This window comes from Allobosea sp. GW822-FHT03F07 (assembly GCF_058801345.1).
Window position 1 is genome coordinate 340394 of sequence record NZ_JBXAND010000004.1, and the last position, 88975, is coordinate 429368.

The following is an 88975-nucleotide window of genomic DNA, read 5'->3' on the forward strand; positions in this document are numbered from 1 at the left end:
ATGGCGCAACCGGGCCACCACCGGCGCTGGCCTCCGGGGCCGCGGGCGCGGGCACGCTGTCGCTGCCGGGAGACGAGGATGGCCTGGTCCGGCGCGTGCCGCTGTTCGTGACGGTCGGCGACGAGGTCCGTCCCGGCCTTGCGCTCGAAGCGCTGCGGCTCGCGTCGGGCGCCTCGGGTTATCTGCTCGCGGGTGATCCGGCCCGCCTCGGTATTGGCGCTGTGACTCGCCCCCTGCCGCGCGACGGCCTGCTGCGCCTGGTGCCCACCGCGACCGAAGCCCCGACGCTGCGCGCCTCCGATCTCCTGCGCAGCGGCGCCGACCTTGTGCCGCTCTGCGGGGCCATCGTCTTCATCGGCGGCTTCGCGCCGGAGCTTGGCGCGCTCCGGGCGAGTGCACGCGATCCGCTTACTCCGTCGGCCCTGCTGCACGTCGATGCCGTCAGACAGATCGCGGCCGGCGTGATGCCGGCCCGACCGCCACAGGGCTGGGCCTGGGAGTTGGGGGCGGCGCTGCTGTTCGTGCCGGCTGCGATCGGTCTCGCCCGCCGCTTGCGCCCTGCGCCGGCGGCTGGGGCGATGGCGGGGCTTCTGCTGGTGCTGCTTCTCGGCGCGGCGGGGCTCGCCGCCGCGGATATCCTGCTCGACCCGTCGGCCCCGGCTGCGACCGGCGTGGCGGCCTTCCTCGCGACCTCGCTGGCGGCCTTTTCGGAGACGCGCCTGCGCGAGGCACGGCTGCGCCGCCGTTTCGAGCAGCATCTCGCACCGGGCGTGGTCGAGCGCATCGTCGCCAATCCCGCCAGCCTCAAGCTCACCGGCGAGCGGCGCGAGATCACAGCCCTGTTCACAGACATTGAGGGCTTCACCCAGACGACGCGCGACATCGGGCCGGAACAACTGGTCAGCGTGCTCGACGGCTATTTCGACGGTGTCACCCGCATCATCGGCGAGCATGGCGGCATGGTCGACAAGTTCGTCGGCGACGCCGTGCACGCCTTCTTCAACGCGCCCTTCGATCTCGCCGATCACCCGCGGCGCGCCGTTGCCTGTGCCGTCGCGATCCTGGCCTGGACGGAGGATTACCGCGCTCGAGACCTCGCTGCTGCGATCCGGCTCGGCCGCACCCGGCAGGGCATCGAGACCGGCTTCGCCATCGTCGGCGACGTCGGCGTCGGTGCGAAGCTCGACTACACCGCCCATGGCGATGCGGTGAACACGGCGGCGCGGCTGGAGGCGCTCAACAAGGAGCTGGGCTCGTCGATCTGCATCGGCCCGGTGGCTGCGGCCCGCTGCGGGCCCGGCCAGGTTCGCACGCTCGGCCTTGTCGAGTTGCGCGGCTTGGGCGAGGTCGAGGTCTTCACGCCGCGTGAGGCTCTGTGATGCGGCTGTTCCCTGTGGGACAGGCAGGCCCGCTGCTTTCGCGCATTCTCACGGCACGCGCTGCTCCGGTTCGTCCGGTCGGCGGATTGGTCGGAAAACGGAGATGACGTCATGACCCAGCCCTCGATCCTCTCTCGCCGCAGCTGCCGCAAGACCCTCCGGTCGCTGACGACCGCCGTCCTGCTGGCGCTCGCTGCGGTCGGCAGCGCGCCGGCTGCCATCGCCCTGCCCGTCGCGGCGACGAAGGCCCCGACGCTCGTTCCGCTCGAACAGGCCTTCATGAAGGCCGCGACCGACCTCTTCGCCAAGCTTCCCGCCGGCGGCGGCGAGATCACCATGGTGATCGACCCGCTGATCGACGGCGTCACCGGCATCCAGTCGGCCGCGACGCGCGGTTTCGACAAGCGCATCGCCGAGCTGGTCGCCGAGCGCTATCCGCATGTGAAGATCCTCGCCTTCACGCCGGAGAACGTCGCCAGGGCGCGCTTCGTCTTCATCGGCACCTTCAACACCATCAACAATGCCGGCCAGCCCGGGGCTGAGAAGGACGCCTTCTGGATCTGCTTCGCCCTGGTCGAGCGCGAGGCGAAGACGGTCTATGCCCGCAGCGTCTCGCGCTCCGTCGTCAACAATGTCGACATCGCCCCGGCCGCCTCCTACTCCGACAGCCCGGTCTGGGGCATGGACGCCGCGACGCGCGCCTATATCGAGGCCTGCCAGAAGTCGCAGCCGGGCACGCCCGTCTCCCCCGCCTATATCGACCAGCTCGGCGCCGCCGCCCGCATCCGCGAGGCGAGCGCCGCCTACGAGACCGGGGACCACGCCAGGGCGCGCGATCTTTATCGCGAAGCGAAGGATCAGCCCGGCGGCGACCAGCTCCGTGTGCTGAACGGGCTCTATCTCTCCTATGCGGCGCTGGGCGATACCGGCCAGGCCGACCAGACCTTCGGCCAGATGGTCGAGCGCGGCTTCTCGCTCGGCCAGCTCGGGGTGAAGTTCCTCTTCGAGCCGAATTCGACCGCCTTCAACGCCGACCGCAAGCTCTCGGCGAGCTATCCCGCCTGGCTGCGCGAGATCGCGGCGCGCGCCACCAAAGCCGGAATCTGCCTGGAGGTCGTCGGCCATGCCAGCCGCACAGGTCCGGAGGGGCTGAATGACCGGCTCTCGCGCGACCGCGCCGAGCGTATCGCCTCGCTCATGGCGACCCAGGCTCCCGGCGTGTCGCAGCGCCTGCGGCCATCCGGTGTCGGCTATCGCGAGGCCCTGGTCGGGCTGCCGCGCGACGACGCCAGCACGGCGGTGGATCGCCGAGTCGAGTTCAAGACGGCGCCCTGCGCATGATCGCCCGGCGCTCCACTGCGATCCTCGCCGCCGTCGTCATCGGCGTGACCCTGTCGATGCAGGCTGCTCCGGCAGCCGCTGAAACGAAACCTCAAGCCGGTCCGGCTTCCAGCGTCCCGACCTTGAAGTTGACCCCGCTGGCGCCGCCGAAGGACCCGGCCGTCGAGATGGCCGAGCGCATCGCGGCCACCACCGACCGCGCCGCGCTGCTCGAACTGCTGGCGGCCGGCGTCGACAAGGCGAGGATCGCGGCGCGGCTGACGGCTCTCGGCTTCGTCGATCTCGCCGCCGGCAGCGCCCGGCGCTGGATCAAGCCGGGTTCGGGCGAGGCCTTCCGGGACTGTGCCGATTGCCCCGAGCTCGTGCTCGTGCCCGATGGCGATGTCCGCATTCAGCTGTCGACCGGCGCCACGCCGCGCATCGTCGAGGCCAGCCTGCCGCAGCCCTTCGCCGTCGGGCGCTTCGAGGTGACACGCGCGCAGTATCGCAGCTTCGTCCAGCAATCCGGCCATGTCGTCGAATTGGGCTGCCATGTCCGTGCTCCGGTCTGGAGGCTCGATCCGACGCTGTCCTGGCAGGATCCGGGCCATCCGCAGACCGATCACGAGCCCGTCGCCTGCGTCAGCCACGGCGACGCGAGAGCCTATCTCGCCTGGCTCTCCAAACGCACGGGCCAGCGCTACCGGCTCCTCACCGATCCGGAATGGCACCATGTCGCGGCCGGCTCGGCGAAGGAGATGGCCGATCCGGCGCGCCTCTGCGCCATCGGCAACGGCGCCGACGAGACGGCCAGGCTCGCCCATCCCGGCTGGACCGCCGCGCCCTGCCGCGACGGCTTCCGCACCACCGCGCCCGTCGGCAGCTTTGCGGCGACCGCCTGGGGCCTCAATGATCTCAGCGGCAATCTCTGGGAATGGGTCGACACCTGCCCGCCCGACCCATCGGTGCCCGGCCAGCCCTTTCCGCCACCGATCTGCCGCGAGGAGGAGGGGCGCATCCTCAGGGGCGGCTCCTGGGCCGATCCGCCGGCGATGCGCACCCTCGATGCGAGGATCGTCAGCGAACCCGGCATCCGCGACCAGGTCGCAGGCTTCCGCGTTGCGCGCGATCTCGGGAATTGATCGGCCGCGCCTCAGGCGATCCCTGGCGTCGCCCGCGCGGCCCGCTTGCCGGCCCAGAGCCACGCCGTCATCGCCGCCAGCAGCAGGGCGCCGGCGATCTGCATCATGTGGAACGGCAGGAACAGGCCGATGCCGGACGCGAAGAGCAGGATGCGCTTGGGCAGGTCCAGCAGCGTGAAATAATAGCCCTCGATCGCCGCGTTGAGGGCGAGCACGCCCAGCGCGACCGTTCCCGACACCAGCAGGATCGTCCAGATCGGGCCGACCAGCAGCAGCGCCGGCTGATACATGAAGACGAAGGGCAGGATGAAGGCGACCATCGCGATCCGGCAGGCGACGACGGCGATCATCACCGGATTGGCCTTGGCGATCGAGGCCGCCGCGAAGGCCGCGACCGCCACCGGAGGCGTGATCGCCGACATCGAGGCGATGTAGACGATGAAGAGATGCGCCGGCAGGACCTCGATCCCGAGCGTGATCAGGGCGGGCGCCGCCAACACGGCCGAGAGCGCATAGACCGCCGGCGTCGGCATGCCCATGCCGAGCACGATGATCACGAAGGCGGCGACGATGATGGTCAGGATCGGGCTGCCGCCGGCCATGTGGAACAGGCCCGAACTGATCTTGCCGGTCAGGTCCGTCATCGAGAGCGTGCCGACGACGAGCCCGGCGATAGCGCAGGCGACGCCGACGCCGATCATGCCGCGCATGCCGTCGCTGAAGCCGAAGAACAGCGTCTTCGCCAGACGCTTCGGGCTGCGGTCATGCCAGAGCGCGACAGGGACCAGCGAAGCCACGGCGATGGCGCCGGCGAAGGCCGGCCGGTTCAGGCTGAGCACGCCCCAGACCAGGAGGCCGATCGGGACGAGATAGGCCCAGTTGCGCCTGATAACGTCCAAGAAGGACGGCGCTTTGCCCTCGGACATCGGCTGCAACCCGTCGCGATGCGCCTTGAAATGCACCGCGAGGAAGACCGACTGGTAGAACAGCAGCGCCGGCACCAGCGCGGCCAGCGCGATCGTCGCATAGGGGATGCCGGTGAAGTCGGTCATCAGGAAGGCGGCCGAGCCCATGATCGGCGGCAGGAGCCCGCCACCGGCCGAGGCCGCGGATTCGATCGCGCCCGCATAGGTCCGGCTCATCCCGGTCTTGATCATCAAGGGAATGCTGAAGGAGCCGGTCGTGACGACGTCAGCCGTCGGAGAGCCCGAGATCGAGCCATAGAGGCCGGTCGAGACCACGGCGACTTTGCTCGCGCCGCCGACCTGCCGGCCGACGAGGCTGTTGGCGACGTCGTAGAAGAAGTCGGCGCCGCCGACCCGGTCGAGCAGCGCGCCGAAGATCACGAAGACGAAGACGAGGAAGGCCGCGACCTCGAGCGCCGGTCCGAACAGCCCGTTGGTCGAAAAGACCAGGTGGTCGACGATCTCCTGCGCGCTGAAGCCGCGATGCGCGAAGGAGCCCGATAGCTTGCTGCCGAAAATCGCATAGGCGAGGAAGGTCTTCACCAGCACGACCAGGATCATGCCGATGCAGCGCCGCGTCGCTTCCATGACGAGCGCGATCAGCACGATCGAAGCGAGGATGTCGGCGTTGGAGAGTTCGTCGATCATCGGCAGCCGCATCTCGTGGACGGGGTGCATGTGGATGAAGTAGCCGCAGGACAGGATCGAGAGCGCAACCAGCCCCCAGGCCGGCCAGGAACGGCCGGTCCGGCGCAGCGGATTGGCCGTCGTGGTCAGGAAGGCGAGCGAGAGCACCGCGCCGAGAAAGAGGAACAGCGCAATCTCGCGGTTGACATACCAACCGAAGGAGATCGCCAGCAGCAGCGCGCCGGTGGCGACGCCGATGATGTGGACGGTCCATTGCTCGGGCGCGTCGAGCCGGCGCGACTGCCCGGGTGCGAGGATCTTCAGCAGGGACGGCATCGGGGCACCTCGCGAGGGCGGCAGCGATCAGGCCAGGGAAACAGCCGAAAAGAGGCGTGCGGTATCCATTGACTGAAATGCGCCGTCATTCCGGACAAGCGGCGAAGCCGCGCCGGTCCGGAATCCATCGTAGAGTTCCGGAGCCCTCCGATGGATCCCGGGGCAAGCCCGGGATGACGGCGTGGTTCCGAGAAAGCATGGCAGGCGTCCTGAAGCGACAATCGTCACTTCAGGACGCCGGCCTTCCGGAAGGCCATCTCCGCGCCGGGATGGAGCGCCAGCGGCTCGACCTTGGTCAGGTCGACCGGCTCCAGCCGCGCCAGCGTGGCATGGGCCTGCTTCAGGTAGTCGAAATGCTTCAGCATGCCGTCGACGATCGCCGCCGCATCCTCGTTCTTCATCTCGGCCGCCGCGAACAGCACGACGCTGCCGGTGACGGTCGGGATCGCCTGCGGCTGGAACGGATAGGTTCCGGCCGGAACGGTGATCGGGGCCGTGCCGAGCAGGGCGCCGAGCTTGGCGCTGGCCTCCGGGCTGATGCCGAGCATCCTGACCTTCATCTCGCGGGTCGCGCTGTTGATCTGGCCGGAGGGGAAGGCGAGCATGTTGACGATGACGTCGATCTGGCCGTTCTTCATCATCTCCAGGCCGGCATTGTAGTCGACATGGTGGATGCGTCCGCCCCAGCCCTCGATGTCCTTGGCGGTGATGCCATAGGCCTTGAAGACCTCCTCGCCGGTCACCGCCATCAGCGTGCCGCGCTGGTTCAGCGCGATGCGGACCGGCTTCTTGGCCGCTAGGATCGCCTCGAAGCTCTCGATGCCGGATTCTTCGCGCACCAGGATCTGGACTGCCGCCTGCGGGTCGATCAGGGCGATGGCGCGCAGATTGGCGATGGGCGCCTTGAACGGGTCCTCGCCGGCCTGCGCCCGCTTGATCAGCTGCGCATGGGCGATGCCGAGTTCGACCTTGCCGGTCGAGACGAGCTGGATGTTGGCGGCCTCGCGGCCGGGTTCATAGCCGAAGGAGGCGCCGGGGGATTCACGCCGGATCGTCTCGCCGATCGCATTGCCGATGGCGCTCCAGGCGCCGCCGACCGAGCCGCCCGTCAGGGTGATCTTCTTGGTCTGCGCCAGGCTGAGGCCCGCGCCGAGTCCGAGCGACGCCGCCACGATGGATGCGATAGCCAGTCTCTTCATGATTGCCCTCCCAGGCATGTATCGAGAGATGGCCCGCGTGACGGGCCTGAAAACTCATACTTTGCCGGTCGCGACCTGCGCCCGACGATCTGCCGTAGCTGTCTATCCCCGGCGGCTTCAAGCCGCTTCGTCGCATGAATGTCTTGTTGGTGGGGCAAGGCCCCTTGCGCACCACAAGAAGAATTTTGTTGGTGTGCATATGGCTTGTCAATGCTGGTTTCCGCCCAATCTCGCAGCGTGCGGCGCAGCAATTGCTTGCGAAATGAGCGCTACAACCTTGGGTTATGTCTGTATTCCGGCTTTGTTAGGCGGTTGATCTGAGATGGGCGGCCTTGTGATCTATTCCTTGCTTGACAGTCCGCAGCGCCCTCCGCATCGTTGGTATACAAACGGTGAGAAATGCGGGCCATCCATGCTATTCGCTCTCCATGGCGAAGCCCGCGCCAAGGCTGCGGGAGCGTGCGTCAGGGGCTGAGCATGTATGACCGTTTCTCCACCGACCGGCTGATCGATCTCTGGCTGAGGGAGGATATCGGCTCCTGCGACCTGACCGTTCAGGTTATGATCGAGCCGACCGAGACGGGTTCCTTCCGGATGAATGCCCGCGAACCGATGACGCTGGCCGGCATCGAGGTCGCCGCCTCCGTGTTCCGCCGCTACGAGCCGCGGCTGTCGATCAGGGTCGAGGCCGCCGATGGCGACCGGGTCGAGAAGGGCGCGACGCTGATCTGGGTCGAGGGTCCGGCCCAGGGCATCCTGACCGCCGAGCGGACCGCGCTCAACATCGTCCAGCGCCTGTCGGGTATCGCGACCGAGACGGCACGGTATGTCGACATCATCAAGGGCACCTCGGCCCGCCTGATCGACACCCGCAAGACCACGCCCGGCCTGCGCATGCTGGAGAAGCACGCGGTCGCCTGCGGCGGCGGCCTCAACCATCGCCTCGGCCTCGATAACGGCGTGATGATCAAGGACAACCACATCGCGGTCTGCGGCGGCATCGCCCAGGCCGTCGAGCGCGCTCGCAGGAAGTTGCCGGTGCTGACCAAGATCGAGGTCGAGTGCGACCGCATGGAGCAGGTGCGTGACGCTGTCGCGGCTGGCGCCGACGTCATCATGCTCGACAACATGCCGGTGCCGGAGATGAAGGACGCGGTCGCCTATGTCGCGGGGCGCGCCAAGGTGGAAGCCTCGGGCGGCATCCGCTACGAGACGATCCGCGCCATCGCCGAGACGGGCGTGGACTATATCTCGACCAGCAAGATCACCCAGTCTGCGCCCGCCGTCGATATCGGCCTCGACGAGGCCTGAACGGACGAAAAAGACGATGCGACCCGGTATCCTCTTCGTCGTGGTCGGCCCGAGCGGGGTCGGCAAGGACACGCTGATCGACGGAGCCCGATCCGCGCTGAGCGCCGATCCGCGCTTTGTCTTCGCCCGGCGCCTGATCACCCGCCCGGCCGATGCCGGCGGCGAGGATCACCAGGCGATCTCCGAGGAGGCCCTGCTCGCGCTCGGGCGCGATGGCGGTTTGCTCGCGACTTGGGGCGCGCATGGCCTGCGCTACGGCCTGCCGATTTCCCTGCGGGACGACCTTCTGGCCGGGCGTCATGTCGTCGCCAATGGCTCGCGTGGCGTGCTGAAGGATCTGGCAGCTGCCGTGCCGCGCATGATCGTGCTCTCGATCACAGCCTCGCCCGATGTCGTGGCCAAGCGCCTCGCCGGTCGCGGACGCGAGAGCGCCAACGAAATTGCGCTGCGTCTCGCCCGCGCCGTGCCCGACCTTTCGGATGGGCTCGAAGTCCTCACCGTGACCAATGACGGCGCGCCGGAGGAGGGTGTCGAGCAATTGCTCTCGGAGATCGACGGGGCGACGCGACGCCTCGTCCTGAAACCGCTGCCGATCGACGGCTGGCGCGACAGCATCGTCTATCTTCCGGCGGACGGCATCCTCGGCGTCGAGGAATTCGACGGTCCCGGCAAGGTCGATCTCGCCGGCCGGATCGATGCTGAGGGGAAGCGCCGCAGCATCCGCGCCCGGGTCAATATCGTCGATGCCGGCACGTTGCTCGCGCCCCATGAGATCGGCCTCTCCCGCGAGGCCTTCGCTGCGCTGGGCTTGCCCGCCGGCAGCGAGGTCTCGCTGACGCGCACCCCGCCGCAGCGCAGCCGCGACGCATTGCGCGCCAAGATCCAGGGCCGCGAACTCGATGCCGACGACTACGAGACCGTGCTGCGCGACATCGTCGAGGGGCGCTATCCGGACAGCGAGATCGCGGCCTTCCTCGTCGCCGCGACGCGCTCGCTCAGCGACGCCGAGGTCGGCGCGCTGGCGAGCGTCCGCGCCGGTTTCTCGACGCCACTGCGCTGGGACGAGCCGATCGTCGTCGACAAGCATTCGATGGGCGGCATCCCCGGCAGCCGCATCACCCTGATCGTCGCGCCGATCGTCGCGGCCCACGGCCTCGCCATGCCCAAGACCTCTTCGCGCGCCATCACCTCGGCGGCCGGCACCGCCGACGCGATGGAGGTGCTGGCCAGGGTCGACCTCACCGTCGACGATGTCCGTCGCACGGTCGAGCAGGCCCGCGCCTGCATCGCCTGGAACGGGCGCCTCAACCATTCCGCCGTCGACGATGTGATGAACGCCATTACGCGTCCGCTCGGCATCGATTCCAATCGCTGGTCGGTCGCCTCGATCATCTCGAAGAAGCTGACGGCAGGCTCGACCCATGTCGCGGTCGACCTGCCCTATGGTCGCCGCGCCAAGCTGCGTAGCGAGGCGGAAGCGCGGGAACTGGCGGCGCTGTTCGAGACGGTCGGCCGCTCGGTCGGATTGCATGTCGAGGCGGTCGCGACCTGCGGCGCCGGGCCGATCGGCCGCGGCATCGGTCCGGCGCTCGAAGTACGCGACGTGTTATGGGTGCTGGAGGGCCATGAGCAGGCGCCTGCCGATCTGCGCGAGAAGGCGCTGGCCTTCGCCGGTCGCATCTTGTCCTGGGATCCCGCGATTGGGACGATGGAGAAAGGCCGCGTTCGCGCCGCCGAGCTTCTCGACTCCGGCGCCGCGCGTCAGGCGCTCGACGCGATCGTGACCGCGCAGGGCCGCCGCGAGATCGTGCCGAAGCCGGCTGCGTTGACGCATACGGTCAGGGCGAGCCGTCCCGGCCGGATCGGCGAGATCGACGGCTGGTGCATCGCCGGCATCGCGCGCCGCGCCGGTGCCCCCTTCGACAAGGGTGCGGGCATCGACCTTCTGTGCGGCGTCGGCGACGACGTCACGGTCGGCGAGGGGCTCTTTACCATCCATGCCTCGGCCGGGCCGGATCTCGAGGCTGCCGTCGCGATGGCGGGGCAGGATGATGGCTTCGGGCTGGTCCCCTGACACGTTTATCCTCGGAACCGCCACCGTCATCCCGGCCGAAGTGCCGGGATCCATCGGAGGGCTCCGGAACTTTACGATGGATCCCGGAGCTGCGCGACTACGTCGCTCGTCCGGGGATGACGGCGCGGTGATCAGGGCAATGAGCCGTTCTTTGGCAACCCTCACGGCCTCGGCATCTTAAGCGGATCGATCGAGATCGCCCGTTTCAGCGCCCTGAGTCCGAAGGTCGTCCGGGTCTGCCGGATGCCGGGGATGCGGTAGAGCGTCTCGCGCAGGAAGCGCTCGTAGTGGTCGGTGCCGCTGACCACGACCTTGACGAAATAGTCGTATTCGCCGGTGACGAGATAGGCCTCGACCACTTCCGGGATCCGTGTCAGCGCCTCGCCGAAATGGTCGAGGATCTTGTCGTCGTGCTTGTCGAGCGTGATCTCGACGAAGACGACATTGTTGAAGCCAAGCACCTTCTGGTCGAGCACGGCGACATACTTTTCGATCGCGCCGCTTTCCTCCAGCCGCTTGACCCGCGTCCAGCAGGGCGAGGGCGAGAGCCCGACCTTCTCCGCCAGCGCGTTGGTGGTCAGCCGTCCGTCCTCCTGGAGCGCGGAGAGAATCCGCAGATCGGTCTGATCCGGTTCGTCCAGTCGCCTGCTTCGCAGTATCACGGGAAATTATCCTTCATAATTTCAGATCGTCGGAATTTATTTCTGCTGACTGTTCCGCGCGCAACCAATTTCGAGAGAAATCTTTTCGGAAGCCGGGCTAGCTTGGGGTCAAGAGGGAGGAGCCAGCCATGCCGTTCGGCATGCGCGAGGCAGAAGCCCCGGGAACGACGATACGGCTTGCCGTCCGGGCCGGACGGCGGAATGCTGGGGAGCAAGGCGATGCCTGTGGGAAGACTGGAGCGCGGCCATGACGTCTGACACTCCCCTTCGCTTTCACGTGCCGGAGCCCGCGAGCCGGCCGGGTGAGAAGCCCGATTTCTCCCATGTCGTGATCCCCAAGGCCGGCACGGTCGAGCGCCCGCCCGTCGACGTCGACCCCAAGCAGATCCGCGATCTCGCCTATTCGATCATCCGCGTGCTCAATCGCGAGGGGGAGGCTGTCGGCCCCTGGGTGCCGGATCTCTCCAAGGAGGATCTGATCCGGGGTCTCCGCCACATGATGACGCTGCGGACCTTCGACGCCCGCATGCAGATGGCCCAGCGCCAGGGCAAGACCTCGTTCTACATGCAGCACACCGGCGAGGAGGCGGTGTGCTGCGCCTTCCGCATCGCGCTCGGCAAGGGCGACATGAATTTCCCGACCTACCGCCAGGCCGGGCTCCTCATCGCCGACGAATACCCGCTCGTCGACATGATGTGCCAGATCTACTCCAACGAGCGCGACCCGCTGAAGGGCCGCCAGCTTCCGGTGATGTACTCCTCGAAGGAGCACGGCTTCTTCTCGATCTCCGGCAATCTCGCGACGCAGTTCGTCCAGGCCGTCGGCTGGGCGATGGCCTCGGCGATCAAGCGCGACACCCGCATCGCCGCCGCCTGGGTCGGCGACGGCTCGACGGCGGAATCGGATTTCCACGCCGCGCTCGTCTTCGCCTCGACCTACAAGGCGCCGGTCGTCCTCAACGTGGTCAACAACCAGTGGGCGATCTCGACCTTCCAGGGCATCGCGCGGGGCGGCTCCGGCACCTTCGCCGCACGGGGGCTCGGCTTCGGCATTCCGGCCTTGCGCGTAGACGGCAACGACTACCTTGCGGTCTATGCGGTCGCGCAATGGGCGATCGAGCGCGCCCGCCGCAATCTCGGGCCCACGCTCGTCGAATACGTCACCTATCGTGCTGGCGCGCATTCCACCTCGGACGACCCTTCCGCCTACCGGCCCAAGCATGAGTCGGACGGCTGGCCGCTGGGCGACCCGCTGGTCAGGCTGAAGGAACATCTGATCGCCATCGGCGCCTGGAGCGAGGAGCGCCACAAGCAGGCCGAGGCCGAAATCCTGGAGACGGTGATCGCCGCCCAGAAGGAGGCGGAGAGCTTCGGCACGCTGCATTCCGGCGGAAAGCCCTCGGCCCGCGACATGTTCGAGGGCGTCTATGCCGAGCTGCCGCCGCATCTGCGCCGCCAGCGCCAGCAGCTCGGAGTCTGACGCCATGCCACGCATGACGATGATCGAGGCGATCCGCTCCGCCATGGACGTCTCGATGGGGCGCGACGAGAACGTCGTGGTCTATGGCGAGGATGTCGGTTTCTTCGGCGGCGTCTTCCGCTGCACCCATGGATTGCAGCAGAAATACGGCGTCGACCGCTGCTTCGATGCGCCGATCAGCGAGGCTGGCATCGTCGGCACGGCGATCGGCATGGCGGCCTATGGCCTGCGACCCTGCATCGAGATCCAGTTCGCCGACTACATGTATCCGGCCTATGACCAGATCGTCTCTGAGGCCGCCCGCCTGCGCTATCGCTCGAACGGCGATTTCACCTGCCCGATCGTGATCCGCATGCCCACCGGCGGCGGCATCTTCGGCGGCCAGACACACAGCCAGAGCCCCGAAGCCCTCTTCACCCATGTCTCCGGCCTGAAGACGGTGGTGCCGTCGAATCCCTATGACGCCAAGGGCCTGCTGATCGCCGCGATCGAGGACCCGGATCCGGTCATCTTCCTGGAGCCGAAGCGGCTCTATAACGGCCCCTTCGACGGCCATCACGACCGTCCGGTGACGCCCTGGTCGAAGCATGCGCTCGGCGAGGTGCCCGAGGGCCATTTCTCCCTGCCGCTCGGCAAGGCGGTGATCCGGCGCGAGGGCTCGGCCTGCACGATCGTGACCTATGGCACCATGGTCCATGTCGCCGAAGCGGTGGCGCAGGAGACCGGCATCGATGCGGAGGTCATCGATCTCAGGAGCCTCGTCCCGCTCGATCTCGACACGATCACAGCCTCCGTCGCCAAAACCGGCCGCTGCATGGTCCTGCATGAGGCGACGCTGACCTCAGGGTTTGGTGCGGAGCTGGCGGCGCTGGTGCAGGAGACCTGCTTCTACCATCTGGAGGCGCCGGTCAGGCGCGTGGCGGGCTGGGACACGCCCTATCCGCATGCGCAGGAATGGGCCTATTTCCCCGGCCCCGCCCGCGTCGGCCAGGCGCTGACCGAGATCATGGAGAGCCGCTGATGGCCGAGCGCATCATCAAGCTTCCCGATGTCGGCGAAGGCATCGCCGAGGCCGAACTGGTCGAGTGGCACGTCAAGGTCGGCGACATCATCCGTGAGGATGATCTGCTTGCCGCCGTGATGACCGACAAGGCGACGGTGGAGATTCCCGCCCCCGTCGATGGCGAGGTGACCTGGATCGGCGCGGAGGTCGGCGACACCGTCGCGATCGGCTCGGCGCTGGTGAAGCTCAAGGTCGCAGGCGAAGCCGGCGCGGAGGAGGCGCCTGCCGAGGCCGAGCCGGAACCGGCCGCCGAGGCGCCAAAGGCCGAAACGGCGAAGGCCGCAGCTCCGGAACCTGCCAAGGCGGCGCTGTCCGCCGAGCCGCCACGGGCCATGACCGTGCCCAAGCCGACGCGCGCGATCGCGGCGGCGTCGCCGCAGGCGCCCGCGCCGCGTCGCCTGCCCGGCGACAAGCCGCTGGCCTCGCCGGCGGTGCGCCTGAAGGCGCGCGAAGCCGGCATCGACCTGCGCCAGGTGTCAGGGACAGGCCAGGCCGGGCGCATCCTGCACGAGGATATCGACGCCTTCCTGCTGCGCGGCCCGGAGCCGAGCCATGCGCCGGGCCTTGCCGAGAAAAGCGGCGTCACCGAGGTCAAGGTCGTCGGCCTCAGGCGCAAGATCGCCGAGAAGATGGCGCTCTCCAAGGCGCGTATCCCGCACATTACGATCGTCGAGGAGGTGAACGTCACCCCGCTCGAAGACCTGCGTGCGACGCTGAACAGAAAGCCGACACCCGAGCGGCCGAAGCTGACGCTGCTGCCCTTCCTGATGCGGGCCATGGTCAAGGCGCTGGCCGAGCAGCCGAACCTCAATGCGCTCTATGACGACGAGGCCGGGATCGTGCGCCAGCATGCCGGCATCCATCTGGGCATCGCGACGCAGACGCCGGGCGGGCTGATGGTGCCGGTCGTGAAGCATGCCGAGGCGCGCGACATCTTCGGCTGTGCGCTCGAACTCAACCGCATCGCCGAGCGCGCCCGCGACGGCACCGCGACCCGCGACGAGCTCACCGGCTCGACCATCACCATCACTTCGCTGGGGGCGATGGGCGGCATCGCGACGACGCCGGTGATCAACCATCCGGAAGTCGCGATCGTCGGCGTCAACAAGATGATGGTGCGTCCGGTCTGGGACGGCACGACCTTCGTCCCGCGCAAGATGATGAACCTCTCCTCCAGCTTCGACCATCGCGTCGTCGATGGCTGGGACGCGGCCGTATTCGTGCAGCGGCTCAAGGAATTGCTGGAGAATCCGGCGACGCTGTTCATCGATGTCTGAGGCCGGAGCCGCATCATGACCGAGATCATCTGCAAGCTGCTCGTCATCGGCGCCGGGCCCGGCGGCTATGTCTGCGCCATCCGCGCCGGCCAGCTCGGCATCGACACCGTCATCGTGGAGAGTGGCAAGCTCGGCGGCACCTGCCTGAATGTCGGCTGCATCCCCTCGAAGGCGATGATCCATGTTGCCGAGGAGTTCGAGAAGGCGGCCCACGCCGCTGCCGGCAAGACGCCGTTCGGGCTGACGGCGGGCGCGCCCGCGCTCGATTTCGGCAAGGCCGTTGCCTGGAAGGACGGAATCGTCGCGCGCCTCAACAACGGCGTCGCGGCGCTGTTGCGCAAGGCCAAGGTCAAGATCGTCCATGGCCGCGCCCGTTTCCGCGACGGCAAGACCGTGGTGGTCGAGACCGAGACCGGCCCGAAGGTGATCCGCGCCGAGAAGATCGTCATCGCCACCGGCTCCGTGCCGGTCGAATTGCACTTCCTGCCCTTCGGCGGCCCGGTGATCTCCTCGACGGAAGCGCTCGCGCTCGCCGAGGTGCCGAAGAAGCTCGCCGTCGTCGGCGGCGGCTATATCGGGCTCGAACTGGGCATCGCCTTCGCCAAGCTCGGCAGCCAGGTCACGGTCGTCGAGGCGCTGGAGCGCATTCTGCCGCTCTATGACGCCGATCTCACCGCCCCGGTCGCCAAGAAGCTGACCTCGCTCGGCGTCGAGGTGCTGCTTGGCGCCAAGGCCCGCGGCCTCGCTCCCAAGGGCGATGCGCTGCTGGTCGAGACGGCGGATGGCCAGGAGCGACGCATCTCCGCCGACAGGATCCTCGTCACCGTCGGCCGTGCGCCTGCGACCGCAGGCCTCGGCCTGGAGGAACTCGTGCTCGATATGGACGGCCGCTTCATCCGCATCGGCGAGCAATGCGAGACCTCGATGCGCGGCATCTACGCGATCGGCGACGTCACCGGCGAGCCGATGCTGGCGCATCGCGCCATGGCGCAGGGCGAGATGGTCGCTGAGATCGTGGCCGGCCAGCCCCGCGCCTGGGACAAGCGCGGTATCCCGGCGATCTGCTTCACCGATCCCGAGATCGTCTCGGTCGGCCTGTCTCCGGACGAGGCGAAGCGCGCCGGACATGAGGTCAGGATCGGCCAGTTCCCCTTCGCCGCCAATGGCCGCGCCATGACCCGCGACGGCGAGCAGGGCTTCGTGCGCATCGTCGCGCAGGCGCAGACGCAGCTCGTGCTCGGCATCCAGGCAGTCGGCGCCGGCATCTCCGAGCTCTCGACCGCCTTTGGCCTCGCGATCGAGATGGGCGCGACGCTGGAGGATGTCGCGGGCACGATCCACGCCCATCCCACCCAGGGCGAGGGCTTCCAGGAGGCGGTCCTCAAGGCGCTTGGCCACGCCATCCACATCTGACGGTCCGGGCCGGGCGGCTCATCATACCGGCCTGTCGTGCTCGCAACCGCGCCGTCATCCCGGCCGCAGCGAAGCGGAGCGCCGGGATCCCCCGTAGGGAACGGCGCTCTACGATGGATCCCGGAGCGGCGCGGCTTCGCCGCTTGTCCGGGATGACGCGGGCGGTTCCGCGTATGATTCGGTATGGCCTCATGTCGCATGCATACAATATTGACATTGTATGCTTCCGCCCCCATGTGAAGGCGGCGCCGGGATGCGGCGCGCTTTCGGGAGAGTGTCATGTCCGGCGAGCAATGGCCGCCTCTGTCACCGCTCAAGACGGGCCTGCGCGGCCGCTGTCCGCGCTGCGGCGAAGGGCGCCTGTTCGACGGCTTCCTCAAGCTGCGTCCGTCCTGCGAGGCCTGCGGGCTGGACTATTCCTTCGCCGACCCGGCGGATGGTCCGGCCTTCTTCGTGATGATGTTCGTCTGCGTTCCCGCGGCGGCCTTCCCGCTTTGGCTCGAACTCGCCTACAACCCGCCGACCTGGGTGCACCTCGTCACCACGCTGCCGCTGATCCTGCTCACCTGCATCCCGCCCTTGCAGCCGCTCAAGGGCTGGCTCGTTGCCGCGCAGTTTTTCCACAAGGCCGAGGAGGGGCGGCTCGCCAGGCCAGTCGTCCGCGAAAAGCAGCAGGGCTGAAGCACCCCGTCATTGCGAGCACAGCGAAGCTGTCGCTCCTCGCAATGGCGGAAACCAGCCCTCAGACCACCGCGTGGCTCGCCTCGCGCTCGTGGTCGATGATCGTCGCGAGCGTCTTCAGGGCCTCGCCGAGACGCGCCCGGTCCGGCACGCCGCCGAGCGAAATCCTGACGGCATCGGGCGCCCGCCCTTCGACGTTGAACGCATCCGAAGGCGTCACCCCCAGCCCCTCCCGCCGTGCCGCCTCGATCAGGCGGTGACGATCCCAATGCGCCGGCAGCTTCTGCCAGATATGCAGCCCGTTCGGATGGCTCCGCCCCGACGGCGGCAGGATACGGCGGGCCAGTGCCTGCCGTGCCGCGGCCTCCCGGCGCACGCCGTCGAGCAGGTCGCCTGCGGCGCCGACCCTGATCCAGTGCGTCGCCAGCGCGGTCATCAGCGGCGCCGGCATCAATGCGATCGCGCGCAGGGCCTGAACCAGAGCGTCCGGGCTCGCTCCCTCCGGAATGGCGACGAAGGCCGTGCGCAGCCCCGGCGTCAGCGTCTTCGACAGCGTCGCGACGTGATAGGTCCGCTCCGGCGCCATGACGGCGATGGCGGCGGGAGCCTCCGGCGCGAGCAGGCTGTAGGGGTCGTCCTCGATGATCGTCACGTCACGCGCGCGCGCGGCCGAGACGATCTCGTGGCGGCGCTGTTCCGGCATGGTGATGGCGGTCGGGTTCTGAATCGTCGGCGTCAGGCAGAGCAGCCGCGCACCATGCGTGCGGATCGTCGCCTCGAGTGCATCGGGGCGCGGCCCGTCTTCGTCGCTGGCGACGGGCACAGGCCGGAGGCCCCTCTGTCGCGCGGCGGCCAAGAGTCCCGGATAAGTCAGCGGCTCGCACAGCAGCACTTCGCCCGGGCGCGCGAGCGTGGTCAGCAGGGCGAGCAGGGCGGGCTGCGCGCCGGGCGCGACGATCATGCGCTGCGGCTCGATCCGCCCCAGCACCGGCTCGAGCCAGGCGCAGCCCGCCGCGCGGTCGGAGAGCGAGCCCGGGCCGACATGATAGGTCATCAAGAGATCGGCGCTGGAGCGCGCCAGAACCTCGGCGATTCCCCGCTGCATCAGTTCGGACAGGCGCACGCCCTTGGGCGCCGGCGGGATGTTCATGCTGAGATCGACCGGCGGCCCCGAGGGCTCGGGCCGCGCGGCGATGAAGGAACCGCGTCCGGTCACGGCGTCGAGCAATTGCCGCTGGCGCGCTTCGTCATAGGCGCGCGTCACCGTGGTCAGGTCGACATCGAGCAGGTCGGCCAGCCTTCGCTGCGGCGGCAGCCGGTCGCCGGGCCGCAGCGCGCCGGTCACGACGGCCTGCGTGATGTGGTCGGCGATCTGGAGATAGCGCGGGCCGGCGGCGGGATCGAGGCGCCCCATCCAGCGCGCGATGGACTTGTCCTGCGCCATGTCGAGAAGAGCTCCGCCGAACGCGCCATACATTCCGGTATATTGTCCGGATCGGCAAGGCAGGCAAGCGCCGGCGGCCTCGCTCGGCCTAGGCCGCCGCGACGTAGTCGCGCAGGCTTTGCACGAGCAGTTGCGCCGGCAGGCTGACGCCGCCTGGCCGTGCGCAGATGACGAATTGCCGCTTCGCCCAGTCATTGCTGAGCGGGATGACCCGCAGGCCCAGTGCCTCGCGGATCGGCTCGGCCTCCTCGCGCGGCACGATCGCGAGCGCCAGGCGCGCCGCGACGATGCGATAGGCGGCATCGACCGTCGAGACCTGGATGCGATAGCGCATCTGCTTGCCCGCGGCGGCTGCGGCATTGCGCTGCGTCGTCTTCATGATGCTGCGGGCGACGATGTCGACATGCTCGTGGTCGATCGTGTCCTCGAAGGCGATGGTCTCGCCGCCGGCTAACGGATGCTCGGGATGCACCACGACAGCGAGATGGTCGCGATGGTAGGGGAAGGTCTGGAGAGCGCCAAATTCGACCGCGTCCCAGCAGACGCCGATATCGGCCCGGCCCTCCTCGACGCCGCGCACCACCTCCCAGATCTCGCGCTCCTCCAGGCTGACGCGGACGTCGCGGTAGCGCTGGGCGAACAGGCCGACATCGCGGGGCAGCATCTGCGCCACAGCCGATTTGCTGCCGAAGACGCGCACATGCCCCTGCACGCCCTCGGCGAAGACGCCGAGTTCCGCCCGCATCCGGTCGAGCAGGTCGAGCATGTCGCGCGCATAGCGGCAGAGCGTCTCGCCGGCCGGTGTCAGCGAAACGCCGCGCCGCCCGCGCTCGAGCAGGGCGACGCCTGCCTCGTCTTCCATCTGGCTGATCCGCTTGCTCACGGCCGAGGGCACGATCGCCTCGCGCCTCGCCGCGGCCGCGATGTTGCGCTCCTCGCAGACGGCGATGAACAGCCGCAGCGAGACCGGATCGAAGCTGCGCATGGACATTATCCCAGAGGGCGGCAGGCATCTCAGATTGGGATGCCTGCCGTGAAAAACGACCATTCCTGCGATGACTGACAAGGCGCCCGCCATTCTTATGATCCGGCCGACCGCAGATCCATAAGCGCAAGGAAACGCTCTTCACATGCGTATCGTCGACATCCGGGAGCGCACGGCTCCGATCGCCTCGCCCATCGCCAATGCCTTCATCGACTTCTCGAAGATGACGCTCAGCCTCGTCGCGGTCGTCACCGACGTCGTCCGCGACGGCAAACCGGTGATCGGCTACGGTTTCAATTCGAATGGCCGCTACGGCCAGGGCGGTTTGATCCGCGAGCGTTTCGCCCCGCGCGTGCTGCAGGCCGCGCCCGAAAGCCTGCTCGATGCCGAGGGCGCCAACATCGACCCCGCGAAAGTCTGGGCCGCGATGTTCACCAACGAGAAGCCGGGCGGCCATGGCGAGCGCTCCGTCGCCATGGGCACGATCGACATGGCGGTCTGGGACGCCGTCGCCAAGATCGCCGGCAAGCCGCTCTTCCGGATGCTGGCCGAGCGCTATGGCACACAGGCCGACCCTAAGGTCTTCGTCTATGCCGCCGGCGGCTATTACTATCCCGGCAAGGGGCTGGAAGGCCTCGCGGCCGAAATGCAGGGCTATCTCGACCGCGGCCACACCGTGGTGAAGATGAAGATCGGCGGCGCCCCGCTCGCCGACGACTGCGAGCGCATCGAGACGGTGTTGAAACTGCTGCCGGCCGGTTGCAAGCTCGCCGTCGACGCCAATGGCCGCTTCGACCTGGAGACCGCGATCGCCTATGCCAAGGCGCTGCGGCAATACGATCTGTTCTGGTACGAGGAGGCGGGCGACCCTCTCGACTACGACCTCCAGGCCAGGCTCGCCGAGCATTATCCCGGCCCGATGGCGACCGGCGAGAACCTGTTCTCGATGCAGGATGCCCGCAACCTGATCCGCTATGGCGGCATGCGGCCGGATCGCGACTGGCTGCAATTCGACTGCGCGCTCAGCTACGGCCTCGTCGAATACCTCCGCACGCTCGAGATGCTGAAGCAGAACGGCTGGTCATGGCGCCGCTGCATTCCCCATGGCGGCCACCAGATGTCGCTGAACATCGCGGCAGGGCTCGGGCTGGGCGGCAACGAATCCTATCCGGATCTGTTCCAGCCCTATGGCGGCTTCCCGGATGGCGTGCGCGTCGAGGCCGGCCATATCGTCATGCCCGATCTGCCGGGCATCGGCTTCGAGGGCAAGGCGGACCTGATCAAGGAAATGCGCAGCCTGGCGGCCTGAGCGGCGGCTCAGACGACCTGCCGGCTCGACCCTTCGACGAGGACGAAAGGCTCCCCGCCCGCCAACGTCTCGACGCGGGCGTGGACGCCATAGACCTCGTCGAGCAGGGCCGGCGTCACGATCGCGCGCGGGTCGCCGAGAGCGACGAGGCGCGCATGCGCCAGCACCATCACCCGGTCGGCGAAGCGCAGCGCCTGGTTGAGATCGTGGATCGAGATCAGCACGAGCATGCCGCGCTCGCGCGCCAGCCGGCGCACGAGGCTGAGCACCTCGAACTGGCGGTGCAGGTCGAGCGCGCTGGTCGGCTCGTCAAGCAGCAGGATGTCCGGCTCGCGCGCCAGCGTCTGCGCGATCGAGACGAGCTGGCGCTGCCCGCCCGAGAGCTCGCCGAGGCCGCGGAAGGCGAGATCCTCGATTTCAAGGTCGCGCAGCACCTTGTCGATGCGGTGGAGCTCGTCGTCGCTGACCGACCAGGAGCCACCCTGCTTGAGCGCGAGCAGGATCGACTCGTAGACCGTGAGCACGGCATTCACGGCCGTGTCCTGCGGCAGGTAGCAGCAGCGTGGAGCGGTCCGCCCGGCCATCCGGCTTTCGCCGCTCACCGTGACCTCGCCGTCGCCCGAGGCCAGCCCGGCGATTCGGCGGAACAGGCTCGACTTGCCGGCCGCGTTAGCACCGATCACGGCCACGACCTCGCCGCCGCGAAGCTCCGCGGCATTGACGTCCTGCAGCACGCGCCGCCTGCCATAGGCGACGCCGACGCCGACGAGCGAGAGCCTCACCATGAGCGCTTCCGGCTGGTCATGATCAGGCTGAAGAAGAACGGCACGCCGATCAGCGCCGTGACAATGCTGATCGGGAAGATCAGGCCCGGGATCAGCGATTTCGACACGACGGACGAGGCGGAGAGGATCGCCGCCCCCGCCAGCGCCGAGGCTGGCACGAAGAAGCGCTGGTCCTCGCCGATCACCATGCGGGCGATATGCGGGCCGACGAGGCCGATGAAGCCGATCGTGCCGACAAAGGACACCGGAACGGCGGCGAGCAGCGAGACCAGCAGCATGATCTCGAGCCGCAGCCGCTTGACGTTGATGCCGAAGCTCGCGGCCTTGTCGTCGCCCAGCCGCAGCGTCGTCAGCGCCCAGGCGCGGCGCAGGAAGAAGGGCAGGGTGAAGGCGAGAACGGCCGTGGTGATCGCGAGCTTCTGCCAGCTCGCTTTGGTCAGCGAGCCCATCGTCCAGAACACGACGGCGCCCAGCGCCTGTTCGGAGGCGAAGAACTGCAGCAGCGCCAGCAGGGCGTTGAAGGTGAAGACCAGCGCGATGCCGAGCAGGATCACGGTCTCGGTGGTGACGCCGCGCGATTGGCTGAGCAGGTGGATCAGCATGGCGGCGCCCATCGCCACGACGAAGGCGTTGATCGGCACGATGTAGTCGGCCGCGACCGGCAGCAGGCCGACGCCGAAGACCAGCGCCAGCGCCGCCCCGAAGCTCGCCGCCGCCGAGATGCCGAGCGTGAAGGGGCTGGCGAGCGGGTTGCTCAGGATCGTCTGCATCTGCGCGCCGGCCACCGCCAGCGAAGCGCCGGTGACGACCGCCATCAGCGCCACGGGCAAGCGGATGTCCCAGATCACGACGCGCAGCGCCGCCGGCGCCTCGGACGGGTTGAGGAGCGTCCGCAGCACCTGCTCGACATCGTAGCGTGCCGGGCCCAGCATCATGTCGACGACGAGGCTCGCCAGCAGCAGGCCGAGCATGCCGAGCAGGATCAGCCGCCGCCGCAGCGTCAGCGAGCGATAGGCCTGCCGGCCTGGCAGGGCCTCGCGTGCGACGGTAGCGGTCATCGCCGGCTCACTTGCTCTTCTCGACCGTGACCCAGTAGCCCGGCTCGTAGGGCAGGGGCAGGAAGCGCTCATGCAGAGCCTTCAGCGTCGCGTCGGCGTCGAGATCCGCGAACAGCTCCGGATGCAGCCATTTCGCGATCTCCTGGATCGCCACGAACTGATAGGGGCTGTTGTAGAACTGGTGCCAGATCGCATGGACGCGGCCGTTCTTGACCGCCTGCGTCTGGCTGAAGGCCGGCCGCGCGGCGAGCCGCACAAGCTTGCGGCGCGCCTCCGTCATGTCGCTGCCCGGCCCGAGCCCGACCCAGGCGCCGCCTGGGACATAGGCGCCCCAGTTGCCGCCGGTGACGATCACGACATCGGGGTTGGCGGCGACGATGGCTTCGGCGTTGACCGTGCCGAAGGTGCCGGGGATCAGGTCGGAGGCGAAGTTCTTGCCACCGGCGATATCGACCATCTTGCCGAAATTCTCGTTGCCGAAGGACATGCAGCAATCGTCGGAATAGCCGGCGGCGCGCTCGAGCATGACGAGCGGGCGCTTGAGGTTCGGGACCTTGGCGAGCTTATCGGTGACGCGGGCGATCTCGGCGGCGCGGAAGGAGATGAAGTCCTCGGCGAGCTTCTCCTTGCCGAAGAGCTTGCCGATCAGCCGCATCGACGGCTCAGTGTTCTGGAAGGGCTTCTCGCGGAAATCGACATAGACGACGGGGATGCCGACCGCCGCGAGCTTGTCGACCAGGCTCGCCTCGTCGCTGGCGACCTTCGCCTCGACATTGAGAAAGAGGACGTCGGGCTTCAGCGCGATCGCCTGCTCGATGTCGAAGGCGCCTTCCTTCATGCCGCCGAAGCTTGGCAGCTTGGCGATCTGCGGATAGCGCGCGAGATACTGCTTGTAGCTGTCGGGATCGGCCTTGGGCAGGTCGTCGCGCCAGCCGACGACGCGCTTGAACGGGTCGTCTTTGTCGAGGGCGGCGACGAAGTACATCTGCCGGCCTTCGCCGAGGATGACGCGCTGGACCGGCGCCTCGACTTCGACCTTGCGGCCGAGCACGTCGGTGACGGAGACCTTGTCGGCGAAAGCGGGAGAGGCCGCGGCGAGGAGCGAGGCGGCGAGCAGGGCGGTGCCGAGAACGGCGCGCAGGATCATCATGGGGAAGACCTCCGGACGAAGTCGCTGGCTCGTAGGTCCGGCTCCGGAGGCGGTCAACAACTATGTTTTAGAATTATTGCAAACAAAACAATGGGATGGGTCGCGATCTCATGCGCCGGAAGTCCGCTTTCCACTTGCTTTCCACCCGGATTCCGTGGTTGTCGAAGCCGCATAGCTCCAACGGCAGTGCCATCCCGCCATGATCACCCTGCATCACAATCTCAGCCTCAAGGACGAGATCCGCGACTTCTGGTCGATGCGCTCGGAAACCTTCGACACCCAGCCCGGACACGAGATCTTCTCCCCCGAAGAGCGGCAGGCCTGGCTCGCGCTGTTCGCGCGCCATCTCGGTCCGGCCACGCCAGGAGCCAGGGCGCTCGACCTCGCCAGCGGCACCGGCGTGATCTCGCTCCTGCTGGCCGAACTCGGCTATGGCGTCACAGGGCTTGACCTCTCGGAGGCGATGCTCGCCCGCGCTCGCGCCAAGACGGTGGGCAAGCCGATCAAGCTCTATGCCGGAGATGCCGAGGATACGCTGGAGGCGTCGGGCAGCTACGACGTCGTCGCCACGCGCCATCTCGTCTGGACATTGCCCGACCCGCCGGCTGCCTTCCGCGAATGGAATCGCGTGCTGAAGCCGGGGGGCCGCGTCGCCATCGTCGACGTCGATATGACCAATCCGCGCCCCGGCAACGGCCGGGCGCTGCGCCTGCTGGCGCGCTTCGTCAAGCGCCTCTCCACGCCGAAGCCGCCGGCGCCGTATCTGGCGACGCATGAGGACATCGTCTCGCGCGTGTATTTCTCGAAAGGCTGCCGGCCGGAGGAGATCGCGCGGCTGCTCAGCGAAGCCGGCTTCGTCGATGTCGTGATCGACCGCAATCTCGGCGCGATCCATCGCGCGCAGGGGCGCTTCATGCCGCTCTACCAGCGGCTCGAGCGCGCCAGCCAGGACCGCTTCATCGTCTCGGCCCGCAAGCAGGGCTGAATCGAACTGCCCCGGCACTGCCCCGGGGCAGTTTTCTATTCGCCCGTCATGGCTTCGACGGCCCGCCGGATGAATGGCGCTGCGAAGACGACGACTGGCAGCATCATCCCCCAGGACAGCAGCCAGGACGACGCCCAGCGCAGCAGCGAGGCGCTTGCGTCCGGGCCGGCCAGAACGGCCACGCCCGTCGCGACGGCCGAAGTCAGCCCGGCCTGGATGACGCCGAAGGCGATATGGGAAAAGCGGCGAGGTATCGTAGCCATCGATTGCGCTCCGGTTTGCGCCCGCCCGGCACAAGCTAATGCCGTGCCAAGCCGGCCACCGGTCTTCGCAACCGGCCCGCAGGTCAGATCGAGCGGGTGATGCCGCCGTCGACCCGGATGTTCTGCCCGGTGATGTATCCGGCATCGGCCGACAGCAGGAAGGCGATCGTCCCGGCGATCTCCTCGCTCGTGCCGTAGCGCTGCATCGGCACGCGCTGGCGGCGCTCGTCGGTCGCCGGCAGGCTGTCGATCCAGCCCGGCTGGACATTGTTCATGCGGATGTTGTCGGGCGCATATGTGTCGACGAAGATCTTGGTGAAGGCGGCAAGGCCGGCCCGCGCCATCGCCGAGGTCGGGAACATCGCGTCGGGCTCGAAGGCCCAGGCGGTCGAGATGTTGACGATCGCGCCCGACTTCTGCGCCTGCATGATCGGCGTCACCAGCCGGATCGTGCGCACGGCGCTCAGGAAATAGACCTCGAGGCCGCGATGCCAGTCCTCGTCGGTGATGTCGAGAATCGGCGCCCTTGGGCCATGACCGGCGCTGTTGACGAGCGCATCGACCCGGCCCCAGCGCTCGACCGTCAGGTCGACGAGGCGCTTCACGTCGTTCTGCACGAGATTGGAGCCGGTGACTCCGAGGCCGCCGAGTTCCTGGGCCAGCGCCTCGCCCTTGCCCGAGGAGGACAGGATCGCGACATGGTAGCCGTCTTTGGCGAGGCGGCGCGCCGTCGCCGCGCCCATGCCGCTGCCGCCGGCGGTGACGATCGCTACTTTCTGGGACATGTCGTGCTCCTTGGGCCATCGATATGAACCCGTTCTAGGAGCTGTCGCGGTGCAGTGAAACCACCTCGCCGCGCATCCGTGATGCGCATCTGGCCACTGCGTCGGCTGGCGGGCCGGGATGGCCGGCCGCCCGGCACTTGGCATGTCCGGTGCGTCGCTCTGGAGCCGGCTGGCTTGCCATCCGGGCGTGCTTTCCGTGAGTATCGCGCTTGGCAGGATTGCTTTTCCCGGAAGAGGCGGGGCAAGAACGCGAGGCCGCATCGTCGCCGCGGCCGCGATCGCCGCGCCGATGGTCCGGCGGGCACCCGGAAGGTCAGATGGTCACACGCGCAGAGCTCGTATCGCGGTTGGAGCGGGCGTTCCTGGACCATGGCTATGAGCAGCTGACCATGACCGGCCTCGCCACGGCCGTCGATGTCACCCGGCGGACGCTGTACAATTATTTCAGCGGCAAGGAGGACGCCTTTCGCTTCCTGATCGAGAGCGTCAATGCGCAAGCGGTCGAGGCGGGCATGGCCGCCGGCCGCGTGGCGCTGGCCGAGGGGCGCGACGCGGTCGAGATCCTCGCGACCATTCTCGACACCCGCTATGGCAACAACCGCCGCAGGCTCGCGACATCGCCTCACGCCATCGAGATCAACGACCAGGCCTTCCGGCGCTGCAGGGACCTGATGGTCGCGTCCGCAGTCGCGTTCCAGTCCGAGCTGGCGGGCTTCATTGTGGAGCTGGAGCAAGCGGGCATCCTGCGCGTGAAGGATAGCTCAAGCCCCGACCGTCTGGCGCAACTGCTGGCGGACGGGGCGCGCGGCACCAATCAGAGCCTGCCGCCGATCGCGCCGGACATGCTCCACCAACGCTATCGCGACATGGTCGATGCGCTGCTGCACGGCACGGTGCACAGCGTCGCGTAATGCGGCGGGCGCCGCTGGCGAAATGGTGAGGGCCGGTTGCGATTCACATATTGCACAATAATGTGCAATATGATCCCAAAATAGCCAAAACGCGCCCGCTAGAACGGCGGCCTGGCGCAGGGCTGTGGGGATCGGATGCAGAGACTCGACTCGAAGATCGAACGTTTGCTCGCGCATCCGCAGTTCGATCACGTCGCCCATCGTCTGGCAGGGGGCTTCCAGGCTGTTCAGGCGGCTGCGCCGCGGCTCGCCTCGCAGTTCTCGACCCAGCAGCGCTGGCTCATGTCGCATGCGGCGCTGTCCGACTATTTCCGGGGGCGACAGGCCGGGCGGATGGGGATCTCGCGTCGCGAATTCACCGACAAAGCGGTCGCGCATGCGCTCGCAAGCCGGAACACTGCCGCCGCCTTCTTCGACGAGGCGCTCCACTACGGCATCATCCAGGCGCGCAAGCCTCTGGCCGGCGGCACGACGCTCCTTGCGGAGCCCGCACCCTCGACCTTGTGGGCGTTGGGCGAATGGTACAGCCTGCATCTGGCGGCACTCGATTCCCTTGACGGTGGCGCCAGATCGGCGCGTTTGCGGGAAGCCGACGCGTCCCTACTGATGCTCATGGAGCCGTCCGTTGCCGAAGGCCTGCTGTCCTGTCGCATCATCCGCACGCCGGCGCCGATCTACGCCGTGTTCGCCTCGGTCGATGAAGGCGGCAGCCTGATGGATCGCCTCATCGCAGGTCTGGATATGGCGCAGGCGCAGCATCAGGAGAGGGCGGTCACCGACGTGACCTCGGTCTCGTCGCTCGCCCGCCCGCTGAGCCTCTCCTGGACCCATGCCGGCCGGACGCTGGCGGCGGCGGTGGCGATCGGCTGCCTCGGCTGGAGCGGAGCGCCGGGGCGCTCGCCGATCTGGCTGTCGCGAGGCTTCCGGGCGGAATATGCGCGGGTCCAGGCCGTCAAGCTCGCCATCATCGGCGATGCCTTCGACGAGGCGATCGGCATCGCCGAGCCGGATCTTCCGGCCATCATTGTCGCTGCGGGCGGCGGCAGCAAAGCCTGGGACATGCCGGCGTGCTGAGAAGCGAAGGGGGCGAAGCGCCCCGGATGGCGGCCCGATCGGAGAAGAGCGTCGCCGAACGTCTCGACGCGCTCCCCTTCTGCGGGCTGCGGCTTGGGATCTTTGCCGTCGCGACGCTCGCGCTCTTTGCCGACATCGCGGAGGTGGCCCTGGGCAATGCGCTGGGCGCGGTGTTTCAGGCGCCGCCGCGCAGCATGACGCAGACCGAGCTGTCGCTCTTCCTGGCGGCGATCTTCGCCGGTGGCGCGGTCGGCGCTCCCATCTTCGGCACGCTCGGAGACAGGCTCGGCCGCCGCCTGGCGTTGCAGGGCGCGCTCGTGATGGTGGCCGCCGGATCGCTCGGCGCGGCGGCGAGCGGCGACGCGGCGACACTGATCGGCTTCCGCTTCCTGTCGGGTCTGGGCATCGGAGCATGCCCGCCGCTGATCGCAGCCTATCTCGCCGATGTCATGCCGCCACGCTGGCGCGGAACCACGGTCTGCCTGTGCGCCGGGCTCGCCTTTCTGGGCGCGCCGGCCATCATCTTCCTGATGCGCGCGACATCGCCGTCCGCTTTTGGTCTTGAGGGGTGGCGCTGGGCGCTCGGTTCCGGTGCTGTGCTCGCATTACTCGCAGCGACGCTGCTGGCTCTGCTGCCGGAATCCCCGCGCTGGCTGGCAGCCACCGGTCGCCTCGCGGAGGCCGAAACGGCACTGTTGCGCTTCGGCCGGCGCGGCGCCGGTCGGGTCGGAGCGCCGGCTTCCGCCGCGGCCGTGGTTGGGCAGATGCGGGAGGCGGCGACGCATCGCGGCACGCCCGGTGCCGGCGTTTCCTTGCTCTTCCTCTGCAGCCTCTACGCGCTGGCGCCCTGGGCGACGATCGGCTTTCCGCTGATGAGCGGCGCCGTAATGGTCGCCAAGCGCTTCAGCATCGGCGATTCGGTGGTGGCGGCGGGGCTGATCATGTTCGGGCCGGTGATCGGCAACCTGCTCGTTGCGCCGGTGATCGACCGGGTCGGGCGCAGGGCCTGCCTGATTACCGCAGCCCTCGCGATGGCCGTTCTAGGGCTCGCCTTCGCGGCAGCCACGGAGTTTGCGCCGCTGGTCGGCATCGGCATCGCCTTCGCCTTCTGCAGCGCCATCTATGCCAGCGTTCTCGGCGTCTACGCTGCGGAGATCGTGCCGACCGGATTGCGGGCGTCGCGCACCTCGATCGCCTGGGGGCTGGGCCGTCTGGTCTCGGTCTTCGTTCCCCTGGTCTTCTTCGCGCTCATGCATCACCTCGGCGTCTGGGCGATGTTCGGGCTGATAGCGGCCGCCCTGAGCCTCAGCGCCCTTCTGGTCGCGGTGGCAGGACCGCAGGGCCGGTCGCGACTGGCGGTAGCCTGACGGGATACCGGCCGGCGCGTTCACCTTCTTGTAGATCAATCCTTAATTCATGTGACCATTTTTGATTCTCGTATTGCGCAGATTAGAGCATTCTGAGAAATCTTGCGCGTTCATCCGAACGGGGTAGCCCGTTTCGAATCACGCCGTCATGCGTCCCGAAGGCACCTTCCGAGCGATCGGCAGGGCGGCGTTCGGAGGCGGTGCCGGCGCCGGGATGAGCGGCCGCAGCGCTCCCGGGAGCGATCCGGCCTGGATCGGGGTGGAGCGAGATGGCATTGCGCAAGAAGATTGGTCTGGCTTCGCTGGGCATGTTGCTGATGTTGGCCAATGGCCCGGCTGCTGCGCAGACGGCGGCGCCGAAGCCTGTCGCGCCGGCCGCCCAACCGGTCTCGGCGGAACCCAGCAGCACGACAGCCAGCTTCGGCGACTGGACGCTGCGTTGCCATCGCGCCGGTGACGCCGCCAAGTCTGGCCGCATCTGTGAGGTCGCGCAGGTTCTGCAGGCGCAGGGGCAGCAGGCGCCGATCGCTCAGGTCGCGCTCGGCCGCCTCGCCGCTGGCGAGCCGTTGCGCGTGACGGCGGTGATGCCGGTCAGCGTCTCCTTCCCGAGCAGCGTCCAGATCGTGATGGGCGACAAGGACGCCAAGCCGCTCGATCTGCCGTGGCGGCGCTGCATTCCCAGCGGCTGCTTCGCCGACGCCGCGCCGAGCGAGGACATCATCCGGCAATGGCGCAAGGCGAGCGAGCAGGGCCGCATCGTCTTCAGGGATGCTGCGGGCCGCGAACTCGCGCTTCCCCTTTCGGCCCGCGGCCTCGACCAGGCCGTCGAGGCGCTCGCCAAGGAGCGGTTGTAAGCCATGTCCCGCCGCCGCGCAGAACGTTCCGTATCGGTCAGTGCGGCGAACGGCGCGGCCTTGCGCATGGTGGCAGGCAGGGCAGGCCGCGATTCGATCCTGGCCTCCTGGCGCCAGCGCTGCCTCGTCGGTCAGGCGATGGCGCTTGCGCTCTGGAACGCGCCGGCCTTCGCGCAGAACATCATCACGCCTGACGGGCGGACGCAGACCAATGTCGCGGTCAGCGGCACGACGACGACGATTACGACGCAGACGGTCTCCGGCCGCGCCGGCTACAACTCCTTCTCGCGCTTCGAGCAGGCGCCCGGCACGACCGTCAATATGCACCTGCCGCAGAATACGGGCGCGCTCGTCAACATCGTCCGGGACGGCCCCGTCGTCGTCAACGGCATCCTGAATTCCTATCGAAACGGCCAGATCGGCGGCCATGTCTACTTCTCCGACTCGGCTGGCTTCACGGTCGGGCCGAGCGGCGTCATCAACACCGGCCAGCTCACGATCAACACGCCGACGCGCGAGTTCCTCGACCAGGTCATCGGGCCCAATGGTGTCGTCAACGAAGCGCTGGCGGCGCGGCTGCGGGCCAATGACGTGCCGATCTCGCCCGATGGCAGGATCGTCGTTGACGGCACGATCAATGCCCGCCGCGGCGTCACGTTGAACGGCTACTCGGTCAGCGTCGCCGGCCAAATCACGGCCAACGCCGCCGTCGTCGATGTCGGCGAGCGCCGCCGGCGCCACCAGACGGCCTTCGCCCAGAGCGTCAACACGGCCGGGCTGAGCCATGGCGGCGCAATGGTTGCGCGCAAGGGCGGCGGCATCGAGATCGTCGCGGCTGGCACCGCCAGCATTTCCGGGCGGCTCAGCGCCAATGCGACGGCGCGCCGTTCCGCCGGCACCGTCGCCATCCGCTCGGGCAAGGGAACCACCATAGCGGCGACGGCGCAGATCACCGCGACCGGCATGGCGCCCGCGGCGGCTCTCGCCAACGCGAGTTCCGGCGCCGCTGCCGTCAATACGGCCGAGGGCGGCAAGGTCTCGATCACATCGCAGGCGGAGATCGCGATCGCGCGCGGGGCGCTGATCGACGTCAGCGCGGCGGAGGGCGTGGCGGGCAAGGCCGGCTCCGCGATCGTCTTCGCCGACACCAATCTGAACGTCGAGAGCGGCGCGCTCTTCCGGGGCACCGCGGGCACCAGCGGCGATGGCGGCTTCCTCGAGCTCAGCGCCAAGGACACGGTCACGCTCGGCGCCATCGACGTCGATCTGTCGGCCCGCAACGGCAAGGCCGGCCTGCTCTACATCGATCCCGCCAATATCGTGATCGGCACCGGCGGCAGCGCCAACATGATCACCAACGGCACCGACTCGCTGCTGGAGGCCACCAACAGCATCACCATCGCCGGCGACGGGATCATCGACACCCGCAAGTTCGACCGCACGGCCAATGGTGGCGTGCTCTCGCTCGCCAATCCGTCGACCGGCAACTCCGGCAACATCACGCTGATCGCGCCGAACATCACGGTCCGGGGCCAGCTCCTGGCCGATGTGAGCGCGGGCTCCGCCTTCTCGGCCGGCGACGTCACGCTCACGGCCAGCCAGTCGCAGACGCTCATCGCAGGCCTCGCCACGGCGACGGCCGGAATCAAGGTCTCCGGCACCATCACGGGCCGGGACATCAAGATGACGGCCGATGCGCGGGCCGTCTCTTCCTATATCGACCCGAATGCGGGGGCGATTGCCGCGATGGCGGCTCAGACGGTCGGCGGTGCGATGTTCGGGCTGAACGGCGCCTATGTCGGCAGCACCATCACGGCGAAAGTCGAGATCGAGGACGGCGCCGAGATCACCGCGACGCGCGATGTGAAGATCCTGGCCAATGGCGTTCAGGACGCCTCGCTGCCGGCCATCACCATCTCGGGCAATTTCCCCTGGGGCGCGGCGGTCTCGATCGCGGAAATCTCGGGCGAGGTGAAGGCCGACGTCGCCTCCGGCGCCAAGATCACCGTCGGGCGCAATCTCGACGTCAACGCCTTCAACGACGTCAATCTGATGGCGACGGCGCTGACGGTGACGACCGGCTCGAGCCTCGTCGCGGCGACCGTCGCCTATGGCGCGGTCGATGTTGCGACTTCGGCCAAGGTCCACTCCGGCGCCATCATCACCGGCGCCAGCACCAGCAACGTCAACGTCTCCGCGGGCAACTCGAACACCTTCTCGACCTCGGCCACGGCGATAGCCTCGGCCGGCAGCGTCGGCGGCATCGCCTTCGCCTATTCCGACTACAAGGCGAGCGCCGATGCGCAGTTCGGCGCCTCGCTTGGCACGAGCGGCGCCAAGGTTGGTGGCCTGAAGGTGCAGGCGACGTCCGACACCGAGAAAAATGCGACCAGCGCTTCGACCACGGTCGGCAACAACACCCTCTTCAACGCCGGCCTGCAGGGCTCCACCGTCTCGGATCTCCTGACCCAGATCTTCGGCACGCTGAAGACGGGTAGCAGCAGCGTGCCGGCCAAGGTCGGCAGCGCGATCGCCGTCGCCAACAGCGATCTCAGCGCCAATGCCGCGATCGCCGCCGATGCCGGCGCCAACGCGCCTTCGATCTATGCCTCCGGAGACGTGGTCGCTGCGGCACGCCAGCGCGATTTCGCCGTGCGCGTCATCGCCGACAGCTCGACCAACTCGAACTCCAAGGACCCGACCGCGGCGAACCCGAGCGCACAGATCTCGGTCTCATTCGGCATCGGCGTCGGCGAGTTCAAGCACAACGCGACCGCCTCGATCGGCTCGGGCGTCACCATCGAGGCCGGGCATATCGGGGTCGCCGCGCTCAACGAGATGCCGATCGCCAACACCTGGGAGAACTGGGGCGGGCTCGGCGAGGCTTTCTCGCACATCAACGGCAATATGGGCGTCGTCAACAATATCCTGACGACCTATGCCAACGCCTCCAGCCAGGCCGAGCAGCTCGGCCTCGCCGGCGCGATCAACTATTTCCGCGTCGAGAACGAGAGCTCGGCCTACATCGCCAGCGGCGCCCGATTGAAGCAGACCGGCTACGCCGGCGCCTGGTCGACGCAGCTCGACTACAACTACCAGCAGAGCTGGGACCAGGCCGTCCATGTCGATGCCGACACGGTGACGCACAGCATCGACGTCGGCGGCAACTTCGCCTTCCTCGGCGGCACGACCGGCAACGGCTCGGCGGTCGGCGGCTCGATGCTGAACATCGGCCGCAACAGCGAGACTGTCGCCGCCATCGCGGCCGGCGTGACCATCGAGGCGACCGGCGTCGCGGTCACGGCCGTGACCAGCGACAAGATGTTCGTGATCGCGACGACCTCGGGCGAATCCGCCGGCACGATCGGCCTCAACGGCATCGTCTCGCTCTCGGGCCTGAGCAACCGCACGGTCGCCTCGATCAGCAATCAGGCGACGATCACGGCCACGAACCTTGCCGTGAGAGCGGACCAGTTCGTCTCGGTCTTCGGCCTCAGCGGCGCGCTGGTCGCAGGTGGTTCCAATGCGATCGGCGCCGCGGTCGCGGTGCTCGACGCGAACACCGTGACCCGCGCCTATATCGGCGACAATCGCGACGATCTCTCGGACGGCCGCCTGGCCGGCAGCGCCGTGCAGGGCCTGATCACGGCCAACGCCGTCGATGTCACGGCGATGACCGAAGGCCGCATCACCGTCGCCTCCGCCGCAGGCGCGGCGGCCGGCGTCGGCGGCGGCGGTCTCGAGAACTTCCTGCCGCCCGGCACGCCCGACTTCGTCAAGGACGCGATCGCGACCTCCAACCGCAAGACCTCCTCCTCGGTCAGCCTGACCGCCTCCGGCGCCTCCTCCCTGGCGCTGACGACGCTCGGCACCTCGGCCTGGATCGACGACGCGGTGCTGGCCGCCAGGGGCGTCAATGGCCTGACGACGACCGTCACCGCGCTGAACTCGACCATCGCCGAGATCGGCGCGGGTTCGGCCGCGATCAACCTCGCCGGCAACAACAGCCCGCTCAGCGGTGCGCTGGCCGGCGCGGTCGCGATCGGCCAGTTCGACAACAGCACCGATGCGCGCATCGCCGGCTCGCAGTTGACCGGCGTCTACGACACCACCGTGCAGGCGGTCGCCGGCGGGCGGGCGACGGTCGTCGGGCTCGGTGTCGCCGGGGCGAGCTCGAATGGCGGCGCCATCGCGATCTCGGCCGCGCTCGGCCTCGTGACCAACCGCGTGGCCGCCAGCATCGCGGATTCCAGCCTGTCGGCCACGCAGGGCCTTTCCGCCTCGCAGGCCGTGCGGATCAACGCCTACCAGACCACCGATATCGGCATCGGCGGCGGGGCCGGCTATGCCGGCGGCCAGGTCGGTGCCGGCATGGCGCTGACCTATGCCGACATCCGCGATCCCGACGGCGAGGAGGCGGTCAGCGCCAAGGTCCTGCGCTCGAGCCTGACCGGCCTCGATTCGCTGCAGGTGCGCGCCACGAACGCCAGCCGCATCGTTTCCTCGGCGGCGACCGGCGGGCTCGGCGGCAACGGGCTCGGTGGCGCATTCGTCATCAACCGCGTCACGCCGACGACGAGCGCGGCGATCACGGGCACGAGCGGCGCGCTGGCGACCGTTTCGGTCATCGGCGGCACTGTCACCGTGCTCGCCGATGGCAGCCGGATCACGGAATATGACGACCTGATCGCCGGCCGCCAGGATGTCTCGTCGACCGACGCCTCGCAGGTCGACTTCTCCGGCAGGGCGGCCAATGGTGGCACGGCCAATCCGGACGGCGCGGCGGTCCTCGCCATCGCCGGCGTGGTCCAGGCCGGCCGCAACAATGCCGGCGTCGCGCTGCTCGACAACATGGTCGCGCAAGCGCACCTCGCCTCGATCGATTTCGCCACTGTCACGGCCTCCGGCAGAGTCAGCGTCGTGGCGCAGGATGGCGCGACGCTGACCGGCGTCGCCGTCGGGCTCGGCGCGGCGACCGGCCAGTTCGCCGGCACGGCTTCAGTCGTGCTGCAGACGATCGAGAACGCCGCCCGCGCACACATCAGCGGGACCGGCACCAGCATCAACGCCGGCATCATCGAGGTCACCAGCACCACGAGCTCCGCGATCCGCGGCGGCGCCGGCTCGCTCAGCCTCGGCTTCGGCGCTGCCGCAGCGGGGCTTTCCATCATCGAGAGCCATGTCGCCAATACGGTTTCGACCGAGGTCGACGGGGCGATCCTGCGCGCGAGCAGCGACGCGGTTCTGCGCGCCAGCTCGACGGCGACGATCGACACCTTCGCGATGGGCGTGGCGATGTCGCGCAATGTCGGCCTCGCCGGTGCTGTCGTGAACAACAGCGTCGCCACCGATGTCGGCGCGACGGTGACGGGCGCCGACATCATCGCGAGCAATAATCTCGGCGTGTTCGCCGGCAACAACGACCACATCACGGCCTGGGCCGATGCGCTCGGCGTCACCGCAGGCGCGCCCAGCGTCGCGGGCGGGCTCTCCATCGTCAACAACACGATCGGCGGAGAGACCACCGCTTCGATCGGCGCCGACAGCATCGTCGATGCCCGCGCCGGTGGCAGCGGCTCGCTGAGCTATAATGCCGGCCAGCTCGTTTCGGCCTTCGATCTGACGACCGCCAACGATCCGACCGATGGCCGGCCCTCGCTGGCGATGGCGGCACGCAGCATCCATGGGCTCGGCGTCGTCGCGACCTCGCAGCAATCGATCCTGTCGAATGCGGTGACCAGCGGCCTTGCGATCTTCCCGGTCTCCGCCGCGATCGCGATCGTGCCGATCCGCAACGTCCTTGCCGGCAGCACCAGCGCGACGATCGACGACAGCCGCGTCAACACCCGCCTCACCGGCACGGATTCGACCGCCGTCACGATCGAGGCCGCGAGCCATTCCTACGCCGCGACCTTCATCACCGTCGGCTCGATCGGCGGCGCAGCCGCGGCCGGTGCCGACGCCAACACGATCATGGAGCGCAGCACCCATGCCGGGCTGACGAGCTCCGCCCTCGGCACGACCACGCCGGGCTTCACCGGCGCCGGTATCACTGCGGTCGACATCGCCGCCAACGCCTCGCAATCGGCGGCGAGCAATGTGCTCGGCTTCGCGGTGGGCTTTGCTGGCACGGCCGCCTCCGGCGTCGTCAACAGCTTCGCCGCGACGACGACCGCGACCCTCGATCAGGGCCTGGCCACGGCCGGCCGCGTCGCCGTCAATGCCGAGAGCCGCAATGGATTCTACGCGCAGGCCATCTCCGGCGCGGCCGGCGGTGCCGCCATGGGCTCGTCCTTCGTGGTCGGCGCCAGCCGCAACACCACGCTGGCGACCATCGGTGGCGGTTCCGGCCAGACCGTGCTCAATCTCAACGGCGCGCTCGCCGCTGCGGCACGCAGCATGAACCATTTCACGACGCTCTCGGCAGGCGGCGCGGCCGGCGGCTTCGCCGGCGTCGCCGGCATGGTCTCCTTCGTCGATGTTGAGAACGAGACGCGCGCGGGGCTGTACGGCGTCAACGCGACGCTGCGCCCCGCCAGCGCGGCCGGTATCAGCGTCACCGCCAACGAGACGTCCACGATCAATGCGACGACGGCCGCCGGCGCCAATGGCGGCTTCGGTGCGGGTGCCGCCGCCAATATCGCCAGCCTCGACAGCCGCGTGCTCGCGGACATCACGGGCTCGACGCTGTCGGCGCCGGGCGCCGTCTCGGTCTCCGCGACCTCCGAGCGCAACGTCGATGCGAACACGCAGACCTACGGCGTCGGCAGCTCGGCTGGCATCGGCGCGGCGGTCGCGCTGATCTCGGTCGGCACCGGCGCGCCCTCGGGAGCGGGCTCCGAGCTCAATGCCGGCGGCAACGGCACGCTCGCGCGGGTCGACCAGCTCACCGCCGGCAATGCCGATCTCGTGCTGAGCGTGAGCGGGCTTTCCGCCTACCGGACCTATCGCGGCACGGCCGGCGCCGCGATGAGTGACGCCGAGCTGCGCGATGCCGCGCAGGCGGACTACAACCAACTGCTTGCCAACGGCACCGTCGCGAACGGCGCGCTGACCCTGACGAGTTCTGGCATTGCCGCCCTGCGCAGCAGCGCCGCGACGGCGCTCGGCATCGCCAACCCGACCGATGCGCAGGTCCGGAACTGGGCGGCGCAGCGCTACACCGCTCTGACCGGCGGCGCGGTGTCCTATCTCCTGAGCGACGCTGGCATCAGCGCCTATCGCGAGACGGTGACCGCGACCAACCCGAACGCCAGCGAAGACCAGATTCGCAGCGCCGCCAACGACGCCTATGCGCGTCTGCTCGCCAACGGAACCGTCGCCAACGGCGCGCTGACGCTGAACGCGGCCGGCATCGCCGCCTATCGCTCCGACGCGACCGCCAGCCTCGGCCACGCCGCGAGCGATGCCGAGGTCCTCGCCTACGCCGCCGAGCAGTACAGCTTCTTCGTCGCCAACCGCAGCCGCATCGTCGCGCCGACCTCGCAGAGCGCCAGCGCCATGCTCGATTCCGTCGGCTCGCGCACGGCCGCGACCGTCACCGGCGGCAGCATTACGAGCGGCTCGGTCGCGGTCTCGGCGCTGTCGCGTACGACGACCAGCAACGTCGCCACCGGCGTCGGCGCCGGTGGTGCGGCCGGCGGCGGCGGCGCGACGGCCTATACCGATATCGGCGATGCCGTCTCGGCCAGGCTTGACCAGATCACCGTCACCACGGGCTCGATCGCGGTCAGCGCGAATTCGACCGACGGCTCGGGCGCTGCAGCCCGCGTGAAGTCGACGGCAGGCGCCGGCGCGCTCGCGGCGGCGGCCGGCGCGGCCGTCGCGGACGGCGCGATCGTCAACACCGTCAGGGCTACGCTCGGCGGCAATCTCACGGTGACCGGCGCGACCACGGTCAGCGCCGGCAACAGCCAGACCAGCCGCTCGGACGCCTTCGGCGCGACGGTGGCCGGCGGCCTCGCGCTCGGTGTTTCGCTCGCCGACAGCACCGCCGACAGCACCGTCGAGGCGACCTATGCCGCCGGCTCGAGCCTGACCGGCACGGGGCTGACCATCGGCGCGAGCAGCACGGGCGCGGCCTATGCCGCCGCGGTCGCCGGCGTCGGCGGCCTGCTCGCGGCGGGCGCGGGCGCGGAAGCGAACGCCACCGACAGCACCAACGTCACCGCCGTGATCGGCGCGGGCGCCAGCGCCAATGTCGGCACGGGCACGATCACGCTCCAGGCGACGGCCTCGCCGGACGCCAAGGCCTCGGCCGAGGGCGTCGCCGTCTCCGGCGCGCTCGCCGTCGGCGCGGCCATCGCAAAGGCCGCGGTGAATCCGACCCTGCGCGCCGCCATCGAGGGCAATGCCAGCCTGCCGGCGAGCCAGTTCACCGCGGGCACGCTCTCCGTGCTGGCGACGGGCTCGATCTTCGGCACCGCGCTCGGCAATGCGACCGAGCTCGACGACAATACGGACGGCTTCGCCCGTGGCGGCATGTCGGCCTCGGCCTCGGCGATCGCCGGTTCCGGCGCCTATTACGTCAGCGCCGTCGGCACCGATGCGCGGGCGCTCAACACCAGCTCGGTCACGGCCGAGGTCGGCGACTATGTCCGCCTGTCGATCGGCACGGTCAGGATCGCCGCGACCAACACCACCGCTCAGGGCGCGACCGCCACCGGCGTCACCGTCGCCGGCACGGCCGCCATCGGCACCGTCAACGCGCAGGCGGATGCAGAGACGCACACCACCGCTTCCACCGGCACCGGCGTCACCATGGCCGCGTCGGGCGCCGGCACCTTCACGCTCAGCGCGACCGGAAGCGACGTCCAGATCGTCCATGCCGAGGCCGGCAGCGGCGGCCTCTATGCCGGCTCGGGCGCCACGGGTTCGACCTCCAACACGTCCAGCGTGACCGCATCGGTCGGCGCCAATGCAAGGGTCAGCACTGGCCTCGTCACGGTCGCCGCGAGCCACACGACGCGCTACGCCTCGCTCGTCGACAGCCTGCAGGCCGCAGCGCTCGGCGCCAGCGCCTCGCTGGCGAGGAACAGCGCCGATGTCGACGTGCTGACCTCGGTCGGCGCCGGCGGCATCATCGGCGCCTCCGGCCCGGGCACGGCGGGCTGCTATCTCACGAGCTGCCTGCAGGCGATCTCGCTGACCAGCCAGATCGTCTTCACCCAGCTCGACCTCGGCGACTCCGTGCAGGCTGCCGCCGGCGGCGGCATCAACGGCGCCGGCGCGACCTCGACGACCGAGATCGACGGCACCTCGCGCGTCGTGCTCGGCGACGACGTTGCCCTCGCCGGCGGCGCGAGCCCCACGGCGGCGCCCGGCTCTATCCTGATCCAGGCCTGGAGCGAGCTGACCGGCAAGGACACGGCGACGCTGACGACCGGTGGCCTGCTGCAGGGCGCCGGCGTATCCGCGCGCTACAGGGCGGATGTCGACAATGCGGTGACGCTCGGCCAGCGCAACGCGCTGAACTCCTACGGCGTCATCAATCTCGGCAGCTATACGGTCGCGAATGTCCGGGCGAACGCCTATGTCAGCACCTACGGTCTCGCCGGCGTCGGCATGGCCGATGCGGATGTCGCGATCCGCACCGACAACGATGTGACGGTCGGCGCCAATTCGGCTCTGCTCGGTCTCTACGACGTCAACGTCACGGCCGGCCGCGACGGTTCGGGCCAGCGCAGCAACAGCCTCACGGGCAATGCGACGGCGCTCGGCTATGTCCGCGGCCTGATCGCCGTGCCCGACGCCGACGCCTCGACCAACCTGCAGAACCACGCCAAGGTCGATATCGGCAGCGGCGCCACCATCTCCAGCGCGCAGAACGTCACGCTCGGCGCCTATGACGGGCTAATCAACGCCCGCGCCGACGGCACCGGTCATGGCTACCAGCTCTACTTCATCCCGGTGACGGCGGGCTCGAGCAGCCCCGGCTTTTCCTCGACCTCGACGCTGGTGATGAACGGCACCGCGACGGCCGGCATCTACAACACGCAGCGCATCGAGATCGGCTGCGGCGCCAACGCCTCGGTGCAGTGCGGCCCGAACGAGACGCCGACGATCCGCTTCGTCAGCGGCGCGCCCGTCACCGCGGGTTACAGCACCGCCTTCGACGCCGTCGGCTACGTCAACGCCAATTACGACCCGACCGTCGCCCCGACCCTGATCTCCGGCGTCAGCTCCTCGCCGGTCAAGGCGGTACGCCTGACCCAGCTCTACGCGGCGGGCGGCAACGTCTATGTCAATGGCAGCTCGGTTCAGGGCACCGGCACGCTGACCGCCAGGGGCGGTCCCTCGATCACCGTCATCAACCGCAGCAACGCCTATCTCATCCTCGATGGCGGTGCCTATATTCCCGAGACGACCGGCGGCCAGATCGTCGGCTCCACCGGCTCGCTGACGCGCCACAGCAATCCCGACGCGACGCCGGTCATCACCATCGACAACAGCTATACCGGCGCTCTCGACGCCAGCGGCAAGGGTCCGGGGCTGCTGATCGGCGGGGACATCACCAATCTCTCCGGCGTGGTCTCGCTCAACAACACGCAAGGGTCCTTTGGCTTCTCCGGCCAGCGCATCGACGCCCTGCAGTTCAACACCACCGTGCCGAACGGAGCAGTGGTGGTCTCCTCGAACGGGCCGAACGGCATGTACAATGCCGGCGCGACGCCGCAGTCGGAGTACGCATCCGCCATCTACTATCCAGGGGGCGGTCCGGGCGACGCCCTCAACGTCGACCAGGCGGTCTTCGCCGCCGCCAACGCGCTCGCTGCCGGCCAGGGCGCGGCCAACCTGAACTACTTCCTCTACGGCAAGCAGGACGAGGGCACGACGCGCAACTTCTCGATGCAGTTCTACGGCAACTGCATCGGCTATATCGGCGATGCCGGCTACGCCTGCACCGGCGGCTATGACATGGGCAACAACATCCGCTTCATGGTCATTCCGACGATGGAGACCTACCGGACGAGCAACCCGGTGGCCGAGGGCGGCGGCACCAAGATCTACGGCTCCCAGGTCGCGATCAAGGCGACGACGATCAACATCAACGCCTCGATCGAGGCGGGACGCATCACCAACTGGTCGGGAACGGTCGATGGCGGCATGGCCGCGAGCCTTCGGAACTCGCGCCAGTATTACCTCGATCGCGGCTATGTCGAAGTCGGCCTCAAGGAGGCCTTGGGCGGCGCCTGGGCAAACCAGAGCGCGGTCCCGCTATACTACGATCTCGCCAACGATCGCCTGGTCCTCTGGGACGTCAATGCCTCCTCGGGTGGCGGCTCGGTGCTGCTCGACGGCCAGATCATCAGCACCAACACCCTCGGCTCGATCAAGATCAATGGCGGCTTCGGCGATGTCAGCCTGAACAACACCTCCGGGCTCGACCTCGTCGTCAACCGCGTCAATACCGGCACAGGCGTCGGCGTCGCCGCGAGCGTCAGCAAGATCACGATCATCGACCGGCTTGTCACGGATGGGCCGAACACGACGATCTACGCCTATACGCCGGGCGTCGGCATCGCCACCTACAAGACGTGGAACGGCGCCCTGCCGGCGCAGGGCGCGACTCCGTACACCTTCACCGCAGGCTCCCTGACGGAGTACAATCCCGTCGCCGGCACGCGCTATGAGTGGACGCAGCAGATCCTGCTTCAGAAGGAGGGGCTGACCCCGCAGACCACCCAGGTCCGCGATCTCGTGTCGTACTGGCGCTACGATTCCGGCACGTCGAGCAACCCCTGGATCTATGTCGACGCCCAGTCCCCCAGCACAAATCCGGGCGCGGACTGGATGTACTGGTGGTCGCGCAACGCGCAGGCTCCGAGCGGTGGCGTGTCGGGCCGGGTCACGAACGACCGCAGCCTCGTCGGCGTCGGGATGACGCAGGAGATCACCGGCGGCCAACTCGACTTCATTAACAACGAGGCGCATTACAGCGGCTGCAATCTGCAGGCGATCAACCATTGCGACCGCGATTTCGTCGCTCAGCCCGGCGCGGGGCAGGCCATCTGGAACTATCAGATGGTGACCCGCGCCTTCGTGCAGGTCACCGCTTCGGTCAAGGCGGACAACCCCTTCGACATCAGCTTCGCCGGCAACGCCGCCGGCCGCGTCAACATCACCTCGAACGGCTCCGTCCTGCAGAACGGCACCATCGTCAATCCGAGCGGCACGACGACGATCGTCGCCTCGGGCGGCAGCTTCACCCAGACGAACAACGCCACGATCCTCAGCAACAACCTGAACCTGACCGCGCGTGACTCGATCGGCACGCAATCGGCGGCGATCAAGGCCACGCTGACCAGCGGCGCCGAGCTCAGCGCCGTCACCGGCAGCGGCGGCATCAACCTCGACATCACCGGCAGCGCCCGTGTCCTGGCGCTGCGGGCCGATCAGACGGCGAACGCCTATGGTGACATCAATGTCCGCGCCACCGGCAGCCTCGAGGCCGCGGCCTCGGCCAACGCGAATGTGGTCGGCCGCAACATCACGCTGGCGAGCGAGAACGGCAGCATCGGCTCGCTCACTAACCTGATGAAGCTGCGCGCCGTCGCGACGCGGCTGCCGAACGGCTCCTATGTCGACGGTGTGGTCAACGTCTCGGCGCTCGGCGACATCGGCATCGCGCAGCTCGCGAGCGATCTCCGCGTCGGCGAGATCAAGAGTGAGGCCGGCGACGTCCGGATCGACGTCACTGCCGGCCGGCTGGTCTCGGCCACGGGCCAGACCTCGGCCCAGGCGCTGAGCGCCGAGCAGCTCTCGCAGGTCTCGCGCGCGCTCAAGCTGACCACGGCCGATGGCGCCGACACGGCGGCCCAGGCCAGCATCGCCGCCTTCGAGGCTCAGGTGACGCAGGCCTATGGCCTCTATTCCGCGCTGATCCGCAACGGCAGCGTCGACGCGAACGGCGTCTTCACGCTGAACGACAATGCGGTCGCGCTCTACCAGGCCTTCGCCGATGCCGCACTCGGGAGGACGGCCTCCTCTCTGGAGGTCAAGGCCTACGCCATCGACCGCTACAATGCCTATGCCGGCGCCTTCAAGGCCGCCTATGGCGACGGCTGGTCGACGCAGGCGCGCTTCAATGCTGCCACGCTGGAGAACAATTTCAGCTTCCGCACGACCAATGCCGATGCGGCGGCGGGGATCGCCGGCCGCATCGCCGGCGACGCTGCCTGGACCGACCGCCAGCTCGTCTCGGCGATCAATCAGTCGGCGCTGCAGCCGGCCTCCGGCGTCGTCGGCAACGGCACCGCCCTGGTCGTCGGCCATGACGTGACGCTCAACATTGCCGGCAGTATCGGCTCGCTCGCGCCGGACATGCAGGTCTCGCTGGACGGCATCCGCAACGGCTCGATCAGCGACGCCCAACTCGCCGCGCTCTCGGTCGCGACGACGCCCGGCACCGTCAAGATCATGGGCCAGCGCTCCGACGGCAGCCTCGTCGAGGTCACCGATCTCCAGAACGTGCCCGCCGGCGTCACGCTGACCCGCGTCGACGTCAAGCAGACGGCGCCGCTCTTCATCAATGCGACCGGCACCTTCTCGGCCTCGGCGCAGGGCGACGTCTATGTGCAGGCGACGACGAACGTGCAGTCGAGCACGACGCCGCGTTCGGCCGGCGCGACGCTGACGCTCGGCGCCATCACGGCCACGGGCACGGTCAGCCTGCAGGCGCCGCAGGGCATCGTCGTCGGGATGCAGGCCGACGGCACGACGCCGCGCGGCCCGGTCCAGATCCAGACCAACGGCGATCTCATCCTCGTCGCTGGCGGCGGCGGCATCGGCTCGGCCACGACGCCGCTGACCTACCAGATCGGCGGCCGGCTGGTCTCGGCCTCGGCTGCGGCCGGCGACGCCTATCTCGTCGCCAATGCCGGCACCGCCGAGATCGGCCGCATCTTCGCCTCCGGCACGGCCTCGCTCACGGCCCGCAATGGCGGCATCCGGGGCTATCTCCCGGGCGTCGCGATTTCGGCGAGCTCGATCAGGCTGAACGCTGCGGGCGATGTCGGCTCGCCTTCGGCCGCGCTTGGCCTGCAGGTTGGCTCGAGCGGCGACATCTCCGGCAGCATCGGGGGCTCCGCCTGGCTCGCCGGCCCCGCCATCGCCGGCCAGGCCCCCGCCGCCTTGCGCATCGGCACGCTCGCGGCCGATGACGGGTTGAGCGTACTGGCCGATGGCGCGATCGACGTGCTCGGCCATGCGCGCTCCGGCAGCGGCGCGGTCTCGCTGACGGGTGCCCGCATCGGCATGGCGAGCGGAGCCGACATCACGGCTACCGGGCGCATCGCGCTCGCCTCGGGCGCCGATATCGTCGTCGGCAGCATCGCCAGCAGCTTCGTGCCCTCGGCCGGCGCTTCCTCGATCGCATTGACCGCCGCGGGCGCTATCCTGAGCAATGGCGACAGCGCCGCCGGGCTCGATGCCCGCCAGACCGGCGGCGTCATCGCGCTGGCCGCGGGCAGCGGCATCGGCACCGCAAGCACGGCGCTGGCCTTCGCCGCGCCAAGCCTTTCCGCGAGCAGCCTCACCGGCGGCGTCTATCTGTCGACCGCCGGCGCGACGCATGCGACCAGCCTCGCGGTCGATGCCGGCGTCTTGCGCCTCGGCGCCGGGGGCAACCTCTCCGTCGATGGCGCCACGAGCGGCGGCGGCGCCACGCTCACGACCAGCAACGGCACGCTCACTCTCGGCACGCTCATGGCCGGTGGTTCGACCTCGCTCGAGGCGACGGGGGCGATCACCATCACCTCGGCCAGGACGACGACGGGCAGCCTCTCGATCACTTCGACCGGCGCCGGCATCGGCGCGGGCAGCATCGACGCAGCCGGCGCTGCGACGCTGAGCGCTGCGACCTTCGTCTCCGTGACGAGCGGCCTGACCGCCGGCAGCGCTGCCAGCGTCACGGCCAGCCATGGCACGCTCGGCCTCGGTAGCGTCCGCGCCGGCACCGGTGCGACGCTCGCAGCCTCCGGCGCGGTGACCCTCGGCTCCGCCGAAACCACGGCGGGCAACCTTTCGATCACCTCGACCGGCGCCGGCATCGGCGCGGGCAGCATCGATGCCGGCGGCTCGCTTACCCTGTCCTCCTCGGCGGCCCTCTCGCTCGACGCGGTCTCGAGCCGGCTCGGCAGCGTCTCGCTGAACTCGACGGGAGCGGGCGTGAGCGCGGCCTCCGTCGAGGCCGCCGGCTCCGTGGCATTGGCGGCCGCGACTTCGGTCTCGGTCGCGGGCGCGGTGACGGCTGGAGACGCCGCGAACATCACCGCCAGCGGCGGCACGCTCGATCTCGGCAGCCTGAGCGCGGGCGGCAACGCGACGCTGGTGGCTTCGGGCGCGATCACGCTCCGCGCTGCCGGTGCGGCGGGCGGCGACTTCGCCGCCACCTCGTCGGCGGATTCCATCACGGCGACCTCGCTTTCGGCAAATGGCGCGCTCGCACTGCGGGCAGCCGGCGCGATTGACGTGGATACGGTGGATGCGGGGACAGACCTCGCCATGCGTTCGAGCGGCGGCGCCGTGACGGCCGTCACGGTGAATGCCGGCGCGGGCGGTACGGTCGAGGCAGCTGGCCCTGTTGCCCTCGGCGTCGTCACCGCTGGCAATGGCGGCTTCCGCGCGACCTCGCTGGCGTCCGGGATCACGCTGAATGCGCTCATGGCTGCGGGCGATGCGTCGCTCGTCGCGTCCGGCGCGCTCTCGTCCGGCGCGCTGAGCGCGCGCCATCTCGACGCGACTTCGGCGGCAGCTGCACTCTCGCTCACCACGATCGATGCCAGCGGCAACGCGTCGCTGCGGGCTGCGACCGATCTCTCGGTCGTCCGGCTCGCCAGCGGCGCTTCGGCACGCCTCGCGGCGGGCGGCTCCATCGCAGCCGGCAGCCTGGCGGCGGAACAGGATCTCGATCTTTCGGCCGGTGGCGGCATCGCCCTCGGCAGCGCCTCGACGCAGGCCGGGGGGATCGCCATCGCGTCGCAGGGCGGTGCTGTTCGCGGTGAAAGCCTGGACGCGGCCGGCGCCGTGGCGGTGCGGTCGCTGGGCGATCTCGCCATAGCGAAGGTGAGGGGCGGGATGTATGTAGCGCTGCAGTCCGCGGCCGGTGGGTTGCTGGTCGGGAGCGTGGCCAGCGGGCGCGATGCCGAGCTGCAGGGGCGCAGCCTTCGTTTCGATCTCGTCGATGCCGGCCGCTCGGCGACGATCGCTGCCGATGGCGACATCGTCGGCGCGCGGATCGTCGCGACCGATCTGCTGACGCTGCAGGCCGGTCGCAGCGGCCAGGGTTCGATCGCCATCAACGTCGGTGCCGCGCGGGAGGCTGTCATCAAAGCTCCGGACGAGGTCCGGCTCGGCCGCTTCGGCGCGGGCGACAGCATCGTCATCCTGGGCACGCGGATCGCCGCCGACATCGTCCAGCTGCCCGCCGGCGCGGCGCTGCCGCTGGCGCTCGACATCGGCGGCTTCCGCGAGCGCGCCGCCAGCGAGGTCGATCTCGACATCGATGCGCAGCGCTTCCGGATTGGCAGCTTCGCCAGCGTCGAAGGCCTGCTCGCGACGAGCGCGAGGGACTTCGCCATCTCGGAGGCTTTCGTGCCCGGCGCCTTGCGGATGACGACGCCGACGATGACGATCCTCACTGACAACCGCAGCCTGCGTCCGGTCGGCGGCTATGACGTGCAGCTCTATTCGAGGGGGCGGCCCTTCTGGCTCGATATCGCAGGCAAGCGGCTGACGACGAACGCCTTCATCATCGAGGCCGATTCCGACGTCGTCGACGTGCCGCCCTCCAGCGGCGGCTCGCTGACCCGCGAGATGGCGCGGCTTGGCGTGGTGCTGCCGACGGGCCCCAGCTTCGGCGAGGTCGCGCGCCGCTTCGTGCTGGGAGCGGATGGCCGCTGGCGTAGCGCCCCCGAGGTCGGCGCGCCGTCCTTCGGATCGGGTACGCCGATCGAACAGCTGGTCAATCTCGACGGTGTCGAGGAGCAGCCTTGAGCCGGACGAAAAGCCTAGCCAGCCTTGTCGTCCTTGCTGTCGCGACGAGCTGGCTGACGGGGCCGGCATTTGCGCAGGTCCTACCGCAGACGCTGGAGAACGAGGCCGCGCGGCAGCGGCGCGAGATCGAGCGTGAAACGGCCCCGCAGCGTCAGCGCGGCCCGGCGGTGATCGCGCCGACGCCCGGGCCGCGGCTCGAATTCCCGGCCGGCGGCGCGACCGTCCTGCTGAAGCGGATCGACTTCGGCGAGTCGCATTTTCTGAAGCCGGCCGAGCTCGACGCGATCCGGGCGCGCTATGTCGGCCGAAAACTGGATCTCGCAGGCATTGGCAAGCTCGTCCAGGAGGTCAACGACCTCTATGCCGAGAAGGGGCAGGTTACGGCCAGCGCCGTGCTGCCGCCGCAGAAGCTCGACGGCGGCGTCCTGAAGGTCCAGCTCGTCGAAGGCCGTGTCGGCAAGGTCGCCATCTCCGGCGCGGTCCAGACCTCTCCCTTGCAGACTCATCCTTTGCAGACCTGGCCCTGGTATATCCGCTCGCAGGTGCCGGTCACGGAAGGCGCCGTCGTCGACGCGCCGGCCCTCAACCGCTCCGTCTCGATCTTCAACCGGCTCAACGAACTGCAGATCCGGGCCCAGCTCTCCGCCGGTGCGAGCTTCGGCCTGACCGATCTCGATCTCGCCGTCACCGAGCCGGCGCGCAATGTCGTCCAGTTCTCCTACGACAATCAGGGCGTGCTTTCGACCGGGCGCTATCAGGGCACCCTGTTCCTGCGCCATCACAACCTGCTCGGCATCGACGACAGGCTGGTGCTCTATGGCTCGCGGGCGCGCGGCAGCATCCTCGGCAGCGGCAGCTACACGCTTCCGGTCTCGCCCTGGGGCACGCGGCTCGGCGTCAGCTTCACGCGCTCGGCCTATCACATCGTCAACGGCGCGATCCGCGAGTTGCGGCCGGAGGGCATTTCGGAGAGCGGCGCGCTGACGCTGTCGCAGCCGATCTTCGCCACGGACGCCATCCTGCTGCAGGCGACGGGCGGGCTCGGCCTCGGCCGCGGCCGCAGCAAGCAGCTCGACATCGCGACCGTCGAAAGCAGCTACACCCGCAGCCTGGCCGGCCTCTCGCTGAACGTGACGCTGCCGAACCTGACGCATTCCTCGACCGGGAACTGGACCCAGGTCGATCATGAGGACAAGCTTTCGGGCGTGAAGCGCAACTTCACGATCTGGACCGGCAACACGGCCTCGGTCTGGCGCCTGACGGACGATATTTACAGCTCCCTCACCGGCGGCTGGCAGTATACCAACGAGACGCTGCTGCCGGGCGACCAGATATTCCAGATCGGCGGGCCGACGACAGTGCGCGGCTATCCGATCGGCGCCGCCTTCGGCAACTCGGGCTTCTACGGCCAGGCCGAATTGCATTACCTTCTGCCCGATCCGCTGAAGCAGTTCGAGGCCTTCGTCTTCCTCGATCACGGCCAGACCTATCTCAACGCCACGACCACCATGCGTGCGACCTCGCTCGGCGCCGGCCTGATCTGGCGGCCGATCGAATGGGCCTCGCTCGAGGGCGGCATCGGTCGGCCGCTCGAACGCGTCACGCCGATCCAGCGCGACGTCGAACTCTATTTCCGGCTGACGCTGCGCAAGACCATCTGAGCTCCCCAAACACCGTCTGCGATCTCCAAGGAACCGATCATGGCGCCCCTGCCGCTCTTCTATTCCAGCATCGTCGTGCTCGATCGCGACATCCATCGCGAGGCGCGCATCGCCCCGGCCGAGAAGCCCTATGCATTCGCGGCCGGCGCCCATGTGCTGCCGGCCTTGATGCCGGAATTCGCCATGGGCTGCCGCGACATGCCGATCCTGTTCCTGGAGGAAGATGGCCGCCACTCGCCGCTCTTCATGGTCGGGATGCGCCCGGGCGAGAACTGCTATGTCGATGCCGAGGGGCGCTGGTGCGGCCTGCATCCGCCTGCTTACATCAGGCGCTACCCTTTCATCGGCGGCGATGTCTCGGAGCAGCAGCAGGTCGTCTGCGTCGATGGTGGCTTCGCCGCCCTGAACGGCGACAGCGGCGAGCGCCTGTTCACGGAGGAAGGCGAGCCGGCGGAGGCGCTGCAGCGCGTGGTAGCCTTCGTCTCCGAATATACGCAAGCCGCCGCCCAGACGATCGCCTTCACCGCCGAACTGAAGGCGCTCGATCTCTTCCAGACGATCAATGTCGAGATCCGTTCGCCCGATGGCTCGAATTCGAGCTTCGCCGGCTTTTCCGCGATCAGCCAGGAACGGCTGGACGCGCTGCCGGACGAAACCTGGCTCTCGCTGCGGCGGAAAGGCTATCTCGGGCCGATCCAGGCGCATCTGATCAGCCTGGCGAATTTCGCCCTGCTGGGCGAGCGCGCCCGGAAGCCCTGATCGTCCGCGACGCACGGCATAGGACGCCGGGCCGGGATGTGAGAGCATGCGGCATGATCCGAATCATCACCGCCCTGCTCGCAGCCTCCGTCCTGTTGACGACGCAACAGGCCCTGGCATCGGATTCCTGCCGTCCGACACGCGACGGCAAGGATCGCATCGCACCGTCCAATGGCTGCCCGAGCGGCTATCGCCTGCGCGGCGCCTGCTGCGAATCCTTCGCCACGATGTCGCCATCCAGCACGACCGCAAAGACCTGCCCGGCGGGAACGGTCGCGAGCGCCGGCGCCTGCGTCGCCAGGAAGTGATCCTTCGGGCGGCGTTTTGATTGGCTGACGCTCGTCTTGATGTCGATCGGTCGAACTCAAGGGAGTGTCGGCCTCCGGTGTCGCGCCGTGATCGTACTTTCGTCGCCAGGCTCCAAGATCCCTGAAATCAGTTAGTCGAGTTGCTTCTCCGTGAAGGGAGGTTTCTTCTTGAAAAGAGCGTTCAACATGTTTTTAAGTGGATAAACGAGGATAAGCGTCACGATCGTTACATAGCTTTTATCCATTCCAAGTTTGTACTGTAACATCGCCAAGGACGAGCTCGCGAGTAGCGCTGTCCAAAAGAACCGAGGAAAAATCTGCCCTTTCTGGAAAAGCATTGCTCTCTCGGGCTCCACTGTGACCACGTTGTTTATGGTTTGGGATTCGGCTGCTCGTCCAGAGGGCGTAACCGTAAAGCGTCGGCTTCCAGCCCGTTTAAGCCATTCGGCCGCAAGGCGCTTCGGCACCCGAGCAGATATTGCGTGAGCCGCAGAGCGCAACGGCGCGGATCATTGCTTGCGGCCGGTTTACCGCCGGGTTCAGATCGGCCTCGACCCAGGAGGACACACCGCCATGAAGATCGCCGATGTGCGCGCCAATGCCTTCGCGATGCCCCTGAACAACCCCGCCTATCCGCGGCCGCCCTACAAGTTCTACAACCGGGAATTCGTCGTCATCAATTACCGGACAGACCCCGAGCGGCTGCGTGCTTTGGTGCCCGAGCCGCTGCAGGTCGTCGGCGACACCGTCGCCTATGAATTCATCCGCATGCCGGATTCGACCGGCTTCGGCGACTACACCGAGACCGGCCAGGTCATCCCGGTGCGCTTCACCACCGCCTCGGGCGAGGTGCAGGAGGGTGGCTATGTCCACGCCATGTATCTCGACGACAATTCGCCCATCGCCGGCGGGCGCGAGATCTGGGGCTTCCCGAAGAAGCTCGCGACGCCGAAGCTGGCGCATGAGCAGGAGACGCTCGTCGGCACCCTGCATTACGGCTCGGTCCTCTGCGTCAGCGCCACCATGGGCTACAAGCATCGCGAGCTCGACCTGGCGCCGCTCGCCAAGGCGATGGCCAGGCCCGCCTTCATGATCAAGATCATCCCCCATGTCGACGGCTCGCCGCGCATCTGCGAACTGGTGCGCTACTACATGGAGGACGTCACGCTGAAGGGCGCCTGGTCCGGCCCCGCCGCGCTCCAGCTCTTCGAACATGCGATGTGCGACGTGGCGCGGCTGCCGGTGCACGAGGTCGTCTCTGCGAGCCACTACATTGCCGACCTGACGCTGGGCCTCGGCGAGGTGGTCTTCGATTATCTCGGCGAGAAGGCTGGCGGCTAACCTGAGCGGATGATGCGCAGAACCTCTCCGTCATCCCGGGCTTGCCCCGGGATCCATTGTAGAGCTCCGGAGCCCTCCGATGGATCCCGGGGCAAGCCCGGGATGACGGCGTGGTTCAGTCAATAACGAGACCCCCGAACCATCGCCGCTCAATCGCGGTAGACCGGTTCCTCGGCATCGAGCTGGCGGCGGATCGAGGCGAGGTGCAGCCGTGCCGATTCCGGATCGCCCTCGCGCATCTGGCGGGCGGCCGCCTCGGCGATCTCCCGCTTCACCGGCAGCACGCTGCGGCCGGTCGAGAGCGCGATCGTCTGCACCTCGCAGGCGCGCTCCAGATAGTAGAGGTCGTCCCAGGCCTCGGCGATGTTCGGCGCCAGCACCATGACGCCGTGGTTCTTCATGAAGATGATGTCGGCGTCGCCGGCCGCGGCCGCGATGCGGTCGCCCTCGCGCTCGTCGAGGGCGAGGCCGTTATAGTCGCGGTCGAAGGCCGTGCGGCCATAGAACTTCAGCGCGGTCTGGCCGGCGAAGATCAAGGGCTCGCCCTCGGTCATCGAGAGCGCGGTCGCATAGGGCATGTGCGTGTGGAAGGCGACCTTGGCGCGCGGGATGTTCTTGTGGACGCGGGCGTGGATGTAGAAGGCCGTCGCCTCGGGCTGGCCTTCGCCGGAGACGACATTGCCGTGGAAGTCGCAGATCAGCAGATGCGACGCGGTCAGCTCGCGGAAGGCCCAGCCATAGGGGTTGACGAGGAAGAGGTCGTCATGGCCCGGCACCAGCGCCGAGAAATGGTTGCAGATGCCTTCCTCGAAGCCATAGCGCGCCGCCATGCGGAAGGTCGCGGCGAGATCGCGCCGCGCCTCCCAGACGATCTCGGAATCGAGATCGGGCCGGTTCGTGGCAAGGGCGGGGGCAGGGCTCGCGGCAACCGCCTTCAGGGCATGGGCCATGGCAATCTCCAGTTCGAAGCGTCAACGCGGTTAAGCAAGGCTCAGGCCGCCGGCAAGCGCCGGCGCACGATTCCGGCATGGAAGCGCATGCCGTGGATCAGACCGGCATCGTCGAAATCATAGCGCGGATTGTGCAGCGGCGCGCTGTCGCCATTGCCGAGGAAGGCGAAGCAGCCCGGCACATGGTCGAGAAAGCGGGCGAAATCCTCCGAACCCGTGAAGGGCGCCGCGACGACGGAAACCGTGTCTTCCCCGATCACGTCGCGCGCGACGGCCAGGGACTCCTCGGTCAGCGCGGCGTCGTTCACCAGCGGCACGAATTCGCGGGTATAGGTGACGGAGTGCCCGACATTGTAGGCGCGCGCGATACCCTCGGCGATGATCCGCATCTGCCGCTCGATTTCGGCGCTCACGTCAGCGGAAAAACTGCGCGCGTCGCCGAGGATTTTAGCCTCGCCCGGCAGGGCGTTGCGGGTGCCGTCGGTGATCAGTTCCGTTACCGAGACGACCGCGACATCGGTCGGGCTGACACGCCGGGAAACGATGGTCTGGAGGCTGGTGACGAGCGCGCAGGCTGCGACGAGGGTCTCGTTGCCCGCATGCGGGCGGGCGGCATGCCCCCCGATGCCTTTGAGTACGATCTCGAAATTGTCCTCCGCCGACATGATCGCGCCGGCTTTCGTCCGGAAATGCCCGATGGCGATGCCGGGCTCGTTGTGCAGCCCGTAGATCTCGTCGAACGGAAACCGCTCCATCAGCCCGTCATCGAGCATGGCGAGCGCGCCGCGGCCCCATTCCTCGGCGGGCTGGAAGATGAAGCGCACCGTCCCCTCGAAGCCGCCATCTTCGGCCAGCAGCTTTGCCGCCCCGAGCAGCATCGCCGTGTGACCGTCATGGCCGCAGGCATGCATGACGCCGGGGTTCTGTGAGCGATAGGAAGGCGAGCCCTGCTCGGGAATGCGCAGCGCGTCCATGTCCGCCCTGAGCGCGATCGCCCGGTTGCCGCTGCCGCGCTTCAGCGTGCCGACGACACCGGTGCCGCCCACGCCTTCGACCACCTCGTCGAGGCCGAACGCGCGCAGCTTCGCCGCGACGAAGGCACCGGTGCGCGCCTCCTCGAAGCCGAACTCCGGATGGGCATGGAGATCGCGCCGCCAGGCGGTCATCTCCGCCACCAGCGCGTCCTGGTCCAGCGCCGTCTTGCTCTGCATCACGCCCTCCCGCCTGCGACCGTGTCCGGCATCAGACCGACCAGCTCGGCATAGCGACCGGGATCGGTCGCGCCTTCGGTGATGACGACGAAGACCCGAGACGACGCATCGAGCTTCAGCGCAGCCCGCGCCTGCGGATCGCGCAGCGCCGCGATCAGCCCGGCGAGCCCGGCGACGCCGCTCTCGCCGCCGACGACCGCCGGATCGTCGCCGACCGGCCGAGCCAGCCGATTCATCGCCTCGACCGCGACCTCGTCCTCGACGGTCATGAAGGCGTCGGCGGCGCGCTCCAGGACACGCCAGGCCAGCGGCGATGGGTCGTAGCATTCCAGCATCGCCATCACGGTCGGCTTGTCATGGCCGATCTTGGTCGGCTGGCCTGCGCGGGCGCTCTCGAAGATGCAGGCGGCGCGGGCCGGGTCCACTACGGTGAAGACCGGCCGCTCCGCGCCGAGCACCAGCGACAGATGCGCCGCGATCGCCGCCGCGATGCCGCCGACGCCGGCCTGGACGAACACATGGGTCGGCGGCTCGGGCAGTTGCGCCAGCGCCTCGCGGATGATCGCGGTGTAGCCCTGCATGACGAGGCCAGGGATGCGCTCATAACCTTCCCAGGCGGTGTCCGAGACGACCGTCCAGCCGCGCTCGGTCGCGACGCGCGCCGCCTCGACGACGGATTCGTCATAGGTGCCGGCGACCCGCACGATCTCGGCGCCGAAGCGGGCGATCGCCTCGGCCCGCGCGGTGCTGACCCCGCCATGCACGAAGATCACCGAGCGAGCCCCGACCAGCGCCGCCCCCTGCGCGACCGAGCGGCCGTGATTGCCGTCGGTGGCGCAGGCGAAGGTCATCCCGGCCGCGACCGCCCGGACCTCGGGCGAGGTCAGCTCGGCCTCGTCGAAGCTGCGCCCATGGCGCTCGCCGGCCGCCTCCAGCACCAGCCGCACGACTGCGTAGGCGCCGCCCAGCGCCTTGAAACTGCCGAGGCCGAGCCTCTGCCCCTCATCCTTGGCGTGGAGCGCGGCGATGCCCAGTTCGGCGGCGAGGCCGGGCAGGGCGACGAGCGGCGTCGGCTGGTGCTCGGGCCGGGCCGCCAGATGCCGCTCGATCGCGTCCGCCCCCGCAATGCCCAGCGTCTCGGCATCGACGGGATGGAGCGGCTGGCGATAGGCGGCGAGCGAGTTGAGCAGGAGCATGCGGAGCCTTTCGGATGTGATGCCGAAAGGATATTGCGGCCATGGCGAAAAAGGCGCTCCAATTGCCCTGCCGTTTTGCAAGTTTGTATCGAGGGGCCCCGCTTGGCCGAGCCGACCGATTTCGCGCTGGATGATTTCGACCGGGCGATCCTCGCCATCCTTCAGGTCGACAACACGACGCCGCAGCGCGTCATCGGCGAAAAGGTCAATCTCTCGGCGCCGGCGGTGCAGCGCCGGATCCGGCGCATGGAGAAGGACGGCGTCATCACCGCCAATGTCGCCGTCGTCGAACCGGCCGCGCTCGGCCACGCGATCACCATCTTCGTCGAGATCGAACTGGTCAGCGAGACGGCCGCCGACATCGACGCCGCCAAGCGCGCCTTCCTGGCCGCACCCGAGGTACAGCAATGCTATTATGTGACGGGCGACGTCGATTTCATGCTGGTCGTGCTGGTGCCGAGCATGGCGGCTTATGAGGCGCTGACCCGGCGGCTGTTCTTCGCCGACGCCAATATCCGGAAGTTCAAGACCTTCGTGGCGATGGACCGGGTCAAGACCGGATTGGGCGTTCCCATCGGCTAGACGCCGCCGCGTGAACGGCACTCGGCTGGCATGGCTTGTGCCTCGGGTAGCCGGCGATGTTGACCTGTGCGGGGCGCGTCGCACTATAGATCGCAGCCCTCTTTCGAGACACTCGATGATATCTGCAGCCGGCTCGAAGCCTGCACCCGCAAAGGACACTCTGGGCTGCTCGCTGGGCTCGCTGGTGCGCGACCAGAGCCTCACCTCGGCGGGGCTTTCGATCTTCCGCAAGACGAGCGCCCAGACGGCGCCTTCGGAGGTTGCGACGCCGGAAAGCGATCGCGGCCTGCTGCTCGGCGTCTCGCTCTCCGGGCGGCATGGGCGGCACATCCTGCGAGACGGCCGCATGCAGCGCTTCGATTTCGCGCCGGGGTCGATCTATCTGCGCAGCTTCGCCGAACCCTATGCCGCGCAGATCGGGACGCCGTTCGATTTCCTCCTGATCGAGATGCCGAAGGACGCCTTGAGCAGCGCCGCGGAGACGACGGCCGCTCGCATCGCGGCGACGCTACCGACCGTCCAGGCGGAGCCGGACCCCGTGATCTTCCATCTGGCGCAGGCCCTGCTGCCGGCGCTGGAGCGGCCGGGCAGCGTCAACGCGCTCGTCGTCGACCAGATCGTGCTCGCGATGCAGACGCGCCTGCTGACGCGCTTTGCCGGCATAGTGACCGTGTCGTGCAAGGAGCGCCGCCTATCCTCCGTGCAGGAAACGCGGGCCAAGGAACTGTTGTTGACGAACCTGCGCGGCGACCTGCTCGTCGCCGACCTCGCGGCCGCCTGCGGGCTGTCGCGCAGCGTCTTCATGCGCGCCTTCAAGGCGACGACCGGAGCGACGCCCTATCAATGGCTGCTGGGGCAGCGCATCGAGCGAGCCAAGATTCTTCTGGCGACCACACGGATGTCCATCGCCGAGATCGCCTCCCGCTCCGGTTTCGCCGACCAGAGCCATCTGACCCGCACCTTCACGCGCGCGCTGGGTGTCCCGCCGGGAACCTGGCGCGAGCGCGTCTGAGGACAGGCGCACCCGGCAATACGATCCGGCAAAATCTTCGATACGAACCGGCAAGACAGCCCGAGGTCCGCGACGCAGAATACCGACCGTCAGCGTGCTTCGGGCGCGTTGCCGGTCAGCAGGGTCTCGCTGCGCTTGAGCGCGGCGTCGATCGCCCGTCCGATCGCAGTCAGGGAATATTCGACATGGAGAACGCGCCCGCTCAGGTCGCGACGCTCGACATAGCCGGCTGCCTCCAGCGCCTTCAGCCTCGCGGAGAGGACGCGCGCAGAAACGCCTGGTGGCAATTGCCGGCGCAGAGCGCCGAACCGAACGCTGCCATGCCGCGCGAGCGCGAAGACGACATGGCTCATCCACTGCTGCGCGAAGAACTTTAGGAGTGGGTCGGCGAGACACCCGCCCTCCGGCGTCACCTGATGATCGTATTCGCTGCTCATGATCGTGAAGCGGTATCCCGAACGTAACTAATGGTCATCGCCGCATCGCGGCTCTAGTTTCCAGCCATCCCAACCGGAGATTCAAACCCGTGTCCCACGCGACAGCCATTCCCGGCAAGCTCCTCCTGACGCCGCAGGACCACACGCTGATCATGATCGACTTCCAGTCGCAGATGGCGTTCGCGACCAAGTCGATCGATGCGGTGGCGCTCCGCAACAACGCCGCCCTCGTGGCTCATGCCGCGGCCGGCTTCGGCGCATCGACGATCCTCACCACCGTCGCGGAGAAGAGCTTCTCCGGGCCGATGTTCGACGAGATCGCGAGCGCCTTTCCCGGGCAGGCGATGCTGGATCGCACCTCGATGAACACATGGGAGGACGCCGGCGTCATCGCCAGGGTCAACGAGATCGGCAAGTCTCGCATCGTGCTGGCCGGCCTGTGGACCAGCGTCTGCATCGTCGGTCCGGCGCTGTCGGCGCTCGACCAAGGCTTCGAGGTCTACGTCATCACCGATGCCTGCGGAGACGTGTCCGAGGAAGCTCATGAGCGCGCCGTCACGCGCATGGTCCAGGCGGGCGCCAGCCCGATCACCTCGCTGCAGTATCTGCTCGAGTTGCAGCGCGACTGGGCGCGGGCCGGGACCTATGACCTGACGACCGGCATCGCGAGGAAGTTCGGCGGAGCCTACGGGCTCGGCATCATCTACGCGAAGACCATGTTCGGCGCACAGGAGGGTCACTGACATGAGCTTTGTCACGACGAGCGACGGAGTCGAGATCTTCTACAAGGATTGGGGTCCGAAGGATGCCCAGCCGATCGTGTTCCATCATGGCTGGCCGCTGAGCAGCGACGACTGGGACACGCAGATGCTGTTCTTCCTCGCGAAGGGCTATCGCGTCGTCGCCCATGACCGGCGCGGCCATGGCCGGTCCTCGCAGGTTTGGGACGGCCACGACATGGACCATTACGCCGCCGACAGCGCGGCGGTGGTCGACAAGCTCGATCTCCGCAACGCCGTCCATATCGGCCACTCGACCGGTGGCGGCCAGGCCCTGCACTACACGGTGAAGCACGGCGCCGGCCGCGTCGCCAAGCTCGTGCTGATCGGCGCGGTGCCGCCGCTGATGCTGAAGACGGAGGCCAATCCCGGCGGCCTGCCGCTCGAGGTCTTCGACGGCTTCCGCAAGGCGCTGGCCGACAACCGCGCCCAGTTCTTCTACGACGTGCCGGCCGGCCCCTTCTATGGCTACAACCGGCCGGGCGCGAAGGTCGACCAGGGCGTGATCTGGAACTGGTGGCGCCAGGGCATGGCGGGCGGCGCGAAGGCCCATTACGACGGCATCAAGGCGTTCTCGGAGACCGATTTCACCGAGGACCTCAAGGCGGTCGAGGTGCCGACGCTGGTGATGCATGGCGACGACGACCAGATCGTGCCGATCGGCGCCTCCGCGCATGAATCGATCAAGCACCTGAAGCAGGGCACGCTCAAGGTCTATCCCGGCCTGCCGCATGGGCTGTGCACCACCCATGCCGACGTCGTGAACGCCGACCTGCTCGCCTTCATCAAGGGCTGAGACTCCGGGCGGGCCGCGCAGGCGGTCCGCCTTTCACGCCTTCCGGATCACGGGACGAAGCGATGAAACCTTACCTCCTCGCGCTCGGCGCCGGCCTCCTCGTCGGCGTGGTCTATAGCCTGCTCAATGTGCGCTCCCCGGCGCCGCCGGTGATCGCGCTGGTCGGCCTGCTCGGCATCCTGGCCGGCGAGCAGATCATCCCCATCGCGAAGCGTCTGATCGGCGGCGAGGGCTTGAGTCTGGGCTGGTTGAAGCATGAATGCGGCGAGCATGTCTTCGGCGCGCTGCCGGCGCGGGTCGACGACACGACAGCTGCGCGCGACCGGGGCACATCGTCATGAACCCGACCCGCCGGCAGGCCGCGCTCGGCGGAACCGCCGGTGCGCTCTCGACCTTGTTGGGCGGAGCGGCCTCCTCCCAGACCTTCAGCCCCGGAGCACGCGCGATGACCGCCGACCTCATCCTCGTCAATGGTCGCTTCACGACGCTGGACCGGAGCAACCCGAACCCTGAGGCCGTCGCGATTGCCGATGGCCGCTTCCTCGGCGTCGGCACGCGCGCCGAGATGCAGACCCTCGCCGGGCCGGCGACGCAGGTGATCGATCTCGGCGGCCGCCGCGCCGTCCCCGGCCTGATCGACAGCCACATGCATATCATCCGCGGCGGGCTCAACTACAATATGGAGCTGCGCTGGGACGGGGTGCGCTCGCTCGGCCGGGCCATGGAGATGCTGAAGCAGCAGGTCGCGGTGACGCCGCCCCCGCAATGGGTCCGCGTCGTCGGCGGTTTCGCCGAACATCAATTCGCCGAAAAGCGCCTGCCGACGCTCGACGAGATCAACGCGATCGCGCCGGAAACGCCGGTCTTCATCCTGCATCTCTATGATCGCGCCTTGCTCAACGGGGCGGCGCTGCGGGCTGCGGGCTACACGAGGGACACGCCGAACCCGCCTGGTGGCGAGATCATCCGCGACCGGGACGGCAATCCGACCGGCCTGCTCCTGGCCAAGCCCAACGCCACGATCCTCTATGCGACGCTGGCCAAGGGGCCGAAGCTCCCGCCGGAATATCAGCTCAATTCGACGCGCCATTTCATGCGCGAGATGAACCGGCTCGGCGTCACCTCGATCATCGATGCCGGCGGTGGCTTCCAGAACTATCCGGACGATTACGCCATCATCGAGAAGCTGCATGCGCAGGGCGAATTGACGCTGCGCCTCGCCTACAACCTCTTCACCCAGAAGCCGAAGCAGGAGCTCGCCGATTTCGCTGGCTGGTCGAAGCAGGTGAAGCCGGGGCAGGGCGACGATCTCTACCGCCACAACGGCGCCGGCGAGATGCTGGTCTATTCCGCCGCCGATTTCGAGGACTTCCGGGTCGAGCGGCCTGAAATGCCGCCCAGCATGGAAAGCGACCTCGAGCCGGTGGTGCGGCTGCTCGCCGAGCAGCGCTGGCCCTGGCGCCTGCACGCGACCTATGACGAGACCATCACCCGTGCGCTCGACGTCTTCGAGAAGGTGAACCGGGACGTGCCCCTCGAAGGCCTGCACTGGTTCTTCGACCACTGCGAGACGATCAGCGACCGCAACATCGACCGTATCGCGGCGCTGGGGGGCGGCATCGCCGTGCAGCACCGCATGATGTTCCAGGGCGAGGATTTCGTCGAGCGCTACGGCGCGAAGGCGGCCGAGCGCACCCCCCCGGTCGCCCGCATGCTGGAGGCCGGCGTCAAGGTCGGTGCCGGCACCGACGCGACCCGCGTCGCCAGCTACAACCCCTGGGTTTCGCTGGCCTGGCTGGTGACCGGCAAGACGCTGGGGGGCTTGAGGCTCTACCCGCAGCGCAACCTGCTCGACCGCGAGACCGCGCTCGGGCTCTGGACGCAAGCCAATACCTGGTTCTCGACCGAGGAAGGCAAGAAGGGCCAGATCAAGACGGGCCAGCTCGCCGATCTCGCCGTGCTCGATCGCGACTACATGAACGTGCCCGAGGACGAGATCCAGGACATCGAGAGCGTGCTGACCCTGCTCGGCGGCAAGGTCGTCTTCGGCGCCGGCGACTACGCGCCGATGAGCCCGCCGCTGCCGCCTGCGATGCCGGACTGGTCGCCGGTCCGGACCTTCGGCGGCTACCAGAGGCGCGCCGCAGCCGCGGATGATCGCAAATACGCGCTCATGGCGGGATGCGCCTGCGACAGCGCCTGTGGAGTCCACGGCCATGGCCATGGCGCCGCCTTGGGACGGCAGGCACCCGCCCAAGACGAAGCTGCCTTCTGGGGCGCGCTCGGCTGCTCCTGTTGGGCGTTCTGACCATGGCGCATGCTGTCCCTGGCCAGCCCGCGGCCCTCACGCGGATCGCGGCGCGCTTCGCCACCCCCGCGATCCGCTGGGTCGCCCTGCTCGGGCTCTGCGCCGCCTATCTCCAGGGCGGCCTCAACAAGGCGACCGATTTCCCGGCGGCCATCGCGGAGATGCAGCATTTCGGCCTCTCGCCGGAACGGCCCTTCGCGCTTGCCGTTATCGCCATCGAGATCGTTGCATCGCTCATGATCCTGACCGGGTTCTGGCGCTGGCTCGGCGCGCTCGCGCTGGCCGGCTTCACGCTGATGGCGACCTTCGTCGCGCTGCGCTTCTGGGAGATCGCTCCGCCCGCACGCTTCATGGCGGCCAATGCCTTCTTCGAGCATCTCGGCCTCGTCGGCGGCTTCCTCCTGGTCGCCTGGCACGACCTGCGCGAGCGCGTGCCGCAGTCGGCCGGCAGCCACGATGAGTGAAACCGCGCCCAAATCCGATGCTCCCAAACCTGTCGCGAGCGAGGCCGGCGCCTTCTCGCCCTTGAAGCAACCTGTCTTCGCGGTGCTCTGGATAGCGACCGTGCTGGGCAATATCGGCAGCTTCATGCGCGATGTCGCCAGCGCCTGGCTGGTGACCGATCTCTCGGCCTCGCCGGCCGCGATCGCCTTGGTGCAGGCCGCCGGCACGCTGCCGATCTTCCTGCTCGCCATCCCCGCCGGCGTGCTGTCGGACATCCTCGACCGACGCAAATTCCTGATCGCCATCCAGCTCCTGCTGGCGGCGGTCAGCATCGCGCTGATGGCTCTGTCCCATCTCGGCCTGCTGAGCGTCAGCGCCATCGTCGCCCTGACCTTCGTCGGCGGCATCGGCGCCGCCCTGATGGGGCCGACCTGGCAGGCGATCGTGCCAGAACTCGTACCGCGATCCGACGTCAAGAACGCCGTCGCCCTGAACTCGCTCGGCATCAACATCGCCCGCTCGATCGGCCCGGCTGCGGGCGGCCTGCTGCTGGCGGCCTTCGGGGCTGCCGTGACCTATGGCGCCGATGTGCTGAGCTATGTTGCCGTCATCGCGGCGCTGCTCTGGTGGCCGCGCGCCGCGGGCGCGGACGATGCCTTGTCGGAGCGCTTCGCGGGCGCTTTCCGGGCCGGTTTGCGCTATGCGCGCGCCAGCCGCGAACTGCATGTCGTGCTGCTGCGTGCGGCGGTCTTCTTCGCCTGCGCCAGCGCGATCTGGGCGCTGCTTCCCCTGGTCGCACGCGGCCTGCTCGGCGGCGATGCCGGCTTCTACGGCATCATGCTCGGTTGCGTCGGTGCGGGCGCGATTGGCGGGGCGCTGATGCTGCCACGTCTGCGCCGGCGGATGGATGCCGACCAGTTGCTGCTCGCCGTCGCCGTCGTCACGGCGCTGGTCATGGCGGCGCTCGCGCTCGGCCCCCTCAAACCGCTGGCGCTGGCGTTCCTGCTGCTGCTCGGCGCAGCCTGGATCGTCGCCCTGACGACGCTGAACGGCGCCGCGCAGGCGATCCTGCCCAACTGGGTGCGCGGACGGGCGCTGGCCGTCTACCTCACCGTCTTCAACGGCGCGATGACGGCAGGCAGCCTGTGCTGGGGCCTCGTCGCGCAGGAACTTGGCGTGCCCGCGACCCTGTTTGTCGGCGCCGGCTGCGTGCTGGTCACGGGCGTCCTGTTCCACCGCGTCAAGCTGCCGAGGGGCGAGGCCGATCTCGTCGCTTCCAATCACTGGCCCGAGCCGCTGACGGCGGAGCCCGTCGAGCATGATCGCGGTCCCGTGCTCGTCCTGATCGAGTACCGGGTCGCCAAGGCGGACCGGCCTGCCTTCCTGGGCGCGCTCGACAGCCTCTCGCATGAGCGCCGCCGCGACGGCGCCTATGGCTGGGGCGTCACCGAGGATGCGGCAGAGCCCGAGCGCATCGTCGAATGGTTCATGGTCGAGTCCTGGGCCGAGCATCTGCGCCAGCACAAGCGCGTTTCGAAGGCCGATGCCGATCTGCAGCGTGAGGTGGTCAAGTTCCATATCGGTCCGGACAAGCCCGTCGTCAGCCACTTCCTGGCGCTAGACCCCGCTTCGGCCAAGCCGGGGAAGGTCGTTTGAGCGACGCTGCTACACCGCCCCTTCCTCGGCTCGCTCCGCTGGCAGAGTCCTGAGGAGGCCCGCCATGTCGCTGTCCGACCCCGGCAAAAGGCCGTCGAGGGCGGAATGCAATCTTCCTTTTGCGTGCAGTTTGTATACAGTTTCGTTCTCGGCAGAAGGGAATGAGACGAGCATGGCAAGTTACGACACCATCATCCGCGGCGGCACGGTGGCCACGGCGGCGGACCGCATCAGGTGCGATGTCGGCATTCGTGACGGTCGGGTGGTGGCGTTGGGCGAGGCGCTCGGCGAGGCTCCGCAGGTGATCGATGCCACGGGCAAGCTCGTGCTGCCGGGCGGCATCGACGCGCATGTCCATATCGCGCAGCCCTCCGGCGAGGGTATCGTGATGGCTGATGATTTCGAGAGCGGCACGCGCTCGGCGGCGCTGGGCGGCACCACCACCATCATGCCCTTCGCGCTGCAGGAGAAGGGCTGCTCGATGCGCGAGACCCTCAAGGCCTATCACGCCAAGGCCGAGGGCGAATGCCATGTCGATGTCAGCTTTCACATGATCATCTCCGATCCGAGCGAGCAGCTTCTCGGCCAGGAACTCCCGGCGCTGGTCGAGGATGGCTACACCTCGTTCAAGATCTTCATGACCTATGAGGGGCTCGCCCTGAACGATCGCCAGATCCTCGACGTGATGTCGGTCGCGCGCGACACCGGCGCGCTCGTGATGGTCCATGCCGAGAACTACGACGCCATCCGCTTCATGACCGAACAGCTCGAGCGCGGTGGGCGGATCGCGCCGAAGTACCATGCGACTTCGCGCCCCATAGCGGTCGAGCGCGAGGCGACGCATCGCGCGATCTCGCTTGCCGAACTCGTCGACGTACCGGTGATGATCGTCCACGTCTCGAACCGCGAGGCCATGGAGCAGATCCGTTGGGCGAAGGACAAGGGCCTGACCGTGCTGGGCGAGACCTGCACGCAGTATCTCGTGCTGACGGAGAAGGATCTCGACGGGCTCGGCATGGAAGGCGCGAAATATGTCTGCTCGCCGCCGCCGCGCGATACGGCCAGCCAGGAGGCGTGCTGGGAGGGCCTGCGCAATGGCGCCTTCACGGTCTTCTCCTCCGATCATTGCCCGTTCCGCTATGACGATCCGCAGGGCAAGCTCACGCCCAGGGGCAAGACGAGCTTCCGCTGGGTCCCCAATGGCATTCCGGGCGTCGGGGCGCGGCTGCCGATCCTGTTTTCGGAAGGCGTCTCGAAGGGCCGGATCGATCTGGAAACCTTCGTCGCGGTCACGGCTGCCAATCCCGCGAAGACCTATGGCCTCTATCCCCGCAAGGGGGTGATCGCCGTGGGCGCCGATGCCGACATCGCGATCTGGGATCCCGAGAAGCGCGTGACGCTGACCCATGACCTGATCCGGGATGGCGCCGACTACACCCCCTATGACGGACGCGAGATCACCGGCTGGCCGGTCCTTACCATGGTCCGCGGCCGCATCGTGGTCGAGGACGGCGCTCTCGTTGGTCGAAAGGGACATGGCATCCACCTGTCACGCGCTCGCTCGCCGTATGCGAAGCGCGGTTTCGAGGGCCTGGCGCAATCATGAGTGACGTCGATCAGGCTGAGGCCGGCGAGACGGAGATCGTCCGGGCCGGCGGCTTCAATTTGTCGAACCTCGCCTACAACGCGATTTCGGAGATGATCCGCCGCCGCCATTTGCGCGGCGGCGAAATGATCGTCGAGGCGCGCCTGGCCGACAGCCTCGGCATCTCGCGCACGCCCTTGCGCGAGGCGTTGCAGCGGCTCGAAGGCGAGGGGCTCGTCGTCAAGGGCACCGGCCGGTCCTACCTCGTGCGCAATGTCGATCTCGGCGAGTATCTGCAGAGCCTGAAATGCCGCGAGATACTAGAGCCGGAAGCGGCCTCGCTGGCGGCCGGGCGCATTCCGGCGGGCGAAATGGTCAAGGTGCGGGCCGAGATCAATCAACTGCGCACGGCTGTGACCTACCATACCGACGCGCATTGGGCCTCGGACGACAATCTGCACGAGCTGTTCGCCCGCCATTGCGGCAATGACGTGCTGGCCGAACTGGCCCGCAAGCTCCGGGTCACGACGCGCCTGTTCGAGATCGCCCGCCTCGCCGACCGGCTCGAACCGGATTCGGCCGAGCATCTGGCGATCGTCGAGGCGCTGGAGCAGGAGGATCCCAAGGCGGCGCGCCGGGCGGTACAGAACCATATCCGCAGCCTCGGCAAGTCGGCGCTCGATACCGTGCGCTGATCCTGCGCCCGCGCAGGGGACGGGCAGGGGACGGCCGCCCGCTCAGTGACGCAGGATCTTCGAGACGAAATCGCGCGTGCGCTGCTGCTGCGGAGCGTCGAAGATCTGCGAGGGCGCGCCGGTTTCGACGACGCGCCCGCCGGCCATGAACACGACCTTCGAGGCGACTTCGCGGATGAAGGCCATCTCGTGGGAGACGATCAGCATGGTCATGCCCTCCCGCGCCAGCACCCGGATCGTGTCCAGGACTTCCGAGACCAGCTCCGGATCCAGCGCGGCCGTCACCTCGTCGAGCAGCAGGATCTCCGGTTTCAGCGCCAGTGCGCGGGCGATGGCGACGCGCTGTTGCTGGCCGCCCGACAATTCGTCCGGATAGCGCGCGAGCTTGTCGCCCAGCCCGACCTTCGCCAGCAAGGCCTTGGCCTCCGCCTCGACCTCGGCGCGCGGCCGCTTCTTGATCTTCACCGGCGCGATCGTGACGTTCTCCAGAACCGTCATGTTCTGGAACAGGTTGTATTGCTGGAACACGATGGCGATGCGGTCGCGCAGCCGGCGCAGCGCCGCCTGATCGGCGTAGTTCACCGGCACGTCGTCCAGTTTGACGGCACCGCCCGATGGCGGCAGCAGCCCCATCAGCACGCGCAGGATCGTGCTCTTGCCGGAGCCCGATGGCCCGATCAGCCCGATGATGTCGCCCCGGCCGACCGTCAGGTCGATGCCGGAGAGCACGGCCAGTTTGCCGTAGTGGGCATCAAGCCCCGCGATGTCGAGATGATGCAAGTCTGGCCTCCAGCTTGGCGCCGAACCGCGCCAGCGGATAGGAAATGGCGAAATAGACGAGGAGGATCGCGCCGAAGCTGAGTGCGGCCGAAAAGCCCTTGTTGTTGAGGACCTTGCCCACGAAGGTCAGCTCGACCACGCCGATCTGCGACGCCAGCGCCGTGTCTTTGATGAACATCACGAAGAAGCCGAAGGCCGGCGGCAGGATGATGCGCCAGGCCTGCGGCAGCGCGACGTAGCGGATGGTTTCGATCAGGCTGAAATTCATCGCAGCCGCAGCTTCCCATTGATTCCGATGCACCGCATTCAGCCCGCCGCGAACGATTTCGCCCAGGAAGGCGGCGGCGATCAGCGTCACGGTCACGGCCGCGACGACGAAGAGCGGCAGATCGGCGCCGGTCGCCTGGAAGGCGAAGAAGCACAGCATCAGCGTGACCAGGAAGGGAACGCGACGGAACAGCTCCGTGAAGGCGATGGCGAGCAGGCGCAGCGGCAGCAGGGCACGGCCATGGCTGAGGCGCGTCACGGCCAGGGCGAGCCCAAGCAGCGAGCCGATGACGCAGCCGAGCGCCGAGAGCGCAAGCGTCGTCAGGGCCGCCTTGGCGATGAAGACGAGGTTGTAATAGGTCGCGAAGCGCGGCCACTCCTCGATGATCTGCGACAGCATCAGATCAGCCCCGTTCGAGCCCGGAAGGCATAGCGGCCGATGGCGGCGAGCAGCACGGACGCCGCAAGCGTCAGCGCGACATAGAACAGCGCCGTGACCGAGAAGATCTCGATCGACCGGAACGTCTGCGAATTGATGTTGAAGGCCTGGCCGGTCAGTTCCTCAACGCCGAAGACCGCTGCCATCGAGGTCCCCAGCGTCATGATGATGAAGTGGTTCGACAGCGGGGGGAACAGGACGCGCGCCATATGCGGCAGGATCACGTAACGGATCTGCTGAAGCCGCGAGAAGCCGAGCACCTCGGCGGCTTCCATCTCGGAGACGCGTCGGCTCTCGAAGCCCGCGCGCTGGATCTCGGTGAGATAGGCGCCGGCATTCAGCGTCATGCCGACCAGCACGGCCGTGAAGGAGGACAGCAGCACGCCCATGTCGGGCAGTGCGAAATACAGGAAATAGATCTGCACAAGCTGCGGGGTGTTGGTGAAAAACACGACATAGGCGTTGACGATGCGCGCGAGCCATCGCGACCCGAAGGATTTCACCGCCGCGCAGGCCGTGCCGATCGCGAGCCCGCCGCAGAAGGAGAGGACGGCGATCTGCAACGCGACCCACGCCCCGTCGAAGAGGCGCGGAAGGAAAGGCCAGATCTGGCCATATTGCAGTGTGTAGCTCATCGCGACCCGGATGACAGAGCCCGGTCGGCGGTGCCGACCGGGCGATGGGGCTTCTGAGGGCGATCAGAAGTATGGCGTGACGCCCACGGGCTTCAGCATGTCCATGCCGAACCACTTCTTCCAGATCTCGTCGGTCTTGCCGCGACGATGCAGTTCGAAGATCGCCACGTTGAGCCAGTCCTTCAGGCCGGTCGACGCCTTCGACACGCCGAGGCCGCAATAGTAGATGTCGATCGGCGTCTCGACGACCTTCCACTCGACCTTGTGCTTGGCCATGTGCTCGCCCATGAAGTCGATCACGTCGATCATGGCCGTGCCGCGGCCCTGGGCGAGCGCGCGCACGGCGTCAGGGTAGTTGTCGAGCAGGGTGACCTTGGCGTTCTTGAGGTTGTCCTCGATGAACTTGACCGGCGTCGAACCGCGCACCTGCACGAATGTGACGGACGGCTCGTTGAACTGCTTCCAGTCGGTGAAGGGCTTGTCCTTGGTGGTCAGCACGCCGAGCACTTCGGTGTGGACCGGGACGGTGAAGTCGATCACCTTGGCGCGCTCGGGATTGCGCGTCATCGCGCCCATCACGAAGTCGATCTTGCCGGAGACCACGAAAGGAATCCGGTCCGGCGAGCCGGTCTGAACCACTTCGAGCTTCACGCCGAGCGTCTTGGCGATCTCTGTGGCGAAATCGACGTCGAAGCCGACGATCTCGTTCTTCTCGTCGAACTTGCCGAGCGGCGGCAGGGTGGGATTCACGCCGACGCGGATCGTGCCCGATTTGATGATCTCGTCGAGCGTCCGGGCTTCGACGGAAGCCGGAGTGGCCAGGCTTGTCAGGCCGAGGGCGACAGCGCCGGCGGCGAGCAACTTCTTCAACATGCTTGCATTCTCCCGAAGAGCCGTTGCGCGATGGCAGGATTTAGCGCCGCCGCCATTGCAGGAACGGTAGACAGTTTGTATACATTCAGACGGTCTGTAAAGTAGCAAATGGCGTCATGGCCTGGCAGACCCGCAGGCAGGCGAGGATGGGTTCGCGCGGTGATGAAGCGTCTTGTGCAGGATGGGCGGCCGCTCGTCGCGATCACCGTCGATGGCGAGAGCATCTCGGCGCGTGCGGGCGATCCGCTCGCGACGGCGCTCGCCCTCGCCGGGCGCCTGCGGTTGCGCGCAAGCCCGGGCGCCGGAACACCGCGCGGCGCGTTCTGCCATATGGGCGTCTGCCAGGAATGTGCGCTCCACGTCGATGGTGCCCTGCGGCAAGCCTGCCTGACGCCGGTGCGCGCCGGCATGGCGGTCGAGCTGAGGGGAGTGCCGTGACGCATGATCTGATCGTGCTCGGTGCAGGGCCGGCCGGCGCCAATGCCGCGATGGCGGCATCGCATTCCGGGCTGAAGGTGGTCCTGCTGGACGAGCAGGACGGGGCTGGCGGCCAGATCTGGCGCCAGCCGCTGCCTGGCCTCGAGGGCCTGCCCGCTTCGCCGGAGACGCGCTGCGGCGACGCTCTGAGGGCGCGGCTTTCGGCTTCGGGAGTGGATCTGCGTTTCGGCCGCAGGGTCTGGTCGGCAGGCGGGCGGTTTCGGGTCGACGCTCTCGGGCCGCAGGGCAATGAGGCCGTCGAGGCGCCCAGGCTGATCGCAGCGACCGGCGCATATGAGCGCGTCGTACCGTTTCCGGGCTGGACCTTGCCGGGTGTCGTCGGCCTTGCCGCAGCGACCGTGCTCATCAAGTCGCAGGGCGTGACGCCGGGGCGTAAGGTCGTCGTCGCCGGTTGCGGGCCGCTTCTCGTCGCTGTCGCAGCCGGTATCCTCAAGCTCGGCGGCGAGGTGGCGGCGATCGTCGATCTCAGCCATCGCCGCGATTGGCTCGCGGTCCTGCCATCATTGGCCACGCAGCCGAGACTGCTCGTGCGCGGTGCCGGCTGGGCGTTGAAGATCGGCGCGGCGCGCGTTCCGGTCCATTCCGGCCATGCCGTGAAGGCGGCATGCGGCGCCGAGGTGCTGGAGCGCGTCGTGATCGCACCGGTCGATCGCGCGGGCGCATATGCGGCGGGGCCGGAACTCGCGATCGCGGCCGACGCCCTCTGCATCGGCCATGGTCTCGTTCCGGGCGCCGAGGTCACGAAGCTCCTGCGCGCGGAGCATGTCTTCGACCGTCGGCGCGGCGGCTTCGTCCCGGTGCTCGACGGCTTTGGCCGGACCTCGATCGCAGGTCTCTATGCCTGCGGCGATGGTGCTGGTCTGCGCGGGGCCATCGTCGCCGAGCAGGCCGGGCGTCTGGCGGGGCTCGCCGCCGCCCGGGACGCTGGCGTCGTGGCCGCCGACCGGTTCGCACAGATCGCTGATCCGATCCTGGCCGGTGTGGCGCGCGCCCGCCCTTTCTCGGACGCGATGGCCGCAATCATGGCGCTCCGTCCGGCGCAGGTCGCGGCGATCGCGCCGGAGACGGTCGTCTGTCGCTGCGAGGATGTGACGCGCGGCGCGATCGATGCGGCGCATGAGGCGGGCGCGAGGGACGTCAACCAGCTCAAGCATTTCACCCGCTGCGGCATGGGCCCGTGCCAGGGCCGCATATGCGGCGACGTCGCGGCCGAACTGCTGGCGAGCAAGGTCGGCTCGCGCGAGCAGGTCGGCTACTGGACCGGCAGGCCGCCGCTGCGCCCCGTGCCGTTCGATGCCCTGATGGGCGCCTTCGACTATTCCGACATTCCCATTCCGGAGCCCGCCCCGCTGTGATCCATGATCTCGCTGTTGTCGGGGGAGGAGTGCATGGCGCGACGGTCGCCTTGTTCGCGGCGCGCGGCGGCATGGATGTCGTCCTGCTCGAGCGCGGCGCGCTTTGCCGCGAGGCGTCCGGCGTCAATGCAGGCACGCTGACGATGCAGATGACGCGTGTCGCGCTCATTCCCTATGCTCTGCGCGCCCACGCGATGTGGGCTTCGGCGCGCGACTGGCTCGGGCATGATGTCGGCGTCGTCGTCTGCGACGGTCTCTCGCTCGCTTTCACCGAACGGGAGGAGGAGCTCCTGACCTATCGCGCCGGCAAGCGGCGCGAGGCGGGAGCGCCGATCGAACTCATCTCGGGCGCCCAGGCGAAGACGGTCGAGCCCGGTATCTCCGACAACGTGCGGCTGGCGGGCTTTTGCCGCGTGGATGGCTTCGCCAATGCCTATCTGACCGGCATCGCCTATCGCCGGGCGCTGCTCGACGCGGGCGTCACGCTGCGCGAATACACGCCAGCGTCCGGCGTCGATCGAAGGGGTGGCGGCTTCGCCCTGCAGACGCGGACGGGGCCGGTGCGCGCCCGCCGCATCGTACTCGCGGGCGGCGTCTGGCTCGAACCCATGCTGGCCTGGCTCGGCGTGGATCTGCCGATCAAGACGCTGGTGAACCAGCTCGCGGTCAGCGAGCGTGTCGCCCCCGTGATGCGCACGGTCGTCGGCATCGCCAACGGCCTGCTCTCGCTCAAGCAGTACCCGCACGGCACGGTCGTCGTCGGCGGCGGCTGGCAGGGCATTGGCGATCGTGACCGCGGCGGCGTAGAGCTTCTGCCCGACCGCCTGATCGGCAATATCCGACTGGCCTGCCACGCCATTCCGGCGCTCGCGGGCACGCGTCTGGCGCGCGCCTGGGCCGGGCTGGAGGCCGAGACGCAGGATGCGCTGCCGGCCGTCGGCCCGGTCCCGGGCGTCGAGGGCGCCTATGTCTGCGGCAGCGTCCATTCCGGCTATACGAGCGGCCCCTATATCGCGCGGTTGCTCGCCGAGCATCTCCTCGGGCGCGAGCCCGAACTCCCGCTCTTTCCGATCGATCGCCTGCTCAGGACGGGCGCCAAGCTGCGAGACCATGCATGACCCGTTCCTTTCTTGGCCGCCTGCGCGGCATCCATGCGGCGACGATCGTGCCGATGAGGCCGGATTTCTCGATCGACGAGGGCGCCCTGGCGGCACATATCTCTGATGTCACCGCCGTGCCGGGCATCAACGGGTTGCTGGTCAATGGCCATGCCGGCGAGAATTTCGTGCTGTCGCTGGCGGAGAAGCGGCGTGTCGTCGAGATCGCGCGCGAACATTGCCCTCGTGAGAGCCTCATCGTCTCCGGCGTGAACCATGAATCCAGCCTGGAGGCTGCGCGCGAAGCGGCCGCGCTGGAGGAGGCCGGCGCCGACGGGTTGCTGGTGTTCCCTCCCAATAGCTGGGCGCTCGGTCATGCCGATGCCTGCGTGGTCGAGCATCACGAGCGCGTGCGCGACGCGACGACTGCACCATTGATGCTCTACGGAGCCCCCGTCAGCGCGGGGGCCATGGCCTATTCGCAGGTGGTGCTGGGGCGTCTCGTCGCGGATCCGCGCTTCGTCGCCATCAAGGACGGCAGCTGGGAAGTGGCCGCCTATGAGGAGAACCTGCGGTTGGTCCGGTCCCTGCGCCCCGAATTCGCCGTGCTGGGCTCGGGCGACGAGCATCTCCTGACCAGCTACATCATCGGCAGCGCCGGCAGCCAGGTCAGCCTGGCCGCCGTGGTGCCCGAACTGGTCGTCGCGCTCTGGAACGCGGCCGAGGCCGGCGACTGGAGCGAGGCGAGGGCCGTGCACGACAGGCTCTACCCCCTTTCGGTCGCGATCTATCGGGACGCGCCGGGCGGGCGCGCCACGGCGCGCCTCAAGACCTGCCTGAAGCTGATCGGCCGGCTGTCCTGCGATGCGTTGCGCCCGCCGCAGCCGCCGGTGACGGATGGCGAACTGCAAGCACTCTCGGCGGCCCTGGTGGTCGCCGGGGCTCTCGGCGGGGACAGGGAGGTGGAGCTGCCTTTTAGCCGGCGCAGCGCCGCGGGCGCCTGACGCGGCGAGGTTGGCTCCGCGGCGCCGCCGGGCGCCAAAAGGGGGCTATTCCGCCGTCACCACCTTGCCGGGATTCATCAGCCCTTTGGGGTCGAGGCTGCGCTTGATCAGGCGGGCGAGATCGAGCTCCGGGCCGGCGCGGTAATGCGCCAATTCGGCGACGCGATAGCCGCCGATGCCGTGCTCGGCCGAGATCGAGCCGCCATGTGCCGCGACGACGTCATGCACGGTGCGGTTCAACGCCGCGCCGTCCGCCTCCGGGTCGACCAGCACGTTGAAATGGATATTGCCGTCACCGGCATGGCCGAAGGCATTGAGCCGCGCCGCCGGGAAGGCCTGCGCCACCGCCGCTTCAGCCTCGGCCAGGAACGACGGCAGCGCCGGGATCGGCACCGAGACGTCGTGCTTGAGGCTGCGGCCTTCCTTCAGCTCGGCCTCGGTGACGCGTTCGCGCAACGCCCAGAGCTGCGCCGCCTGCGCCTGCGATTCCGCGATCACGCCGTCGGTGGCGATCTCCTCCTCCAGAGCCTGCGCCAGCGCCGCCTCGACGGCATCGCGCAGGCCCTCCAGGCTGGCCGAGGCCTCCAGCAGCACGAACCAGCCTTCGCCCGAGACCGGCGGCTTCAGCCCGAAATGCTTCTCCACGATGCCGAAGGAGAAGCCGCAGATCAGCTCGAAGGCGTTGATCGTGTCGCCGAGTTCGTCCTGCATCAGCTTGAGCAGCCTGAGCGCCGCTGCCGGATCGGGCACCGCGAGCAGGCTGGTGACGACATGCTTCGGCCGCGGCAACAGCCTGAGCACCGCCGCGGTGACGATGCCGAGCGTGCCCTCCGTGCCGATGAAGAGCTGCTTCCAGTCATAGCCGGCATTGTCCTTGCGCAGTGGCCGCAAGCCATTGACGATCGTGCCGTCCGCCCGCACCACCTCGAGTCCGAGCACGAGCTGCCTCGTCATGCCGTAGCGCAGCACATTGAGCCCGCCGGCATTGGTCGCGACCACGCCGCCGATCTGGCAGGAGCCCTCGGCCGCGAGGCTGATCGGCAGAAGCCGGCCGGCTTCCGCCGCCGCATCCTGAGCCGTCTTGAGGATGCAGCCGGCTTCCGCCGTCAACGTCATCCCGACCGGATCGACCTGCCTGATCGCGTTCATGCGCGAGAGCGAGAGCACGACCTGCTCGCCGCTGCCATCGGGCACCGCGCCGGCCGCGAGCCCCGTATTGCCGCCCTGGGGCACGATGGCGATGCCGCGCTCATGAGCGAGCTTCATCGCGGCCGCGACCTGGCCCACATCGCGCGGACGCAGCACGCAGGCTGGCACCCCCTTTACCGTATGGCGCCAGTCGCTCGCATAGCCAGCCATGTCCTCGGGCGCGCTCAGTACGGCGCCATCGCCCAGAAGGTTGCGGAAATCGTCGACGATCATCTGCGTTAACTCTCAATGCCGCGGTCGCCTGCGTCTTGCCCCAATGTCGCCCGTCGGCCTCGGGGCGGAGCTGAAACATGCGCGCCGCCTCATGCACCTTTGGCGGGCTTCCATCAATGGGTGCGGGCAGCGGCTTCTTGATCGCTCGTGAAAGCGCGTGTCGGGCGTCGGTCCTCATCTCCCGAGGCCTGCCTCGCGGCAAGACTGCCCTAGATGACGGCTTTTTCCAGGAAGGGCCGTCCTTCCACGATGCGCTCATACCCGACCTCAGTGAGGTCCAGCGTGCGATAGGCGCCATAGATGATCAGTTCCGAGACCCCGCGCCCCGCGGCCGGTCCCTGCTGCAGGCCATGGCCGGAGAAGCCGTTCGCGTAGACGAAGTTCGTCACCTCCGGATGCCGGCCAACCACGAGATTATGGTCGAGGGCGTTGAAGTCGTAGTGACCCGCCCACTGGTTGACGACACGGATCGCCTCGAATGAGGGGGAGCGCGCGGCGAGCGCCGGCCAGATGATCTCCTCGAACTCCTCATAGCGCGGCTCGAAGTCGTCGAATTCGACGGCGGGGTCCTGCAGCGGCGGCGCCCCGGACAGGAAGAAGCGGCCTTCCGGGCGGCAGAATACGCCCGAGGGATCGATCATCAACGGCAGACTGCCGCGATTGACGCGGGCCGTCCCTTCGGGGGATCCGGCGCAGTCGAACACGAACAGCGTCCGCTTGCGGGGTTCGACCGGGATGTCGAGGCCCGCCATCCGCGCCGTCAGCGCCGCACGCGGGCCCGATGCGTTGACGATGATGCCGGCGGCGATCGTCCGGCCGGATCTGAGCCTGACCGCCGTCACCCGGTTGCCGTCCCGTTCGATGCCGACGACCTCGTCGATCAGGTAGTCGGCCCCCAGCGAGCGCGCCTTGGCGCGAAAACCGTTCATCAACCCGGTATTGTTGAACCAGCCCTCGCCCGAACGTCCATAGGAGGCGAGCAGGATGTCGTCGGTGGAGAGATGCGGGAAGGCTTCCGCCAGTTCGGTGCGGTTCCAGAGCACCACGTCGGCACCGCAGGCGATCTGCGTCTCGTGGTTTTCTTTCAGCGTCGCGACCTGCTCCTCGGTGTTTGCGAGAAACAGATAGCCTCCCTCATGGAAGGCGAGGTCGGGCCGGTCGTCGCCGACCTGCATCGTCTCGGCGAAGTCCCGGATGAACGCAGTGCCGAACTGGCCGATCTTCACGTTGATCGGGTTCGAGAACTGGTTGCGGATGGAGGATGATGACAGCGAGGTCGAGGCGGTGGCGAAGCTCGGGTCCCGTTCGATGATGAGGACCGAGCCCTTGAAGTCCGGGTTGGACGTCAGGAAATAGGACACCGCCGAGCCGATGACGGCGCCGCCGACGATGACGACGTCATAGCTTGCCTTCATCATCTGGCCTCGTCGTCGGGATGCCCGAGATCGACGAACCACCCGCCGAGGCATGATGTCGCCGGAGCCTTCGGGTCCAGCGGCGGCTTAGCCGCCTCGACCTTCTGCCGATAGGGTTCGGTCGAGTCCTTGGGGTGGAAGCCGAGGTGACCGGCCAGACGATTGTCGACCGGCTTCACCTTGTTGTCGGACATGCCGAACGAGACCGTGAAGCCGACGCGCGGCGCCGTCAGGCTTGCCTCGACGAGGCGCACGCAATCGTCGAAGGACAGCCAGGACCATAGCATGCGCCGGTCCGGCGGCTCGGGAAACGAGGAGAAGATGCGCAGCATCACGCTCTCGATGCCGAACTTGTCCCAGTACAGCCGCCCGAGATCCTCGACGAAGCATTTCGAGACGCCGTAGAGGCTGTCGGGCCGGTGCGGCGCCTCCGCGTCGATATTGGATTCGAGCGAGTGATAGCCGATCGCATGCACCGAGGAGGCGTAGACCACCCGCTTGACGCCCTGCTTCCGGGCCGCCTCGTAGACGTTGTAGCTGCCACGGATATTGGAGGCGAGGATCGTCTCCCAAGGCGCCTCGAGCGGCGCGCCGCCGAAATGCACGATCGCGTCCACGCCCTCCGCCGCCGCGATCGCCGCGTTCATGTCGTCGAGCTCGAAGGTCGCGCTTTCCTCGTTCTCGCCGAGGTCTCCGATGGCGACCTGGTCGGCGAGGCGGATCTTCCGGGCCAGCGGCGCCAGCCCATTGCGAAGCCGGCTGCCCAGGCGGCCGGCCGCGCCGGTGATCAGAATTCTCTCGAATGTCTGGGTCATGCGAACTCCCGGAGCTTCAGCTTCGCGACGGCGCCTTCGTTGAGCAGACAGGTTGGGAGCTTGGACATGCTCAACGCTCGTCCTCCTTCACATAACCCTTGATCAGGTCCTGGGCCCGCGCATCGGCGCTCCGGCGCGCAGGATCGCCGTACCCGCCTCCGCCTGGCAATTCGAGCTTGAGCCTGCGTCCGGCCGGCACGTGCTGCCAGCCCTTGGCGCGCATGCGTGTGCCGTCGTCCAGGCAGACCGAGCCCGGGGCGCCCTGCTGCCCTCCGTCGCGGCCGCGCGCCGGATTGCTGATCCTGTCGAACATGGCGGAGAAGTCGAATTCGTGACCCTCCTCCGCGGCGATCTCGATCGACTGCCCCAGCCCGCCCCGGAACTCGCCGTCGCCGCCCGATCCCGGCCGCAGTTCCTTGCGCCAGATCACGATCGGCCCCGTCTGCTCGGTCGCCTCGATCGGCATGGTGTGCACGCCGGAAGGGAAGGCCGTGGCGGCCAGGCCGTCGATCCCCGGCCGGGCTCCCATGCCGCCGGAATTGAACATCAGCACCTCGGCGCGGCGCCCGGCATTGCCGGCTGAGGGCCGCACCGAGATGTGGATGTTCCAGAGGGCAGCTGCCCCCTCGGAGAGGATCTGCCCGGGCATGGCCTGGGCCATGGCGCCGAGGACCAGATCGGGTACCATGTGCCCGATGACATGGCGCAGGCTGACCGGCGCAGGCCGCTCGGCATTCAGGATGTTGACCGGCGAGGAGATGGTGAAGAAGGCGAGCGACGCCGAATTATTGGGAATGTCGGGCGCGACCACGCATTTCAGCGCATAGGAGGCATAGGCCTTGGTGTAGATGATCGGGACATTGATGCCCCAGCGGCTGACGGGAGCGCTGCCGGCGAAATCCACCGAAACATGGTCGTCGGCGATCGTCACCTTTGCCGCCAGCGGGATCGCATCGTCATAGCCGTCGGTCACCATGGTGTTCGACCAACTGCCCTTCGGCAGCGAGCCGAAGCGCTCCAGCATCGCCGTCCTGGTCCGGGAGAAGATGAAGTCGCCGAGCGGAGCCAGCGAGGACAGCCCGATCTCGCGCATCATCGCGACCAGGCGGCGATGGCCGACATCGTTGCAGGCCGCGAGCGAGTAGAAGTCGCCCACGACCTGGTTCGGTTCGCGCACGTTCACGCGCAGCATCCGGACGAGATCTTTGTTCACCTGCCCGCGCTCGGCGAACTTCATGATCGGGATCTGGATGCCCTCCTCGTAGACGGATTTGCCGTCCGCCCCGAAGCCGCGTCCGCCGACATCGACGACATGGGCCGTGCAGGCGAAGAAGCCGACGAGCTCGCCGTCGAGAAACGAGGGCGACACCATGGTGATGTCGTGGAGGTGTCCGGTCCCCTTCCAGGGATCGTTGGTGACGTAGGTGTCGCCCTCATACATCTCCGCGCGCGGGATCTCCGCGATGAAGTGCAGCACGGCCTCGGCCATGGTGTTGACATGCCCGGGCGTGCCGGTCACCGCCTGCGCCAGCATCTGGCCGCCAGGGTCGAAGACGCCGGCCGAGAGATCGCCCGCTTCGCGCACCGAGGTCGAGAAGGCGGTGCGCAGCAGCGTCATCGCCTGTTCCTCGACCACCGAGATCAGGCGGTTCCACATCACCTGCATGCGGATGTCGTTGATCTCGCTCATGCCGAGGCTCCGGTATTGGCAGAATGCTTGCGCACGAGAAGGATGGTGCCGTCGGGCTGAAGCACGGCATCGAACGGCGAGGTGACCACGGTCGAGGTCTCGCGCTCGACGATGATGGCGGGGCCCCTCACTTTGTCGCCCGGCTTGAGCGAGGAGCGCTCGACGATGCCGGATTGCAGGAAGGCGCCCTGCGCCGGGTCGAAGACCTTGCGCGACGTGGCGGGCTGGTACACCGCGCCGTCCCGGACGAGCGCGACGCGAGACGGCGGGGGCCGCTCGTCCTGGACCTTGACCGACCAGGTCACGATCTCGATCTCCAGCCCTTCGAGGCCGTCGATTGCGCGGCCGAAGAAGCGGGCATAGTTCTCGCGGAAAGCATCCCGGAGCATGGCCGCATCGTTCTCGTCGAAGGACCTGTCGGGCAAGGCGACCGGAATCTCCCAGCCCTGCCCGGCATAGCGCATGAAGGCGGTGATCTCGCAGAGGAACTTTCCGGCGGTGCCGCTGCGCACGAAGGTCTCGGCCGTCGCCTTGAGCCCCGACAGCAGGCCGTTGACGTTGGCGAGATCGAAATCGGACAGGCGGACCAGCCGCGAGGCCACGGCCTCGTAGCCGAACGGCGCCTTGAGAAAGCCGATCGCCGAGCCGACGCCCGCCCCCTCGGGAACGAGGCAGAGGTCGACGCCGAGCTTCTCGCAGAGGCGCGCCGCATGCAGCGGGGCCGCGCCCCCGAAGGCGATCATGATGTTGTCGGAGATGTTCTTGCCGTTCTCGACCGCATGGACGCGCGCCGCGTTGGCCATGTTCTCGTCCACGACCTCTCCGATGCCGAAGGCGGCCGACTGCGGCGTCATGCCGAGACGCTCGCCGACATCGGCCGCGATCGCGGCTTCGGCCTTCTCGACGGAGAGCTTGATCGCTCCGCCAGCGAAGTTGTCGGGGTCGAGCTTGGCGAGGACCAGATCGGCATCCGTAATCGCGGGATGCTTGCCGCCGCGCTGATAGCAGGCCGGCCCGGGCTCGGACCCCGCGCTTTCCGGACCCGTCTGGATGCGGCCCATGGCGTCGACCCAGGCGATCGAGCCACCGCCCGCGCCGATCTCGATCATCTCGATGACCGGAATGGAGATCGGCATGCCCGAGCCCTTGCAGAACCGGTAGGTGCGGGCGACCTCGAAGGAACGGGCCGTGCGCGGCTGAAAATCCTCGATCAGGCAGATCTTCGCTGTAGTTCCGCCCATGTCGTAGGAAACGACGTGATCGAGATCGAAGCGGCGAGCGATGTCGGCCGCGAAGATTGCGCCGCCTGCCGGCCCCGACTCCACGAGCCGCACCGGGAATTCGGCCGCGGTCTCGACGGAGACCAGCCCGCCGCCGGAGTGGATCATGAAGACGGGGCAGTCGGCCCCCATCTCCTTGAGCCGGATCTGCAGGCGCTCCAGATAATCGGCCATCCGCGGCCGGACATAGGCGTTGGCGCATACCGTGTTGAAGCGCTCGAACTCGCGCATCTGCGGCGAGACCTCGCAGGAGATCGAGATCGGCGCCCTGACATTGCGGGCGATGATCTCGCGCGCGCGCCGCTCATGCTGCGCATTGGCGTAGGAATGGATGAAGCCGATCGCGACGGCGCCGAAGCCCTGCTCCGCGATCAGGTCCGCGATCCGCTCCAGCGCCGCCTCGTCCAGGGGTTGCAGCTCCTTGCCCCGGGCGTTCATGCGGCCCTTGACCGTGAAGCGATCTTCGCGCGGCACCAGCGGCGCCGGCAGGCGGATGCCGAGATCGTATTGCTCGAACCGGTTCTCGGTCCGCATCTCGATGACGTCGCGAAAGCCTTCCGTCGTCACGAAGGCGGTGCGCGCGCCCCTGCGCTCGATCAGCGCGTTGGTCGCGAGCGTCGTGCCATGGACGACGAGGTCGAGTTCCCTCGCGGCGATGCCGGCCTGGGCGGCGACGATCGCGATGCCGTCGAGAATGGCCTGCTCGGGCTTCGCGTAATTCGTCAGCACCTTCGTCGAGTGGATCGTGCCGCGGATGTCGAGCACGATGTCCGTGAAGGTCCCGCCGATGTCGGCGCCGAGCCGGATCTGGGGTGAAAGGCTCATGCGGTTTCCTTCTGCGCCTGTCTGGCGCGCGCCGCCATGCGCTGGCTAAGGTCCTTCCGGTACTCGGCGAAGGCGAGCGGGTCGGCCGCGCCGGCGACCTCGAGCAGGATGGCGCGGTCGGCGCCCATGGCGAGGCCGGTCATGCGTAGATATAGCCGCCGGATACGATGATGTTTTCGCCGGTCATGTAGGTGTTCTTCGGGCCTGCAGCCATCATCACCCACTCCGCCATCTCGCGTGGCTCGCCGCCGCGGCCGAGCGGGCTCGCCTTGGCGAGTTCGTCGAGGAAACCGAGCTCCCGCGCCTTCTGCGTCGCCATGCCGGCGGGCGCGACCGAATTCACGAGAATGCCGTCCGGCGCGAGAGCATGCGCGAAGCTGCGGGTCAGGCTGACCACCGCCGCCTTGGTCGCGGCATAGTGCGCGTTCTGCGGATGCGCCTTGAAGGCGTCGACCGAGGTGATGTTGACGATCCTGCCACGAACCGGCCCGATCGGCTGCTGCGATTGCATCCAGCGGGATGCGGCGACCATCATATGGTAGGTGCCCTTGATGTTGACGCCGTTCGAGGCGTCCCAGTCGGCGTCGGAAATCTCGAGCAGCGGCTTGCGCGGATAGATCGCTGCCGAATTGATCAGCGTATCCACCCGGCCGAGCACGGCCGCGACGCTCTCGAAGGCGGCGTGAGCGGCCGGCCCGTTCGAGATATCGGCCGCCGCCGACGCGAACTTCAGACCCGCCGCCCGGGCCGGCGCGAGCGCCGCCTCGCCTGCATCGGCGGCAATGTCGATGATTCCGACGCCGGACGCGCCCAACTCGACGGCCATCTCGGCCAGCAGCGCGCCGAGGCCGGCGCCGCCGCCGACGACAACGAGATTGAGATCCTTCATGTCAGTCGTCCTTCCTGGTCGCGCCGGTCGCTGTCGCCTGCCTGGTCGGCACGATGTCGAACCGGGACACGTTTGCAGCCGCGGGCAGAGCGAGAACGGCCAGCACCATGTCGGCGATGTCGTGTGGCTGGACCGCGGCGCCGCCCGCATACATCGCGGCGCGCATCTCCTCGCTGAGCAGCGTCGAATAGAGATTGGTCTGGGTGCGGCCGGCCACGATCTCCGTGACCTTGACGCCATGGGGGGAGACGTCCAGCCGCAGGCCGTCGGCGAACGCGGAAATCGCGGCCTTGGTCGCGCCATAGACAGCCAGCTTCGGGAATGCCGCGTGGCCGGCCGTCGAGCCGGTGAAGAAGACATGGCCCTTGCCGCGCTCGCACATGCCGCGGATCACGAGGCTGGTCAGGTTGATCGATGCGCTCAGATTGATGGAGATCGCGGCATCGATCGCTTCTGCGCTCATCTCGTCGAAGGGGACGAGCGGCGGCATCACGCCGGCATTGTTGACCAGGATGTCGATCGCCTCGCCCTCGAGCCGCCGGGCGAGCGCGGCGCTGTCGCGGATGTCGAGCGCGACCGGGACGATGTTGGCGACCTGCTCCAGTTCCTGCAACCGGGCGGCGTTGCGGCCGACGGCCAGAACCTTGTGCCCGGCGCGGGCCAACCCCCGCGCTATCGCATGGCCGACCCCGCTGGTCGCTCCCGTCACCAAAGCTGTCGACATCGTGCTTCCTCGTCCTTGAAAGGAGCATGCAGGAAGGACGCAGCCTCCCAAACCAAGAAAATCCACCGAAGGACAAGTTTTGCTTGGAGCCGGGGCTGGCCTTCACATGTCGGCGGCGGCGCGCAGTGTCTCGGACCAGTCCTCCGAGACAGCCCATTCGCAGAACACCGAGACGCTCTTCACCCGTCGATGCGCGCGCGGGATGATCATGTAGAAGCCCGGCACTTCGGAAGCCGGCATGTCTTCGAGGGCGCGAAGCCCAAACGGCGCGACGAGTCGGCCAGCCTGAATGTCTTCCGCCGCATCCAGGATGGAAAGCAGGCCGACGCCGAGGCCGGACATGGTCGCGCGTCGCATGGTGGCGGCATCCTGGAACTGGATGGCATGGGCAGGCTCGGCGGCCTCGACGCCCAGATGCCGCAGCACGCGCTGCCAGAGCGTGTGCGATAGAACCGGATGGAGCAGGGGCTGGGTCAACAGGTCTTCAGGCGTCTTGATCCTGTCCGCCAGCGCCGGAGCGCAGCAGGGAACCTTGGGATCGCGAACCAGCAGCGTCTGCTCGAAATCCTTCCAGTTGCCGAACCCCCACTGGATCGCGACATCGACATCGTCTCGGGCGAAATCGGGCAATTCGATCATCGTCGTCAAACGAAGATCGGCACCCGGCAGGCGATCCCGGAAGCGTTCGATGCGGTCCATCAGGTAGCGCGTGGCGAAATAGGGGCTGGCGTTCAGGTTGATGCGATTTCGGTAGCTCCCCTTCGTCACGCGCCTGACGCCCTCGGAGAATTCTTCGAAACCCGCCTGGACGTAGTGCGCCAGCACGATCGCCTGCTCGGTCGGTTCGACAATGCGATTCTTTCGATCGAAGAGCACGATCGACAGCGTGTCCTCGAGCAGCTTGATCTGTTGGCTCACGGCCTGCGGGGTGACGAACAGCTCGTCGGCAGCGCCGCGGAAGCTGCCATGGCGGATCACCGCGTGAAAAACGCGCAAGGCGTTCAGCGGCGGCAATCTGATGTCGCGCCCGCCCATTCGTCCGACCCTCGCATTGCGCTGCGCAGCTTCTGTCCGCCCCTCGCAATACGATCAGTCCGGACAAACACCAACCCGCGCCGGACGAACCGGCTCGACAAATGGCGTGCCCGGCCGCCCGATCAAATCTCTGCTAAACGTAGCAGGCTGCGGGCTTCCGCGACGGTTGCCGGCCGGCGGCGATATTCGGGGCACAGCGCGACGAGGCGTGTGACCAGCGCGGCATTGGACGGGGCGAGCGTGTGGCGGTCGAGCCGGACGTTGTCCTCCAGTCCCGTGCGGCAATGGCCGCCCAGTTCGAGCGACCAGCGGTTCAGGGTGGCCTGGTCGCGCCCGATGCCGGCACCGGTCCAAGTCGCGTCCAGCGCAAGCCTTTTTAGCGTCGCGACGTAGAACTCGAATGCTGCACGGTCGACCGGCATGGCGTTCTTCACGCCCATGACGAACTGGACATGCAGCGGCCCCTGGATCTGGCCGGCCCTTTCCATCTCGACCGCCTTGAAGATCATCGACAAATCGAAGGCCTCGATCTCCGGCTTGACGCCATGCGCGAGCATCTCGCTCGCCAGCCAGTCGACGAGATCGGGGCTGTTCTCATAGACGCGCGTCGGAAAATTGCAGGAGCCCGTCGAAAGCGAGCACATATCGGGTCTGAGCGGAATCATCCCGCCGCGCTCGCGCCCGGCCCCGGAGCGCCCTCCGGTGGAAAATTGCACGATCATCCCCGGGCAATGCCGACGAAGCCCTTCCAGTAGCCGGCCGAAGCGCTCCGGGTCCGAGGTCGGCGTGCCTTCGTCGCTACGGACATGGCAATGCGCCAGTGCCGCGCCGGCCTCGAATGCGGCTTGCGTCGACTCGACCTGTTCGGCGATCGAGATCGGAACCGCCGGATTGTCGCGCTTGGTCGGCAGCGAGCCGGTGATCGCAACGGTGATGATGCAGGGGGTCGTCATGTCGTTGCGCCTTGTCCGTGAGGGAGGCCAGCCGGGACGGTGACCGGGCGGGCGAGGCGGGACTGGGCGGTCAGGCGGATGCCGGCATTGGCGGCGCCGTAACCGGCATAGCCGTCGCGCTGGACGATCTCGAAGAACAGGCCGCCGTCGAGCGTCGCGGTGTAGGCCTGCCAGAAGGGCCCGGCCGCATCGCGGTCGTAGAGGATGTTCAACGCCTGCAGGGCGTCGATCTCCCCGCTCGATAGATCGGAGCGCGCCTCGAGGTCGTCGTAGTAGTTCTCCGGGATCGGCAGCATGGCGACGCCGTTCGCCACCAGCCGCGAGACGCTCGCGACGATGTCGGTGGTGGCAAAGGCGATATGCTGGACGCCCGAGCCGAAGAAATCCGTGATGAAGCGTGCCGACATGGTGCGATGGCTCTGCGATCCGTTGAGGATCAGCCGCAGGCCATGGCCGATCGTGCCGTCGAGGCCGCTCTCGACCACCTGGCTCTGGACCACGCCACCGGGATCGATCACCGCCTGGCTCGGCGTCTTCGTCATCGCAAACAGCGACGAATAGAACAGGAGCCAGGTGAGCATCTCCTCATACTGCATGCTCTGCGAGATATGGTCGACCGCGATCAGTCCGGTTCCCGCGCCGCTCGATCCGGTGGGCTCGAAATCGACCTGGGACCAGCCGCCCAGCGCCGAGGCCCTGTCGATGAAGTAGACGAGGCTGCCGCCGACGCCGCGCACGGCCGGCAAATCGAGCTCGCCCGGTCCGGCCGCGCCTGCATGCGGGACGTCGAGCAAGGCCTTGGCGCGCCTGGTTGCCGCTCCGGCATCGGGCACCCGCAGCGCGATGGCGCAGACCGAGGTGCCATGGGTGATCTGGTAGCTGTGCGCGAAGCCTTCATCGTCGCTGTTCAGCACGATGCGGATGTCGCCCTGGCTCCAGAGATCGACCTCCTTGGACCGATGGGTTCCCGTGCGGGCGAAACCGAGCGCTGCCAGGAGTGTCTCGAAGCCCGGTCGTTCCGTTTCCGCGACCGCGAATTCGATGAATTCGACGGCTTCGACGGGCGCCGGCGGCGGCATCGCGACGACGCCCGGCACCGATCGACCGAGCGTCCGGGCGGTCTCGTCGAGCAGCCAGATCAGCGAGCGGTGGCCGTCGAGCGCGACGGAACGTGCGGAGCCGGCACGGAAACGGTCGTTGAAGATCTCCAGCGAGAGCACGCCATCATAGCCGGTCGCCACCAGGTCGCGCATGAAGGAGGCAAGGTCGAGATCGCCCTGGCCGGGCAGGCAGCGCCAGTGGCGACTCCAGGAGAGATGGTCCATCTGCAGCTTCGGGGCGTCCGCCATCTGCACCATGAAGATGCGGTCGCGCGGGATCGTGCCGATGCTGGAGGTGTCCAGACCGCGCGAGAGAATGTGGAAGCTGTCGAGGATGATGCCGACATTGTCGCAGGCAGCACGGCGCACGATCTCCCAGGAATCGCGGTAGTCGTGGACGTGGCGGCCCCAGGCCAGGGCCTCGTAGCCGACGCGCAGGCCGCGCCTGGCCGCGCGCTCGCCGAGTTCGGCGAAATCGCCGGCGAGCCGGTCGATCCCGCTCAGCGCTTCGGGCGACGTGCTGGAGCAGACGAAAAGCAGATCGGTGCCGAGTTCCTGCAAGAGATCGAATTTGCGTTCGGCCCGGTCGAATGTGCGGACGCGGCGGGCGTCCGGCATGCCCTCGAAATCGCGGAAAGGCTGGCAGGTGACGATCGAAAGCCCGAGATCGGCGCAGATGCGTTTCACCTCGGTTGGCGAGCCGGGAAAAGCAATCAGGTCGTTTTCGAATATCTCGACGGCGCGGAAGCCTGCCGCCGCGATCGCCTCCAGCTTTTCCTGAAGCGTGCCGGAGACGCAGACCGTGGCGATCGACGGGATCATGGCCATCCTCCTAGTAGCTGAGCCGCGCGACGGTGCGCAACTCGTCGGCCGTGGTGGTCGGGAAGCCGAAGAATTCGAGATAGGCCGGGATCTGCTCGAACAGCATGTCCGTCCCGATCTGGTAGGCGCAGCCACGGGCTCGAGCAGCCGCGAGAAACGGCGTGATCTCCTGCTTCATCACGACCTCGCCGACAAAGGCGCTCGGCGCGATGCAATCGACGTCGACCGGCAGTGGATCGCCCGCCCTCATGCCGAGCGGGGTCGCGTTGACGACGACGTCGCAGCCGGCAGGGTCGGCTGAGCCGACGACGAGACCGAGTTGCGGATAATGTGCGCGCAGGCGTTCGGCGAGACTCTGCATCATTGGATCATGGGCATCGAACAGCACGAGTTCACCCACGCCCGCCTTCGCCAGCGAGGCGGCGATGGCCGAGCCGACGCCGCCGCAGCCGACGAGGAGCGCGCGCACGCCGGTCAGCACACGGCCCTTGCGCAGAACGCCGCGCACGAAGCCCTCGCCGTCGAACATGTCCCCGACGAGCCGGCCGTCCGGGCCAAGGCGCACGGCGTTGCAGGAACCGGCCACCTTCGCCGTCGTCAGGACCTCGTCGAGCAGGGAGACCGTCGAGACCTTGTGCGGCATGGTGACGAGGGCGCCGTGGACGTTCGACAGTCTGAAGACCAGCTTGAGGAACGCCGCATAGTCCTCTGCCTTGCAGCCCATCGGCACCACGACGGCGTCGATGCCGCGGTTCTCGAAATAGGGGTTGTAGATCATCGGCGCCTTGAAGGTCTCGGTGGGATAGCCGAGATGGGCGATGAGCTTGGTGGTGCCGCGGATCATTGGATAGGGCCTTGGCGTGTTGGTTCCGGATGGGCGATAGGCCGGTAGGGGTGCTCTTCAATGCTTCGGCAGGATTTCGCCCAGAAACTTCTTCGTCCGCTCATGCGCCGGATTGCTGAAGAAGATCGCAGGCGGGGCCTCCTCGACGATCTCGCCCGACGCCATGAAGATCACCCGGTCGGCGACCTGTCGCGCGAAGCCCATCTCATGGGTGACGCAGATCATGGTCATGCCCTCCAAGGCCAGCGCGACCATGGTGTCGAGCACCTCCTTGACCATCTCGGGGTCGAGCGCCGAGGTCGGTTCGTCGAACAGCATGACCTTGGGCTGCATGCAGAGCGCCCGCGCGATGGCGACACGCTGCTGCTGCCCGCCGGAAAGCTGGGCCGGGTACTTCTCCGCCTGTTCGAGGATCTTGACGCGGGCGAGCAGCCGGCGGGCCGTGGCCTCCGCCTCCGTCCTGCTGGCTCCGAGCGAACGCATCGGCGCCAGCATGCAGTTCTGCAGCACGGTCAGATGCGGGAACAGGTTGAAGTGCTGGAAGACCATGCCGACCTCGCGGCGGACGGCGTCGATGGTCTTCGCGGAATCGCTGAGAACCGTGCCGCCGACGCGGATCTCGCCCTTCTGATAGGCTTCGAGATGGTTGATGCAGCGGATCAGTGTGGACTTGCCGGAGCCCGAAGGTCCGCACAGGACGATCTTCTCGCCTGCGCGGACCGACAGGTTGATGTCGGTCAGAGCCTTGAACTCGCCATACCATTTCTCGACCGCCGCCAGGGTGATCATGGCGTCGTTCGCTGCCGTTGCAGGGCGGGCTGGCTGGCTGGTCATGGTCAAGGCTCCGATCCGTCCCGAGGTGTCAGCTCACCGCAAAGGTGATGCCTTCGAGGCTGTCCGGGAATTTATGCACTGGCACCTTCATCCACTTGTCGTAGATCTTCTGGAGTTCGCCGTTGCCCTTGATCTTGTCGATGAAGGCGTTGATCGCGGCGTTGATTTCCTTCTCGCCCTGGCGGGTGCAGGCGCCGTTGTAGAGGTTCTGGAATTCGAGCTTGTTCTCGAACTCGCCGGGGCGGGCCTGCTCGATGCGCTGGATGTAGAAGATGTTGCCGCCGAGCGCCTGGACCTGGCCCGAGACCAGTGCCTGGATCGACGGGGCGTCGCCGTCATAGCGCCGGATCGTGGTCGAGGCCGGCGCGTTCTTGGTCACCTGCGTGTCCTGCGCCGCGCCCTTGGCGACGCCGATGGTGAATTTCCCCATGTCCTCGTTGGTCTTGATCGTGTCGCTCTTCTTGCCGATCAGCACGATCGTGTTGGCGACATAGGGCTTCGAGAACTGCACCACCTTGGCGCGCTCGGGCAGCATCGCCATCGTGGCAAAGAGGACGTCGACGCGTCCCGTGGTCAGCGCCGGAATGCGGTTGTTGACCTCCAGCGGGACGAACTCGACGGCGACGCCGAGTTCCTTCGCGAAGAGGGTGGCGATGTCGGCGTCGAGCCCGTCCTGCTTGCCGGCGCTGGTGACGAAGCCCCAGGGTGGATTGTCGCCCTGGATACCGACGACGATCTTGCCCTTCGACTTGATTTCCGCCGGCGTGACCGCGAGCGCAGGCTTCAGGATCAGCGCAGGCGCTGCGAGTACGACGGTGCCGCCGAGCAGGACATGGCGGCGGCTCGGCAGGCCGGCCTTCTTGATGGTCATGGCATCTCTCCCTTGGTTGAACATGGCCTTTTGGCCTTGGTGGCAGGCTTGGTCGTTTCCTTATCGCGTGCTCGCCGCGAACTGGCGTTCGAGCCGGGCTCCATAGAGCGAGAGCGGCCAGCACATGATGAAGTAGAGGACGCCGACGATCCCGAAGACGAGGAGCGGCTGGAAGATCTGGTTGGAGACGATGTTCCCGGCGCGCGCGAGTTCGGTGAACCCGACGATGGCCGCCAGCGACGTGCCCTTGATGAGCTGCACGAGGAAGCCGATCGTTGCCGGCAGTGAGATGCGGATCGCTTGCGGCAGGATCACGTCCTTCATCCGCGAGACGTATTTGAGGCTCAGCGCCTTGGCGGCTTCGGTCTGCCCCTTGGGCACGGCCTCGATCGAGCCGCGCCAGATCTCGCCGAGATAGGCGCTGGCGTGCAGCGTGAAGCCGATCGAAACCGCAACCCAGGCATCCAGCTTCAGGCCGATCAAAGCGAGGCCGTAATAGACGACGAAAAGCTGCATCAGCAGCGGCGTGCCCTGGAAGATTGCGATGTAGCCGGCCGTGACGCGCTCCAGCAGCGGAATGCCGGAGGTGCGCGCTAGCGCGACGCCGAGCCCCGCGACGCCACCGCCCAGGAAGCCGATGGCGGAGAGCGCCACGGTCCATTTCAGGCCGACCAGGAGGAAGATGAATTCGTTCACGCCCATGCCACCCTCCTCACTTGATCGGGTAGCTGAAATAGCGGGTGGAGATGGCCCCGAAGATGCGCATCAGCAGCCAGGACATCATCAGGTAGAAGACCGTCACCGTGCCGTAGACCTCGAAGCTCCTGAAGCTGTCGGACTCGATGCGCTGTGCGACGGAGGTCAGTTCATAGGCGGAGATCGCCGAGGCGACGCTCGTGGTCAGCGTCAGCAGCACGAACTGGCTCGTCAGCGAAGGGAAGATCGCGCGCAGGGCTGGCTTGAGCACGATCAGGCGGAAGACCTGCGCCTTGTGCAGCCCGAGCGCGAGCCCAGCCTCGATCTGCCCCTTGCTGATGGACTGGACGCCGCCGCGGATGATCTCGATGGCGTAGGCGCCGCCATTGATGCCGAGCGCGATGATCGCCGTCGGGGTCGGGTCGAGCCGCAAGCCGGCCAGCGGCAGGGCGAAATAGATGAAATAGATCTGCACCAGGAATGGCGTGTTGCGGATGATCTCGACGAAGGCCTTGACCAGCCAGCGCACGGGCTTGATGCGCGAGTCGCGCAGGATCACACCGCCGATGCCGATGATGGTGGCGAGGATCATTCCGCCCAGTGCCAGCCAGAACGTGCCCAGGCAGGCCGCCAGCAGACCCGGCAGCCCTTCCAGTACAGGCGTGAAATCGAGCTTGTAGGTCATGGCGCTCCCTGAACGGCCGACCTTCTCGATGGGTCGATCCGTATCGTGTCGATCGCAACGGCGCCTCTCATCGAGCGCCTTGAATGCGGCCGGCGAAGTTGCTTGCGCAACCGCCCGCACAGGTTAATTGTACGAGATGGTTCAATTGGTCAAGGCAATTAACTGCACGGTTCATTTGCGCATGCGCCCGCGCTGTGAGACCGGAGCGGGCAAGAGCTGAAACCGGTTGTCCAAAGGCGGCGGATGGGCTTCTTGATGGCCGCGGCGAGCGTGCTTCGAAAGGCGCGAGATGAGTGAACTGGCCCCAACCGCGAAGCGCGCGGCGCGGAGCGGCAAATCGGCGAGCTGGAGGCAGGATCCCGAGGGCGTCAGGCGCGAGATCCTGGCGGTGGCGCGCGCCGAGTTCGTCGAGAACGGGTTGAGCGGCGCGCGCGTTGACGAGATCGCGGCCAAGACCTCCACCAGCAAGCGGATGATCTACTACTATTTCGGCGACAAGGAGGGGTTGTACCG

At 67.9% G+C, this 88975-nt stretch carries 70 protein-coding genes (1 of these 70 only partly in view); 36 read left to right on the top strand and 34 right to left on the bottom strand.

The window, feature by feature from the left end; genetic code table 11:
* The 3 genes from AC1RMY_RS15360 to AC1RMY_RS15370 all read left to right on the top strand — a co-directional run.
* Window positions 1-1379: the 3' portion of a CHASE2 domain-containing protein gene (locus AC1RMY_RS15360; protein WP_492865852.1), read on the top strand. 556 nt of this gene lie to the left of the window's left edge; the window shows 1379 of its 1935 coding nt (coding positions 557-1935); its start codon lies off the left edge, out of view; its stop codon occupies window positions 1377-1379.
* 111 nt (window positions 1380-1490) lie between these two features.
* The gene (locus tag AC1RMY_RS15365; protein ID WP_492865853.1) at window positions 1491-2720 is read left to right on the top strand and encodes an OmpA family protein; all 1230 of its coding nucleotides are present in this window, start codon (window positions 1491-1493) and stop codon (window positions 2718-2720) included.
* A complete protein-coding gene (locus AC1RMY_RS15370; protein ID WP_492865855.1) occupies window positions 2717-3841 on the top strand; it encodes a formylglycine-generating enzyme family protein in 1125 nt (374 codons plus the stop codon). Before AC1RMY_RS15365 ends, AC1RMY_RS15370 begins: the two co-directional genes overlap by 4 nt.
* Window positions 3842-3852: 11 nt before the next feature.
* Here the strand turns inward: AC1RMY_RS15370 and AC1RMY_RS15375 are convergent, their stop codons facing one another.
* Together AC1RMY_RS15375 and AC1RMY_RS15380 are read right to left on the bottom strand one after the other, a co-directional pair.
* Entirely contained in the window at window positions 3853-5769 is a 1917-nt protein-coding gene (locus tag AC1RMY_RS15375; protein ID WP_492865857.1) for a TRAP transporter permease, read from the bottom strand.
* A 224-nt stretch (window positions 5770-5993) separates the two neighbouring features.
* Window positions 5994-6968: a TAXI family TRAP transporter solute-binding subunit gene (locus AC1RMY_RS15380; RefSeq protein WP_492865858.1), complete on the bottom strand. Its 975-nt coding sequence runs from the start codon at window positions 6966-6968 to the stop codon at window positions 5994-5996.
* Window positions 6969-7445: 477 nt separating this feature from the next.
* On the opposite strand from AC1RMY_RS15380, the gene nadC reads away from it, so the two are divergent.
* Window positions 7446-8279 (top strand): carboxylating nicotinate-nucleotide diphosphorylase, encoded by an 834-nt coding sequence (nadC, locus tag AC1RMY_RS15385; RefSeq protein ID WP_492865859.1) that lies wholly within the window; start codon window positions 7446-7448, stop codon window positions 8277-8279.
* A gap of 16 nt (window positions 8280-8295) precedes the next feature.
* The gene (phnN, locus tag AC1RMY_RS15390) at window positions 8296-10353 is read left to right on the top strand and encodes a phosphonate metabolism protein/1,5-bisphosphokinase (PRPP-forming) PhnN (RefSeq protein WP_492865861.1); all 2058 of its coding nucleotides are present in this window, start codon (window positions 8296-8298) and stop codon (window positions 10351-10353) included.
* A gap of 161 nt (window positions 10354-10514) precedes the next feature.
* On the opposite strand, the gene AC1RMY_RS15395 is transcribed toward phnN, so the two are convergent.
* Window positions 10515-11015 (bottom strand): Lrp/AsnC family transcriptional regulator, encoded by a 501-nt coding sequence (locus AC1RMY_RS15395; RefSeq protein ID WP_492865863.1) that lies wholly within the window; start codon window positions 11013-11015, stop codon window positions 10515-10517.
* 247 nt (window positions 11016-11262) lie between these two features.
* Here AC1RMY_RS15395 and AC1RMY_RS15400 point away from each other — a divergent pair, with 247 nt between their 5' ends.
* From AC1RMY_RS15400 to AC1RMY_RS15420, 5 genes are all read left to right on the top strand, one after another.
* The gene (locus AC1RMY_RS15400) at window positions 11263-12495 is read left to right on the top strand and encodes a 3-methyl-2-oxobutanoate dehydrogenase (2-methylpropanoyl-transferring) subunit alpha (protein WP_492865865.1); all 1233 of its coding nucleotides are present in this window, start codon (window positions 11263-11265) and stop codon (window positions 12493-12495) included.
* A 4-nt stretch (window positions 12496-12499) separates the two neighbouring features.
* Window positions 12500-13516, top strand: a complete 1017-nt coding sequence (locus AC1RMY_RS15405; RefSeq protein WP_492865867.1) for an alpha-ketoacid dehydrogenase subunit beta — start codon at window positions 12500-12502, stop codon at window positions 13514-13516.
* Window positions 13516-14835 carry a dihydrolipoamide acetyltransferase family protein gene (locus AC1RMY_RS15410; RefSeq protein ID WP_492865869.1) on the top strand — a complete coding sequence of 440 codons (1320 nt, stop codon included), beginning with the start codon at window positions 13516-13518 and terminating at the stop codon, window positions 14833-14835. Before AC1RMY_RS15405 ends, AC1RMY_RS15410 begins: the two co-directional genes overlap by 1 nt.
* A gap of 15 nt (window positions 14836-14850) precedes the next feature.
* Complete coding sequence (gene lpdA, locus AC1RMY_RS15415) at window positions 14851-16248, top strand: dihydrolipoyl dehydrogenase (RefSeq protein WP_492865870.1); 1398 nt, start codon at window positions 14851-14853, stop codon at window positions 16246-16248.
* Window positions 16249-16527: 279 nt separating this feature from the next.
* Window positions 16528-16929: a DUF983 domain-containing protein gene (locus tag AC1RMY_RS15420; protein WP_492865871.1), complete on the top strand. Its 402-nt coding sequence runs from the start codon at window positions 16528-16530 to the stop codon at window positions 16927-16929.
* A 61-nt stretch (window positions 16930-16990) separates the two neighbouring features.
* Here AC1RMY_RS15420 and AC1RMY_RS15425 read toward each other — a convergent pair whose 3' ends face one another.
* Both AC1RMY_RS15425 and AC1RMY_RS15430 read right to left on the bottom strand, forming a co-directional pair.
* A complete protein-coding gene (locus AC1RMY_RS15425; protein WP_492865873.1) occupies window positions 16991-18406 on the bottom strand; it encodes an aminotransferase-like domain-containing protein in 1416 nt (471 codons plus the stop codon).
* Window positions 18407-18461: 55 nt separating this feature from the next.
* On the bottom strand, window positions 18462-19358 hold the full coding sequence (locus AC1RMY_RS15430; protein WP_492865875.1) for a LysR substrate-binding domain-containing protein: 897 nt from the start codon (window positions 19356-19358) through the stop codon (window positions 18462-18464).
* Window positions 19359-19503: 145 nt separating this feature from the next.
* On the opposite strand from AC1RMY_RS15430, the gene AC1RMY_RS15435 reads away from it, so the two are divergent.
* Window positions 19504-20667, top strand: coding sequence for a mandelate racemase/muconate lactonizing enzyme family protein (locus AC1RMY_RS15435; protein ID WP_492865876.1), 1164 nt, complete (start codon window positions 19504-19506; stop codon window positions 20665-20667).
* Between the two features lie 8 nt (window positions 20668-20675).
* Here the strand turns inward: AC1RMY_RS15435 and AC1RMY_RS15440 are convergent, their stop codons facing one another.
* The 3 genes from AC1RMY_RS15440 to AC1RMY_RS15450 are packed head-to-tail and all read right to left on the bottom strand — an operon-like array spanning window position 20676 to window position 23657.
* Window positions 20676-21452 (bottom strand): ABC transporter ATP-binding protein, encoded by a 777-nt coding sequence (locus AC1RMY_RS15440; protein WP_492865878.1) that lies wholly within the window; start codon window positions 21450-21452, stop codon window positions 20676-20678.
* Window positions 21446-22510 carry a FecCD family ABC transporter permease gene (locus AC1RMY_RS15445; RefSeq protein ID WP_492865880.1) on the bottom strand — a complete coding sequence of 355 codons (1065 nt, stop codon included), beginning with the start codon at window positions 22508-22510 and terminating at the stop codon, window positions 21446-21448. Before AC1RMY_RS15445 ends, AC1RMY_RS15440 begins: the two co-directional genes overlap by 7 nt.
* Before the next feature lie 7 nt (window positions 22511-22517).
* Window positions 22518-23657, bottom strand: a complete 1140-nt coding sequence (locus AC1RMY_RS15450) for an ABC transporter substrate-binding protein (protein WP_492865993.1) — start codon at window positions 23655-23657, stop codon at window positions 22518-22520.
* 202 nt (window positions 23658-23859) lie between these two features.
* Between AC1RMY_RS15450 and AC1RMY_RS15455 the strand changes: the two genes are divergently transcribed.
* Window positions 23860-24645, top strand: coding sequence for a class I SAM-dependent methyltransferase (locus AC1RMY_RS15455; protein ID WP_492865881.1), 786 nt, complete (start codon window positions 23860-23862; stop codon window positions 24643-24645).
* 35 nt (window positions 24646-24680) lie between these two features.
* Here the strand turns inward: AC1RMY_RS15455 and AC1RMY_RS15460 are convergent, their stop codons facing one another.
* Window positions 24681-24908 carry a DUF2798 domain-containing protein gene (locus tag AC1RMY_RS15460; protein WP_492865882.1) on the bottom strand — a complete coding sequence of 76 codons (228 nt, stop codon included), beginning with the start codon at window positions 24906-24908 and terminating at the stop codon, window positions 24681-24683.
* 83 nt (window positions 24909-24991) lie between these two features.
* Window positions 24992-25693, bottom strand: a complete 702-nt coding sequence (locus AC1RMY_RS15465; protein ID WP_492865884.1) for an SDR family oxidoreductase — start codon at window positions 25691-25693, stop codon at window positions 24992-24994.
* 317 nt (window positions 25694-26010) lie between these two features.
* Between AC1RMY_RS15465 and AC1RMY_RS15470 the strand changes: the two genes are divergently transcribed.
* From AC1RMY_RS15470 to AC1RMY_RS15510, 9 genes are all read left to right on the top strand, one after another.
* On the top strand, window positions 26011-26604 hold the full coding sequence (locus AC1RMY_RS15470; RefSeq protein WP_492865995.1) for a TetR/AcrR family transcriptional regulator: 594 nt from the start codon (window positions 26011-26013) through the stop codon (window positions 26602-26604).
* 135 nt (window positions 26605-26739) lie between these two features.
* Entirely contained in the window at window positions 26740-27678 is a 939-nt protein-coding gene (locus tag AC1RMY_RS15475) for a hypothetical protein (protein WP_492865885.1), read from the top strand.
* Window positions 27679-27704: 26 nt separating this feature from the next.
* Window positions 27705-29045, top strand: coding sequence for an MFS transporter (locus AC1RMY_RS15480; protein WP_492865887.1), 1341 nt, complete (start codon window positions 27705-27707; stop codon window positions 29043-29045).
* 269 nt (window positions 29046-29314) lie between these two features.
* Window positions 29315-29899 (top strand): invasion associated locus B family protein, encoded by a 585-nt coding sequence (locus tag AC1RMY_RS15485; RefSeq protein ID WP_492865888.1) that lies wholly within the window; start codon window positions 29315-29317, stop codon window positions 29897-29899.
* Between the two features lie 3 nt (window positions 29900-29902).
* Window positions 29903-46894 carry a leukotoxin LktA family filamentous adhesin gene (locus tag AC1RMY_RS15490; protein WP_492865890.1) on the top strand — a complete coding sequence of 5664 codons (16992 nt, stop codon included), beginning with the start codon at window positions 29903-29905 and terminating at the stop codon, window positions 46892-46894.
* Window positions 46891-48555, top strand: coding sequence for a ShlB/FhaC/HecB family hemolysin secretion/activation protein (locus AC1RMY_RS15495; protein WP_492865892.1), 1665 nt, complete (start codon window positions 46891-46893; stop codon window positions 48553-48555). The genes AC1RMY_RS15490 and AC1RMY_RS15495 overlap by 4 nt, the downstream gene beginning before the upstream one ends.
* Window positions 48556-48594: 39 nt before the next feature.
* The gene (locus AC1RMY_RS15500; RefSeq protein WP_492865894.1) at window positions 48595-49314 is read left to right on the top strand and encodes a SapC family protein; all 720 of its coding nucleotides are present in this window, start codon (window positions 48595-48597) and stop codon (window positions 49312-49314) included.
* A gap of 53 nt (window positions 49315-49367) precedes the next feature.
* A complete protein-coding gene (locus AC1RMY_RS15505) occupies window positions 49368-49622 on the top strand; it encodes a hypothetical protein (RefSeq protein ID WP_492865896.1) in 255 nt (84 codons plus the stop codon).
* A 573-nt stretch (window positions 49623-50195) separates the two neighbouring features.
* A complete protein-coding gene (locus tag AC1RMY_RS15510) occupies window positions 50196-50963 on the top strand; it encodes an acetoacetate decarboxylase (RefSeq protein WP_492865897.1) in 768 nt (255 codons plus the stop codon).
* 149 nt (window positions 50964-51112) lie between these two features.
* Here the strand turns inward: AC1RMY_RS15510 and AC1RMY_RS15515 are convergent, their stop codons facing one another.
* The 3 genes from AC1RMY_RS15515 to AC1RMY_RS15525 are packed head-to-tail and all read right to left on the bottom strand — an operon-like array spanning window position 51113 to window position 54320.
* Window positions 51113-51913 (bottom strand): aldolase, encoded by an 801-nt coding sequence (locus AC1RMY_RS15515; RefSeq protein ID WP_492865898.1) that lies wholly within the window; start codon window positions 51911-51913, stop codon window positions 51113-51115.
* Between the two features lie 41 nt (window positions 51914-51954).
* Window positions 51955-53124 carry a M20 aminoacylase family protein gene (locus tag AC1RMY_RS15520; protein WP_492865899.1) on the bottom strand — a complete coding sequence of 390 codons (1170 nt, stop codon included), beginning with the start codon at window positions 53122-53124 and terminating at the stop codon, window positions 51955-51957.
* Window positions 53124-54320 (bottom strand): diaminopropionate ammonia-lyase, encoded by a 1197-nt coding sequence (locus AC1RMY_RS15525; protein ID WP_492865901.1) that lies wholly within the window; start codon window positions 54318-54320, stop codon window positions 53124-53126. Before AC1RMY_RS15525 ends, AC1RMY_RS15520 begins: the two co-directional genes overlap by 1 nt.
* A gap of 102 nt (window positions 54321-54422) precedes the next feature.
* On the opposite strand from AC1RMY_RS15525, the gene AC1RMY_RS15530 reads away from it, so the two are divergent.
* Both AC1RMY_RS15530 and AC1RMY_RS15535 read left to right on the top strand, forming a co-directional pair.
* Entirely contained in the window at window positions 54423-54902 is a 480-nt protein-coding gene (locus tag AC1RMY_RS15530) for an Lrp/AsnC family transcriptional regulator (RefSeq protein WP_492865902.1), read from the top strand.
* A gap of 115 nt (window positions 54903-55017) precedes the next feature.
* Window positions 55018-55914, top strand: coding sequence for a helix-turn-helix domain-containing protein (locus tag AC1RMY_RS15535; RefSeq protein WP_492865904.1), 897 nt, complete (start codon window positions 55018-55020; stop codon window positions 55912-55914).
* Window positions 55915-56003: 89 nt separating this feature from the next.
* Here the strand turns inward: AC1RMY_RS15535 and AC1RMY_RS15540 are convergent, their stop codons facing one another.
* Complete coding sequence (locus tag AC1RMY_RS15540; RefSeq protein ID WP_492865906.1) at window positions 56004-56351, bottom strand: winged helix-turn-helix transcriptional regulator; 348 nt, start codon at window positions 56349-56351, stop codon at window positions 56004-56006.
* 152 nt (window positions 56352-56503) lie between these two features.
* On the opposite strand from AC1RMY_RS15540, the gene AC1RMY_RS15545 reads away from it, so the two are divergent.
* From AC1RMY_RS15545 to AC1RMY_RS15580, 8 genes are all read left to right on the top strand, one after another.
* Window positions 56504-57094 (top strand): hydrolase, encoded by a 591-nt coding sequence (locus tag AC1RMY_RS15545; RefSeq protein WP_492865997.1) that lies wholly within the window; start codon window positions 56504-56506, stop codon window positions 57092-57094.
* Window position 57095: 1 nt separating this feature from the next.
* Window positions 57096-57926, top strand: coding sequence for an alpha/beta fold hydrolase (locus tag AC1RMY_RS15550; protein ID WP_492865908.1), 831 nt, complete (start codon window positions 57096-57098; stop codon window positions 57924-57926).
* Between the two features lie 62 nt (window positions 57927-57988).
* On the top strand, window positions 57989-58267 hold the full coding sequence (locus tag AC1RMY_RS15555; RefSeq protein WP_492865910.1) for a XapX domain-containing protein: 279 nt from the start codon (window positions 57989-57991) through the stop codon (window positions 58265-58267).
* The gene (locus tag AC1RMY_RS15560) at window positions 58264-60234 is read left to right on the top strand and encodes an amidohydrolase (RefSeq protein WP_492865912.1); all 1971 of its coding nucleotides are present in this window, start codon (window positions 58264-58266) and stop codon (window positions 60232-60234) included. The genes AC1RMY_RS15555 and AC1RMY_RS15560 overlap by 4 nt, the downstream gene beginning before the upstream one ends.
* 2 nt (window positions 60235-60236) lie before the next feature.
* Window positions 60237-60698: a DoxX family protein gene (locus AC1RMY_RS15565; protein WP_492865914.1), complete on the top strand. Its 462-nt coding sequence runs from the start codon at window positions 60237-60239 to the stop codon at window positions 60696-60698.
* Window positions 60691-62334, top strand: coding sequence for an MFS transporter (locus AC1RMY_RS15570; RefSeq protein ID WP_492865916.1), 1644 nt, complete (start codon window positions 60691-60693; stop codon window positions 62332-62334). Before AC1RMY_RS15565 ends, AC1RMY_RS15570 begins: the two co-directional genes overlap by 8 nt.
* 172 nt (window positions 62335-62506) lie before the next feature.
* Window positions 62507-63940, top strand: a complete 1434-nt coding sequence (gene hydA / locus AC1RMY_RS15575) for a dihydropyrimidinase (protein ID WP_492865918.1) — start codon at window positions 62507-62509, stop codon at window positions 63938-63940.
* Complete coding sequence (locus tag AC1RMY_RS15580) at window positions 63937-64614, top strand: GntR family transcriptional regulator (RefSeq protein WP_492865919.1); 678 nt, start codon at window positions 63937-63939, stop codon at window positions 64612-64614. Before hydA ends, AC1RMY_RS15580 begins: the two co-directional genes overlap by 4 nt.
* Window positions 64615-64656: 42 nt before the next feature.
* On the opposite strand, the gene AC1RMY_RS15585 is transcribed toward AC1RMY_RS15580, so the two are convergent.
* From AC1RMY_RS15585 to AC1RMY_RS15600, 4 genes are all read right to left on the bottom strand, one after another.
* Window positions 64657-65394, bottom strand: coding sequence for an amino acid ABC transporter ATP-binding protein (locus AC1RMY_RS15585; RefSeq protein WP_492865920.1), 738 nt, complete (start codon window positions 65392-65394; stop codon window positions 64657-64659).
* A complete protein-coding gene (locus tag AC1RMY_RS15590) occupies window positions 65366-66061 on the bottom strand; it encodes an amino acid ABC transporter permease (RefSeq protein ID WP_492865922.1) in 696 nt (231 codons plus the stop codon). The genes AC1RMY_RS15585 and AC1RMY_RS15590 overlap by 29 nt, the downstream gene beginning before the upstream one ends.
* A complete protein-coding gene (locus tag AC1RMY_RS15595) occupies window positions 66061-66735 on the bottom strand; it encodes an amino acid ABC transporter permease (protein ID WP_492865924.1) in 675 nt (224 codons plus the stop codon). The genes AC1RMY_RS15590 and AC1RMY_RS15595 overlap by 1 nt, the downstream gene beginning before the upstream one ends.
* 63 nt (window positions 66736-66798) lie before the next feature.
* Window positions 66799-67608, bottom strand: coding sequence for a transporter substrate-binding domain-containing protein (locus tag AC1RMY_RS15600; protein ID WP_492865926.1), 810 nt, complete (start codon window positions 67606-67608; stop codon window positions 66799-66801).
* Window positions 67609-67770: 162 nt separating this feature from the next.
* Here AC1RMY_RS15600 and AC1RMY_RS15605 point away from each other — a divergent pair, with 162 nt between their 5' ends.
* The 4 genes from AC1RMY_RS15605 to AC1RMY_RS15620 are packed head-to-tail and all read left to right on the top strand — an operon-like array spanning window position 67771 to window position 71562.
* Complete coding sequence (locus tag AC1RMY_RS15605; protein ID WP_492865999.1) at window positions 67771-68046, top strand: (2Fe-2S)-binding protein; 276 nt, start codon at window positions 67771-67773, stop codon at window positions 68044-68046.
* Window positions 68043-69461: an FAD-dependent oxidoreductase gene (locus AC1RMY_RS15610; RefSeq protein ID WP_492865928.1), complete on the top strand. Its 1419-nt coding sequence runs from the start codon at window positions 68043-68045 to the stop codon at window positions 69459-69461. The genes AC1RMY_RS15605 and AC1RMY_RS15610 overlap by 4 nt, the downstream gene beginning before the upstream one ends.
* Entirely contained in the window at window positions 69458-70579 is a 1122-nt protein-coding gene (locus AC1RMY_RS15615; RefSeq protein ID WP_492865930.1) for an NAD(P)/FAD-dependent oxidoreductase, read from the top strand. The genes AC1RMY_RS15610 and AC1RMY_RS15615 overlap by 4 nt, the downstream gene beginning before the upstream one ends.
* Window positions 70576-71562, top strand: coding sequence for a dihydrodipicolinate synthase family protein (locus AC1RMY_RS15620; protein ID WP_492865932.1), 987 nt, complete (start codon window positions 70576-70578; stop codon window positions 71560-71562). Before AC1RMY_RS15615 ends, AC1RMY_RS15620 begins: the two co-directional genes overlap by 4 nt.
* Window positions 71563-71607: 45 nt before the next feature.
* Here the strand turns inward: AC1RMY_RS15620 and AC1RMY_RS15625 are convergent, their stop codons facing one another.
* From AC1RMY_RS15625 to AC1RMY_RS15700, 16 genes are all read right to left on the bottom strand, one after another.
* Complete coding sequence (locus AC1RMY_RS15625; RefSeq protein ID WP_492865934.1) at window positions 71608-72984, bottom strand: FAD-binding oxidoreductase; 1377 nt, start codon at window positions 72982-72984, stop codon at window positions 71608-71610.
* 209 nt (window positions 72985-73193) lie between these two features.
* Window positions 73194-74399, bottom strand: coding sequence for an NAD(P)/FAD-dependent oxidoreductase (locus AC1RMY_RS15630; protein WP_492866001.1), 1206 nt, complete (start codon window positions 74397-74399; stop codon window positions 73194-73196).
* On the bottom strand, window positions 74399-75214 hold the full coding sequence (locus AC1RMY_RS15635; RefSeq protein ID WP_492865936.1) for an NAD-dependent epimerase/dehydratase family protein: 816 nt from the start codon (window positions 75212-75214) through the stop codon (window positions 74399-74401). The genes AC1RMY_RS15630 and AC1RMY_RS15635 overlap by 1 nt, the downstream gene beginning before the upstream one ends.
* A gap of 70 nt (window positions 75215-75284) precedes the next feature.
* The gene (locus AC1RMY_RS15640) at window positions 75285-76904 is read right to left on the bottom strand and encodes a hydantoinase B/oxoprolinase family protein (RefSeq protein ID WP_492865938.1); all 1620 of its coding nucleotides are present in this window, start codon (window positions 76902-76904) and stop codon (window positions 75285-75287) included.
* A complete protein-coding gene (locus AC1RMY_RS15645; protein WP_492865940.1) occupies window positions 76901-79009 on the bottom strand; it encodes a hydantoinase/oxoprolinase family protein in 2109 nt (702 codons plus the stop codon). Before AC1RMY_RS15645 ends, AC1RMY_RS15640 begins: the two co-directional genes overlap by 4 nt.
* Complete coding sequence (locus tag AC1RMY_RS15650; RefSeq protein WP_492865942.1) at window positions 79006-79152, bottom strand: hypothetical protein; 147 nt, start codon at window positions 79150-79152, stop codon at window positions 79006-79008. The genes AC1RMY_RS15645 and AC1RMY_RS15650 overlap by 4 nt, the downstream gene beginning before the upstream one ends.
* On the bottom strand, window positions 79149-79898 hold the full coding sequence (locus AC1RMY_RS15655) for an SDR family NAD(P)-dependent oxidoreductase (RefSeq protein ID WP_492865943.1): 750 nt from the start codon (window positions 79896-79898) through the stop codon (window positions 79149-79151). Before AC1RMY_RS15655 ends, AC1RMY_RS15650 begins: the two co-directional genes overlap by 4 nt.
* A 1-nt stretch (window position 79899) precedes the next feature.
* Window positions 79900-80622 carry an SDR family oxidoreductase gene (locus tag AC1RMY_RS15660; RefSeq protein ID WP_492865945.1) on the bottom strand — a complete coding sequence of 241 codons (723 nt, stop codon included), beginning with the start codon at window positions 80620-80622 and terminating at the stop codon, window positions 79900-79902.
* Window positions 80623-80724: 102 nt separating this feature from the next.
* Entirely contained in the window at window positions 80725-81657 is a 933-nt protein-coding gene (locus AC1RMY_RS15665; protein WP_492865947.1) for a LysR substrate-binding domain-containing protein, read from the bottom strand.
* A gap of 122 nt (window positions 81658-81779) precedes the next feature.
* Complete coding sequence (locus AC1RMY_RS15670) at window positions 81780-82610, bottom strand: 3-oxoadipate:acetyl-CoA acetyltransferase (RefSeq protein WP_492865949.1); 831 nt, start codon at window positions 82608-82610, stop codon at window positions 81780-81782.
* Window positions 82607-84532 (bottom strand): bifunctional sugar phosphate isomerase/epimerase/4-hydroxyphenylpyruvate dioxygenase family protein, encoded by a 1926-nt coding sequence (locus tag AC1RMY_RS15675; protein ID WP_492865950.1) that lies wholly within the window; start codon window positions 84530-84532, stop codon window positions 82607-82609. Before AC1RMY_RS15675 ends, AC1RMY_RS15670 begins: the two co-directional genes overlap by 4 nt.
* A gap of 10 nt (window positions 84533-84542) precedes the next feature.
* The gene (locus AC1RMY_RS15680) at window positions 84543-85376 is read right to left on the bottom strand and encodes a shikimate dehydrogenase family protein (protein WP_492865952.1); all 834 of its coding nucleotides are present in this window, start codon (window positions 85374-85376) and stop codon (window positions 84543-84545) included.
* A 57-nt stretch (window positions 85377-85433) separates the two neighbouring features.
* Entirely contained in the window at window positions 85434-86165 is a 732-nt protein-coding gene (locus tag AC1RMY_RS15685; RefSeq protein WP_492866002.1) for an amino acid ABC transporter ATP-binding protein, read from the bottom strand.
* Between the two features lie 73 nt (window positions 86166-86238).
* The gene (locus AC1RMY_RS15690; RefSeq protein ID WP_492865954.1) at window positions 86239-87081 is read right to left on the bottom strand and encodes a transporter substrate-binding domain-containing protein; all 843 of its coding nucleotides are present in this window, start codon (window positions 87079-87081) and stop codon (window positions 86239-86241) included.
* Window positions 87082-87141: 60 nt separating this feature from the next.
* Window positions 87142-87783, bottom strand: coding sequence for an amino acid ABC transporter permease (locus AC1RMY_RS15695; protein WP_492865956.1), 642 nt, complete (start codon window positions 87781-87783; stop codon window positions 87142-87144).
* 10 nt (window positions 87784-87793) lie between these two features.
* Window positions 87794-88462, bottom strand: coding sequence for an amino acid ABC transporter permease (locus AC1RMY_RS15700; protein ID WP_492865957.1), 669 nt, complete (start codon window positions 88460-88462; stop codon window positions 87794-87796).
* Window positions 88463-88751: 289 nt separating this feature from the next.
* Here AC1RMY_RS15700 and AC1RMY_RS15705 point away from each other — a divergent pair.
* A partial coding sequence (locus tag AC1RMY_RS15705; RefSeq protein WP_492865959.1) for a TetR/AcrR family transcriptional regulator occupies window positions 88752-88975 on the top strand: 224 nt, incomplete at its 3' end.

Bases quoted from the DNA above. Each gene is read 5' to 3' on its own strand.
- AC1RMY_RS15365 (WP_492865853.1), top strand. From the start codon at position 1,491: ATGACCCAGCCCTCGATCCTCTCTCGCCGCAGCTGCCGCAAGACCCTC.
- AC1RMY_RS15370 (WP_492865855.1), top strand. From the start codon at position 2,717: ATGATCGCCCGGCGCTCCACTGCGATCCTCGCCGCCGTCGTCATCGGC.
- AC1RMY_RS15375 (WP_492865857.1), bottom strand. From the start codon at position 5,769: ATGCCGTCCCTGCTGAAGATCCTCGCACCCGGGCAGTCGCGCCGGCTC.
- AC1RMY_RS15380 (WP_492865858.1), bottom strand. From the start codon at position 6,968: ATGAAGAGACTGGCTATCGCATCCATCGTGGCGGCGTCGCTCGGACTC.
- nadC (WP_492865859.1), top strand. From the start codon at position 7,446: ATGTATGACCGTTTCTCCACCGACCGGCTGATCGATCTCTGGCTGAGG.
- phnN (WP_492865861.1), top strand. From the start codon at position 8,296: ATGCGACCCGGTATCCTCTTCGTCGTGGTCGGCCCGAGCGGGGTCGGC.
- AC1RMY_RS15400 (WP_492865865.1), top strand. From the start codon at position 11,263: ATGACGTCTGACACTCCCCTTCGCTTTCACGTGCCGGAGCCCGCGAGC.
- AC1RMY_RS15405 (WP_492865867.1), top strand. From the start codon at position 12,500: ATGCCACGCATGACGATGATCGAGGCGATCCGCTCCGCCATGGACGTC.
- AC1RMY_RS15410 (WP_492865869.1), top strand. From the start codon at position 13,516: ATGGCCGAGCGCATCATCAAGCTTCCCGATGTCGGCGAAGGCATCGCC.
- lpdA (WP_492865870.1), top strand. From the start codon at position 14,851: ATGACCGAGATCATCTGCAAGCTGCTCGTCATCGGCGCCGGGCCCGGC.
- AC1RMY_RS15420 (WP_492865871.1), top strand. From the start codon at position 16,528: ATGTCCGGCGAGCAATGGCCGCCTCTGTCACCGCTCAAGACGGGCCTG.
- AC1RMY_RS15425 (WP_492865873.1), bottom strand. From the start codon at position 18,406: ATGTATGGCGCGTTCGGCGGAGCTCTTCTCGACATGGCGCAGGACAAG.
- AC1RMY_RS15430 (WP_492865875.1), bottom strand. From the start codon at position 19,358: ATGCGCAGCTTCGATCCGGTCTCGCTGCGGCTGTTCATCGCCGTCTGC.
- AC1RMY_RS15435 (WP_492865876.1), top strand. From the start codon at position 19,504: ATGCGTATCGTCGACATCCGGGAGCGCACGGCTCCGATCGCCTCGCCC.
- AC1RMY_RS15440 (WP_492865878.1), bottom strand. From the start codon at position 21,452: ATGGTGAGGCTCTCGCTCGTCGGCGTCGGCGTCGCCTATGGCAGGCGG.
- AC1RMY_RS15445 (WP_492865880.1), bottom strand. From the start codon at position 22,510: ATGACCGCTACCGTCGCACGCGAGGCCCTGCCAGGCCGGCAGGCCTAT.
- AC1RMY_RS15450 (WP_492865993.1), bottom strand. From the start codon at position 23,657: ATGATCCTGCGCGCCGTTCTCGGCACCGCCCTGCTCGCCGCCTCGCTC.
- AC1RMY_RS15455 (WP_492865881.1), top strand. From the start codon at position 23,860: ATGATCACCCTGCATCACAATCTCAGCCTCAAGGACGAGATCCGCGAC.
- AC1RMY_RS15460 (WP_492865882.1), bottom strand. From the start codon at position 24,908: ATGGCTACGATACCTCGCCGCTTTTCCCATATCGCCTTCGGCGTCATC.
- AC1RMY_RS15465 (WP_492865884.1), bottom strand. From the start codon at position 25,693: ATGTCCCAGAAAGTAGCGATCGTCACCGCCGGCGGCAGCGGCATGGGC.
- AC1RMY_RS15470 (WP_492865995.1), top strand. From the start codon at position 26,011: ATGGTCACACGCGCAGAGCTCGTATCGCGGTTGGAGCGGGCGTTCCTG.
- AC1RMY_RS15475 (WP_492865885.1), top strand. From the start codon at position 26,740: ATGCAGAGACTCGACTCGAAGATCGAACGTTTGCTCGCGCATCCGCAG.
- AC1RMY_RS15480 (WP_492865887.1), top strand. From the start codon at position 27,705: ATGGCGGCCCGATCGGAGAAGAGCGTCGCCGAACGTCTCGACGCGCTC.
- AC1RMY_RS15485 (WP_492865888.1), top strand. From the start codon at position 29,315: ATGGCATTGCGCAAGAAGATTGGTCTGGCTTCGCTGGGCATGTTGCTG.
- AC1RMY_RS15490 (WP_492865890.1), top strand. From the start codon at position 29,903: ATGTCCCGCCGCCGCGCAGAACGTTCCGTATCGGTCAGTGCGGCGAAC.
- AC1RMY_RS15500 (WP_492865894.1), top strand. From the start codon at position 48,595: ATGGCGCCCCTGCCGCTCTTCTATTCCAGCATCGTCGTGCTCGATCGC.
- AC1RMY_RS15505 (WP_492865896.1), top strand. From the start codon at position 49,368: ATGATCCGAATCATCACCGCCCTGCTCGCAGCCTCCGTCCTGTTGACG.
- AC1RMY_RS15510 (WP_492865897.1), top strand. From the start codon at position 50,196: ATGAAGATCGCCGATGTGCGCGCCAATGCCTTCGCGATGCCCCTGAAC.
- AC1RMY_RS15515 (WP_492865898.1), bottom strand. From the start codon at position 51,913: ATGGCCCATGCCCTGAAGGCGGTTGCCGCGAGCCCTGCCCCCGCCCTT.
- AC1RMY_RS15520 (WP_492865899.1), bottom strand. From the start codon at position 53,124: ATGCAGAGCAAGACGGCGCTGGACCAGGACGCGCTGGTGGCGGAGATG.
- AC1RMY_RS15525 (WP_492865901.1), bottom strand. From the start codon at position 54,320: ATGCTCCTGCTCAACTCGCTCGCCGCCTATCGCCAGCCGCTCCATCCC.
- AC1RMY_RS15535 (WP_492865904.1), top strand. From the start codon at position 55,018: ATGATATCTGCAGCCGGCTCGAAGCCTGCACCCGCAAAGGACACTCTG.
- AC1RMY_RS15540 (WP_492865906.1), bottom strand. From the start codon at position 56,351: ATGAGCAGCGAATACGATCATCAGGTGACGCCGGAGGGCGGGTGTCTC.
- AC1RMY_RS15545 (WP_492865997.1), top strand. From the start codon at position 56,504: ATGATCGACTTCCAGTCGCAGATGGCGTTCGCGACCAAGTCGATCGAT.
- AC1RMY_RS15550 (WP_492865908.1), top strand. From the start codon at position 57,096: ATGAGCTTTGTCACGACGAGCGACGGAGTCGAGATCTTCTACAAGGAT.
- AC1RMY_RS15555 (WP_492865910.1), top strand. From the start codon at position 57,989: ATGAAACCTTACCTCCTCGCGCTCGGCGCCGGCCTCCTCGTCGGCGTG.
- AC1RMY_RS15560 (WP_492865912.1), top strand. From the start codon at position 58,264: ATGAACCCGACCCGCCGGCAGGCCGCGCTCGGCGGAACCGCCGGTGCG.
- AC1RMY_RS15565 (WP_492865914.1), top strand. From the start codon at position 60,237: ATGGCGCATGCTGTCCCTGGCCAGCCCGCGGCCCTCACGCGGATCGCG.
- AC1RMY_RS15570 (WP_492865916.1), top strand. From the start codon at position 60,691: ATGAGTGAAACCGCGCCCAAATCCGATGCTCCCAAACCTGTCGCGAGC.
- hydA (WP_492865918.1), top strand. From the start codon at position 62,507: ATGGCAAGTTACGACACCATCATCCGCGGCGGCACGGTGGCCACGGCG.
- AC1RMY_RS15580 (WP_492865919.1), top strand. From the start codon at position 63,937: ATGAGTGACGTCGATCAGGCTGAGGCCGGCGAGACGGAGATCGTCCGG.
- AC1RMY_RS15590 (WP_492865922.1), bottom strand. From the start codon at position 66,061: ATGCTGTCGCAGATCATCGAGGAGTGGCCGCGCTTCGCGACCTATTAC.
- AC1RMY_RS15595 (WP_492865924.1), bottom strand. From the start codon at position 66,735: ATGAGCTACACACTGCAATATGGCCAGATCTGGCCTTTCCTTCCGCGC.
- AC1RMY_RS15600 (WP_492865926.1), bottom strand. From the start codon at position 67,608: ATGTTGAAGAAGTTGCTCGCCGCCGGCGCTGTCGCCCTCGGCCTGACA.
- AC1RMY_RS15605 (WP_492865999.1), top strand. From the start codon at position 67,771: ATGAAGCGTCTTGTGCAGGATGGGCGGCCGCTCGTCGCGATCACCGTC.
- AC1RMY_RS15620 (WP_492865932.1), top strand. From the start codon at position 70,576: ATGACCCGTTCCTTTCTTGGCCGCCTGCGCGGCATCCATGCGGCGACG.
- AC1RMY_RS15625 (WP_492865934.1), bottom strand. From the start codon at position 72,984: ATGATCGTCGACGATTTCCGCAACCTTCTGGGCGATGGCGCCGTACTG.
- AC1RMY_RS15630 (WP_492866001.1), bottom strand. From the start codon at position 74,399: ATGAAGGCAAGCTATGACGTCGTCATCGTCGGCGGCGCCGTCATCGGC.
- AC1RMY_RS15635 (WP_492865936.1), bottom strand. From the start codon at position 75,214: ATGACCCAGACATTCGAGAGAATTCTGATCACCGGCGCGGCCGGCCGC.
- AC1RMY_RS15640 (WP_492865938.1), bottom strand. From the start codon at position 76,904: ATGAGCGAGATCAACGACATCCGCATGCAGGTGATGTGGAACCGCCTG.
- AC1RMY_RS15645 (WP_492865940.1), bottom strand. From the start codon at position 79,009: ATGAGCCTTTCACCCCAGATCCGGCTCGGCGCCGACATCGGCGGGACC.
- AC1RMY_RS15650 (WP_492865942.1), bottom strand. From the start codon at position 79,152: ATGACCGGCCTCGCCATGGGCGCCGACCGCGCCATCCTGCTCGAGGTC.
- AC1RMY_RS15655 (WP_492865943.1), bottom strand. From the start codon at position 79,898: ATGAAGGATCTCAATCTCGTTGTCGTCGGCGGCGGCGCCGGCCTCGGC.
- AC1RMY_RS15660 (WP_492865945.1), bottom strand. From the start codon at position 80,622: ATGTCGACAGCTTTGGTGACGGGAGCGACCAGCGGGGTCGGCCATGCG.
- AC1RMY_RS15665 (WP_492865947.1), bottom strand. From the start codon at position 81,657: ATGGGCGGGCGCGACATCAGATTGCCGCCGCTGAACGCCTTGCGCGTT.
- AC1RMY_RS15670 (WP_492865949.1), bottom strand. From the start codon at position 82,610: ATGACGACCCCCTGCATCATCACCGTTGCGATCACCGGCTCGCTGCCG.
- AC1RMY_RS15675 (WP_492865950.1), bottom strand. From the start codon at position 84,532: ATGATCCCGTCGATCGCCACGGTCTGCGTCTCCGGCACGCTTCAGGAA.
- AC1RMY_RS15680 (WP_492865952.1), bottom strand. From the start codon at position 85,376: ATGATCCGCGGCACCACCAAGCTCATCGCCCATCTCGGCTATCCCACC.
- AC1RMY_RS15685 (WP_492866002.1), bottom strand. From the start codon at position 86,165: ATGATCACCCTGGCGGCGGTCGAGAAATGGTATGGCGAGTTCAAGGCT.
- AC1RMY_RS15690 (WP_492865954.1), bottom strand. From the start codon at position 87,081: ATGACCATCAAGAAGGCCGGCCTGCCGAGCCGCCGCCATGTCCTGCTC.
- AC1RMY_RS15695 (WP_492865956.1), bottom strand. From the start codon at position 87,783: ATGGGCGTGAACGAATTCATCTTCCTCCTGGTCGGCCTGAAATGGACC.
- AC1RMY_RS15700 (WP_492865957.1), bottom strand. From the start codon at position 88,462: ATGACCTACAAGCTCGATTTCACGCCTGTACTGGAAGGGCTGCCGGGT.